Source organism: Sulfuricella denitrificans skB26 (assembly GCF_000297055.2).
Taxonomy (GTDB): Bacteria; Pseudomonadota; Gammaproteobacteria; order Burkholderiales; family Sulfuricellaceae; genus Sulfuricella; species Sulfuricella denitrificans.
The window spans coordinates 1,376,944-1,489,087 of record NC_022357.1 but is presented as its reverse complement, the minus strand read 5'-3'; the positions used below and the strand labels follow the sequence as shown (position 1 = coordinate 1,489,087).

The 112,144-nt window shown below is 56.4% G+C and carries 117 protein-coding genes, 4 tRNA genes and 1 pseudogene (2 of these 122 running past the window's edge); 41 read left to right on the top strand and 81 right to left on the bottom strand.

Annotated features, from left to right (window positions below):
* The 4 genes from SCD_RS07320 to SCD_RS07305 all read right to left on the bottom strand — a co-directional run.
* On the bottom strand, positions 1 to 600 hold the start of the coding sequence (locus tag SCD_RS07320) for a tryptophan--tRNA ligase (protein WP_009205743.1). It extends 603 nt beyond the left edge of the window; the window shows 600 of its 1,203 coding nt (coding positions 1-600); its start codon is at positions 598 to 600; the stop codon falls past the left edge of the window.
* A gap of 142 nt (positions 601 to 742) precedes the next feature.
* Positions 743 to 1,387: a site-2 protease family protein gene (locus SCD_RS07315; RefSeq protein WP_009205745.1), complete on the bottom strand. Its 645-nt coding sequence runs from the start codon at positions 1,385 to 1,387 to the stop codon at positions 743 to 745.
* Positions 1,388 to 2,020 (bottom strand): L-threonylcarbamoyladenylate synthase, encoded by a 633-nt coding sequence (locus SCD_RS07310; RefSeq protein ID WP_009205746.1) that lies wholly within the window; start codon positions 2,018 to 2,020, stop codon positions 1,388 to 1,390. It lies immediately after the preceding gene.
* Positions 2,021 to 2,026: 6 nt separating this feature from the next.
* Positions 2,027 to 2,920 carry a 3',5'-nucleoside bisphosphate phosphatase gene (locus SCD_RS07305; RefSeq protein ID WP_009205747.1) on the bottom strand — a complete coding sequence of 298 codons (894 nt, stop codon included), beginning with the start codon at positions 2,918 to 2,920 and terminating at the stop codon, positions 2,027 to 2,029.
* An 81-nt stretch (positions 2,921 to 3,001) separates the two neighbouring features.
* Between SCD_RS07305 and SCD_RS07300 the strand changes: the two genes are divergently transcribed.
* Genes SCD_RS07300 through SCD_RS07285 form a run of 4 tightly spaced genes read left to right on the top strand, consistent with a single transcriptional unit; the run spans position 3,002 to position 5,083 of the window.
* Positions 3,002 to 3,613: a septation protein A gene (locus SCD_RS07300; RefSeq protein ID WP_009205748.1), complete on the top strand. Its 612-nt coding sequence runs from the start codon at positions 3,002 to 3,004 to the stop codon at positions 3,611 to 3,613.
* Positions 3,613 to 3,915: a YciI family protein gene (locus tag SCD_RS07295; RefSeq protein ID WP_009205749.1), complete on the top strand. Its 303-nt coding sequence runs from the start codon at positions 3,613 to 3,615 to the stop codon at positions 3,913 to 3,915. The genes SCD_RS07300 and SCD_RS07295 overlap by 1 nt, the downstream gene beginning before the upstream one ends.
* Positions 3,912 to 4,175, top strand: coding sequence for a BolA family protein (locus SCD_RS07290; RefSeq protein WP_009205750.1), 264 nt, complete (start codon positions 3,912 to 3,914; stop codon positions 4,173 to 4,175). Before SCD_RS07295 ends, SCD_RS07290 begins: the two co-directional genes overlap by 4 nt.
* A gap of 50 nt (positions 4,176 to 4,225) precedes the next feature.
* On the top strand, positions 4,226 to 5,083 hold the full coding sequence (locus tag SCD_RS07285) for a peptidylprolyl isomerase (RefSeq protein WP_009205751.1): 858 nt from the start codon (positions 4,226 to 4,228) through the stop codon (positions 5,081 to 5,083).
* Between the two features lie 69 nt (positions 5,084 to 5,152).
* On the opposite strand, the gene purL is transcribed toward SCD_RS07285, so the two are convergent.
* From purL to SCD_RS07250, 7 genes and pseudogenes are all read right to left on the bottom strand, one after another.
* Complete coding sequence (purL, locus tag SCD_RS07280) at positions 5,153 to 9,202, bottom strand: phosphoribosylformylglycinamidine synthase (protein WP_009205752.1); 4,050 nt, start codon at positions 9,200 to 9,202, stop codon at positions 5,153 to 5,155.
* A gap of 60 nt (positions 9,203 to 9,262) precedes the next feature.
* Positions 9,263 to 10,915: a diguanylate cyclase gene (locus tag SCD_RS07275; protein WP_009205753.1), complete on the bottom strand. Its 1,653-nt coding sequence runs from the start codon at positions 10,913 to 10,915 to the stop codon at positions 9,263 to 9,265.
* Complete coding sequence (locus tag SCD_RS07270; protein WP_009205754.1) at positions 10,908 to 11,297, bottom strand: response regulator; 390 nt, start codon at positions 11,295 to 11,297, stop codon at positions 10,908 to 10,910. Before SCD_RS07270 ends, SCD_RS07275 begins: the two co-directional genes overlap by 8 nt.
* The gene (locus SCD_RS07265) at positions 11,287 to 11,682 is read right to left on the bottom strand and encodes a response regulator transcription factor (RefSeq protein WP_009205755.1); all 396 of its coding nucleotides are present in this window, start codon (positions 11,680 to 11,682) and stop codon (positions 11,287 to 11,289) included. Before SCD_RS07265 ends, SCD_RS07270 begins: the two co-directional genes overlap by 11 nt.
* A gap of 1 nt (position 11,683) precedes the next feature.
* Complete coding sequence (locus SCD_RS17110; RefSeq protein ID WP_408645531.1) at positions 11,684 to 13,129, bottom strand: response regulator; 1,446 nt, start codon at positions 13,127 to 13,129, stop codon at positions 11,684 to 11,686.
* A 63-nt stretch (positions 13,130 to 13,192) separates the two neighbouring features.
* Positions 13,193 to 16,074 (bottom strand): annotated as a pseudogene (locus SCD_RS15665) (PAS domain S-box protein); the annotation flags it as partial.
* Between the two features lie 305 nt (positions 16,075 to 16,379).
* Positions 16,380 to 17,006, bottom strand: coding sequence for an EAL and HDOD domain-containing protein (locus SCD_RS07250; RefSeq protein ID WP_009205758.1), 627 nt, complete (start codon positions 17,004 to 17,006; stop codon positions 16,380 to 16,382).
* A gap of 301 nt (positions 17,007 to 17,307) precedes the next feature.
* Between SCD_RS07250 and SCD_RS07245 the strand changes: the two genes are divergently transcribed.
* Positions 17,308 to 18,795: a bifunctional ADP-dependent NAD(P)H-hydrate dehydratase/NAD(P)H-hydrate epimerase gene (locus SCD_RS07245; protein ID WP_009205759.1), complete on the top strand. Its 1,488-nt coding sequence runs from the start codon at positions 17,308 to 17,310 to the stop codon at positions 18,793 to 18,795.
* Here SCD_RS07245 and SCD_RS07240 read toward each other — a convergent pair.
* The 13 genes from SCD_RS07240 to SCD_RS07180 form a co-directional block, all read right to left on the bottom strand.
* Positions 18,792 to 20,384, bottom strand: coding sequence for a methyl-accepting chemotaxis protein (locus SCD_RS07240; RefSeq protein WP_009205760.1), 1,593 nt, complete (start codon positions 20,382 to 20,384; stop codon positions 18,792 to 18,794). The two genes, SCD_RS07245 and SCD_RS07240, sit on opposite strands and share 4 nt — an antisense overlap.
* A gap of 51 nt (positions 20,385 to 20,435) precedes the next feature.
* Positions 20,436 to 21,191, bottom strand: a complete 756-nt coding sequence (locus tag SCD_RS07235; RefSeq protein WP_009205761.1) for a sulfite exporter TauE/SafE family protein — start codon at positions 21,189 to 21,191, stop codon at positions 20,436 to 20,438.
* Positions 21,192 to 21,195: 4 nt separating this feature from the next.
* Positions 21,196 to 21,510, bottom strand: a complete 315-nt coding sequence (locus tag SCD_RS07230; RefSeq protein ID WP_009205762.1) for a DUF190 domain-containing protein — start codon at positions 21,508 to 21,510, stop codon at positions 21,196 to 21,198.
* 4 nt (positions 21,511 to 21,514) lie between these two features.
* Positions 21,515 to 21,898 (bottom strand): fluoride efflux transporter CrcB, encoded by a 384-nt coding sequence (gene crcB / locus SCD_RS07225; protein ID WP_009205763.1) that lies wholly within the window; start codon positions 21,896 to 21,898, stop codon positions 21,515 to 21,517.
* 22 nt (positions 21,899 to 21,920) lie between these two features.
* Positions 21,921 to 23,270 (bottom strand): arsenic transporter, encoded by a 1,350-nt coding sequence (locus SCD_RS07220; protein WP_009205764.1) that lies wholly within the window; start codon positions 23,268 to 23,270, stop codon positions 21,921 to 21,923.
* Positions 23,271 to 23,430: 160 nt separating this feature from the next.
* On the bottom strand, positions 23,431 to 24,369 hold the full coding sequence (locus SCD_RS07215; protein ID WP_041673378.1) for a sulfotransferase family 2 domain-containing protein: 939 nt from the start codon (positions 24,367 to 24,369) through the stop codon (positions 23,431 to 23,433).
* A gap of 139 nt (positions 24,370 to 24,508) precedes the next feature.
* The gene (locus tag SCD_RS07210) at positions 24,509 to 24,811 is read right to left on the bottom strand and encodes a hypothetical protein (RefSeq protein WP_009205766.1); all 303 of its coding nucleotides are present in this window, start codon (positions 24,809 to 24,811) and stop codon (positions 24,509 to 24,511) included.
* 58 nt (positions 24,812 to 24,869) lie between these two features.
* Complete coding sequence (locus SCD_RS07205) at positions 24,870 to 25,334, bottom strand: Spy/CpxP family protein refolding chaperone (RefSeq protein WP_041673377.1); 465 nt, start codon at positions 25,332 to 25,334, stop codon at positions 24,870 to 24,872.
* A 192-nt stretch (positions 25,335 to 25,526) separates the two neighbouring features.
* Entirely contained in the window at positions 25,527 to 26,399 is an 873-nt protein-coding gene (locus SCD_RS07200) for a hypothetical protein (protein ID WP_232504443.1), read from the bottom strand.
* Positions 26,392 to 26,793: an ExbD/TolR family protein gene (locus tag SCD_RS07195; RefSeq protein ID WP_009205769.1), complete on the bottom strand. Its 402-nt coding sequence runs from the start codon at positions 26,791 to 26,793 to the stop codon at positions 26,392 to 26,394. Before SCD_RS07195 ends, SCD_RS07200 begins: the two co-directional genes overlap by 8 nt.
* Positions 26,780 to 27,427 (bottom strand): MotA/TolQ/ExbB proton channel family protein, encoded by a 648-nt coding sequence (locus tag SCD_RS07190; protein WP_009205770.1) that lies wholly within the window; start codon positions 27,425 to 27,427, stop codon positions 26,780 to 26,782. Before SCD_RS07190 ends, SCD_RS07195 begins: the two co-directional genes overlap by 14 nt.
* Positions 27,428 to 27,467: 40 nt before the next feature.
* On the bottom strand, positions 27,468 to 28,097 hold the full coding sequence (locus SCD_RS07185; protein WP_009205771.1) for a TetR/AcrR family transcriptional regulator: 630 nt from the start codon (positions 28,095 to 28,097) through the stop codon (positions 27,468 to 27,470).
* A 41-nt stretch (positions 28,098 to 28,138) separates the two neighbouring features.
* Positions 28,139 to 28,723: a TetR/AcrR family transcriptional regulator gene (locus tag SCD_RS07180; protein ID WP_009205772.1), complete on the bottom strand. Its 585-nt coding sequence runs from the start codon at positions 28,721 to 28,723 to the stop codon at positions 28,139 to 28,141.
* Between the two features lie 68 nt (positions 28,724 to 28,791).
* On the opposite strand from SCD_RS07180, the gene SCD_RS16545 reads away from it, so the two are divergent.
* Positions 28,792 to 28,935, top strand: coding sequence for a hypothetical protein (locus SCD_RS16545; protein ID WP_154655464.1), 144 nt, complete (start codon positions 28,792 to 28,794; stop codon positions 28,933 to 28,935).
* A gap of 83 nt (positions 28,936 to 29,018) precedes the next feature.
* Here the strand turns inward: SCD_RS16545 and SCD_RS07175 are convergent, their stop codons facing one another.
* The 12 genes from SCD_RS07175 to SCD_RS07120 form a co-directional block, all read right to left on the bottom strand.
* Positions 29,019 to 30,263, bottom strand: a complete 1,245-nt coding sequence (locus tag SCD_RS07175) for a lipid A deacylase LpxR family protein (RefSeq protein ID WP_009205773.1) — start codon at positions 30,261 to 30,263, stop codon at positions 29,019 to 29,021.
* 60 nt (positions 30,264 to 30,323) lie between these two features.
* Positions 30,324 to 30,737, bottom strand: coding sequence for a hypothetical protein (locus SCD_RS07170; protein WP_009205774.1), 414 nt, complete (start codon positions 30,735 to 30,737; stop codon positions 30,324 to 30,326).
* A gap of 83 nt (positions 30,738 to 30,820) precedes the next feature.
* Positions 30,821 to 31,222: a hypothetical protein gene (locus SCD_RS07165; protein WP_009205775.1), complete on the bottom strand. Its 402-nt coding sequence runs from the start codon at positions 31,220 to 31,222 to the stop codon at positions 30,821 to 30,823.
* Between the two features lie 55 nt (positions 31,223 to 31,277).
* A complete protein-coding gene (locus tag SCD_RS07160) occupies positions 31,278 to 31,844 on the bottom strand; it encodes a TetR family transcriptional regulator C-terminal domain-containing protein (protein ID WP_232504442.1) in 567 nt (188 codons plus the stop codon).
* An 84-nt stretch (positions 31,845 to 31,928) separates the two neighbouring features.
* Positions 31,929 to 32,381, bottom strand: coding sequence for a cytochrome c (locus SCD_RS07155; protein WP_009205777.1), 453 nt, complete (start codon positions 32,379 to 32,381; stop codon positions 31,929 to 31,931).
* Position 32,382: 1 nt separating this feature from the next.
* A complete protein-coding gene (locus tag SCD_RS07150; RefSeq protein ID WP_009205778.1) occupies positions 32,383 to 33,513 on the bottom strand; it encodes an ABC transporter permease in 1,131 nt (376 codons plus the stop codon).
* Positions 33,514 to 33,523: 10 nt separating this feature from the next.
* Positions 33,524 to 34,648: an ABC transporter permease gene (locus SCD_RS07145; protein WP_009205779.1), complete on the bottom strand. Its 1,125-nt coding sequence runs from the start codon at positions 34,646 to 34,648 to the stop codon at positions 33,524 to 33,526.
* Complete coding sequence (locus SCD_RS07140; RefSeq protein ID WP_009205780.1) at positions 34,645 to 35,601, bottom strand: ABC transporter ATP-binding protein; 957 nt, start codon at positions 35,599 to 35,601, stop codon at positions 34,645 to 34,647. The genes SCD_RS07145 and SCD_RS07140 overlap by 4 nt, the downstream gene beginning before the upstream one ends.
* Positions 35,598 to 36,536, bottom strand: a complete 939-nt coding sequence (locus SCD_RS07135) for an ABC transporter ATP-binding protein (RefSeq protein WP_009205781.1) — start codon at positions 36,534 to 36,536, stop codon at positions 35,598 to 35,600. Before SCD_RS07135 ends, SCD_RS07140 begins: the two co-directional genes overlap by 4 nt.
* Positions 36,533 to 37,396 carry an HD-GYP domain-containing protein gene (locus SCD_RS15660; RefSeq protein ID WP_009205782.1) on the bottom strand — a complete coding sequence of 288 codons (864 nt, stop codon included), beginning with the start codon at positions 37,394 to 37,396 and terminating at the stop codon, positions 36,533 to 36,535. The genes SCD_RS07135 and SCD_RS15660 overlap by 4 nt, the downstream gene beginning before the upstream one ends.
* Entirely contained in the window at positions 37,393 to 38,397 is a 1,005-nt protein-coding gene (locus tag SCD_RS07125; RefSeq protein WP_009205783.1) for an HlyD family secretion protein, read from the bottom strand. The genes SCD_RS15660 and SCD_RS07125 overlap by 4 nt, the downstream gene beginning before the upstream one ends.
* Entirely contained in the window at positions 38,394 to 39,908 is a 1,515-nt protein-coding gene (locus SCD_RS07120) for a TolC family protein (protein ID WP_009205784.1), read from the bottom strand. The genes SCD_RS07125 and SCD_RS07120 overlap by 4 nt, the downstream gene beginning before the upstream one ends.
* Positions 39,909 to 40,305: 397 nt before the next feature.
* Here SCD_RS07120 and SCD_RS16390 point away from each other — a divergent pair, with 397 nt between their 5' ends.
* Positions 40,306 to 40,584, top strand: coding sequence for a hypothetical protein (locus SCD_RS16390; protein WP_148290754.1), 279 nt, complete (start codon positions 40,306 to 40,308; stop codon positions 40,582 to 40,584).
* Here SCD_RS16390 and SCD_RS07110 read toward each other — a convergent pair.
* Positions 40,570 to 41,247 carry an EF-hand domain-containing protein gene (locus SCD_RS07110; protein ID WP_232504441.1) on the bottom strand — a complete coding sequence of 226 codons (678 nt, stop codon included), beginning with the start codon at positions 41,245 to 41,247 and terminating at the stop codon, positions 40,570 to 40,572. The two genes, SCD_RS16390 and SCD_RS07110, sit on opposite strands and share 15 nt — an antisense overlap.
* 182 nt (positions 41,248 to 41,429) lie before the next feature.
* Here SCD_RS07110 and SCD_RS07105 point away from each other — a divergent pair, with 182 nt between their 5' ends.
* The gene (locus SCD_RS07105; protein WP_009205787.1) at positions 41,430 to 42,155 is read left to right on the top strand and encodes a response regulator; all 726 of its coding nucleotides are present in this window, start codon (positions 41,430 to 41,432) and stop codon (positions 42,153 to 42,155) included.
* Complete coding sequence (locus SCD_RS07100; RefSeq protein WP_009205788.1) at positions 42,152 to 43,597, top strand: ATP-binding protein; 1,446 nt, start codon at positions 42,152 to 42,154, stop codon at positions 43,595 to 43,597. The genes SCD_RS07105 and SCD_RS07100 overlap by 4 nt, the downstream gene beginning before the upstream one ends.
* Here SCD_RS07100 and SCD_RS07095 read toward each other — a convergent pair.
* From SCD_RS07095 to SCD_RS07020, 16 genes are all read right to left on the bottom strand, one after another.
* Positions 43,573 to 44,466 carry a sulfite exporter TauE/SafE family protein gene (locus SCD_RS07095; RefSeq protein WP_021035830.1) on the bottom strand — a complete coding sequence of 298 codons (894 nt, stop codon included), beginning with the start codon at positions 44,464 to 44,466 and terminating at the stop codon, positions 43,573 to 43,575. The genes SCD_RS07100 and SCD_RS07095 overlap by 25 nt on opposite strands.
* Positions 44,467 to 44,474: 8 nt before the next feature.
* The gene (locus SCD_RS07090) at positions 44,475 to 45,656 is read right to left on the bottom strand and encodes an MFS transporter (protein WP_009205790.1); all 1,182 of its coding nucleotides are present in this window, start codon (positions 45,654 to 45,656) and stop codon (positions 44,475 to 44,477) included.
* 1 nt (position 45,657) lies between these two features.
* Positions 45,658 to 48,762: a type ISP restriction/modification enzyme gene (locus SCD_RS07085; protein ID WP_009205791.1), complete on the bottom strand. Its 3,105-nt coding sequence runs from the start codon at positions 48,760 to 48,762 to the stop codon at positions 45,658 to 45,660.
* Between the two features lie 124 nt (positions 48,763 to 48,886).
* Positions 48,887 to 49,312, bottom strand: coding sequence for a putative toxin-antitoxin system toxin component, PIN family (locus tag SCD_RS07080; RefSeq protein WP_009205792.1), 426 nt, complete (start codon positions 49,310 to 49,312; stop codon positions 48,887 to 48,889).
* Positions 49,299 to 49,574, bottom strand: a complete 276-nt coding sequence (locus tag SCD_RS07075) for a type II toxin-antitoxin system Phd/YefM family antitoxin (RefSeq protein ID WP_009205793.1) — start codon at positions 49,572 to 49,574, stop codon at positions 49,299 to 49,301. The genes SCD_RS07080 and SCD_RS07075 overlap by 14 nt, the downstream gene beginning before the upstream one ends.
* A gap of 272 nt (positions 49,575 to 49,846) precedes the next feature.
* Positions 49,847 to 50,182, bottom strand: a complete 336-nt coding sequence (locus SCD_RS07070; RefSeq protein WP_009205794.1) for a type II toxin-antitoxin system RelE family toxin — start codon at positions 50,180 to 50,182, stop codon at positions 49,847 to 49,849.
* Positions 50,166 to 50,417: a type II toxin-antitoxin system prevent-host-death family antitoxin gene (locus SCD_RS07065; RefSeq protein WP_009205795.1), complete on the bottom strand. Its 252-nt coding sequence runs from the start codon at positions 50,415 to 50,417 to the stop codon at positions 50,166 to 50,168. Before SCD_RS07065 ends, SCD_RS07070 begins: the two co-directional genes overlap by 17 nt.
* A gap of 168 nt (positions 50,418 to 50,585) precedes the next feature.
* Complete coding sequence (locus SCD_RS07060; protein ID WP_009205796.1) at positions 50,586 to 51,569, bottom strand: MBL fold metallo-hydrolase; 984 nt, start codon at positions 51,567 to 51,569, stop codon at positions 50,586 to 50,588.
* 3 nt (positions 51,570 to 51,572) lie between these two features.
* Positions 51,573 to 52,094: a hypothetical protein gene (locus tag SCD_RS07055; RefSeq protein ID WP_009205797.1), complete on the bottom strand. Its 522-nt coding sequence runs from the start codon at positions 52,092 to 52,094 to the stop codon at positions 51,573 to 51,575.
* Positions 52,095 to 52,191: 97 nt separating this feature from the next.
* Complete coding sequence (locus tag SCD_RS07050; RefSeq protein ID WP_009205798.1) at positions 52,192 to 52,917, bottom strand: ABC transporter ATP-binding protein; 726 nt, start codon at positions 52,915 to 52,917, stop codon at positions 52,192 to 52,194.
* Positions 52,917 to 54,113: an ABC transporter permease gene (locus SCD_RS07045; RefSeq protein WP_009205799.1), complete on the bottom strand. Its 1,197-nt coding sequence runs from the start codon at positions 54,111 to 54,113 to the stop codon at positions 52,917 to 52,919. Before SCD_RS07045 ends, SCD_RS07050 begins: the two co-directional genes overlap by 1 nt.
* A complete protein-coding gene (locus SCD_RS07040) occupies positions 54,110 to 55,276 on the bottom strand; it encodes an efflux RND transporter periplasmic adaptor subunit (protein ID WP_009205800.1) in 1,167 nt (388 codons plus the stop codon). The genes SCD_RS07045 and SCD_RS07040 overlap by 4 nt, the downstream gene beginning before the upstream one ends.
* Before the next feature lie 85 nt (positions 55,277 to 55,361).
* Positions 55,362 to 58,439 carry an efflux RND transporter permease subunit gene (locus tag SCD_RS07035; protein WP_009205801.1) on the bottom strand — a complete coding sequence of 1,026 codons (3,078 nt, stop codon included), beginning with the start codon at positions 58,437 to 58,439 and terminating at the stop codon, positions 55,362 to 55,364.
* 3 nt (positions 58,440 to 58,442) lie between these two features.
* Entirely contained in the window at positions 58,443 to 59,498 is a 1,056-nt protein-coding gene (locus tag SCD_RS07030) for an efflux RND transporter periplasmic adaptor subunit (RefSeq protein ID WP_009205802.1), read from the bottom strand.
* Positions 59,495 to 60,778: a TolC family protein gene (locus SCD_RS07025; protein WP_009205803.1), complete on the bottom strand. Its 1,284-nt coding sequence runs from the start codon at positions 60,776 to 60,778 to the stop codon at positions 59,495 to 59,497. Before SCD_RS07025 ends, SCD_RS07030 begins: the two co-directional genes overlap by 4 nt.
* A 14-nt stretch (positions 60,779 to 60,792) precedes the next feature.
* Positions 60,793 to 61,446 (bottom strand): TetR/AcrR family transcriptional regulator, encoded by a 654-nt coding sequence (locus SCD_RS07020; RefSeq protein WP_051338784.1) that lies wholly within the window; start codon positions 61,444 to 61,446, stop codon positions 60,793 to 60,795.
* Between the two features lie 132 nt (positions 61,447 to 61,578).
* Here SCD_RS07020 and SCD_RS07015 point away from each other — a divergent pair.
* The 4 genes from SCD_RS07015 (at position 61,579) to SCD_RS07000 (ending at position 65,240) form a co-directional block, all read left to right on the top strand.
* Positions 61,579 to 61,655 (top strand) — tRNA-Pro (locus SCD_RS07015).
* Positions 61,656 to 61,671: 16 nt separating this feature from the next.
* A tRNA-Arg gene (locus SCD_RS07010) sits at positions 61,672 to 61,748 on the top strand.
* A 21-nt stretch (positions 61,749 to 61,769) separates the two neighbouring features.
* Positions 61,770 to 61,845, top strand: a tRNA-His gene (locus SCD_RS07005).
* A gap of 458 nt (positions 61,846 to 62,303) precedes the next feature.
* Positions 62,304 to 65,240 carry an EAL domain-containing protein gene (locus SCD_RS07000; protein WP_009205807.1) on the top strand — a complete coding sequence of 979 codons (2,937 nt, stop codon included), beginning with the start codon at positions 62,304 to 62,306 and terminating at the stop codon, positions 65,238 to 65,240.
* A gap of 65 nt (positions 65,241 to 65,305) precedes the next feature.
* On the opposite strand, the gene SCD_RS06995 is transcribed toward SCD_RS07000, so the two are convergent.
* The 6 genes from SCD_RS06995 to recO all read right to left on the bottom strand — a co-directional run bounded on the left by SCD_RS06995 (position 65,306) and on the right by recO (position 73,154).
* A complete protein-coding gene (locus tag SCD_RS06995) occupies positions 65,306 to 67,564 on the bottom strand; it encodes an EAL domain-containing protein (RefSeq protein WP_009205808.1) in 2,259 nt (752 codons plus the stop codon).
* Positions 67,565 to 67,670: 106 nt separating this feature from the next.
* Complete coding sequence (locus tag SCD_RS06990; protein WP_009205809.1) at positions 67,671 to 70,091, bottom strand: Lon protease family protein; 2,421 nt, start codon at positions 70,089 to 70,091, stop codon at positions 67,671 to 67,673.
* Positions 70,092 to 70,224: 133 nt separating this feature from the next.
* Entirely contained in the window at positions 70,225 to 71,313 is a 1,089-nt protein-coding gene (gene nagZ / locus SCD_RS06985) for a beta-N-acetylhexosaminidase (protein WP_009205810.1), read from the bottom strand.
* Positions 71,314 to 71,329: 16 nt separating this feature from the next.
* On the bottom strand, positions 71,330 to 71,707 hold the full coding sequence (gene acpS, locus SCD_RS06980; protein WP_009205811.1) for a holo-ACP synthase: 378 nt from the start codon (positions 71,705 to 71,707) through the stop codon (positions 71,330 to 71,332).
* Entirely contained in the window at positions 71,704 to 72,429 is a 726-nt protein-coding gene (gene pdxJ / locus SCD_RS06975; RefSeq protein WP_009205812.1) for a pyridoxine 5'-phosphate synthase, read from the bottom strand. The genes acpS and pdxJ overlap by 4 nt, the downstream gene beginning before the upstream one ends.
* The gene (recO, locus tag SCD_RS06970; protein ID WP_009205813.1) at positions 72,426 to 73,154 is read right to left on the bottom strand and encodes a DNA repair protein RecO; all 729 of its coding nucleotides are present in this window, start codon (positions 73,152 to 73,154) and stop codon (positions 72,426 to 72,428) included. Before recO ends, pdxJ begins: the two co-directional genes overlap by 4 nt.
* A gap of 248 nt (positions 73,155 to 73,402) precedes the next feature.
* On the opposite strand from recO, the gene SCD_RS16090 reads away from it, so the two are divergent.
* The 5 genes from SCD_RS16090 (at position 73,403) to SCD_RS06945 (ending at position 77,223) form a co-directional block, all read left to right on the top strand.
* Positions 73,403 to 73,714, top strand: coding sequence for a hypothetical protein (locus tag SCD_RS16090; RefSeq protein ID WP_084607471.1), 312 nt, complete (start codon positions 73,403 to 73,405; stop codon positions 73,712 to 73,714).
* Between the two features lie 18 nt (positions 73,715 to 73,732).
* A complete protein-coding gene (locus tag SCD_RS06960) occupies positions 73,733 to 74,176 on the top strand; it encodes a hypothetical protein (protein WP_021035828.1) in 444 nt (147 codons plus the stop codon).
* 225 nt (positions 74,177 to 74,401) lie between these two features.
* On the top strand, positions 74,402 to 75,328 hold the full coding sequence (locus SCD_RS06955) for a PEP-CTERM domain protein (RefSeq protein WP_009205816.1): 927 nt from the start codon (positions 74,402 to 74,404) through the stop codon (positions 75,326 to 75,328).
* Positions 75,329 to 75,703: 375 nt separating this feature from the next.
* Entirely contained in the window at positions 75,704 to 76,957 is a 1,254-nt protein-coding gene (locus tag SCD_RS06950) for a nitronate monooxygenase (protein ID WP_009205817.1), read from the top strand.
* Positions 76,954 to 77,223, top strand: coding sequence for a hypothetical protein (locus tag SCD_RS06945; protein WP_009205818.1), 270 nt, complete (start codon positions 76,954 to 76,956; stop codon positions 77,221 to 77,223). Before SCD_RS06950 ends, SCD_RS06945 begins: the two co-directional genes overlap by 4 nt.
* A 105-nt stretch (positions 77,224 to 77,328) precedes the next feature.
* Here the strand turns inward: SCD_RS06945 and SCD_RS06940 are convergent, their stop codons facing one another.
* From SCD_RS06940 to rpoE, 12 genes are all read right to left on the bottom strand, one after another.
* Complete coding sequence (locus SCD_RS06940; protein ID WP_009205819.1) at positions 77,329 to 78,666, bottom strand: DEAD/DEAH box helicase; 1,338 nt, start codon at positions 78,664 to 78,666, stop codon at positions 77,329 to 77,331.
* Positions 78,667 to 78,845: 179 nt separating this feature from the next.
* Positions 78,846 to 79,727, bottom strand: a complete 882-nt coding sequence (gene era / locus SCD_RS06935) for a GTPase Era (RefSeq protein WP_009205820.1) — start codon at positions 79,725 to 79,727, stop codon at positions 78,846 to 78,848.
* A gap of 97 nt (positions 79,728 to 79,824) precedes the next feature.
* Complete coding sequence (gene rnc, locus SCD_RS06930) at positions 79,825 to 80,499, bottom strand: ribonuclease III (RefSeq protein ID WP_009205821.1); 675 nt, start codon at positions 80,497 to 80,499, stop codon at positions 79,825 to 79,827.
* A 9-nt stretch (positions 80,500 to 80,508) separates the two neighbouring features.
* Entirely contained in the window at positions 80,509 to 80,874 is a 366-nt protein-coding gene (locus SCD_RS06925) for a DUF4845 domain-containing protein (protein ID WP_009205822.1), read from the bottom strand.
* A gap of 13 nt (positions 80,875 to 80,887) precedes the next feature.
* Positions 80,888 to 81,691, bottom strand: a complete 804-nt coding sequence (gene lepB / locus SCD_RS06920) for a signal peptidase I (RefSeq protein ID WP_009205823.1) — start codon at positions 81,689 to 81,691, stop codon at positions 80,888 to 80,890.
* Positions 81,692 to 81,762: 71 nt separating this feature from the next.
* On the bottom strand, positions 81,763 to 83,556 hold the full coding sequence (gene lepA / locus SCD_RS06915) for a translation elongation factor 4 (RefSeq protein WP_009205824.1): 1,794 nt from the start codon (positions 83,554 to 83,556) through the stop codon (positions 81,763 to 81,765).
* A 62-nt stretch (positions 83,557 to 83,618) separates the two neighbouring features.
* Complete coding sequence (locus SCD_RS06910; protein ID WP_009205825.1) at positions 83,619 to 83,870, bottom strand: glutaredoxin family protein; 252 nt, start codon at positions 83,868 to 83,870, stop codon at positions 83,619 to 83,621.
* Positions 83,867 to 85,243 carry a DegQ family serine endoprotease gene (locus SCD_RS06905; protein WP_009205826.1) on the bottom strand — a complete coding sequence of 459 codons (1,377 nt, stop codon included), beginning with the start codon at positions 85,241 to 85,243 and terminating at the stop codon, positions 83,867 to 83,869. Before SCD_RS06905 ends, SCD_RS06910 begins: the two co-directional genes overlap by 4 nt.
* Before the next feature lie 39 nt (positions 85,244 to 85,282).
* Positions 85,283 to 85,768, bottom strand: coding sequence for a SoxR reducing system RseC family protein (locus tag SCD_RS06900; RefSeq protein WP_009205827.1), 486 nt, complete (start codon positions 85,766 to 85,768; stop codon positions 85,283 to 85,285).
* 8 nt (positions 85,769 to 85,776) lie between these two features.
* Positions 85,777 to 86,751 carry a MucB/RseB C-terminal domain-containing protein gene (locus SCD_RS06895; protein ID WP_009205828.1) on the bottom strand — a complete coding sequence of 325 codons (975 nt, stop codon included), beginning with the start codon at positions 86,749 to 86,751 and terminating at the stop codon, positions 85,777 to 85,779.
* Positions 86,748 to 87,251, bottom strand: coding sequence for a sigma-E factor negative regulatory protein (locus tag SCD_RS15655; protein WP_009205829.1), 504 nt, complete (start codon positions 87,249 to 87,251; stop codon positions 86,748 to 86,750). The genes SCD_RS06895 and SCD_RS15655 overlap by 4 nt, the downstream gene beginning before the upstream one ends.
* A gap of 2 nt (positions 87,252 to 87,253) precedes the next feature.
* Positions 87,254 to 87,853, bottom strand: a complete 600-nt coding sequence (gene rpoE / locus SCD_RS06885) for an RNA polymerase sigma factor RpoE (RefSeq protein ID WP_009205830.1) — start codon at positions 87,851 to 87,853, stop codon at positions 87,254 to 87,256.
* A 264-nt stretch (positions 87,854 to 88,117) separates the two neighbouring features.
* Between rpoE and nadB the strand changes: the two genes are divergently transcribed.
* A complete protein-coding gene (nadB, locus tag SCD_RS06880) occupies positions 88,118 to 89,698 on the top strand; it encodes an L-aspartate oxidase (protein WP_009205831.1) in 1,581 nt (526 codons plus the stop codon).
* Positions 89,699 to 89,702: 4 nt separating this feature from the next.
* Here nadB and SCD_RS06875 read toward each other — a convergent pair whose 3' ends face one another.
* Positions 89,703 to 90,137 carry a protein YgfX gene (locus tag SCD_RS06875; RefSeq protein WP_009205832.1) on the bottom strand — a complete coding sequence of 145 codons (435 nt, stop codon included), beginning with the start codon at positions 90,135 to 90,137 and terminating at the stop codon, positions 89,703 to 89,705.
* A 70-nt stretch (positions 90,138 to 90,207) separates the two neighbouring features.
* On the opposite strand from SCD_RS06875, the gene ygfZ reads away from it, so the two are divergent.
* On the top strand, positions 90,208 to 91,224 hold the full coding sequence (ygfZ, locus tag SCD_RS06870; protein ID WP_009205833.1) for a CAF17-like 4Fe-4S cluster assembly/insertion protein YgfZ: 1,017 nt from the start codon (positions 90,208 to 90,210) through the stop codon (positions 91,222 to 91,224).
* 24 nt (positions 91,225 to 91,248) lie between these two features.
* Positions 91,249 to 92,670 (top strand): MBL fold metallo-hydrolase RNA specificity domain-containing protein, encoded by a 1,422-nt coding sequence (locus tag SCD_RS06865; protein ID WP_009205834.1) that lies wholly within the window; start codon positions 91,249 to 91,251, stop codon positions 92,668 to 92,670.
* A gap of 17 nt (positions 92,671 to 92,687) precedes the next feature.
* On the opposite strand, the gene SCD_RS16630 is transcribed toward SCD_RS06865, so the two are convergent.
* Positions 92,688 to 92,849 (bottom strand): hypothetical protein, encoded by a 162-nt coding sequence (locus tag SCD_RS16630; protein ID WP_009205835.1) that lies wholly within the window; start codon positions 92,847 to 92,849, stop codon positions 92,688 to 92,690.
* A 210-nt stretch (positions 92,850 to 93,059) separates the two neighbouring features.
* Here SCD_RS16630 and recQ point away from each other — a divergent pair, with 210 nt between their 5' ends.
* Both recQ and SCD_RS06855 read left to right on the top strand, forming a co-directional pair.
* Positions 93,060 to 94,910 carry a DNA helicase RecQ gene (recQ, locus tag SCD_RS06860; protein WP_009205836.1) on the top strand — a complete coding sequence of 617 codons (1,851 nt, stop codon included), beginning with the start codon at positions 93,060 to 93,062 and terminating at the stop codon, positions 94,908 to 94,910.
* A complete protein-coding gene (locus SCD_RS06855; protein WP_009205837.1) occupies positions 94,907 to 95,440 on the top strand; it encodes a thermonuclease family protein in 534 nt (177 codons plus the stop codon). Before recQ ends, SCD_RS06855 begins: the two co-directional genes overlap by 4 nt.
* 48 nt (positions 95,441 to 95,488) lie before the next feature.
* On the opposite strand, the gene SCD_RS15650 is transcribed toward SCD_RS06855, so the two are convergent.
* Both SCD_RS15650 and SCD_RS06845 read right to left on the bottom strand, forming a co-directional pair.
* Positions 95,489 to 95,932, bottom strand: coding sequence for a glutaredoxin domain-containing protein (locus SCD_RS15650; RefSeq protein ID WP_009205838.1), 444 nt, complete (start codon positions 95,930 to 95,932; stop codon positions 95,489 to 95,491).
* A gap of 67 nt (positions 95,933 to 95,999) precedes the next feature.
* Positions 96,000 to 96,845: a 23S rRNA (adenine(2030)-N(6))-methyltransferase RlmJ gene (locus tag SCD_RS06845; RefSeq protein WP_009205839.1), complete on the bottom strand. Its 846-nt coding sequence runs from the start codon at positions 96,843 to 96,845 to the stop codon at positions 96,000 to 96,002.
* Positions 96,846 to 96,997: 152 nt separating this feature from the next.
* Between SCD_RS06845 and ettA the strand changes: the two genes are divergently transcribed.
* The 12 genes from ettA to SCD_RS06790 all read left to right on the top strand — a co-directional run bounded on the left by ettA (position 96,998) and on the right by SCD_RS06790 (position 104,317).
* Entirely contained in the window at positions 96,998 to 98,662 is a 1,665-nt protein-coding gene (gene ettA / locus SCD_RS06840) for an energy-dependent translational throttle protein EttA (protein WP_009205840.1), read from the top strand.
* Between the two features lie 35 nt (positions 98,663 to 98,697).
* Complete coding sequence (locus SCD_RS06835) at positions 98,698 to 99,018, top strand: nucleotidyltransferase domain-containing protein (RefSeq protein WP_009205841.1); 321 nt, start codon at positions 98,698 to 98,700, stop codon at positions 99,016 to 99,018.
* Positions 99,002 to 99,403, top strand: a complete 402-nt coding sequence (locus SCD_RS06830; RefSeq protein ID WP_009205842.1) for a HEPN domain-containing protein — start codon at positions 99,002 to 99,004, stop codon at positions 99,401 to 99,403. Before SCD_RS06835 ends, SCD_RS06830 begins: the two co-directional genes overlap by 17 nt.
* On the top strand, positions 99,400 to 99,561 hold the full coding sequence (locus tag SCD_RS16615; protein ID WP_009205843.1) for a hypothetical protein: 162 nt from the start codon (positions 99,400 to 99,402) through the stop codon (positions 99,559 to 99,561). The genes SCD_RS06830 and SCD_RS16615 overlap by 4 nt, the downstream gene beginning before the upstream one ends.
* Before the next feature lie 61 nt (positions 99,562 to 99,622).
* Complete coding sequence (locus tag SCD_RS06825) at positions 99,623 to 100,462, top strand: NYN domain-containing protein (protein WP_009205844.1); 840 nt, start codon at positions 99,623 to 99,625, stop codon at positions 100,460 to 100,462.
* Positions 100,463 to 100,502: 40 nt separating this feature from the next.
* Entirely contained in the window at positions 100,503 to 100,766 is a 264-nt protein-coding gene (locus tag SCD_RS06820; protein ID WP_009205845.1) for a KTSC domain-containing protein, read from the top strand.
* A gap of 162 nt (positions 100,767 to 100,928) precedes the next feature.
* Complete coding sequence (locus SCD_RS06815; RefSeq protein ID WP_009205846.1) at positions 100,929 to 101,120, top strand: DUF4160 domain-containing protein; 192 nt, start codon at positions 100,929 to 100,931, stop codon at positions 101,118 to 101,120.
* Positions 101,117 to 101,569: a DUF2442 domain-containing protein gene (locus SCD_RS06810; protein ID WP_009205847.1), complete on the top strand. Its 453-nt coding sequence runs from the start codon at positions 101,117 to 101,119 to the stop codon at positions 101,567 to 101,569. Before SCD_RS06815 ends, SCD_RS06810 begins: the two co-directional genes overlap by 4 nt.
* 141 nt (positions 101,570 to 101,710) lie before the next feature.
* Positions 101,711 to 101,893: a hypothetical protein gene (locus SCD_RS06805; RefSeq protein WP_009205848.1), complete on the top strand. Its 183-nt coding sequence runs from the start codon at positions 101,711 to 101,713 to the stop codon at positions 101,891 to 101,893.
* On the top strand, positions 101,894 to 102,688 hold the full coding sequence (locus SCD_RS06800; protein WP_232504440.1) for a fused MFS/spermidine synthase: 795 nt from the start codon (positions 101,894 to 101,896) through the stop codon (positions 102,686 to 102,688).
* 279 nt (positions 102,689 to 102,967) lie between these two features.
* Positions 102,968 to 103,354 carry a hypothetical protein gene (locus SCD_RS06795; RefSeq protein WP_009205850.1) on the top strand — a complete coding sequence of 129 codons (387 nt, stop codon included), beginning with the start codon at positions 102,968 to 102,970 and terminating at the stop codon, positions 103,352 to 103,354.
* Positions 103,355 to 103,510: 156 nt separating this feature from the next.
* A complete protein-coding gene (locus SCD_RS06790) occupies positions 103,511 to 104,317 on the top strand; it encodes a class I SAM-dependent methyltransferase (RefSeq protein ID WP_009205851.1) in 807 nt (268 codons plus the stop codon).
* A gap of 40 nt (positions 104,318 to 104,357) precedes the next feature.
* Here SCD_RS06790 and SCD_RS06785 read toward each other — a convergent pair whose 3' ends face one another.
* Entirely contained in the window at positions 104,358 to 105,728 is a 1,371-nt protein-coding gene (locus tag SCD_RS06785; protein ID WP_232504439.1) for an Lcl C-terminal domain-containing protein, read from the bottom strand.
* Positions 105,729 to 105,865: 137 nt separating this feature from the next.
* On the opposite strand from SCD_RS06785, the gene SCD_RS06780 reads away from it, so the two are divergent.
* A complete protein-coding gene (locus SCD_RS06780) occupies positions 105,866 to 107,317 on the top strand; it encodes an aminoacyl-histidine dipeptidase (protein ID WP_009205853.1) in 1,452 nt (483 codons plus the stop codon).
* Positions 107,318 to 107,324: 7 nt separating this feature from the next.
* Here the strand turns inward: SCD_RS06780 and SCD_RS06775 are convergent, their stop codons facing one another.
* Positions 107,325 to 107,879: a hypothetical protein gene (locus SCD_RS06775; RefSeq protein WP_009205854.1), complete on the bottom strand. Its 555-nt coding sequence runs from the start codon at positions 107,877 to 107,879 to the stop codon at positions 107,325 to 107,327.
* Positions 107,880 to 107,999: 120 nt separating this feature from the next.
* Between SCD_RS06775 and SCD_RS06770 the strand changes: the two genes are divergently transcribed.
* From SCD_RS06770 to SCD_RS06760, 3 genes are all read left to right on the top strand, one after another.
* Entirely contained in the window at positions 108,000 to 108,353 is a 354-nt protein-coding gene (locus SCD_RS06770; protein WP_009205855.1) for a hypothetical protein, read from the top strand.
* A 4-nt stretch (positions 108,354 to 108,357) separates the two neighbouring features.
* Entirely contained in the window at positions 108,358 to 108,996 is a 639-nt protein-coding gene (locus SCD_RS06765; RefSeq protein ID WP_009205856.1) for an SCO family protein, read from the top strand.
* A gap of 87 nt (positions 108,997 to 109,083) precedes the next feature.
* A complete protein-coding gene (locus SCD_RS06760; protein ID WP_009205857.1) occupies positions 109,084 to 109,470 on the top strand; it encodes a thioredoxin family protein in 387 nt (128 codons plus the stop codon).
* Here SCD_RS06760 and SCD_RS06755 read toward each other — a convergent pair.
* Together SCD_RS06755 and SCD_RS06750 are read right to left on the bottom strand one after the other, a co-directional pair.
* Positions 109,467 to 109,802, bottom strand: coding sequence for a hypothetical protein (locus SCD_RS06755; protein WP_009205858.1), 336 nt, complete (start codon positions 109,800 to 109,802; stop codon positions 109,467 to 109,469). The genes SCD_RS06760 and SCD_RS06755 overlap by 4 nt on opposite strands.
* A gap of 59 nt (positions 109,803 to 109,861) precedes the next feature.
* Positions 109,862 to 110,080: an RNA-binding S4 domain-containing protein gene (locus SCD_RS06750; protein ID WP_009205859.1), complete on the bottom strand. Its 219-nt coding sequence runs from the start codon at positions 110,078 to 110,080 to the stop codon at positions 109,862 to 109,864.
* A 149-nt stretch (positions 110,081 to 110,229) separates the two neighbouring features.
* Here SCD_RS06750 and SCD_RS06745 point away from each other — a divergent pair, with 149 nt between their 5' ends.
* Entirely contained in the window at positions 110,230 to 110,784 is a 555-nt protein-coding gene (locus SCD_RS06745) for a YaeQ family protein (protein ID WP_009205860.1), read from the top strand.
* A gap of 18 nt (positions 110,785 to 110,802) precedes the next feature.
* On the opposite strand, the gene SCD_RS15645 is transcribed toward SCD_RS06745, so the two are convergent.
* A complete protein-coding gene (locus SCD_RS15645; RefSeq protein ID WP_161626926.1) occupies positions 110,803 to 111,474 on the bottom strand; it encodes a tetratricopeptide repeat protein in 672 nt (223 codons plus the stop codon).
* 313 nt (positions 111,475 to 111,787) lie between these two features.
* Positions 111,788 to 111,874 (bottom strand) — tRNA-Leu (locus tag SCD_RS06735).
* Positions 111,875 to 112,045: 171 nt separating this feature from the next.
* On the opposite strand from SCD_RS06735, the gene SCD_RS06730 reads away from it, so the two are divergent.
* On the top strand, positions 112,046 to 112,144 hold the start of the coding sequence (locus SCD_RS06730) for a TRAP transporter TatT component family protein (protein WP_009205862.1). Its footprint extends 777 nt past the window's final position; the window shows 99 of its 876 coding nt (coding positions 1-99); the start codon lies at positions 112,046 to 112,048; its stop codon lies beyond the right edge, outside the window.

The window sequence follows — 112,144 nt, the reverse complement described above, 5'->3', positions numbered from 1 at the left end:
GCGCAGTTCCTCATAGAGCTTGGCGCGCTTGCCGCCAAGCTTCTTGACTGCGGCTTCGGCCTTTTCCTCGAAACCCGGCTCACGTCCGTAGAGATGGTTGAAGCGCCGCGCCAACTCGCGCGTAAACTCGATGTGTGGCACCTGATCCTCGCCCACCGGCACCTGGTTGGCGCGGTAGATAAGGATATCCGCCGCCTGCAACAGCGGGTAGCCAAGAAAGCCATAGGTACTCAAATCCTTACCACTGAGCTTTTCCTGCTGGTCCTTGTAGGTTGGCATCCGCTCCAGCCACCCCAGCGGCGTCATCATCGACAGCAGCAGATGAAGTTCAGCGTGTTCTGGCACGCGCGACTGGATAAACAGGGTCGCACGGGACGGGTCCACGCCCGCGGCGAGCCAGTCGATCACCATATCCCAGACGCTCTGTTCGATAATGCCTGGCGTGTCGTAATGGGTAGTCAGCGCATGCCAGTCAGCAACAAAAAACAAGCACTCGTATTCATGCTGCAGCTTGATCCAGTTTTTCAGCACGCCGTGGTAATGACCCAGATGCAGGCTACCGGTTGGGCGCATGCCGGACAAAACGCGTTCAGTAAACATGTTCTTAAGTTCTTTCTTAAAGTAAAACTCGCGAAGCGATACCTCGTCCCTCTCACCCTCCGGGAGAGAGTTAGGAGAGAGGGAAACGGTCAGGGCGAATGCTATTACATCAATTGTGGCAGCGGTTCGCCATGACCGTTAGTCAAATACCGAATAGCAGCAATATCAACGATTTTGTCACGTGAATCAGCGGCCCGATAATCGCGCCCAGCACGCCGCTGAACAGCAGAATCACCAGCAAAATCATGCCGTAAGGTTCCAGCATGGAATAGCGGTAGGCCAGCCGCCCAGGCAACAGGCTGACGGCGATGCGACCACCATCCAGCGGCAGTAACGGCAGCAAATTAAGCACCATCAGCACGATATTGATATTTATCCCGGCCATGCCCATCAGCGCCATTGGCAAGGAAAATGGACTGTCCGGCATCATATTGGCAAGCTTCATCACCACTGCCCAGCCGAGCGCCATGGCCAAGTTTGCGCCTGGACCGGCCAGAGCCACCCACAGCATATCCTTCTTCGGATTGCGCAAATGGTTGAAATTCACCGGCACCGGCTTGGCCCAGCCAAACAGGATACCGCCCAGAAACATGGTCAGGAGGGGAATAAGAACGGTGCCGATCGGGTCGATATGGCGTAGCGGGTTCATGCTCACCCGTCCCAGCATGTAGGCGGTGGTATCACCGAAGTGCTTTGCGACGTAGCCATGTGCCGCCTCGTGCAGGGTGATGGCAAATACTACCGGCAAGGCATAAACGGCAACCTGTTGTACGATATTCAATTCCATTTATTCTTCTTCCAGTCCAAAGGGATGGATATCGCCCTTGCCCGCCCGAAGTAGCACCGGCGTCTCACCGCTCAGATCGATCACGGTGGTGGTGTCCACATCACCATAGCCACCATCCACAACCAGATCAACCTGACGTTCGAGCAAGTCGCGAATATCATAAGGGTCATTGAGCGGCTGCTCATCCCCGGGCAATTGCAGGGTCGTACTCAGCAACGGCCCGCCCAACTCGGCCAGCAGCGCCTGGAGAATCGGATGATCTGGTACGCGCAGGCCAATAGTCTTGCGCTTCGGGTGCTGTAATCTCTTCGGCACCTCCCGCGTCGCTTCCAGGATGAAAGTGTAGCAGCCCGGCGTATTCGCCTTTAGCAGCCGGAACTGGCGGTTGTCCACTTTGGCATACACGGAGATCTCGGCCAGATCGCGGCAGACCAGGGTCAGCGGATGATCTTCATCCACGCCACGGATCGCGCGGATGCGCTGCTGCGCCTCTCTGTCGCCCAGTCCGCAGCCCAGAGCGTAGCTGGCGTCGGTCGGATAGGCAATTACACCACCGTTGCGGATGATTTCCACCGTCTGGTGAATCAGGCGCAACTGCGGATTTTCGGGATGAATAACAAAAAACTGGGACATGATCGTTCAGTCCTGAGTACTGAGTGTTGAGTGTTGAGCAAGTGCCGACTCAGCACTCGCCATCTCCGGCCAATTGTGCCACACCGGCTTGCAGCCAGGAGGCAATGCAGGCAAACGACCCAGATCCATGTAGCTTTCGCCGACACCGTGAAAATCGGAGCCGCAGGAAGACATCAAATCGAATTCCTTGGCGTAGTTGGCAAATTGAATGAACTGATTGGCGGTATGGTTGCCCGTCACCACTTCGATCGCCTCACCACCGACCTCCTTGAAATCGGCGATCAGGCTGTCCAGATTGGTCCTGCCCAAATCGTAGCGGCCGGGATGAGCGAGCACCGCAATCCCGCCGCTTGCGCAAATCCAGCCGATGGCATCGGCAAAATCGGCCCAGCAGTGCTCCACATAACCCGGCTTACCTTTGACCAGGTATTTTTTGAACACAGTACGAGTATCCTTGACAATGCCCTTTGCCACCAGAAAGCGGGCAAAGTGGGTACGGCTGATGATGCCTGGATTGGCAGCATAGGCGTAAGCGCCTTCCAGGCTGCCCGGGATACCGGCCTTTTCCAACCCGGCTGCGATGCGGATTGCCCGTTCGCCGCGACCGGCACGAATCACTGCCAAACCATTTTGCAGTGGCTCGTATGCGGGATCGATGCGCAAACCTACGATGTGAACGCTGCGTTTATTCCAGGTTACCGAAATTTCAACGCCATTGACCAGCGCAATGCCAGCCTCAATCGCTGCCGCGCGCGCCTCGTCCAGTCCGGCGACATCGTCATGGTCGGTCAGCGCCAGCACCCTGACGCCTTGGGCGTCTGCGCGCCGAACCAGCTCGGAAGGGGTGAACAAACCATCGGAAATGGTTGAGTGACTATGCAGGTCAATAACGGAAGACATTTATGGCAGGCTTGTTAAAACAACCCGAATCATAGCAAAATACGGGTCTCGATGAAATGATGCGTAATACGACCAGCCCTGATGAAATTCCTTTTCGACCTGTTTCCCATCATCCTGTTTTTTGGTGCGTTCAAACTTGCGGGGGCATATCCTGACCAGGTTGCAGCGCTGACCGCCTCGATCGGTTATCTGGCGGACACGAAGCAGCTGCCTATCCTGATTGCCACCGCTGTCGCGATAGTAGCCACGTTCGGCCAAATCGGCTGGGTACATTTCCGTCACGGCAAGGCAGACAAGATGCTGTGGATCAGCCTGGCGATCATTACGGTATTCGGCGGCGCGACCCTGCTCCTGCACGATGAAACCTTCATCAAGTGGAAACCGACCGTACTCTACTGGCTGTTCGCCAGCGTGCTGCTGATCAGCCAGATCGCCTTCAGAAAAAACCTGATTAAAGCCATGATGGGAAAACAGATGGTTCTGCCGGAAAATATCTGGAATAGATTGAATCTGGGCTGGGCCACCTTTTTTACGGTAGTCGGATTCGTCAACCTGTACGTGGCTTTCAACTTTTCTACCGACACCTGGGTCAACTTCAAATTGTTCGGCATCCTTGGTCTGATGCTGGTATTTGTCCTCGGACAGGGCTTGTTGCTGGCAAAATACATTGAAGAAGACAAGGATGTCCAGTAATGCTGTATGCCATTATCGGCGATGACGCACTGGACAGCCTGGAAAAACGACTGACCGCCCGCCCTGCGCACCTCGCCCGACTGGATGCCTTGCAACAAAATGGGCGACTATTGCTGGCAGGCCCATTTCCCGCGATCGACAGCCCCAACCCAGGCCCAGCCGGCTTCTCGGGTAGCCTGATCGTGGCCGAATTCGAATCTCTGGAAGCTGCGCGCGCCTGGGCCGAGGCCGACCCTTACGTCTCGGCCGGGGTTTTCTCACGAGTTACTGTTAAACCATTCAAGAAAGTACTGCCTGCATGAGCACACCTGAAAAAATTCGTGAACGACTCGCCCCGCTTTCCCCGGAACGTCTGGAAATCGAAGATGAAAGCGCCCGGCATGCCGGCCATGAAGGCGCCAAGGGTGGCGGTGGACACTACCGTCTGACTATCGTTTCAACCCAGTTCGCCGACAAATCTCTGATAGCCAGACACCGCATGATCAACGAGTTGCTGGGAGAAATGTTGCAAAATGAGATTCACGCCATAAGCATAAAAGCGTACACTCCCGGCGAGAATTAAATAGACTATAATCAACCTTACCCAGTTTTTTTAACCAAAGGATGTCATTGATGTTTTCATACAAATCTCGAATTCTTGCAGTCTCTATCGGCAGCATGCTCACCCTCGCTTCGTGCAACGCCCAGGATGGCGACAAATCCGCCGCGGTACCCGCTGTCAGTGCTACAGCAGCCATTGCCACTGTAAACGGCGCCCAGATCAGCCAGGCGCGCTTTAACTTTCTGCTCCAGCAAAGCCAGCAGCAAGGCCAACCGGACACCCCTGAAGTACGGAAAAATATTCGTGAAAAACTGATCATCGAGGAAGTCGTTGCCCAGGAAGCGCTCAAAAAGGGTATGGACAAATCGGCCGAGGTAAACACCCAGATCGACCTCGCACGGCAGACCATTCTGATCCGCGCCTACCTGCAGGACTACATCAAGAATAATCCAATCGGCGATGATGTATTGAAAGCCGATTACGACAAAATCAAGTCCCAGATGGGCGACAAGGAATACCATGCGCGCCACATCCTGGTGGAAAAAGAAGCCGATGCGAAAGACATCATTGCCAAGCTGAAAAAAGGCGAGAAATTCGAGAAACTGGCTGAAAAATCGAAAGACCCGGGCTCCAAGGCTAAGGGTGGGGATCTGGGATGGGCCGCACCGGCCAATTTCGTGCCAGAATTCAGCGATGCCATGACCAAGCTGCAAAAAGGCCAGTACACCACCGAACCCGTGAAGAGCCAGTTCGGCTACCATATCATCAAGCTCGAGGACTCACGCACGATGCAGGCGCCACCCTTCGACGAGGTGAAACAGAACCTGCGCCAGCGCGCGCAACAGCAGCAAATCGACAAAATGATCTCCGACTTGCGCGCCAAGGCCAAGATTGAAGAAACGGCAGATACGGCAGCTGCTAAAAAGTAACGTAACAAGCACCGCAACAATGAACAAGGGCGCCACTGGCGCCCTTGTTCATTTCAGAACCCGCAGAGATTACCCCACCCATTTCCTCGCATTGCGGAACATCCGCATCCACGGTCCGTCCTCGAGCCATGCCGCGGGATGCCAGGAATGCTGCACGGAGCGGAAGACTCGCTCGGGGTGCGGCATCATGATGGTGAAGCGCCCGTCTGGCGTGGTCAGGCCGGTTATGCCCCGGGGAGAACTATTCGGGTTGGCCGGATAACCCCCGGTTGGCTGACCGCGATTGTCGACGTAGCGTAGCGCCACCTGGGCCGAGTTCATCTGCTGCTCGCTGCCGAATTCGGCGTAACCCTCGCCGTGCGCCACTACGATCGGCATGCGACTGCCGACCATGCCATCGAGGAACAAGGATGGGCTTGGGGTCACCTCCACCATGACGAAGCGCGCCTCGAACTGCTCCGACTTGTTGCGCACGAAATGCGGCCAGCTTTCCGCGCCGGGAATGATGGCGTGAAGATTGCTCATCATCTGGCAGCCGTTGCACACGCCCAGGGCGAAAGTGTCGCTGCGCTGGAAGAACGACTCGAACTCGTCTCTGGCACGGGCATTAAACAGGATCGACTTGGCCCAACCCTCCCCGGCGCCGAGCACGTCGCCGAAGGAAAAACCGCCGCAGGCGGCAAGGCCATGAAAATCCTTTAGGGCAACGCGTCCTTCAATGATGTCGCTCATGTGCACGTCCACCGCCTCGAAACCGGCGCGGTCGAAGGCGGCGCCCATTTCTACCTGGCCATTGACGCCCTGCTCACGCAAGATCGCCATGCGCGGACGGCTGCCAATTATGTGAACCTCGCGAAGCGAGACTTCGTCCCTCTCTCCCCCCGGGAGAGAGTTAGGAGAGAGGGCAATGAATGGCGCGGCGACATTGTCGTTAAGGTCGAAGCTCAAGGCCGCATGCAGGCCAGGGTCACCGGCATCCAGAATGCTTGCGTATTCCTGCTGTGCGCACTCCGGGTTATCGCGTAAGGATTGCATCCGGCTGGTGGTTTCCGACCAGGTGCGCTGCAGCTCGATGCGCGGCATGCCCAGGATTTCCTTGTTGTTGCGCTGGACGAGCAGACGGTCATCCCGATTCAGCGTGCCAATGACGTGCAACTCGCCGCGCAGGCCAGTGGCAAAAAACGCTTCCATCACCGCAGCCGTGTCGCTTCGCTTTACCTGCAGCACAGCACCCAGTTCCTCGCTGAACAGCACGCCGAAGATGCGATCGGTGTAGCCACCAGGCGGCACCACCGGTTCTTTCCCACTCAGCTCGGCGTCGTAGCGGATGCGGTCGAGGCACAATTCGTCCAGATCGACCGTCACGCCGCAATGACCGGCGAACATCATCTCGCACAGGGTGGCAAGCAGTCCGCCATCGGAACGGTCATGATAGGCAAGGATGCGTCCATCCGCATTCAGACGCTGCACCGTATCGAAAAATCCCTTGAGCTGCGCTGCACTCACTGCATCCGGTGCATCATTGCCGGTTTGTTTGTAAACCTGCGCCAGTGCCGAACCTCCCAGCCGGTTTTTTCCCTGGCCGAGATCAATCAGGATCAGATCGGTGTCGCCCCCATCGCTACGCAATTCAGGCGTCAGTGTCTGGCGCGCATCGACACAGGGTGCGAAGGCGGAAATGATCAGCGACAACGGCGCCGTGACTTCCTTCCTTAAACCGCCCTCCTCCCACACCGTCTTCATCGACATCGAATCCTTGCCCACCGGGATGCTGATACCCAGTTCCGGACACAGTTCCATGCCGACAGCGCGTACCGTGTCATAGAGTGCCGCATCCTCGCCGGGGTGGCCGGCCGGCGCCATCCAGTTGGCGGACAGCTTGATGTCGCCGATGTCGGCGATGCGTGCCGCAGCGATATTGGTGATCGCCTCGCCAATAGCCATGCGGCCGGAAGCGGCCGGATCGATCAGAGCCAGTGGGGTGCGCTCGCCCATGGCGAAGGCCTCACCACGGTATTCCTCGAATCCCGCCAGCGTCACCGCCACATCCGCCACCGGGATTTGCCACGGACCGACAAACTGGTCGCGGGCTGTCATGCCGCCGACGGTGCGGTCGCCGATGGCGATCAGGAAGGTCTTATCCGCCACCGCCGGCAGGCGCATCACGCGTAGCGCCGCCTCGTTGAGGTCAATCCCGGTTGTCTCGAAAGCCGGCAATTCCCGGGTCAGGTGCGCGACATTACGCGTCATCTTCGGCGGCTTGCCGAGCAGCACCGACAGATCCATGTCGATCGGCTTGTTATTGAAATAGCTGTCTTCGAGTATCAATCGCTGTTCGGCCGTAGCCTCGCCGACCACGGCATAGAGGCAGCGCTCGCGTTGGCAAATCGCCTCGAACTGCGGAAAATCCTCCGGCTTGACGGCGAGCACATAGCGCTCCTGCGCCTCGTTGCTCCAGATCTGCATCGGCGACATGCCCGGCTCTTCGTTGTGGATGGCGCGCAGCTTGAAGATTCCGCCGCGTTTTGAATCGTTGACCAGTTCCGGCAGGGCGTTGGATAGCCCGCCCGCGCCAATGTCGTGAATCGAGATAATGGGATTTTCATCGCCCAACTGCCAGCAGCGGTCAATCACCTCTTGGGCACGACGCTGCATTTCCGGGTTGCCGCGCTGTACCGAGTCGAAGTCGAGGTTTTCGGCATTCGCACCGGTATCCATACTCGATGCTGCACCGCCGCCAAGGCCAATCAGCATGGCCGGGCCGCCAAGCTGGATGATCAGCGCGCCCGGCGTGATCTGGTGTTTCTCGGCATGCCGTGCGGAGATGTTACCGACACCGCCGGCGAGCATGATCGGCTTGTGATAGCCGCGCATTTCCCCGGCCACCTGTTCTTCGAAGGTGCGGAAATAGCCGGCCAGGTTGGGGCGGCCGAATTCGTTGTTGAAAGCGGCTCCTCCAATCGGCCCTTCGAGCATGATCTGAAGCGCCGAAGCGATGCGGCCCGGCTTGCCATAGGAGTGCTGAGTGCTGAGTCCTGAGTCCTGAGTTTCAGTGTTATTGTAATATTCCCACGGCTGCTTGAATCCGGGAATATTCAGATTGGACACCGAAAAACCGGAGAGTCCCGCTTTCGGCCTGGAGCCGCGACCAGTTGCGCCTTCGTCGCGGATTTCACCGCCCGAGCCCGTGGCTGCGCCAGGAAACGGCGAAATCGCGGTAGGGTGGTTGTGGGTCTCCACCTTCATCAGGATCTGCGCGTCGTCCTCGACGTAGCCATATTTTGCGCCTGCGCCCGGATAGAAGCGCTTGACCTTGAATCCCTCGATAATCGAGGAGTTGTCGGAATACGCCACCACCGTGCCGCGCGGATTTTTTTCGTGGGTATTGCGGATCATGGCGAAGAGAGATTTGTCCTGCTTCTCGCCATCGATTACCCAGTCGGCATTGAAAATCTTGTGACGGCAATGCTCGGAGTTAGCCTGGGCGAACATCATCAACTCGACATCGGTCGGGTTGCGACCGATACGAGTGAAGTTCTCCACCAGGTATTCGATCTCATCCGGCGACAACGCCAGCCCCATCGAGCGGTTGGCCAGTTCCAGCGCGTCCTTGCCCTGCTCCAGGATGTCCACGGTACTGAATGGCGCCGGATCGAAGTGGCGGAACAGTTTTTCTGCATCGTCGAAATCGGTCAGCACCACTTCCGTCATGCGGTCGTGTATCAGCGGCAGCAGAATTTGCTTTTCCTGCTGCGTCAGAGAGGTGCCGTCGGCTTTCTGTGCGTAGAACGCCACCCCCCTCTCAAGGCGTTCGACAGCCTCCAAAGCGCAATGACTGGCGATGTCGGAGGCCTTGGACGACCACGGCGAAATCGTACCCAGCCGCGGCACCACCAGGAACAGTTCGCCCTGCGGTTCTTCCACCGGGGATGCGGGACCGTAGGTGAGGATTTTCTCCAGCACCGACAATTCCTGCGCTTCCAGCACACGGCGGGTGGCGGCGAAATGCCAGTATTCGGCGTGAACATGTGAGATGGCAGACGCTGCTTCGTGCAGGCCCTGCATCAGTTTTTCGAGACGGAAAGAGGAAAGTGCGTTGCTGCCGCGCAGTTTGAGCATGACTACCCTGAGTGACTAAGATCAAAGGGTAAATCATACCCGAAAACAGCCTTCTAAGGATTATCCGCGTGCCAATACCACGCGGTTGCGACCGGCATGCTTGGCCTCATACAGCGCCTTGTCGGCGGAGTCACCCAAATTGATCGCATCCCCGAAATGAACAACCTCGGCAATGCCGCAGCTGAATGTAACGGAAAACTCTTTTCCATCCGCCAGATGTTTCAGCCTGGAAAAGGCATCCCGTAGCTCGTCCATCACCTTTATTCCCGCAGGGCCATCCGTTTCGCTCATGATCACCGCAAATTCCTCGCCTCCATAGCGGCCAACCACGTCAGTCTCACGCAGGCGCTGCTTCAACAAGCGTGACAGACTTTTGATCACGCGATCTCCGGCGGGGTGACCATAAGAGTCGTTCACTTGCTTGAAATGGTCAATATCGATCATGGCATAGGTTAGCGGCACCTTCAGCCTTTTTGCACGCGCCATCTCCCGCTCCAGCTGATCCTTGATGGCAGTATGATTAAGTAATCCGGTCAGGCTGTCGCGGACCATGAAGGAATGCAGCAGACGGGAACGCTGGATGCGGCTCGCTACGGATGAAACCAGATGCTCCGCTTTGATCGGTTTGGTAAGGAAATCGTCACCCCCCAGACTCATTGCGGACAACTGCTTATCCAGGTCTTTTTCAGCAGACAAATAGACAATGGGAATGCTGACGAATGAATCCAATTGCCGAATTACGCTTGCTATCTCCAACCCGCTGCATTCCGGCATATAAATATCCATCAGGATCAGGTCAGGAGAAAACTCCCGCAATGGCCCCAGCACCTCCATGGGGTTGTTCACCACCTTGACATCCATGCCGGCCTGCTCCAGCACGGCAGAATGGTAGTTAGCCAGCGAAGTCGAATCATCAACGATCAATACGCGAAAAGGCTCTGGCGGAACAGGAGAGGTCAATTCATCGAGCTTATCGACCAGATCACCGATGCTGACCGGCTTGGAAAAATAAGCCAGTCCACCGGTGCGCACCGCTTCAAGACGGGCCGTCACATCATCCAGAGCGGAGATGAACATGACGGGAACCGGTTCATCCCGGCCCTGCTGGATTTCTCTCATGGCATTGACCCCACCCATGGAATCCTCCGGAAAAGCGATATCCATGAGAACGAGTACGTTCCTGGTGCTTTTCATTGCCTGCAAAAAATCATCCAATCGCTTGAATACCCGCACCTCATAGCCAAAGTAACCCAATTGCAGCGCAATCTCTCTTGCCTGGTCAGTCTCATCTTCGACCAGATAAACAAGCTTCTCGTTAGCGGGTCCGACAGCTGCTGACGAGGTTGCCATTAAATCAGGCGAGACATAAGGTGGAGAATCGGAGCTTGAAGCGGCCTGCTTCAACGCCACAATTTGCTGATGGATTTCAGCGAAATTCTCCGCATTCGCCGACGATTTCTGGTTTACGATATTTTTAAGATACTCCTCCAGAACACGTGCAACCTGACTGAGCTCAGCAAAACCGAATGTTGCGCCGGAGCCGGTCAGGCTATGCACCATGAGGTGAAGCGCATGCAAGGTTTCCTCATCCAGCCGGGACTGATAGCCTGAGCAGGCTTCCTCAATCTGGCGGATCTTCTCCGGCAATTGCGCCGCATAGACCTCACGCAGCACCCGCATCTTTTCCTGCAACTCCGCAGCGCGATTAGCCATGGCAGCTCGCCCAAATCTCTTCCACCTTGCTGGCCAAAGTCATCGGATCGAACGGCTTGGGAATCACGTCCACCGCTCCAAGTTCCTTGTAATGCGCCACCTCGCTCGGCTGCACCTTGGCGGTCATGAAAACGACCGGGGTCGATGCGGTTTGAGGCAAGCCACGCAGCAGCTTGAGCGTCGTCGGCCCGTCCATCCCCGGCATCATCACGTCTAGCAAGATAAATTGCGGCTGAAACGCGGGGGCACGTGCTATCGCCTCGTTGCCCGAACTGCATACCTCCACAGTAAAACCGCCCAGTGTTTCCAAGGCAAGTCGCGCCACCATCTGGATATCCGGTTCGTCTTCCACATACAATATCCGGGTTAATTTATCTGCCATGCTCTGCCTTTCCATTGACGCATTCCAAAACCTTGTCCAGCACGCGGGCTGCGTTGAATGGCTTGACCACAAAACCTACCGCGCCCTTCTTGATTGCTTCGGTAACCTTGTCCATGGTCGCCTCCGCACTGACCATGATGATTTTTATTTCCGGTTGCGCCTGCCGGATCGCCTCCAGCACCTGCAAGCCATCCATTTTTGGCATCTGGATATCAAGCAGAACCAATTTAGGCTTAAGCCTGGCGCACTGCGCAAGCGCATCCTCACCGTTGGATGCCTCGCCCACCACATGATATTCCTCACTGCGCAAAATAGCCTTCAACATCTCCCGCATAAGACTGTCGTCATCCACTACTAACACCGAATAATTGCTGGGAGTCACCATCCTACTGCACTCCAATCAGTTGTTTAATCGTTGCCAGCAACATCTCGTTGCTGGTGCGCGCTTTTACCAGCGCATTGTCCACTTCCTTCTCGCTTTCCAATCCCATTTCACTGGCCGAGAACACCATCACCGGGATCGGTGGCGAAGCGCCATTCAACAAGGGTAGCAGGTCCTTACCTGAGCCATCTGGCAAACCGAGGTCAAGGATCACCAGGTCATAACGGCACCGCCCAAGCAGTTGCCTCGCCTCGGCCAAGGTAGAGGCATGGTCCAGGTGAGCTACTTCGCCCACGATACTTTGTACCACCCGAAAAATATCCGGGTCATCCTCGACTTGCAGCACTCGGGGCTGGCTGTCGGCCTGTTGCCCCATCACCTGTTTCAACGCCAGTACCAGCTGATCCTGATTAATCGGCTTGCTGATCCAGTCAATCACACTGATGGCTTCTCCGTCCAATTCCTGACGGCCCTCGACTGCCTTGGCCGAAACCACCACGATCGGCAAAACAGAGGCCTCCTTTGACTCACGAAGCTCGCGAATCAGCGAGATCCCATCCTGATCCGGCAGGGCCAGGTCAAGCGTCATCGCGACGTACTTACCCTGTGCCAACATTTTCTTTGCCTGCTCTGCATCATAGGCAATATCGGCTGCCAACCCGTTCTGCTCCAGCATCAGCCGAAGCAATGCAGCTATGTCGCGATCATCCTCGCAAATCAGCACCCGCTTTTCCTTCCCGTTCAAGCCGGATGCGAAAACAGCAGTCTCTTGCCAAACCGGAAAATCAACATAGAAATTGGTCAGCACATCGGGTTCTGAATCGAAGCCTATGCTGCCACCCATCTGTTCGACGAGCACCTTCGTAATGGAAAGGCCCAGTCCTGTCCCCCCCTTCTTGCGAGTGTCAGACGAATCCGCCTGGGCAAATTTCTGGAAAATCCGGTCACGGAACTGCTCCGGGATACCACTGCCATGATCCTTCACCGCCACACGAATACGGTTGCCCGTATGAGTAACCTCAACCATCACTTTGTCTCCCGCAGGAGAAAACTTGGCGGCATTGGATAACAGGTTGGCCAGAACTTGCATCAAGCGGTTGGCATCCACGTTCAACATGATGCCCGGCAGATCACTTTCAAGTTCGTAGCTCACCTCAAACTGTTCACCGTAGGCCCGGTTTGATTCCAGTGCCTGACGCAACAGTGGCATCAACTCCACCGGCTTGAGTTGAAACTCGATCTTGCCAGATTCAATTTTTTCCATATCGAGGATGTCGTTGACCAGCAGGATCAGGCGCTCGCTGTTCTTGTGCGCGATGTCCACCAACGCCTTGAGCTGAGGAGGCAGTTCTCCCGCCACCCCCCCGGCGATCAGCCCAAGAGAGCCGCGAATCGAAGTCAGGGGTGTACGCAACTCGTGACTGACGGTAGAAATGAATTCATTTTTCATACCCTCGATCTTCTTGCGCTCGGTAATGTCGCGGAAAGACACCACCGCCCCGACAATTTTATCCCCCTCGTGGATAGGCGAACTGACATACTCCACCGGGAAACTGCTGCCATCCTTGCGCCAGAAAACCTCATCCGACACGTGAAAGGTCATGCCGTAGCGAAACGAGCCGTAAATATTACATTCATTCGACGGATAAGGCGTTCCATCGCTATGGGTATGGTGAGTCAGAGGATGCTGCGCCCGACCGAGAAGCTCCTCTAGTGGGAACCCAAGCATGCGCAAGCCAGCCGGATTGATAAACGTGGTTCTTCCCTCCATATCCACGCCATAAATACCCTCATCGACCGTGTTCAGAATCAATTCGTTACGCCGACTGACAGCCGCAAGTTCTTCCTCGATACGCATACGCTCGGTGATGTCCTCCTTGATGCCGACGAAATTGGTGATCCGACCAAGGCGGTCTCGAATCGAGGAAATATAGGCAAATTCCCAGAACAGTTCGCCATTTTTTCTGCGGTTATGCAGCCTGCCACGCCATTCCTCGCCGGCAAGAAGGGTTTGCCACATCGTGCGATAAACTTCGTCTGGGGTCAGCCCGGATTTCAGAATATGCGGATTCTGGCCAATCGCCTCGTCAGCGGAATAGCCAGTCACCTCGGCAAATTTGGCATTAACGTATTCGATATCCCCTCTGTCGTCGGTGATCACCACCGACACCGGGCTCTGCTCGACCGCGCGGGACAACTTCCGCAACGTCTTCTCATTGTTCTTGCGTTCGGTGACATCCTGCACCGTGCCTATCATGCGCACCGGCTTGCCGGATTCGTCCAGAATCACCTCACCCTGCTCATGCACCACCCGTTCCGTGCCATCGGGCAGAATGATGCGGTGATCGATGCTGTAAGGGTTTGGGCTCCGCAGCGCATTATTTACCGCCTGCTGAACCGGCCCGCGGTCTTCGGGATGCACGAACTGCATGAATGTGTCGTAGGTCGCGTCGAACTGCTGCGGCCGCAGGCCGAAAATGCGGTAAATCTCGTCCGACCAGTGCAGCGCATTGGTTTCGATATTCCAGTCCCAGTTACCCAGATGGGCGATCTGCTGCGCCCGCGCCAGGCTATCGCTGCTTTCCCGCAGCGCCTGTTCGGCCTTTCTTTGCTCGGTAATATCCCGGGCAATACCGATAAAGCCGGTGATCAAGCCCTGCTCGTCGCGCAGAGCCGTCACCGTCAAAAGCACCGGAATACGACTGCCGTCCTTGCAAATATAGCTCCACTCGTGAGTATCCACCTGCCCGCGGCGCGCCAGAGCCACAAACACTTCAAAGCCGGGCTCGACTACCATTCCCGCCGCAGTCATTTCCTGAGCACGAGCCAGCACTTCCCCCAGATCATGGAGCATTGCTGGTGTGGTTTTACCAACCAGCTCTACGGCACGATAGCCGAGCAGTTTCTCTGCCGCCTGGTTAAAGGTCAGGATGATGCCATCGGTATCGGTGGAAATAATGGAATGATCGGCGCCATCCAGAATCGCCTGGTTCAGCCTGCTGGCACGTGACAACGCTTCTTCCGCCTGCTTGCGCCGGCTGATGTCACGCACGATGCCGGTAAAAATGCGGCGCCCGTTCAGCCAGGTTTCGGTCACCGCCAGGTCCATCGGAAATGTCGAACCATCCTTCCGCCGCCCGACCACCTCACGACCGAGGCCGATAATCTTCTTCTCGCCCGTACCGATAAAATTACTGAGGTAACCGTCATGCTGGCTATGGTAGGGTTCCGGCATCAGCATCTTGACGTTTTCGCCAATCACTTCTTCAGGCGTGTAACCGAAAATCTGCTCTGCCGCCCGGTTGAATGATTCGACGATTCCCTGTTCGCTGATGGTGATGATGCCGTCGAGCACATTGTCGAGCACGATACGGCTGCGCGACTCGCTTTCGTGTAGCTCTTGCACCATTTCCTCGGCAAGCGCTGTGGCACGACGATTCGAGTTACCCAATACCGATACGATCCAGAACAGCAGGAAAGAAACCATGCCACCGCCAATCAGCACGATCCAGGGCAGCGTCGCTTCCTGACCAGCCAAGTTTTCTCCCTTTTTGGTCAATGTAATGCGCCACTGGCGGCCGCCGACATTGATCAGGCTCTGCCGCTTCGGCAGGTCACCAGGCCCGAGTCCATTCTGGTTGTTATTTTGTTGCAAGCGGCTGTCGAACAACGCTGCCCCGGCGGAGCCTGGAACTGACTGTGCATCCTCGATCTCCACCTCCATCAAGTGGAGAAAACGCTCGCCGATCGACTTACTCACCAGATCGCCCACGCGCAGACCGAGATAGGCCAGGCCCAGGAATGCCGCGCGCCTTTGCTCGACGGTCTGGATCGGCACACCGATCCGGTACAAGGGGGCATAAAAAAGAATGCCTTCTGGCTGCCGTTTTCCTGAACCAGGGTAATGCCGCCGGTTGCCGCCGGTTCACCGGTATCCCGTGCCCTTTCTGCACCCTCCCGCCTGACCGACTCGCTGCCGACATCCAGTCCGAAGGCCTTTTCATTGCCTGCCATCGGCTCCAGATAGGTAATCACGAAATATTCCGCACGCTCGCCCTCTGGCTTTATGGCGAAATGGGGATAGCCGACGGGATCGAGGCGCCTGTCCTGTCTCACCTGCTGTTCGAAGGCAGTCTTGTCAGCCGCAGGGACTGCCTGGATGTAACCAGCTACTGTAATGCCGGGATAACGGTCAAGGAAACCGTTATGAAATACGACACGGCGGAATTCCGCGCGCGACAGATGCTGATCCAAGACAAACACTGACTGCAAGCCTGTGAGCACCTCGGAAAAGGACTGAATGCGGCGCTTCAGCGCATCCTCGGCCTGAATCGCCTGAAAATCAAAATCTTTTCGGTAATCCTCCACGACAATACGGGAGGTATAACGCCACATCATCACACTCAGCATCAGCCCGCATGCCAGTATGACTAAGGCCAGGATATTGATCTGCTTGGGGGGTGTCATATCAGGAAAACCTTTATCCCAGTCCTGCCAAAATTATGTCCATTTGTGCCAGACACATATTTATTTCATGTTGAAGACTTTATCATGCACACGAAATTACAGCATGAATAGCATTCCGATTTATTTTCACCCGCTAATTTTGCCAACTGGAGTAGTGCATGAGCGAAAGGGGCTTCGCCGCCAAGCGCACAAATGTATCGTCCTTTCCGAAAAAAGCCTGACCAGCACGAAGACTATAACCCCAGCATCCCAGCCCATGCCTGTGCGGAAAGATAATCCTGGCTGACCTTATCCACCTCCAACTGCAGCGAACAAGCCAGATTTTCGATTTCGTCTTCGTCCCCTTGTTCGCATGCCTCTGCCAGCGCCAGGAAAGGTCCGTAAAGGCCCTGCCTGTGCAGCAGGGCATCGACAATCGGTTCGGGCAGGCGAATGGTGTCCAGCACCTGATCCATCGGCACTTCCAGAATTTCATCGAGCAGCGAGAACACACCGACGATAAACAGATTATCGCAGTCAGCGGGGCCAAGCATTTCCTTGCCCAGCAATTCTGCCAGACGACCCCGAATAACGGCCTTTTTTATCAATGCAGGAGATGTGTTGCCTTCACTGGCGGTAACCAGCAGCAGCGTCACCCAACGATACAGTTGCTGGTAGCCGAGAATTTCCACGGCATGGCGAATAGATTGAATTTCACAGGACAGGCTGAAGCCTGCGGAATTGATGTAGCGCAGCAACTTGAAAGAAGCCGCCACATCGCGCTTGAAAGACAGTTCAATTTCCTTGATTTCTTCTTTATTGCGCACCTTTTCAAGCAGCTCCAACAGGACAGCATGGGCGGGTTTGATATTTTTTTTCATGCAAATAATCTCCTGATCAACGCTTAATATGAAGTGAAGTATAACGTCCTATCCGCATATCTAACCTAGCAGTATTTCGGCCTGGCCAGCCCACTCTCACGCGCCTGCAGGCACAATCATACTGAATTATGCCTGCCTGATTCAGGCTAGGCGACCACCATCGAATAAAAAATGTGCCCATCCACAACGCTAAACCATGAAGCGCACCTGAATAAGATTCTTTCGATCAATGGATGGGCCAGTTGATTGAGCTGGATAATTGCCCCATTATTAGCCTAGTCTTGAGGCAACAGGATAACCCATGAAAACCCCAATTTACTTCAGCCACGAAATCCGCCAGCTTGAGCAGCTCGCGCGAGAGAGTGGAATCAGCGACCTGATGGAGCGCGCCGGGATGGCCGCAGCGGAACTGGCACGCGAACTGCTCGCTGGCAAAACCTCGGTGCTGGTGATCGCCGGGCCGGGCAATAACGGTGGCGACGCACTGGTTGCGGCACGCCACCTCAAAGCCTGGTGGTTCAAGGTAAACATCGTCTTTATCGGGGAAACCGCCAAGCTGCCGCCCGATGCGGCAAATGCGCTGCAAGCCTGGCTGGCGATTGGTGGCGAACTGCTCGATGCCATACCGGCCGACGGCAAATGGGATATGGTGATCGACGGACTGTTCGGCATCGGTCTGGCGCGAGAATTGAGCGGACGCTATCTGGAACTGGTAAGGGAAATCAACCGCATGAACCTGCCGGTGCTGGCGCTGGATATTCCCAGCGGGCTGGATGCCGATGCCGGACAGACCTTCCGCGCGGCAATCCACGCCAGCCACACCCTTTCCTTCATCGCGCTGAAACCTGGCCTGCTTACCGCCTACGGGCCGGACTACTGCGGCCAGATTCATGTCGATACGCTGGAGCTGGATGCACCCGCCCTGCTCAAGCCCAATGGCTGGCTGCTGGAGAAAACCGAAGTGGCCGCCGCGCTCAAACCGCGCCCGCGCAACAGCCACAAGGGCATGCTCGGCAGCGTCGGCATCCTCGGCGGCGCGTCCGCAATGTGCGGTGCGGCGCTGCTGGCCGGACGCGCCGCGCTCAAGCTGGGTGCGGGTCGGGTCTATGCCGCACTGCTGGCGGATGCCGCCCCAGCAGTGGACATAGGTCAGCCCGAGCTGATGCTGTGCGCGCCGGAAAAGCTCTTCCAGCTCGATCACCTTAACTGCCTCGCAGTCGGCCCCGGCCTGGGGCAATCCCCGCAAGCGGTTCAATTGCTTCGGCAGGCACTGGAAACAGAATTACCGCTGGTGCTGGATGCCGATGCGCTTAATCTGCTCGCTATCCATGATGACATGCAGGAACTGACGAAAAGCCGCAAGGGCAGCACTATCCTCACCCCCCATTCAGCTGAGGCAGCGCGGCTGCTGTCCAGCACCACCCACGACATCCAGCAGGAACGGGTCCATTCCGCGACGCTGATCGCACAACGCCTTAACTGTCTGGTAGTACTGAAAGGCGCCGGCAGTATCTGCGCGACGCCCAAAGGGGAATGGTTCGTCAACCCCACCGGCAACCCTGGCATGAGCAGTGCCGGCATGGGCGACGTGCTGTCAGGCATGATCGCTGCTCTGATCGCCCAGCGGCTGACGCCGCAATCCGCCCTGCTGCTGGCGGTTTACCTGCATGGTGCGGCAGCCGACGATTGGGTGGAACAAGGTGTCGGTCCGATTGGGCTGACCGCGACGGAAGTCGCCGACGCAGCCCGAATGCTGCTCAACCGCTGGATATACAGTCCTGTGGCTTAACGCCCACCGTCAAAGTGATGCACCAGTTCCTGCAAATCCTGCGCCACCCGAGCTAGATCCTCGGTGCTGTGCTCAATCATCCGGATGCTGGAATTACCTTCATCCGCCAGCAATGATATTTTTTCCATGTTGTTGGCCACCTCCTCGCTAGCGACAGACTGTTCGTCAGCCGCGCTGGCAATATGTTGCGCCATTTCCATCACCTTGTCGGAAGAATGCATGATTTCACGCAGACTGGTGCTGCTTGCCACGATCATGTCGCGTCCCTGCTCCACTTCCTGAGCCGCCCTGTCCATGGATTGCACTGCAGCGCCAGTGGTCGTGCGGATTTCATTGATCATCTGTGCGATATCGGCAGTGCTGGAGGTAGTACGCTCGGCCAATTTGCGCACCTCGTCCGCCACCACGGCAAAGCCCCGCCCCTGCTCTCCCGCCCGCGCAGCTTCGATCGCCGCGTTGAGCGCCAGCAAATTGGTCTGATCGGCAATTTCCTTGATCACCTTGGTGATGTCACCAATCTTCTGGATCGACTGATTGAGTTCTCCGATGGTTGCCCCTGAGGATTTCACCGCCGCCACCACCCGCGTGGAGGAATCCATACTCTGAGCCATCTTGCCATTGCCATCCTCCACAATCTCATGGGTCTGGGCAGCAGCCTGCGCCGAGCCTTTAGCGCCTTCCGCCACCTCGCGGATCGATACGCTCATTTCCTCCATTGCCGCAGAAACTTGCATGACCCGGTCAGACTGAGTATTAAAGCGGGTCGACATCTGCTCGACTTCTTCACGCAAGTAGCCAGTACGCGATGTCACCGACGTCGAGGCCACGGCAACCTCATCCAAAATGACCTTGAGGTGCACCTGCATGTAGGCCAGCAAGGTCTGAACGCGGCCAAACTCGCTTGCCCCTCCTATTTCCAGCCGGGTAGTCAGGTCACCCTCGGCGATCTTCTCGAATACCTGATACGCCTGGCCGAATCCGCTCCCCATAGCCCCCAGCATTTTGACCAATATTGCGAGCGCCAGAACCAGCGCCACGCCAGCAAACACTAGGTTGGCGGTATGCAGTCCTGCCTGTCCGAGCGCCACGCTTCCCACCAGGGCGCCACCCAGAATGCCGGACAGAGACAAAACTGCGCCCCGGATCGTCAAGCGCTGGCCCCATCCTCTCCCGGGCAACGCACTGCCTTTATTCACTTTGCTGTAAAGCTGTTCTGCAGCCGCGATTTGCTCGCTGCTGGGGGGGGTGCGCACCGACATGAAGCCAGTCACTTGTCCCTTATTGCGAATCGGCACGACAAAGGCGTCGACCCAGTAATGGTCGCCGTTCTTGCAGCGATTCTTGACTATACCGCGCCATGGCTCGCCCCGCTTGACGGTCGCCCACAAATCGGCGAAAGCTGCAGGCGGCATATCAGGATGGCGCACCACATTGTGACTCTTTCCGATCAATTCCTCGCGCGAGAAGCCGCTCATCTCCAAAAACCCGTCATTCGCGTAGGTAATGACGCCCTTGGGGTCCGTCTTGGTAACAATCGAACCGTGTTTGAATGATTTTTCGATGCCGGTAACGGGTAAATTGGTTTTCATATTCTTCCTTACTTATAAGTGAGCGGAAGAATAAAGCAACTTTGACTTTTGTCAACTCACGATGAGCTTCAAGCCGATCAGGATAGTCACGATTTCGAAGGCCCGCTTGATCCAGCGGTTGCCCTTCTTGATCGCGTAATGGCTACCGACATAGCCGCCTATTAAAGAGCCCGCCAGCAGCGCCGGCATCCAGCCCCAGGCGATAGTGCCGATCAACCCCAGAACAATCGCCCCTGTTCCGTTCCACACCAGACCGCACAGCACTAGGGTATAGGCCACGGCGCGCTTGTAGTCGAGGCCGAAATGACGGATCAGCCACATGGTGAGAAACAGCCCGGTGCCGGAAGTGATCGAGCCGTTGAGGAAGCCGACCACGAACAGGCCCACAACGCCAGTCGCAAGGGCGCGTCCCTCGCGGTTTCTAGGCATGTGTTCCATGCCCAGTTCAGGCTTGAATACGGAATACAGCCCCAGCCCCAGGGTTAGAAACCCCAGCGCCAACTGCGCATAGTGCGCCGGGATCTTGAGAATAGTGTTCGCCCCCAGCACCACGCCAGGCAAGCCCGCACTCAGAATAATCAGGGAGAAGCGTCTTTCCAGATGGCTTTCACGCCAGTGACGAATGGTCGCACCGAGCCCCAATGCGACGCTCGCCACCTTGTGCGTAGCCAGCGCCACGCCGAACGGCAGGCCGAGAAAAATCAGCATGGGGAACTGGATCAAGCCGGCTCCGCCGCCGGAAAGGGCGGAAAACCAGTTGGCGATAAAGGAAGCGAGAAAAAGGACGAACTGCTCGGCAACGCTCATCGGGTCAAGCGCTTACTCCATATTCGGCCGGCAATTTAGCGTAAAACAGCCGCAAATTTTCTGACTTGAGCAGTTCCAGCAAGCGCTCTGACTGCTCCTCGCTGACCATGAATTCGATTTCAACCGGCAATTCGCCGGCAAGTTCGAAGAAAGCGTCCTCATGCAGGCGACCGGAGCGCCCGAAACCGGCAATTGCCCGGAATGCCGTGCCGCCCAGAATACCCATTATTTTGGCCTGTTCGAGCAACCATTCATAAAGCAGCATACTGTTGTGCAACCGCGATTCGCTGACAAACAATTTCAGGCAGATTCCTTGCATGGTCTTACCCTTTCAAAAGTTTTACAGTCCATATGCCCAGTATAGTCGCGACCAGCGAGCCGGCTACGTGTGCCCCGACAATGGCCGCACCCCAGGCATACTGGGCGCGCAGCAACAGCGTCACGGTCTCGCCCGAGAAGGTGGAAAAAGTGGTCAGTCCGCCGAGAAAGCCGGTGGCGATCAGCAGCCGCGCTTCCGGCGGCAGGCCGGGATGGTCGGCGAACATCGCCATTGCCAGTCCCATCAGGTAGCCACCCACCAGATTCGCAGCCAGCGTGCCCAGCGGCAGCGTGGGAAACACCGGATTCCACAGGAGGCCGAACCACCAACGCAGCCAGGCGCCCACCATCGCGCCGGCACCAACGGCGAGCAAGCCGTAGAAACTCATTGCACGTCTTTCATGATTGCTTTCATCGCAGCATCATAAGCCAAGCTGTTAGTCCGAGCAAAGTGACGAGCAATACAGGCAGCGTCAACACGACCCCAACGCGGCAATACTGGCCCCAGCCTATCCGGATACCGCGAGTTTCCAGCACGTGCAGCCACAACAGGGTGGCCAGGCTGCCCAACGGCGTCATCTTCGGCCCCAGATTGCAGCCGATCACGTTAGCGTAGATCATTGCCTCCCGCGTCAGTGCGGAAAGATGGGTGTCGTGGATAGCCAGGCTGGCCACCATCACCGTCGGCAGGTTGTTCATCACGGCCGACAGCAAGGCAAACAGGAATCCCGCACCCAGAGTGGCTGCCCAGAATCCCTGGCCATCCAGCCATTCCAGAATACCCCCCAGTTCGGCGGTGAACCCCTGATTGCGCAAGCCGAACACCACCAGATACATGCCCAGCGAAAACAGCACGATCTGCCAGGGCGCCTCACGCAGCAGGGTCAACACCGGGATGACTGAGTTGGGCTGCTTGCGGATAAAATGTTCGCGCAGCGCCGCCAGCACCAGCAGCAGGGCTGCAGCCCCGGCCACGACCGAGACCGGCAGACCAAGAGGACGGGCGGCGAAATAGCCCGCCATCAGCAATGCCAGCACCACCCAGCCTGCCTTGAAAACAAAAATGTCGTGGATACCCGAGGCCGGGTCCGGTAAAGCCGAGACTTCGAAGCGCGGCGGCAGATCCTTGCGGAAGAACAGCCACAGCACGGCCAGCGAGGCCAGAACCGCCAGCACGTTCACCGGCGCCATCACCGCCGCGTAATCGGCGAAGGAAATGCCAAAATAGTTGGCGACAATGATGTTGGTGAGGTTGGAGATCATCAGCGGCAGGCTCGCCGCATCTGCCATGAAGCCGACCGCGAAAACGAAAGCGAGCGCGGCGGCAGGCCGAAAGCGCAGTGCGTGCAGCATCTCCAGCACCAGCGGCGTCAGGATCAGCACTGCGCCATCGTTGGCGAAAATCGCCGCCACCACCGCCGTCAGCAGCACGATCAGCAGAAACAGCCAATGGCCGTAACCCCTGCCCCAGCGCGCCACATGCAGCGCCGCCCACTCGAAAAACCCGGCGGCATCGAGGATCAGGGAAATGACGATCAGAGCAATGAAAGTAAAAGTGGCATCCCACACGATGCCCCACACTACCGGCACATCGGCGAGCGAAATTACGCCGGCTGCCAGCGCAACCACCGCTCCGAGCAGGGCGCTCCAGCCAATGCCGAGGTCTCTCGGCTTCCAGACCACCAAGGCTAGGGTGGCAGCAAAAATCAGGATGGCGGTGAACATTTCCAGTCTTGGACGCAAATAGCCCAATTCTACCATCCACAAACTCAAGCTACGTCTTGCACACCTCTATCAACGTCGGCAGCAAGGTATCGTTCATTCACAACATTCCACCTAGCCAGCACAGTCAGCCCGCATGAAAGCGAATGTCCAATATCGGAATGGGCAAATCCGGCTCCTCATATATTGATTGTCGCCATTACACCTTCAGCCATCTTCTCAATTTTTCTTTCGCATATTGCGAGGTGACGTCACCCCAGAGCATGAAGGGATTATCTCTTTTTTCCTTGAGCAGACGCACCTCATTTTCAATATCGGTCTGGCCGAGCCTGTCTGCAAACAACCGCGTGGCATGCTCGTACAGCTCCATGTCCAAGGCATTGAATTTCTCGATCAGCCGGATAGTCCGAACGGGAATTTCTTTTATGCTCGACCTCTGCTGCGCCACGTTCCTCGGCAGATAGAGCTTTATTGGCCAGTCGAACAATTTGCTCATCAGCCCATAGGTTTCGTCAAATCGCTCCGTGATTCCCACCAAGGCAAAGTTTCGCTGAACATTATGTCTGGCCCGTTCCAGCATCTCCGCCGAACATTCTCCAAACCTCACGGACTCCATAGACCCGGACAGCCTTCTGGTCTGGCCATTGTCCATTTCGTTGAGATTACATTGCGTGACCCAGTCATCCAGACTCGATCGCATGGCAAGCTCCCGCAGCGGATCTTTGGCGTTACGTCTGTAGTAATGGTAATGCGATATCACGCGCTCTACGGGGTTGCGCATTAGCGTGACGTATCTGGAGTTTGGTGGCAGCAACTCCCTAACACGGTAATCCATGTGACCGTAGATCACCTTTAATTTCTCTTTGCGTTCCTGAGGCAGATGCCTGTATTTCTCGATAGATTCCATCGCCGGGTTGATCTTGTGCAACTCGGAAGGCCTGTAAATATCCCTGATCATGGAATAGAGTGTCATTCCACCCGTTTTCGGGATGTGTATGAACACAACGGGATCGGCTGATTTCGAACTTCCAGATGTTTCTGACAAGGAATTATTTGCTGCTGGAAACATTGTTTTCCGGCCTGGGAAAAGGTCCGCATAATATGTGGCCTGGCTGTTGCCGGCAGTTTTGTTCATCATGGTTATCTCGTGTTTTGAATTTGCGTTGAATCGGTAGTTGCCCGCAGTTATTTCAGGTCAAGGATCACCGGCAATTCCTGGCGATAACCTTCCATCACCTTGTCGAGAAATGCCGGTGAGTTAGATATAGTCCTGGAGCTCAGTGACCCATCCTCATTCCTCCACCGCCTTGCATGCCACCCCGTCCCTGTCCGCCTCCCTGTCCTTTCTTTTGTTCACGCATTTGATTGCGCGTTTCATCCTTTTCTGCCGCGCTCATATTCGCTGAGCGTTTCTGCATTTCGGCTCGAAAAGCATTGCGATCTTCCTCGCCCATCTCGCTGGGCTTCAGTTGCGTCAATTCCGTCGTACCCAGCCCCGAAAAATCCTGCGCCGCCATTGCGCTCAGGCTGATCAGACCAAAAGCTACCGCAGCGGCCTGCATAAATTTTTTTCTGTACATATCCAGCACTCCTGTTAAAGATGAGATAAACAACGCCGGTCGAGCAAGCTCATAACCATTACATCGGCATTACCTGGTCGAAATGCCCGTTGAATACTTTCTTCTGCTCCGGCGTCAAAACGTCATTCAACTGTTTCATGGCAGCAGCCACGGTTTCCATGCCAGCCACGCGCTGCTTCATGAACTGGATACGCTCGCCGATTCGGTCTGGTGCAGATTGAACCGGTTGCACTCTGGGCACAGGCTGCATCCGCTCCTGCATCGCAGACATCATTTCCGTTTTTTGCTGCTTGATCGTCTTGGCGAACTCCGACCATGCCATCTCTTGATCTGAACCAATGTTCAGATCCTTTTTTATCGTGTCCAAATGTCCGTCTATCTGAGCTGGAAAGGCCATTTTTTTATTCGCCATCGCGCACCCTCCACCTGGCCCCATGCCCATGCTGGTTGCGTAGGATGCGGCCATTGCGCCGATGCCGATGGTGGCGATAAGGGCCAATGCGATTTTCTGGCTAAGTTTCATGTGAGTCTCCATGTGAAATGAATAATGCTTTGCAGCGAAGTGTATTTAACCGCAGTGGTGTAAATGGGGTATGTCAAAACCGCCATTTTTTGTAACCAATTGTGACAAGGAGAGGGGCGTTTCTGTACTTGCAGATACGAGCCTGTTGAGCTCGAGATATGTTGTTATGAATTCCGTTGAGTGATGCAGTCTTTAGCGTGGTCCGGAGGCCGCCCCAAAAAACTCTCGCATCAAAAAATCTTCCAGTCCCGAGTTATCTTCGACGCGTGCAGACATGATGACAACGCGATTCAGGCGTTGCGAATCCCAATTAAAATCACCTTTGTAATATTTGCGAATCAGTTCAATCATTCTGCGCACGATTGCGCGCTCTATATCCCCATTTTGGCCTGCATCGACTTCGATCAATTCGCGCCGGGAATTGCTATAGTCTTTAGTCCAGCCACGAAACGAAAACTTACCTGTCCGAAGTCCCACACTGATAATTTGAAACACCCCGTTCGTGCCTTGTGGCTGGAGATTGCGCATGACGGTTGCCATCCTGATTTCGTCTTCCGAGGGCACGTGTTCATTCGCTTTTGCTGCTGCATATTCGCGCTCGGCAGACGTCTCTGCGGCACGGCGACGCTCTCTGGCCGCATTAATGTAGGCCGTCAAGTCCGTCGGTGGCGCTGAATTTGGTGCGGGCGCCGGATCTGACTGGTTCACAGACTTGGCTGCTGCTGTTTCAGTACGAGGTTTTATCTTGGGCTTGCGGGCTTGCTTGGGCATGGGTTTGGGTTGAACTGCCGACCTTTTACTGGGTGCCACTTCAGGCAATTCCACAAAGCTGGCTTCTATAGGTGCAGAAGCTCCTTTTTCTATATTGGGAGCGCTCAGGAAATCGCCAAATTTCCAGATGATCGCCAGCCACAGGATGACCGCCAGTGGCACCGGCCACCAGAGCCTGATCTCCCTTGATCTGGAATCGGACACCCTTACGCTCACGACCTTGCCGCAATTGCCGCATACGGCCTGCCGAATTTCCCGTGGCCGGTAATCTGGCACGCTTACGACATCACTCATGTTTTACTGCTATCAAAAAGTGCCTGACGCCGGCGACCCGTGCCTGCAGCATCGCCTGCACCACGAGGCCCTGGGGCGTGATGTTATCTGCCGATACGACGACGCTTTGTTGCGAATTGTTCAGCAACGGCCCGAGCGTGGCGGCCAGGGTTTGCAAGGTCACAGGAGTCCGGTTGACAAATATTTTGCTATCGCTTGTCAGCGTCATGGTGACCGGCTTGTCGGCGTTGAGCTTTTCGGCTTTCCCCTGGGGCAGATTAACTTGCAGCGAATCGAGGTTCTGCATCGCAAGCGAAGACAGCATGAATGTCGCCAGCAAAAAGAACATCACATCGATCATCGGGATGATTTCGATGCGCCCCTTGCGATACGTCCTGGGTTTACGCAGCTTCATGGGCGTCACCCTGTTGGTCCAGACGGATGTGATCGATCAGGCGTGTGCCGAGGCGTTCCATTTCGTCCATGGTTTGCGATTGCACACGAGAGAAGTAATTGAATCCAAACAAGGCGATCAGCGCGATCAACAGGCCGATTGCCGTTGCAATGAGTGCCTGCGCCACGCCTCCCGTCACCCCGGTGGGATTCACAATGCCGCTGCCGCCGATGATCTTGAAGGCATCCATCATTCCGCCGATAGTTCCCATCAGCCCGAGCAAGGGCGCCGCAGTAACGATGGTTTCCAGCACCCACAACCTGCGGGCAAGGGATGTTTCAATCAGCTGGGCTTCATCCGCCGCACGGGATTCGGTCCACCATGCGGGACGACTCCGGTTGGCGATCACCACCTCGAAAAACCGCCTGAAGTAATGACGTTCATTCAAGCCGTAAAGCTTCTTTTCCAGATCTTCCCAGGCAAAGCCATAAGTCTCGGCGAGGTTGAGCAACTCAAGTGGAAGACGGGCATAACGCCAATAGATAAATGCCTTCTCAAGCATAATGGCCAAGGCGATGATCGCCAGCAACGACAACGGCAGAATGATCATCCCGCCAAGTTTTATTGCGATCCAGGTTTCATGTAGGTCTTGCATGGTTATCTCCGAATTGGGGGGCTATTCCCCTTGACTTAGTTCAGGTCTGTTTTGCACCGGTTGCACGCACGCTGCCAATGCCGTGGAGAAAAAGTGGAAACACCAGTTTCCCTTCGGCAATCAGTGATTTTCGTGCTTCTATAATGGAAACCCGCATCACCAGGCCCTGAATGATGCCGGTAAACATGACGGCGGCACCGTGCTCGTCCAAGTCCTGGCGAACCAGGTTCTGCGCCTTGGCCTGAGCAAGGAGACCGACCACTTTGGCCTCGTAATCCGCCAGGATGCTGCGAATCAGTTCCTTGATCTTGGGATTTTTTTTCAGCAGTTGATCGGTAAATACCAGCTTCGGGATCGCAGGCACCTTGTCGACGAAGCCCAGGTGAGCGAAAAACATCTTTTCCAGGGAATCGAGCGGGTCGCTACCCTGATCTGCCGCCATATCTACCACGCTCATCAGCCGCCCACGCACCCAGTGAATAACTGCCAGCCAGATCATGTCCTTGCTGGGGAAATGGCGGAAAATCGCACCTTGTGAGATGCCTACGGCATTTGCCATATCCTGTGTCGTCACGCCTTCAACCCCCTGTTCGCCGGCAAGTTCCACGGCAGCTCTGATAATTTCCTCCTGCCGCTCTTCAGCCGATAACCGTTGCCTGTGTTCACTCATCTCTTGCTTTCCTTGCTCAGTGTTTCATGTAATTTCAATGTTCAGGCACGAATGCCATGCAGGTATTGCTGCCACACTTTTCGCCCCTCGTGCAGCAATGTTTCAGTCGCACCCCAGGTAATTGACCGCATCGCCAGTCCCTGTATCAGATAAACGAACAATTTTGCCGCAATCGCAGGATCAAAATCGGGCCTGACTATCTCATCCTTTCGTGCCAGATGAAGCAACAGCGCCAGGTTGGCTTCGTAATCTTCCAGTAGTGTACCAATACGGTGGCGCAGCTCCGTACCTCCTTCTGGCATCGCAAGCGCTTCCAGAAGCAACGTTGGAAGTGTTGAATGTGAAACAAGAAAAGCGACATGAACATGAAAAATGTCTTCAAGTACTTCCAGTGGCGGCTTGTTGCGCAGTGCTGCATATTCGATCTGCACCATCAAATTATGCGTAGCCCACTGGAAAATGCCGGCCGAAAGCATTCCGCAGTTCGGGAATACCCGCCTCACCTCATCCTCGCTGATCCCGCTGTGGAGGGTAAGTGCCTCCGCGCCGAGATGGTTGAGACGTTTTCCGTTTGCCAGTTCAATGGCGGCAATAATGATTTTTTCCTTGTTTTCGGACTCTCCCATGGTTGCGTGCCTCTCTTCATTGTAGCGTTGCGCTGAAAGTCATGTAGCAGCATTAGATAATCGGTCAAATGATCGATCAATCTGGCCCCCAGCGCGCGCAATTGACCCTCGGATTCGGCGGGGCCATTGATCGTGACGAATATCACTTCGGCCAGATAGAAATCAAACCCGGTATACGCTTTATCGGTTTTGTGCCAATGGCGGCAACTTGAGGCCATGATTTCGACCATTCATTTCTGCTTCCTTTGTTTGTCTAAACGGCGAATGAGCGTGGGCCAAGATGCGCAATGCGTTTTTAGAACTCAATGCTCAGCGCGACAGAACCATAAGCCTGGTTTGTCACCTGCTCCTCGAATTCCCGTGAACGGTAAACACGCATCACGGCCAGCTTGACGCCGTGACCATCCACCAGACCATGAGCGCTGACCCCGATAGCCGCCTGGGCAACCCATGGTCGGCGAGTAACACTGTAGCTTGATCGAAAAAGGTTGCCGTCGAGTGAAAAATCATGCGCAACGAGTTTTGTTTCCATCGTTCCAAAGAGGTGAACACCGGGTCGCAGCCTGGCGACAGACAATGGGGCATCAGCTGAGCCGCTATGGATGGAGGCGGATGGCGGACGATTTTCTGCGCCGGGTCTGATCGGATAGGTCCCGAAGTCGTTCGGCAGATTCCAACCGATACGCCCTTCGATCCCCAGTGTAGCGGAGGTTTCGATGTTGCCTAGTCGCAGTCCCAGTGAGCGGATCGAGTCGGTAGAGAAACCCGGCGTGATCGGTCCCGTTCCGCGATAGTCCTTGAATTTTCGGTCGATGGCCAATTGCAGCGCTGGCTCATTCTTCAACTGATGTTGCCAACCGAGAAACCTGTCGGCGCCGATCGCATCGTGAACAAGATTTTGTGTCTGTTCCGCGAGAGACAACGGGCCGATGACGCCCAATGTGATCTCGCGTGTATCGAGCATTTCCGAGTGGCTTTGTGGTTCGTGTTTCCGACGGTTCCACGACATGCCCACGTACAGCAAGCCAGCATAAGGCCGATCGTCCAGGATCGGATCGGTCCTGGCAGGATCTTTCGGTGTGAACATGGATTGGCCAAACTTCACCACCACGTTTTGCGTATGTGCGGAGTTTTCCTCATCGGACCAAAAATCAGGGTTCAGAAACTTGATGAGTTCCGCCTGTAATCGTACCGGTGTGGGCAGACACTCGGTTCGAAGCTTGCCGGCGATGTCGTGCGAAACAGCGGTGAATGCCACTCCGTTCGTATAGTTTTGGTCAGTACCGGTAAAAAGGTCATTCTCCAGTCTTGCGGTCCCCCCGCGGAATCTGACAATTTCATCTGCCTTGCAACCATTGATGCTCGAGGAATTTTCATTGGCGGCTTGTGCACTGGTCGGCACGATGTGTAATAACAGCAAGAGTAGCCACGCAGCTTTCCCCAGCCCATGCCTGGTCGTCAGACGCAGCGTCAGGGAAGGAAACTTGATCCACTGTGGGAATGTGGCAAATACGCCTTTCCCGGATACAGCTTCCGTCATTTCAATTGAAAACCCGCAATACACTGAATTTATAGAAGTGCCCATAATTTTAGAGGGGAACTACTTCGGCCTCTGCAAGTTCAACCGCAGGACCGCCCAACCGAACCAAACCATCGCCGCCACCATAGAAATACCGCCGACTAGCACCAGTGCAGGTGGCAGGCCGAATACCACCTCGGAAAGGATTCCAAGCGGCATCAACATCCCTGTCAGAGTAAGCCAGGATATCCATTTGGTGGAGATGGCTCCGATGGGAAGCCTCAGCAACAGATAACCCACGACGATGTTGATGAAGGCGAAAAGGTTACCGTGCACATGCGCCAGGCGCGATTCGAAATGCTTACCCACAGCGTAATCAGCGATCCATGCTTCCTTTCCAGGTGCGAAATCACGCAGATAGATCAGCACGAACCCATAAGCCATGAAACCGGCCAGGAACAGAAAACCTGCCGCGATATTCTTTTTTCCTTCCATAACGTACTCCTTTATTTGGTCAAAAAATCATGCCATGCAATTCACAAAATGACTGCTATCCAGGCGCGAGCGATACGACGCTTTTATCTGCGCAGCACCCCCCGGCCAGCCACCGCCGCGATCGTCACCCACACCAGCGTTCTCAGGCTCATGGCGATCACCGTGCGCGGCTCGTAGGCGCCTCCGAAAGCCACGTGTATGCCGAAAGCCGCGAACGTTAGCGCTGTCGCCGTGGCGATGGCGATGGCCAGCCACACCGCCCAGCGCTGCTGCAGCCACAGGCCGGTACCGGCAATGACATAGGCGAAGCCTGCCAAAAAATTAAACCAGAGCACGAACGGCACATAGTTGCCGGCCGCAGTGCGCGCCGCTTCGCCACCGAACAGGATCGTGCCGCCTTCCTTGATAGTCAGCAGTCCGAATCCGACAGCGACCAGGGAAATCGCCCAGACACGGATGTCCCGCTGTTGTTTGGGTGTAGCCATGATGAACTTTCCTTTTCTATTGGTTTTTTGACTAAATAATTCTCTTAGCCTGATGTCATTTCGACGGAGAAACTACCCCTGCCCGGTATAAAGCAAAAACCTCGACTGCCTCACGCAACAGTCGCTCTCGCTGGCGCAAATCGGCATTCATTCTGAGTGCCAGGCTCTGGATAATACCGACGAAGAAACTCGCCGCAGTGTGCGGTTCAATTTCGGCCCTGATGAGCCCCTGGTGCTTTGCCTGATCAATTATTCGGCAAAGGCGTGATTCGTAATTGTCGATGACCACCTGAATACGCCGACGAATACGGCCATCGCCGCCTTGCGATAACCACCCTAGAAGGCGCTTGGGAATGTCGGGATGCCGTGCGATGAACGAAATCTGAAAATAGAAGGCGCGCTCCAGTTCATGGAGCGGATTTTGATCTTGCATCGCTGTGCGCTTCAAGAGACGCAGCAAGCTCCCCCGCGCTCGTGAAATGCAGCGGTCCTGAGCACCATGGCTTTCCAGTTTTGATTCAAGCAGCGCTGTCTCTGTCGCATCGACAAGGTTTTCCCGATCGGCAAACAAATAATGACGCGTAGTTTTTAGCCATTGCTCCAAATACGCCTGCTCAAACATATCCGTGTTACCCGTATTCATGATCTACCTCCTGTTCCGTTTGGGCTGTAGGGTGCGATCACAGAGGAACCGCAAAGAACTGGATCACTGTGCGGCGTCTTTCTTGCCGTAGAAATGCTCCACGAAAGGCTTGCGGAATTCGCTGTGGCAGTTGTAGCAACTGGTCTGGAGTTTCTGGAAGGCGAGAATGACGCCTTGGCCATCCTTGGCCTTGGCGGCCTTGCCTACCGCCTGCGCCTGCTCGTGAGTTTCGCCGTCATAGGTCTTGAACTTGCCCATGTTGGTGCCCATGAAACCCATGATGCGCATTTTTTCCGACATCGGCGGCTGGGGATGGTCTGCGATCAGGGGTGCGGTTTTTTCCACCAGCTCCCAGTCTCCACGGGAAATTCCGTCGGTGATGACCTGCATGTTCTTGCCCAGGTCTTTCATGACATTCTGCAGGGCGAGCGGCTCAGCCGCTTGCACTCCAGATGCGGCGAATAGCAAGGATGAAGAAGCAAGGAAATTAAGGATAAGGTTATGGGTGTTTTTCATGTCAGGTCATCCTTTTCTGGAAACGAAGTGAACTAATAATCAACAGTGTGGAACCCAGCACCGCCAAGGCGGCAAACTGTGGCCACAGGATTTCCCAGCCGCTACCCTTGAGAAAGATATCCCGGATAATGACCAGGAAATAGCGCAGCGGGTTGAGATAGGTGAGCCACTGTGCCGGTTCCGGCATGTTCGAAATCGGGAACATGAAGCCGGACAGCAGCACAGCGGGCAGATAGAAGAAAAACGACGACATCAGCGCCTGCTGCTGGGTCTGGGAAATGGTGGAAATGAAAAGCCCGATGCCGATGGTGGACATCAGGTACAGCCCTGCCCCAAATAGCAGCAGCCCCAGGCTGCCGTGGATCGGCACGTTGAACCAGTTGATCCCGATAAAAGTGACCACCAGCACGTCGATGAAGCTGATCAGCACGAAGGGCAGGGTCTTGCCGAGGATCAGTTCGAACGGCCGGATCGGCGTCACCATCAGCTGCTCCATGGTGCCGATCTCGCGCTCGCGCACGATCGCCATGGCGGTCAGCAACAGGGAGATCAGCAGCACCACCACGGCGATCACGCCGGGGACGTTGTAATAGCGACTCTTCAGGTCAGGGTTGAACCAGGCGCGCGAGCGCAGCTCGATGGGATTGGTCTGCGGCGACTGAGCCAGCTGGGCCAGTTCTATCGGGGTAGATCGTGCCCGGGAGAATTCCTGGGTGATGCGCTGAGCGTAGTCCATCGCCACCGTGCCGGTGTTCGAATCGGTGCCGTCAACGATCGTCTGGATCGCTGCCTGCCTGCCCGAGCGCAGATCGTCGGCGAAGCCGCGGTTAATCTGGATGCCCACGATCGCCTTGCCGCGGTCGAGCAGTTCGCCCAGCCGTTCGGGCCGGTCGGTATTGTCCACCACAGTGAAATAGCCAGAAGCCGTGAAGCGCTCGATCAGCGCACGGCTCTGAGGGCTCTTGTCGAGGTCGCACACCGCGGTCTTGATGTGGTCCACGTCGGTGGTCACGGCATAGCCGAACATGATCAGCTGGACCACCGGCATCACAAAGATCAGCGCCTTCATGCGCGGATCGCGCAGCACCTGGATAAACTCCTTCACCAGCATGCGATAGATTCTTTCCCACATAACGCCTCCGTCAGGCCAGTTTTTTGCGGAACTTGCCAAGGGCGACGGCGAACACCACCCCCGCGAACAGTCCGAGGAAAATCAAGTCGCCCGCCACGAAAGAAGGCGGGCTGGCCTTGAGAAAAATGTTCTTCAGCACCTCGACGAAATAGCGCGCTTGCACCACATGGGTGACCACCTGCAAAAAGCGCGGCATATTGTCGATGGAGTAAAGAAAACCGGAGAGCAAAAAAGCGGGCAGGAAGGTCACCACCATCGCCAGCTGGCTTGCTACCAGCTGCGATTTGGCGATGGTGGAAACCATGATGCCGAGACTCAGGCCGCCCACCAGGAACATCGCGGTGACGCCGAGCAGAAAGAGGAAGCTGCCGCGCAGCGGCACATCGAATACCCATACCCCCATCGCCACCGAGAACAGCACGTCGAGCATGCCGATCACGAAATAGGGCGCCATCTTGCCGAGGAATAGTTCGATCGGCTGCACCGGCGTAGCGATCAACTGTTCCATGGTGCCGCTCTCCCACTCGCGCGAAACGGTGAGCGAGGTGAGCAACGCGGTGATCACCGTCATGATCACGGCGATCAGGCCGGGGATGATGAACCAGCGGCTTTTCAACTCGGGGTTGTACCAGACGCGCAGACGGTTATCCACGGCGAGCTCGATCTTGTTGCCCAGGTGCGTCGTGCTGTAGCGGTTGGTGATGGCCTCGGCGTAGCCCATGGCAATGGTTGCTGTATTGGCGTCCGAGCCATCGGCGAGCAGTTGCACCTGCGTCGTTCGTCCCTGCTCCATATCGCGCGCGAAATGCGGCGGGATCACCAGCGCCAGATGTGCCTTCCCCTGGTCGATCAGCGCGCGCGCGCCATCGTAGCTTTCTACCGCCGACACCACGCTGAAGTAGCTGGAGGCCGGGAAACCTTCCAGGTAATTGCGGCTGGCGGCGCTCTTGTCCTGGTCGTATACGACGAGGTTAAGCGTCTTGATGTCCATGGTGATGGCATAGCCGAACAGGATCAGCAGGATCAGCGGCATCAGGAACGCCATCGCCAGGGAACGCGGATCGCGGATGATGTGGATGAACTCCTTTTTCACCAGCGCCCACAGGCGTATCCACGAAAAGTTAGGCTGCTTCATGCTTTTTCTCCCTGCGTGCGCTGCCGGTCGTCGAGCTCGATCAGGGAAACGAACACGTCCTCCATCGAGGGAGTTACCTGTTTGATGGACTGCACGGCGAAGCCTTGCTGCACCAGGAAGTCGTTCAGCGCTACGCTTGCCGTGGCCGCATCGCTGACCACTGCGTGCAGGGCGTCACCGAACAGGGCGACTTCCTGTGTCAGTTTCGAGGATTCCAGCCGTTCCAGCGCATCGAATGGACGTTCAACGTGAATTTCAAGAATGTCCTCGGGTATGAGGGTCTTGAGTTCGGCAGGTTTGCCCTTGGCGATCATCTTGCCGTGGTAAATCAGCGCCAGCTCGTCGCAGTATTCAGCCTCCTCCATGTAGTGGGTGGTGACGAAAACGGTGGTGCCGCCGTGCGACATCTGTGCAATCAGATCCCAGAACTGGCGTCGCGAGAGTGGGTCCACGCCCGAGGTCGGCTCGTCGAGAAACAGGAGCTGCGGTTCGTGCAGCACCGCGCAGCCCAGGGCCAGGCGCTGTTTCCATCCGCCGGCCAGAGAGCCGGTCAGGTTGCCTCGCTTGTCGGTCAGTCCCGCCATCTCCAGCACCCAGTCCTTGCGCGCCTTGCGTTTGGCGCTGGGCACATTGTAGATGCCGGTATAGAAGTCGATGTTCTCTTCCACGCTGAGGTCGTCGTAGAGGGAGAATTTCTGCGACATGTAGCCGATGTGGCGCTTGATGGTTTCTGACTCGGTCATAACATCGAAGCCCGCCACCCGGCCTTCGCCGGAACTGGGCAAAAGCAGGCCGCACAGCATGCGGATGGTGGTGGATTTGCCCGCGCCGTTGGGGCCGAGAAAGCCGAACACCTGACCCTTTTCCACAGTGAGCGAGATACGGTCGACGGCGACAAAATCGCCGAACACCCGGGTCAGGTCATGCACTTCTACAGCGGAGTCCACGCTCATGCCGTCGCCTCCTCATTGTTTCGCGTAAGCTGATAAATGAATACGTCCTCCAGCGACGGGGTGATAGTGTTTTCGCCCAATATTGAGATGTTGGCCTCGTGCAACACGGTGCGGGCCTGCTCCGCCTCCCCCTCGTCTGCGGCGTAGAGGTGCAGCTTGCCGCCGAACAGACTCACGCGATTGGAACCCAGCCGGGAGGTGAGCGCCTCCCGTGCGACGCGTGGTTGCGCGGTTTCCAGTTCCAGCAGCAGGCCGGGAATACCTTCCTTGAGCTTCTGCGGTGTGTCGCACTGGATCAGGCGACCCTGGTGCATCAAGCCGACACGGGTGCAGCGCTCCGCTTCGTCGAGGTAGGCGGTGGAGACGAAGATCGTCACTCCCTCCTTGAGCATGGCGTAGAGAATGCGCCAGAAATCACGCCGCGACACCGGATCGACGCCGTTGGTGGGCTCGTCGAGAAACAGGATTTCCGGCTTGTGGATCAGGGCGCAGGCCAGGCCGAGTTTCTGTTTCATGCCACCCGAGAGGTCACGCGCCAGGCGCTTACTGAACGGGGTGAGGTTGGAGAAGCCGAGCAGACGCTCTTCCTGCGGCTCGCGCTCGCGCCTCGGTACTTCGTACAGGTCGGCATAGAAACGCAAGTTTTCCTCCACCGTGAGGTCGCCGTACAGACCGAAGCGTTGCGACATGTAGCTGATGCGGGACTTGATCTGTTCTTCGCCGCCCTTAATCGGATAACCGGCCACTGTAGCTGTGCCCTCGCTGGCGGCAAGGATGCCGGTCAGGAGGCGCATGGTGGTGGTCTTGCCGGCGCCGTCCGGCCCCACCAGACCAAATATCTCGCCGCGCCGCACTTCGAGGTCGAGTCCTCGCACCGCCCACATTTCGCCGAAGGTGCGGCCCAGGCCGCTAACCTGAATGGCAATGTCATTCATGAAATTTCTCTGTGTGCCGCAAACAGGGTGTCGCGGACAGAGTTGCGGGCAATCGCGGCGACAACCTCGGGGTCGAAATGACTGCCTGCAGCCTGGGCAATTTCGTTCAACGTCCGGTCCGCGCTGACGCCACTGCGGTAGCTGCGGTTGCTGCTCATGGCATCGAAAGCATCGGCCACCGCGATAATGCGCGCAGCGAGTGGGATGTCCGATCCGCTCAGTCCGTCCGGATAACCGCTGCCGTCGAAATGTTCGTGGTGATGGCGCACGGCGGGAACATGGTGGCTGAGCAGCGGGATCGATTGAACGATCTCGGCGCCCATGACAGGGTGTTTCTGGATGACACTGAATTCTTCAGGAGTCAGTTTGCCAGGCTTGGTGAGTATGGCGTCGGGGATGCCGATCTTGCCAATATCGTGAAGCGATGCGGCTTCTCCGATGGAGTTGGATTCCTCCTGCGGCAGACCGAAGGCGGTTGCGATCTGGCGTGCGTAAAACGCCACCCGCCGCCCATGTCCGCCGGTATAGCTGTCTTTCAAGCCCAAGGCATTGTCGTAGGCGAGCAGCACCGACTCGTGATTTTCCTGTTTCTCGTGCATTAATTTGCACACCAGGCGCCGGTTGGCGCGCAACAGCATTGCCCACAATGCCGTACTCAGCACCAGGTAGATCACTCCCCTGGCAAGAAGTGGAGCAATACCAAAACGATCCGCCATATGGAAGTAAAAGACTACCGCCTCCTCGACCACGACGACTACCAGGCTGAACAGTCCATAAAAAATAAGGACATTCCGGTCGCGCCGTTCCAGCTTCCGGGCGGTCAGTTGTTCATCTTCGGTCATGGTAAACGCCGGATTCATTTGGCGGATCCGCCTTGGGCAGTGATATATACATCAGCCGGCATACCGGGTTTGAGCGTACCGTCAAGATTCTCCAGTGTCACGTTCACCGCAAAAACCAGCTTCACCCGTTCTTCCTGAGTCTGCACGTTCTTGGGTGTGAACTCCGCCTGAGACGAAACATAGCTCACGCGCCCATCAAAGTCCCGGTTGGGAAAGGTGTCGACCTTGACTTTGGCTGCGGCGCCCAGGTGCACCTTGCCGATCTGGGTTTCCGGGATGTAGACCCGTACCCAAGGCCTGGAAATATCGGTGACCGTCACCACTGGGCGCCCGGCACCCAGGGTTTCGCCCACTTCAGCATGCTTGCGGGTGACCACGCCTTCCACCGGGCTGGTTACCTGCAAATCATCCAAGGCAACATGGGCGGCGGCGACTGAGGCCTGCGCTTCCTCGAATTGCGCGCGCGCGGCGTTGATGGTCTCGGGACGGTAACCGCTTTGCAGCAACTTGAGCCGTTCCTGAGTGGCGCTTAACTGCTGGGCGGCCATGTCGGCGGCGGTGCGGTCCTTGTCGCGCCGCTGCTGGCTGGTGGCGCCGCCATGGAAGAGCGCCTCGGAACGCCGGGCTTCTTCTTGCAGATTGCTCAGGTTGGCGCGTGACTGTTCGGCCTGGGCACGCGCTTCGGCGATTTCCTGCGGGCGGTAGCCCTGTTCCAGGTCTTTCAGGCGCGCCTGGGCGACCTGCTGCGCGGCTTCCGCCTGGTGCAACCGGGCAACAGTCTCGCGCTCGTCGAGCGCGGCCAGCAATTCGCCCGGCTTGACGTGGCTGCCTTCATCTACCGGCCGCTTGACCAGAATGCCCGGCACACGGAACGAGGCCGCTATTTCAGTCGCATCCACCGTGCCCGAGGCGAACACCGAGCCTTCGTCCGGCCGCGCAGTCCAGGGTGCGAATTTCCACAGCACGGCGGCGCCGATACCTGCGGCGAGAATGCCGATAATTACGATCTTTTTGTTCATAGCCTTGCTCCTTGCTGGATAGAGTGTCCCGGAAGATCCGTTGCGGCGAGACTTTGACGGGGTGAAATTCCGACATTCGCATTCTGTTCGGTCGGCTCGCCGCCACAAGTCATTCCGCAGCGATGCCATGAGAGGTATTGCGCGAAAGTGAATGGGTCAATGCCGGATAAGGAATGTTCCGCACCGGATTTTTTGCTCGCGGCTGAGGGCCTGAAACTGTCTGGGACGAGTTCACCGATTACGCGCAGCAGCCGTGCCTGACTCACGGCAATGTCGTACCCCGCCTGGAGGCGGCTCGCGGTAGCTGACCAGAGTGCGGATTCGGCGCCGAGCAAGTCAGTGATAGTATTCTCGCCGCTATGGTAGCGCAGGGTTTCGATGCGTAGCGCTTCACTAGCCTCCCTTTCTCCCTGGGTGGCCGCTTCCAGCCTGGCGCGTGATTCGGACAGGGCTCCGAAAGCCTGTTCCACATCGCTGGCGAGGCGGTTGCGAGCGTCTTCTTGTTGCAAGGTATTTTGCCTCTGTTCGAGACTTGCCTGCTCCACCCGATGCTTGCGAATATCACTGTCAAATATTGGCAGGGTCAGTTGCACGCCCATCTGCCAATCGTCATATCCCTTCCAGTCGCCGCCGGAGGTCTCTTGCACCTTGGTCACCAGATTTATTTGCGGCAGCCGGTCGCCGCGGGCGATGACGGTTTTCTGCTGTGCAGCCTTGCCTATGGCATCGAGCCTGAGAATATCCGGGCGCTGCTGCAAGGCGCGACGCATCGCTTCTTCAGCAGAAACCGGCAGAGCCGGAGCAGTTTCGCCCAACTCCGACAGAATCGGTGCAGGTCCACCCCCACCCAGCAAAGAGGCCAGAAGAGACAGCGCATCTTTCTCGCCCTGCGTAACGGACACTTTGTCGTAACGCGCCTGGGAAAGCTGGGTCTGGAGCCGGATCAATTCCAGTCGGGCGGCGCGCCCCTGCTGAATACGCAATTCGATGTCCTTTTCCTCCTGCTGCAGCGCCTTGATGCGGGTATCCAGCACCTTTACGAGTTGGCGAAAATGCAGCGCCTTGGTGTAGGTGGCGGCAACATTGAACAGCAGGTCCTGCCCGCCGGCGCGCAGCGCCTGGACAGATGCCTCCCGGTTATGCTTGGCCAGCGCCTCACCGGCCACCAACTTGCCGCCACTATAAAGTGGCAGATTTAGCGCCAAGCCAATATTGGCAATATTCCTGTCCATCGGGGGGAATACGCCCGTTTCGCGTATGGGTGTAACGAAGGTCGGGTAGGCATAGCTGGTGTAAGCAGCGTTCAAGTCGACCTTGGGCAAATGCTGGCCGTGGGCAATGTCCTGCTCCAGCGTTTGCCTGCTGACTTCGACCTGCTGGCTTTTGATTGCCGGGTTGGATTGTGCGGCCCGTTCCATCGCCTCCCACAGGGGCAACGAATCCGCTGAAAATGCCGCTTTCCCGAAGGAAAAAATAAAAGCGAACAGCAACAACCGTGACAAAGGTTTCATAATCAAATCCATCCTGAATTTATTTATTTCCTGATTTAAGTAAGTAATCAATTACTACTTTATATATCAAATCAGTCTTTGTCAAGAATTGAATAATGATTATTTAATAACAACAACATACTGTTTTTATTGTATGTATACATAATTAAATACATTCACAATAAACAAGTAATCAAATGCTTATTAAACATTTTTATGTTTTTTGAAAGCACATCCTCTTAGCCAGTAGTTCATGGCCATCGTGGCTAGAATGGAGCTTGAAGTCCGACACGGTGACCCAGGCGCTTACGATTTATTTCATTTCGATGGCGAGCCAATTTCTGCCTGATATAGAACAGAAACCTCGATAGACATACTAAGTAACGAAATTATCAGCAGTAAACTTCTTGCCGTATAAATGCGCCACGAACAATTTGAGAAATTCATTGTGGCAATTGAAGCAGAAGGCCTTCTTCTGGTAGTGGATCTCGCCATCATGAGCCTTGAAATTACTCATGCACGCATCCATGAAGTCCATGATGTGCATTTTTGGATGGTGGCCAGGCGGGACAAAAGGGCTGAGGGCAAGGTTGCGAGTGTTTTTCATGTCAGGACGATTTTTTGCAAACAGTTTTTCCTGGTTCATCCAGCCTATGGGGCGCAAAACCTGCGCCCCATAGGTTCAGGCCGCTGTTGAAATGGTGCGGCCACTGGTTTTCTCGTCTTGACCGAAGGCGCCGTAAGATGCTGCCAGCTCCATTATTCTAGCCATTACCCTGGCATCGTCACTCTGCGCTTCACTTGAGGACGAGGCGGTTCCGTTTGATAATTGGTAAGCCATCGCTTCCTGCGCACTGACTTTTCCATCCTGATTAGTGTCCGCCGCGTCGAAATTCTGGGCCAGGCTGTTCAGCGCCTGTGATGCGCTGCCAGTGGCACTGTCTGCCATGCTGCCAATGTCGCTCTTCGACATGCCGCCCATACCACCCATACCACCCATACCACCCATACCACCCATACCACCCTTGCCGCTCATCCGCATGCTCTGGAATTGGCTGTCGAGCTGGTCGGCGAGTTTTGTGACACTATCGGACATCTCCTGCTTGGTCACCTTGCCGTCACCATTGCCGTCCAGTGCCTTGAAGACATCGTCCACGCTGGGGGTCTTGCCAGATGATTTATTCGATAAGACCTGATCAAACGCGCTTTGAAGATCGCTCTTCTCGATAAACCCCTGGCCTTTGGTATCCAGCTTCGAAAATAACTTGTCGGCCATTTTTGACGGATCAGGACGTTGCATTCCATTCATTCCACCCATCATCGCCGAAGAACTCCCACCAACACCTCCAATTGCGCTCATAACAATACCCCCTTATAAAATGAACAATTTGCTTTGCAGCGAAGCATATTTAACCGCCATGGTGTAACCGGCATATGTCAGAGCGGGTCTTTTTTGTAACATATTGTGACAAAGATCCGAGCCGTTACACTGCTTTACAATTTTCTTGCATGAAAATCAGGTAAACAGGGTATAAAAACATCATGACAACACCAGAACACATTCTTATCGTGGACGACGATGCCGAGATTCGCAGCCTGCTGGGTGATTACCTGCAGAAAAGCGGCTATCGAACTACTTCCGTTGCGGAAGGCAAGGGCATGTTGGCGGCGCTGGAGAGCGGACGGGTAGATTTAATCGTGCTCGACCTGATGCTGCCGGGGGATGATGGCCTGGTACTATGCCGCAACCTGCGCGCGCGCTCAGACATCCCGGTGATCATGCTCACCGCCCGCGGCGAGGACATGGACCGCATTCTCGGCCTGGAAATGGGCGCCGACGATTACCTGCCCAAGCCATTCAATCCGCGCGAGCTACTGGCGCGCATCAAGAGCATCCTGCGCCGGGCCAAGGCCTTGCCGGAAAATCTGCGTACCGACAACGCGCTTCACCTCCGTTTTGCCGGATGGCAGTTGGACACAATCTCGCGCCAACTGGTCTCGCCGGAAGGGGTGGTGGTTCCATTGAGCGGTTCTGAATATCGCCTGCTCCGGATATTTCTCAATCACCCCAACCGGGTTCTCAGCCGGGATCAACTCATGGATCTGATGCAGGGGCGGGAAACAGACCCTTTCGAAAGAAGCATTGATGTTCAGATAAGTCGACTTCGCCACCGCCTAGCGGACGATGCCAAGGAACCCACCATCATCAAAACCGTGCGGGGCGAGGGTTATGTCCTGGCCGCGCAGGTAGAAGCAGGAGGAAAATGATGCAACTCTTGCCTCAATCCCTGTTCAGCCGCATGGTTCTGATCCTGCTCGGCGGTCTGATTCTGGTGCAATCAATTAGTGTCGTCTTCCATTTTCGCGAACGCGACCGTTTGCTGTTTCGATCGATCAGCATGGAATCGGCGCAACGGATCTCCGATACCCTCCGGCTACTAAATTCTCTTGCCCCCGCCGATCGGCATAAGTTCGTGGCGACCCTCAATTCCCCAACCCTGCGAATTTCACTTGACGCCCCCCGCTCAAGCCTACCCCGTCAGAACCTGGACAGTGCAAACCAGGCGGCCAGTTTCGGCATGTTGCTACGTGACCTGCTTGGTGAATACCCCCCTATCACAGTCACTGTTTCCGAAATGGAATGGCCCGAAAGGCAACACGAGGTCAATTCTCCTCATCTCGCCAGCAGTATCCATCCACAGAAAATAACCGCCTTCGCAGTGGAAACACGCTTGCTGGATGGGTCAACCGTGTCATTCGATGCGCTCCCAACCGGCCCAGCGTTCCCCATGCCGCCCCGACCGTTGTTCAATCTGCTGATCCTGCTCGCCGCAGTGATTGTTCTTTCGCTGCTCGCAGTGCGCCTTGCTACGCGCCCCCTTAACACCCTCGCCAGCGCCGCAGAAAAACTGGGCAACGACATCAATAGCCCGCCCCTGTTGGAAACAGGCCCGACCGAAGTGCGTCGCGCGGCACATGCCTTCAACACCATGCAGTCACGCCTGGCCAACTATATTCAGGAACGCACGCGGATTCTCGCCGCCATGTCGCACGACCTGAAAACCCCCATCACCCGGTTGCGGCTCCGGGCAGAACTGCTGGAGGATGATGACCTCAGAGCAAAATTCACCAAGGATCTGGAAGAAATGGAGTCTTTGGTAGCCGCTACCCTGGATTTCATGCGCGGTGTGGACAACCCGGAGACTGTGCAACCTGTGGACATCATGGCCTTGCTGGAAAGCCTCCAGGCAGATGCGGCGGAAATTGGCCATGAAGTCAGATTGCAAGGTATCGTTGCACAGCCTTATCCGTGCAAGCCGACAGCCCTGAAACGGTGTCTGAGCAATCTAATCGACAATGCCATCAAATACGGAAAAAGTGCCACCGTCATCGTGAACGACGGCGACAAACAACTACAAATCCACATCCTGGATCACGGTCAGGGCATTCCAGAGGCTGAACTAGAACGGGTATTCGAACCTTTTTATCGCCTGGAAAATTCACGCAGCCGAGATACCGGCGGCACCGGCCTGGGCTTGGGGATTGCACGCAACATCGCACAGATGCACGGCGGCGAACTGGTACTGAAAAACCAGGCCGGCGGCGGCCTTGAAGTCATCCTCGCCCTGCCAAAATCCTTTCCCCGCGGCAGTATGGCGACGAAGATTGGAGCAGCGTCTAACATTCAGGCGAAGAAAGCGAAGATGTAATATCCCGCCAGAAGCATCAGCAGCAAGCCCAGCAGCAGTTTGAGTATTCTTTGCGGAACACGTTTCTGGCAGCGTGCACCGAAGTACATCCCGGCGAAACCACCCAGGCCGAACAGCAGGCCCAGCGCCCAATCAGGCTGCGTCACCATCCCAGCCGGCGCGGGAAGCAGGCTATACAACGCCACCCCGGCTACCGAGGTAAACAGCGTGCCGGCTATCGCCGCCCCGGCGATGGCATGCACCGGCAGGCCAAACAAGGCCACGCAGAACGGTGCGATGATGGCGCCGCCGCCGATGCCGTAGGTGCCGCCGATCACGCCGACAATCAGCGCCAGCAGGAACATGGCCGGCACGCTGAATGAAAAGACCTGCTCACCGAAAGAAAAACTAGCCCTGGCCAGCGAGAACTGGAGCATGCGGATCGCCGTTACGGGTTGCGGTCGGGTCGCCTCCGTCTCGGATTTTTCATGCCAGGGCAGGAATTCCGCCAGTACCCGATAGCCGATATACAGCAGCACCAACCCGGCAAACAGCTTGAAATCGCGCGGATCGGGCAGATACATGACACGCAGATAAAAGCCGATGACGATGCCCGGCAGAGTACCGGCTACGATCACCCACACCAGCGGCCACACCATGCGGCCTTCGCGCAGGTAGCGGTAAACGCCGCCGGGCGTGGCGGCCAGATTGTAGACCAGATTGGTAGCGCTGACCGAGGGCGCCGTGTAGTTCAGGACGCTCATCTGGAACGGCAGCAGCAGGAACGCCCCGGAGATGCCCACCATCGAAGTAAAAAATGAAATGCAGAACGCCACCAGCGGCGGTAGCCACAGCCAGGTATGCACGCCGGAAATGGGAAAGGTCGCCATGAAGGAATTCATGGCGTATGCCCGGATTGTGTCGGTACCCAGAACTTCAGCAAAAACGCCGCCAGGATGGCGCAACTGGCAGAAAAGCCGAAGGCCCATTCCGGGCTGAAGGTCTGCCACAGCCAGCCGAACAACACGGAAGCGGGAAGCAGCATTACGCCGGCAGTGAGATTGAACCAGCCGTAGGCAGTGCCGAGCAGTTCCTTGGGCGCGAGATCGGCGACCAGCGCCTTTTCTGCGCCCTCGGTGGCGGCCATGAACAGGCCGTAGAAAGCAAACAACGGCCACAGCAGCCACAGATTTTGACCGTTCAGACCGAGCAGCAGGTAGAACGCGCCATACACCGCCCAGCCGCCGACGATCAACCGGGTTCTGCCGAGACGGTCCGACAGCGCCGACAGCGGCGTGGAAAACAGCATCGCCATCCCCGACGCCAGCGCCCACAACAGTGGCACCTGGGATTCGGTCAGCCCCATTTCCCGAGCGCGAAGCAGCAGGAACATGTTGGACGAATTACCCAGGGTGAACAGCGCCAACACCAGCAGGTAGCGCTTGAAAACCGGCGGAAAGCCTTGCATCGTCCAGCTGAAAGCCGGCTTGTGTAGTGGCATCTCGCGGTGAGGCTCGCGGATGTATAGCGTCAGGCCGACCGTTATCACGCCCGGCACCAGGGTCCATAGCAGGATGTCGCGGATCGGCATGCCGCGGTAAAGCAGCCATGCGGCGAGCAGCGGCCCGACCACCGCACCGGCATTATCCAGGGCGCGGTGAAAGCCGAAAGCCAGGCCGCGCTGATGCGGCGCCACGCTCAGCGCCAGCATGGCGTCGCGCGGGGATGAACGCAGCCCCTTGCCCACCCTGTCGGCAAAGCGCAGCACCAGTACCGTCGGCCAGGAACCAGCCAGGGCGAGGAACGGACGGCCCAGCGCGGCCAAACTATAACCGCCCACCACCCAATATTTGGTGGAACGAGTCTTGTCCGCCAGCACGCCGGCAAACAGCTTGAGCAGGCTGCCCGTCGCCTCGGCGATACCCTCGATGATGCCCAGCGCCTTGGGGCCCGCCATCAGCACCGAGGCCAGATACAGGGGCAGCAGCGGATAGACCAGATCGCTGGCGGCATCGTTGAAAAAACTCACCAGCCCCAGCAACCAGACGGTGGAAGGTAACGCGAATAAAGCCTTCAGCATTTCAGCGCTCCGCACCTTTCATCGCCTGCGTAATCCGCATCGTCTCCACACTCACCGTGGTGACGCGGGTGAGCAGATCGATCACTTTTTCCTTGTAATCGGCGAAGCGGTAAGTGTCGAATTTCTCGCGGATGGTGGGGTCTTTCGGTTTCTTTTCCTTGTACTGATCGAGCACCCATTCCAGCGCACAGCGGTTGCCCAGCTTGTAGTCCCATGCATCGGGTGGAATGCCGCGCAACGTGGTCTCAGAATCCAACGCGATGCTACCTGCGTCCTTGTCGGCGCGCAGCAGGGCTTTGGGTTGCAAGCCTGCGGCACGGACTTTTTCGTCGGGGATATCGCTGCGCTGGAGCGGGTAAGGCGCCACCGCTTCGTAGCCGATATGCACCGACATCAAAGCCTCGCCCCACGCCGTCCATTGCCAGAAGTCGGCGTAGAACGGGATGCGAGGGAATTCTCGTTTTAAATTCAGCGCATATTTTTCGCGGTACAGCGGATCATGCAGCACGGCGTAGCAATAGTGGAAGATGGCTTGCTTGGTGATCTTCTGCACCTTACCCTCTCCCCCCGCTACGTTCCTCCCTCTCCCGCTGGCGGGAGAGGGGCTTTCATAGTGCTGCCGGAATTGCTTGAGCGCCCAGTCGGTGATGTTGTCGGTGCGGTTGCCAGCTTCGTCGTAGCGATGCAGCGAAAGAACCCGCGAGTCTCCGATGAAATGAAAGTCGCAGGCGCGATCCGTCGCGAGGCAACGAAAGTCCCCTGCGGCTGGCATGGCGATCAACCAGTTATCACCACGGACCATCGCCGGCAACTGTCCGAGTTCGTCAATCATCAAGTCAGATTGGTACAGGAAATTGCCGAAATACGGGCGATAAGCATAAGGCACAATCTGCGATTTATTAAAGGGCTCGCGTTCGTTACGCGCAAGCTTCACCTTAAGGTTACGAGACCACTTAATGATTGTGTCGTGGGATTTGGCAGTCTGGCCATATTTTTCGTAATGCTCGATGAAAAACGTGGCTTTTTCGGCGAGCATGTCAGCAGATTCATCGGTCACCCAGCTATCGCGTGCGGTATTAATACCATTGCTGAATAATTTGAAAATCGCCCGCTCTTTTCCTACCGTCTTCGCCGCCTTGGTTTCCTTGCTCGCCAGCGGCAGCAAGGAATCAAAATCGTTGTTGGTCAGATTCACCCAGTTGCTTGCCTTGTCAGGCTGCACTTCGTCAAAGCTCAAGCTGCTCATGGCGTGGTTGGCGAGAAAACCGAGTTTTTCTTCTGCCGTTTCCATCTCGGGGCGGCGCACGTAATAGACCCGAGCCACCCTCTCCCCAAGCTTCTCCCGTGTGCGGGAGTGGGGGCGGCTTTTTTTGATGAAGAAGCTGATCGCCACGCCGGTCTGGATGCCGAACACGTTGTGTTTGGTGCCGCTGAGTTTGGGGTTGGCGCGCACGTCGCCACCCAGGTCCACCACGTAAATGTCGCTGAATTCCTGCGCTACAGTTTTGCGGAAGCCGTCAAAGGTTCGGCTCTCGATGAAGCTGCGGTTGGTGATGAAGGCCAGTACGCCGTTCTCGCTTAATCTGTCGCTGGCCCAGCGAAAAAAGCGCGCGTACATGTCGTAGAGCTTGGTCTTTTGCGCGGTGCTGGCGTGGATGTAGGTGTCCTTGATGCGCTTGTCTATCTCGGGGTATTCGCGGTTTTTGTTGTTGTCGTTTTCGTTGGCCTGGTTGGCGTTATACGGCGGGTTGCCGATGATGACGCTGATGCGCTTGCTATTTTGCCGCTTGATGCGGGCGACGTTTTCTTCGCTTACGCTGCCGAACAAATCCGCTGTGGTGCCGTGCGCCGAGGTGTGCAGGCCAACGTTATCCAGCGTGTCCACAAAGCACAGGTTGGGGAATTCTTCGTAGTTGCCGGTGATGGCGGCGTAGGTGGACTCGATATTCAGATTGGCGACGTAGTAGGGCAGGATGGCGACTTCGTTGGCGTGCAGCTCGTTGAGATATTTGTGCTTGAGTTTGGCGGGCTGGCCGCGAAAATGTTCCAGCAGTTCGCTGATGAAGGTGCCGGTGCCAGTGGCGGGATCGAGAATTTCCACGTCCTTGTCGATCAGGTTTTTGCCGAAGTGTTTTTCGGTGAGCCAGTCGGCGCCATCGATCATGAAGCGCACGATTTCGTTGGGCGTGTAGACCACGCCCAGCCGGTCGGCGGCCTTGGCGTTATAAACCTTGTAGAAATTTTCGTAGATAACTTTGAGGAAGGTTTGCTTTTCACCGTGGCTGCTGATTTGTGCGGCAGCGGCGCGGATGGCGGCGTAGTAGGTTTCGAGGCCTTTGAGGGTCTGTTTTTTCAGATTACCGGTGAAAAACTCGGCCTCCAGCGCGTACAGTTCGCGCGCCACGTTGTTGTGCTGGTGGAAGTCCGAGTCGTCAAACACCTTGGCGAAGATTTCTTCGGTGAGGATGTGCTGGATCAGCATTTCGCGCACATCGGCGTCGGTGAGGATGGGGTTGATGGCCTCTTGCGCATGCACCAGGAATTTTTGCTCGGCCTTGCGGAAACCCGCATTGGCGGTGTGTTCGCGCTCGATCATCAGGCGCAGGGCGTCCAGCACGGCGGGCAGGTCTTGTTTGAACTGTTCGACCGCTGAGCGGAAGCCGGCGATTTCAGGGCGCTCGAAGCCGAAAAACAGCTTGAGCAACTTGGCCAGCGCCCCGGTATCGGTCATGTCGCAGCGCAAGGCTTCGTTCTTGTTCTGCACCAGAACGGCAGTGACATCGTCAGAAAAGATGATGTTGTCTTGCGGGTAGCCCTTTTTGAATTTCTTTTCGATCTCGCTATCGAGGTCGTCTTTTTCGTCTTTGGCTTCCCAGTAGCCGAGCGGCATGCGCAGTTCGTGCAGCAGCGCGCCATCGACGGCGATGTTGCTTTTGGTGGCGGTTTTGAGCGGGTATTCGGCCAGGAACACCAGGCTATGCTGACGCCCCCAGGCTTTGAGCAAATCCTTGAAAGCTTCGCGGACGATGGTTTCGCGATGACTGCCGCTGACCTTTTTGATCAGGTCGAGCTGCTTGAGGTAGTCGTTGATAAGGAGTTGGCTCATATTTTCCGGTTTTTATATGATTGCCCTATGTGCGGACAGTTTCAGTAAGACCATGAGGCGTTCACACCCTCTACCCGGTCAGCGCAGCGTGCAGGCAGAGTTGCCGCCGTTAATTTTGGCGTACTCAATCATCGCAATATTGTTTGGGCGTCAAAATCGGAATGCCCTGATAGGGGTTCAAGGTGAGCAGGTCATCATCGCTGGACACCAGCACATCAGCCGAACAATACAAGACCAGCGCCAGGAACTTGTTGTCGCGTGGGTCGCGGCAAGGTTGCGGCAAGGCCGTTTCATCGGCCTCGGAAACCGGAAACAAGCGTGCATGGCTGCGATACAGAGCCAGGAAATCCCCCCTGGTTTCATGATCCATATAGCGATCAAGCTTCTCGCGCATCAGCACCTGCTCCAGCTCGGCCAGCGCGGCAGGAGAGGCGCACAGCGTAGCGCTGGCTAGCGCCGTCAGAAAAGCCTGTCTGGGCACGGATTGTGGACGCAATACAGCGCCTATCAGCGTGCTGGTATCCAGCACCACCCGTTTAGCGAAGCTCATTGACCAGCCGGGTGATGTCGGCATCGGTCAGCTTGGCCGCATCCGCGCTCAACTTAGCATCAGCTCGCGCAAAAAAATCTTCGAAATCCGCCAATGCCGTCTCGCGTTGGCGGCGAATAACCAGCAAATCCTTCATATCCTCCGGCGACAACAGAAACGCCACCGTGCGCCCACGCCGTGTAATCGTTACCGGTTCGCGCTGGGCGTTGTCCAGCAACTCTCCAAAACGATTCTGGGCTTCCACCGAGGTGACAGTTTTCATGACACAACCTCCCTTCAACTAGCTGGTTTGTACAGTATAGCTATGTTGATGGGTATGGCAATGGCGTTATTGCGGAGTCCACAATTGAATTGCGTGGCAGATGAATGGAGAGAGAGGAGCCTACCCAGCTCTGAAGTTTTAGCGGTGAAGTCATTATTCCGCCTCGATCTCCAGGTAAACCCGGCTGCTGAAGGGCAACACTCCCAGCAGACGATCGGACGGAACAAAGGGAACGGATTTATTTATGCCGAATGCTACCCTTTACAACCCGGTTAACTTTTGCCGGCGAGCAGGCGCTCGACTGCTGATCGGTAGGCTGCCATGCCTTCGCGTTTGTCGATGGCCAACACCAACACGACCAGGACATCGTCCTCGACGCTATAGACCAAACGGTATCCCTGCTTGCGCAGTTTGATTTTGTAGCAATCACGAAGATCGGCGTGCAGTTGGGCACCGGGAGTGCGGGGCTGTTCGAGACGTTTTTTGAGGGCCTTGCGCAGCACCTCTTTGATGCTGCCATCGAGGGCATTCCATTCCTCCAGTGCTTCCGGCAGGAATTTGAGCCGGTATTTCGGCGTGTCTTGAACGGCTTCAGATATTGTCAACATCCACCTCGATGGCCGTATCCTTGCGTGCCAAGCGCTGGCGCGCCAGATCCACCAGATCCCGGTCGGCCAGTTCCTCGACCAAGGCTTCGAAGAGTTTCGGGGTGACCATGTAGAAAGCGGGGCGATTATGATTGAGAACGGCAACCGGCTTCTCGCCTGCCGTTCGCAGTACCTGCGCCGGGTTTTTTTTGAACTCGGACATGCTGATTGAATAGTCGGCGAAGATCGTGTCCATGGTTTTCATCCTTAAATTATTGGCTACAAATATAGAGCTAATTACACCAATTTTCAACAGATTTGTGCCATGCCTTCGCGTTTGTCGATGGCCAACACCAACGCCGAACAACAGGGGACCACGATTTTCCAACATGTTGGGCACGTTGTGCCCATTACTGGAAAACGCTTATTCCGCCTCAATCTCCAGGTAAACACGGCTTGCATTGCCGCCTTTCAAGGTTTCATAATTCTGCAATCGTGAGAAAGCTTTCTGGTCGAGGCTGTCGATCGCAGTCTGCAGATCCGCCCCGCTATCGTACGCCTTCTGCATATGCCCGCGCAGCAGGCGCAGGTAATCGCGGGTATCGCGCTGCGCCAGATCGAGATCGCACACCTTGCCGTGGCCGGGCACGATCTTGTTAGGCTTGAGCTTTTCCATCTGCTCGAAGGAGGCTAGCCAGTTTCTGCTATTGCTGAAGGGCAGCACGCCCAGCAGGCGATCGACATAAACCAGGTCGCCCGAGAACAGCACTTTCTGTTTTGGCAGCCACACCACGCTGTCGCCCGGCGTGTGGCCGCCGGAGAAAAACTGCAGTTGAATTTCGGTGCCGCCAAGGCGCAAGGTTTCGCGCTGTTCGAATAGCCGATCAGGATAAACCGGCTGGGTACCGTCCAGCCGCTCTTTCAGGTCAACCCGTAGCGCGTCGAGTTGCATGCCGGCCCGCTGTTCCATGTCGGCGCGCGCCGGGCGGGCGGCGATGATTTCTGCACCCTGTTCCCTGAAATAACCATTACCGAGCCAGCGGTGATCCTGGCCACCGGTATTCACCACATACTTAACCGGCTGCCGGGTCACTTGCTTGATGGCACGGTGCATGGCCTGGGCAGCCAGATAACCCGCACCGCTGTCGATTACCACCACCCCACCAGTAGTGACGATGAATCCGGTATTAGCGTTCATACCGTAATTTTCATAGGTGCGCCCGCCGGTGTCGCCGATAAAGGCATAAACGTCTGGCGCCACCTTGACCGGCGTAAGGGTCAACGCAAAAGCACTGCCCATCGCCATACAGGAAACAAACAGGAACAGGCCGATCAAGCGGCCGCGCATGTTGGTAAGGGGGTGCAGTTTCATTACCTTGGGATCAGCAGACTTGATTAAATTTCTCATAGGTCAGAATTTTCCCGGATTCAATGGCCGCCAGCCAGGATGATCGAAATAGCGGTTGTAGTTTTCCAGTGCGTGGATCACCTTTACAGCGCCGCCGCGTCTATCCAGTTTTTTGTTTTTTCCCTCCATCGCCTCCGCGCCGGCAATAATCTCCGCCAGCACGAGATGGAGCATGGTATCGGCGTCCTTGTCCAGTTTGCAATTCTGCACCATAAAGGCGATCTGTTCATTCACCCTTTTGGCCCGGATTTCAAAATGGGCGGTATCGCCCTTGCCGGCATAAATGGCCGGCATCGGCTCTTCCATCGCATTACGAATTTGGCTCATGCCCTGACGCAGGCTGGCATCGGTCGGCCATTTCCTGCCCTGATTGAGTGCCAGGGCCGAGGGCGCGCCGGAAGATGCACCATGCTCATGCCCGTGGTCATGGTCCTGTGCCGATACCACCCTGCCCGCCACGGTCAAACTCAGTACGATTCCGGTTGTTGCCACGAGGCGAATTGCCTTGATAAAAAACGAATGCATAAATTTTCTCCTGAATGATTTCAGCCCATCGTCAATCGACGTTCCTTCTGTTCTTGCTCAGCGCTCTCTTCTCACACGGTTATCTCCATTCAGATTACTACACTTCGAATGACCTTCCCTCCCCCGCCTCTTCATGCGCCCGCCCATCGCGAATGCGGTAGAGACGTTTGAAGGTGGGAATGATGTTGTCGTCGTGAGTGACGACGATGATTGCGGTTCGATACTGCACCGCCAGTTCGTTGAGCATGCTCATTACGGTAAGGGAACGCTTGCCGTCCAGCGGCGCAGTCGGCTCGTCAGCGAGTATGATCGGCGGATTGTTGGCGAGGGCGCGGGCAATCGCCACGCGTTGCGCTTCTCCGCCGGAGAGTTCGGATATCCTTGCTCCGGCTCGATGGGCGATATCCAGCACCTTGAACAGGTCCATGGCACGGGCGGTTGACTCTTTGTTCGATTTGCCGGCCAGCATCGGCAACAGCGAAACGTTTTCCGTGGCATCGAGAAAGGGAATCAGATAGGGCGCCTGGAAGATGAAACCGATGCGGTCGCGGCGCAATTCGCGCAGATCGGAAATTTTCCAGTCATCGTCGAAGGTGACGTCACCGCCCAGCGTGATGCGCCCGGCCGTCGGGTCGATCACCGCACCCAGGCATTGCAGCAGGGTGGTCTTGCCGGAGCCGCTGGGGCCGAGCAGGCCGACCACCTCGCCGGGATAGACTTCCATGTCCACCCCTTTCAGTGCCTCCACCGCGCTGCTGCCGCTGCCGTAGCGCTTGACCAGCCCCTCCAGCTTGATCGCCGGCTTCTCTGCATGATTAGCCATCAACCGCCCCCGATCGCCGTCGCCGGACTGACCTTGAGCGCGGCGCGAATAGCGAGAATGCTCGCCAGTGTGCAGATCACGATGGTGATGGCAAAGGCACGACCGGCGTCGCTCATCTCCAGCAGCACATATTTCGGAAAAATCGGCGCCCAGAAGGTTGCCACCGTCTTGCCGATGACAAAGCCGATCACGCCCAGTCCCAGCGCTTGTTGCAGGATCATCGCGACGATCACCCGGTTTTTTGCGCCGATCAGCTTGAGCACGGCGATTTCCTTGATCTTGCCCATGGTCATGGTATACACGGTGAGTGCGACGATAGCAGTGCTCACCACCGTCAGAATCACCAGGAACAGGCCGATCTGCTTGGCCGAGGTGGCGATCAGCTTGGCCACCAGAATTTGATCCATATCGGCGCGAGTGTAAGCCTGCAGATGCTTCCAGCGCAGGATGTTATCCGCCACCAGGCGCGTGTCCGTGCCAGGAGCAACGCGCACCAGCACGGCATTGACGTTATGGTTGGAAAAGCGGTCGGCCTCCACCGCGCTGAGCAAGCCGGGTACGCCAGGGCGATTAAACTGCGGGTTGGCCGCCAGCCGTTCGCGGTCGCCGACAATGGCGTCGTTATCCTTGAGAAACTGCACTTCCTGGGCATCCTTGAGGGTGATAAACAACATCGGGTCGCCGCCCGACGACACCATGCGGCTGGTCAGACCGACAACGGTGTATTCGTGGCGACGGATGCGCACCCTGTCGCCAATCTGAAAGCCGGTCTTGATGTCCGCCACCGCTTCGTAATGAGAGCGCGTCACCGGCCTGCCAGCCACCAGCCTCATCGGCTCGCCCGGCTTGCCCGATTCGAAGCCGGCAATCATCACCCGCACATCCTTGTCCCTGTGCTTCACCTGCATGGTGAGGTAGGCCACATTGCCCGTTTCAGCCACCCCGGGCAAACCAACGATGCCGCGCCAGGCATCATCGTGCAGGGTGGAGGATTCTGCGTAGGGCCCAAGAGTGTGGCGCTGTACCACCCAGATATCGGTAGCACTGCCGTTGATCAAGGCCCTGGCATCATCCACCATACCGCGATACACCCCAGCCATGGTCAGGGTCACGCCGATCAGCAGCCCCAGCCCCAGGCTGGTGAGCATATAGCGGCCAAAACCATTGGCGATATCGCGGTAGGCAAGGTTAATCATGCGGCTTTGCCAGCCTTCACTTTTTTGCCATCTTCCAGATCCACCGGGCTGTATACGATCACCGCATCGCCCGCCTTCAGTCCATTCAGAATCTGGGTGCGACCGTCCAGGGTCTGCACCCCGATAGTCACCGGAGAGAAGCGTGCCTTGCCGGACTCCACCCGCCACACGCCGCTTTTATTCTGGATCCGCCTGACCGCAGCGCTGGGCACGAACAGCACATTGTTCAAAGAGGCCATCTTCACCGTGACCTCGGCCAGTTCGCCGACGAAAATCTCGCTGGGCTTCTGGTCGAAGACGACATTAACCAGACGCTCCTCGGTCAGGCTATCGCTCTGAATATCGACCCGCGCCACCTGCCCCTTAAGAACAACGCCCTGGCGTGAACGCAGCACGATTTCTGCCGGCAAACCAGGCTGAAGGTCGCGCGAACTGGACTGATCCATGCGTGCCCTCACCCACAGACTGGCGGGATCGATTACCCGCAGCACGGATTGCCCCGCCACCACGGTATTGCCGGGCTCGGCATCGCGGGAGATGACGATGCCGTCAACCGGGCTGACCAGCTTGAGATTGGCTCGCTGCAACGCCACGCCTTCGTGCTCCGATCCGGCCTTGGCCATATCGCGCCGGCTGGCTTCCAGATTGGATTTCGACGCATCCAGCGCAGCCAGGGCAATATCCGCGTCATTGCGCCGCGACTCCGCCGCCTCCTGGCTAACGAAATGCTTCGCCACCAGTTCCTGGTAGCGCTGCGCATTAGACTGCGCCTGTTTGTAGCGGCTCGCCGCTTCCCTGACTTGCGCCTCGGCCGATTCCGCATTGAGCCGTGCCCGCTGCGCCGCCAGACCGGCGCTTTTCATGCGTTCGTCGAGGTCGACCGGATCGATCTCTGCCAACATTTGGCCAGCCTTGACGCTGTCACCATGATCCACCCGCACGCTCAGTACACGCCCGGCCTGAGTCGGTCCGATAGCGTAAGACAAACGCGCTTCCACCGTGCCGATGCCGAATACCGATGGATGCAAATCTCCCATACTGGCTTCGGATGTCTTCACTACCGGCACCGCCATCGGCCCCTGCGTGACAGCGATCCAGGCGACGGCAAACAAACCGGCCACCACGCCGGCGGGAACGAGATAACGCTTAAACCCGGCCTTCATAATTTTTCTCTCTTCACTTCAGTTTTTCGAGCATGGCGTGAGTCTGGAACAGACTGTGACAGCTCACGCAATTTCAGCGATGAAATCAGCGTTTTTTTTCAGTTACCCACACGTAAAACATCGGCAGGTAGAACAGGGAGAGCACCGTCCCCAGCAGCAGACCGCCGATGGCGGCATCGGCCAGCGGGGAAAGGCGCTCCAGTCCGACCGCACGCTGCATGGCGATCGGAATCATGCCGGCGATGGTGCCGAAGGCGGTCATCAGGATGGGGCGGTAACGCAGCCTGATCGATTCCATCGCCGCCTCGAATGCACCGCTGCCCTCGCGGCGACGCTCCTGAATGAAATCCACCATCAGGATGGAGTTCTTGATAATGATGGAAAACAACAGGACGATACCGAGAATAGCGGGCAGAGCCAGCGCCTTGTTGAAGGCCAGCAACCCCCATACCGCACCGATGGCGGAAAGCGGCAGGATGAGGATCGACAGCAGCGCCAGGGCAACGCTGCCGTAAGCCGGGGCGAGCACGCCAAACAGCAGCAGCACACCCATCCCCAAACCCGTCAACATGCGCTTGCTGGAATCTGCCGCTGCAGCGTTATCGCCTTTGTCGCTAGCTTCCACGCCCGGCGGCAGCACCTTCTGCGCTGCGGCAAGAGAGTTCTCGCTGAGCTTGCTGATCGGTGCGGTATTGCGATAGCCCAGCACGTCCAGACTGTAGCGGTTGCCGTTGGTGGTGAGCAGGGAAAGCCCTGGCTGGTTGACGATATAACTGATTTCTCCCAGGCTCACCGTGCCGCCGTCCGGCAATGGAATGGGCAGCAGGCTCAGGGTGGCCGGGTTCGATCGGTAGGGTTCGCTAAAATAGCTGCGAACAGGGATAGTGTTTACCGTGGGCAGCTTGCTCATGCTGGCCACGGCTGCGCCCTTCAGGGGCAGTTGGGCCAGCACGGCGTCAGGGGTCAGGCCGAGCGTACGCAGCTTGTCCTCATTCAGCACCAGATTGGCTTCCGTCGTGTTGGCATCCCAGCTCACTGACACCGAGGACAATCCGGGAACGGTTTGCAATGCCGCTTTGACGCGCTCGGCCGCAGCCGGCAACAGCCGCCAGTCTTCTGCGGTGAGTCGGATGTCGACCGGTGCCTTGATGGTGGAAAGAGCGGTTGCTCCGGAATCAAAGGCATCGGCGATAGTCACCCCCGGCAGGGCCGCTAGCTGGCTGCGCAAATCCGCCTCGATCTGCCAGCTGCTTTCCGCGCGCTCCAGGCGATTGACATAGGTAATGGAAAATGTCGCCTCCGCCGGCAACTGGCCCGAACCGAGGGATATCACCCCTGCCTCCGAGCCGAAGATGGTGCTCACCCGCTGCACCCGCTTGTCTTGCATCAGGCGGGCCTCGAACGCCTTGAGCCGTTCCTCTGCCACGTTCACCGGCTCGTTGGCGCCAAATTTCACGTGTACCCGCACGATGCCGGTATCCATCGGCGGTAGCGCGTCCCTGCCGATCAGGGGAATGATGGTCTTGAAACTGAACACCAGCAGCATGAAGGCGGGAATAACCAGGATCAGGCGACGGAAGAAGCCGCCGTTGAAGGCAAAGCGCAGCGCGCCGGCATAGAGCCCCGCTCCAGGCGCCACGGTGCGCTGGTAAAGTCTCCCCATGAAAAGTTCGAGGCGATTTTTGGGCGGCAGGCCGTTGCGGTACCAGAAGGCGGAAAGACGCGGAATGAAGGTCACCGCTACGAAATAGGAGGTAAATACCGCGATCACCACCGCCAGGATCAGGTGTTTGAAGATCTGCTGGGAAAAGTCGCCGACGAACATCAGCGGCGCGATCACTACCGCCGTCGCCAAGGTGCCGACGAATACCGGAAACAGCACCTCCTCGGTGCCCCGACGGATTGCGGTCTGCACATCCTCATGCAGTTCACCCAGATGGCGCTCGATGTTTTCCAGCACCACCACGGCGTCGTCCACCAGCATCCCCAGCGCCAGGATGATCCCGGTCATCACCAGAATATTCAGCTCCTTGCCGGCCAGCCACAGGATCGCCAGAGTAAAAAGAAACACCAGCGGGATCGACACCAGTGCCGTCATCACCGCGCGCCAGTTGCCGAGGAAGAACAGGATCACCACGCTGGTAAAGATGATGGCATCACGCAGCGCCTCAACCATGTTGGCGTTGGAGGTCTGAATCAGCTCGCCCTGGGTGTCGGCGACGGAAAATTCGATATTGGGGTAGCGCGCCTTGAGGCCGGGCAGTTGCGCCTCGATATCGTTGATCGTCGCCTGCACTGCGCCGCCCGGCGCACGCATCACCGCCACGGCAATGGCCTGTTTGCCATTGCCGTGGTAGGCGGAAAACCGCTCGGCATGGTCGAGGCTAAGCTCCGCCACATCGCCTAGCGTCAGGCCATGGATCAGCGGCAGCAGGCGCAACCCCTCGACGTTGGCGCGCTCGCCGTAGATCGTGAGGGTCAGACTACTATCCTTGCCCTGGGCGGTGCCCAGCGGCCAGTCGCGATTAAGCTTGCCGATCAGGTCCTGCAATTGCGCCTGGGAAATGCGGTAGCGTGCAAGCTTGAGAGGATCGAACTCGACCCGCACCGCCGGCTCGTAGCCGCCGAAAATCTCCACGTTGGCAATCGCCGGCTGGGTAACAAGAGCGGTACGAATGTCGTTTTCCGCCAACAGTCGCACCTGGGCCAGTGTAAGTCCGGCACCTGCCTTGGGTGACAGCGCCAGCACCATTACCGGCGAGGTAAAGCCGCCCACCGCGTAAACACTGGATGGCGGAACTTCTGGCGGCAGCTTGCCGCGCACCCTGGAGAGCGCGTTATTCACATCCAGCAGCGCAGCATCCAGCCCCTTTTCGTAATTGAACTCGGCACGTACGATAGAGACTTCGTTCTTGTTGGTGGTTTGCACATCGCGTATGTGGGATAGTGCGTACATTTCCTGCTCGATCGGGCGCGACAGTTTCTGAGCCACAGTCAGCGCAGAAGCGCCGGGTAACTGGGTAATCACCATGACCTGCGGCCGCTCCACGTCGGGATACATGTTGCGCGGCATGTTCATGTAGCCGACCACGCCCAACAGCGAGGTGATCGCCAGTATCATCTTCAGCAGCAATGAACGGCCATAAAAGAATTTGAACAGCATGGCTTACTTCCCGTCCTGGACGCGGAACGACACCCCGGCGGCCAGCCGGGTCAGGATATCGGAGCTGGCGCAGGCAACGCGCTGGCCGTGCAGCCGGTTATCCAGCGTGGCGGCGCCCTCCTCCCCCGTTGCCGCCAGCTCAATGCGCAGCGGCTCCACCTTCTTGTCGTCCGGCAGCCGCAGCACGGTGGCAGACTTCCCGTCATCATTCAACAGACAGGCACGAGGCAGGAGCAGAGCCTGGCTGGATTCGAACACCACCGTGCGAACTTCGATGCGCGCGCCGGGAATGAAAGATCCATCCTGGGTTCGCGCCTCATAGCGGCGCAAGCCTTGCGGGCCGGCTTCGGGCCACGGACGCAGCGACAAGGTCTGGCCGCCAACGCGCAGCGCCGTCGGCTGCACGCTTTCCGGCACGCTGACCAGCAAACGGTTGCCGGAACTGGTATCGACGATCTTCAGCAAAGGTTTGCCAGGCGTGGCCAAATCGCCCGGCTGTACCAGGCGCTGGCTAACCACACCGGCAAAGGGAGCGGTCACCGTGGCATTGCGCAGGTTTTCCCTTGCCACCGCATGACGAGCTCGCGCAGCGGCAAAGGCGGCCTCGGCCGACTGGAGCTGCTCCTGAGAGACCCCCTGGATCGGGTACAGAGCTTGAGCACGGCGCAGGCGTTCCTGCTCGGCCTTGAAGTTGCTTTCGGCGGCAGCCAGATCGGCATCGAGCGAGTTGCCCTGCGCTTGTCCTTGACCTGGCGGACTCATGTCGAGCCGCGCCAGCAAGTCGCCGCGCTTGAAACTGTCACCCTCGAATAGCGGCAAGGCAGTTACGTAGGCGGTCAGCCGGCTCGCCACCATGCTGTCGCGCACCGCCTGAACATCGGCGGTGGTGCGCAGGGTCAGCGCCACCGGACCGGTTTGCAGAGTTAGTGTCGTCACCACCACCGGCAAGGTCTGCGGGGTTGTTTCCTGGGCGAGCTGGTGACGCTTCTTCATGATCAGCGCAACTCCGGCACCAATCACGACAACAAGGATCAGTACTACGATGGCTTTCTTTTTCATTTTGCATCCATTCGGGCAATATAGTTTTCAGTCGGTAGTCCGGTCAGCACCTGGGCTGCGGACCAGGCAGCTGCGGCGCGTGCCCTGGCTTGCTCCAGGCGAAATCGGGCGTCGAACAGGTCCCGTTCATGACGAAACAGGTTTTCCAGGGTCTGGCTGCCGAGTCGCTGCATTTCCCTCTGCACCTTTGCCACCTGCTCGCGGTAGGCGGCTTCCTTTTCCATCGCCAGGGCATCAGCGGCAGCCGCATCGTAAGCGGCGTGCAGGTTCGCCAACTGGCGGGCGCTATCGCGAACGGCAGCCTCGCTCTGCTCCGCGGCAGCCCGTGCATTAAGCCTCTGTGCATCCGCCTGCCGGTATTGGGACACGCCCAGCGGCAGGCTCACCACGCCGCCCAGCGCCCAAGTGTCGCGATGGTCGCCACCGCCGATATTGCGATAGTAATTGGCGTCCAGACTCAGGGAAGGCAGCAGCGCCTGACGGCTTTCATCGGCCTGGGCACGTGCCGCCTCACGGCGGGCCTGCGCAATCCGGGCCGGAAGAGTGGCATCGGAGGCGGCATCTTCCCAGGCGGGAACATGGATATCGGCACGAGTCGGCAAGAATTTTTCGCGGCTGCCGGCTTCTTCGAGATCGGCCTGCGCCTGGATCAGCGCGCCATTGAGCACTGCCTCGTCGGCGACCAGCCGCGCCAGTTCGCTCTCGGCATAGCGGGCATCGACACCCGCCGCCTTGCCCAGCTCCACTTCCTTCTTGATACGACTATGCGTGGCTTCGACCCGCTGGCGGTAAATGGCCAACGCCTCGCGCTGTTTGAGCAGCGCCTGCAGAGTGAGATAGGCGCTGGCGGTCTGGTGCAGCTTGAGCAGAGTTTGCTGGCGCGCCAGCAGTTCGGCTGCATCCAGATCGTGCTGCGCCCGTTCCCGGTTTGCGGCGATTACGCCGAACAGGTCTACCGGCAGACTGTAGGCCAGTCCGGCCTGGCCGATCCGGTCTGAGACGAGGGGAGATCCGGGTGTACCGGGGGTATAAACTCCCACCACCCGCTGGTCGTCATAATTGTGCCACCCGGCCGACAGCGCGGCACTTCCAAAATACCTGCCGGTTGCGGCATCCTTCTGCGCCCGCGCCGCCTCGGCCTGGCTGGCTGCCGCTCGCGCCTGGGGATGCTGCAAGGTTGCCTGCAACAGCTCGCCCAACTCACCCGCCTGTACTGCTGGCCCCAGCATCAGAACTGCCAGACCGACGGAGACGAGATGGGGTCTTATCCAAATTTTCATGCCTGCCTCACCATTTAAACTTGATCCTCATTATGCCTTGACCGGATTCCATTCAGGTAAATCGGAAAAACTTTCTTGGCTTCGTCCAACAGGGAACGCCGACCACTAAATATATTGGACTGCAGCACCAAGCCTTGAATCATGCCAATAAACAGGGTTGCCGCGCTACCTTCATCGAGGTCGGGACGGGCAAGACCGGCGGCCTTTGCTTGATCAAGAAAACCCGCAATCCTGGATTCGTAGCCGGTGATGGTTTCCTGGATCAACTGCTTCAGTCTGCTATCCCGGCGCAGCAAATAATCAGAGAATACTAAACGTGGAATGGCTGGATGCTTGGCGACAAACGAGATATGGGCAAGAAAAATTCCTTCCAGCGCCTCCAGTGGATTCTCGCTGCGCGCGGCAGCAGCCTCCACGACGCTAATCAGGCGACGACGCACCCAGTTAATTGCCGCCAGCCAGATATCATCCTTGGTCGGAAAATGGCGAAATATTGCACCTTGGGTCAAGCCCAACGCATCCGCCATGTCTTGCGTGGTCACCGATTCCGCTCCGGATTTTGCTGCCAGGTCAATTGCCACCTGGACGATCTCTTCCTGACGCTCTTCCGCGCCCATGCGGCGCTTGCGGGGTTTTTCAGTACTGTCTATCGGGGTATTTTTCGGCATCTTCCGCACACTAAGATAGTAATCGGTCACTATCCTAGTGTGCGGAACATGTCATGTCAAGACATGACAGATAAACTTTAAAACGAATGGCAATTGACCTTTCAGCAGCATCAAAGTAGAATGCGGCCTCTTCGGGGTGTAGCGTAGCCTGGTAGCGCGCCTGGTTTGGGACCAGGATGTCGGGAGTTCGAATCTCTCCACCCCGACCAGGATTTGTCCGACAATCTGCCCGTAGCTCAACCGGATAGAGCACCAGCCTTCTAAGCTGGGGGTTACAGGTTCGATTCCTGTCGGGCAGGCCAGTTTGGTCTGTTTTATCAGTGGTGGCTGTAGCTCAGTTGGTAGAGTCCCGGATTGTGATTCCGGTTGTCGTGGGTTCGAGCCCCATCAGCCACCCCAAATATTCAAAGGCTTGCAGTGATGCAGGCTTTTTTTACGTCTGGATATCCTCAAAATATATCAAGTTCGTAATTGTATTTACTCAATGCGAAGCCATCGTAGTAAAGAAAAAACCCCCTCACGGGTGGACAAGAACTACGCTTGATTTGATTGTTATTCTGTCGGCATCCTCTCGGCGCACGCACAAAATCACTCACCTTCGCTCCCTCCAGCCCTCACGCGAACGCATACCGTGCCGTCCAGGTAGCAGCCTCCCTGGTCTTGCCTTATCCTGCTTATAACCAATTTTACCTTCCGCCCCGCAGCCACGAAGCGGCTGCTTGCCCGCATTTCCCAGGCAAATATGGGAACTGCCAGCATTACCCTGCTAATATTATAGGCAAGAGTATTTTTGACAAAAACATAACGGATGGTATTGAAATTAATTGCCATCAACACGGGAGTGAGAGGTTCTGGGCATGGATGTTCTATTGGTTGAACCCGAACCAGCAATGAGTGCGGTGCTGCAATCCGTGCTTGAAAGCCGTGGCCATACAGTCACAGCGGTCACCGATGGAGAAAGCGGGTTGGAACGCTATCAATGCCGGCACTTTCCCATAGTGATCCTGGATTGGCAATTACCGGAAATGGACGGACTGGAAGTGTGCCGGAAGATTCGGGGTAGCCCGAAAGGAGCAGACAGCCTGATCCTGATGATCACCTTGCGCACGAACCCCGGTGATCTCAAACAGATACTGGCTGCTGGCGCCGATGATTATCTCGCAAAGCCGGTCGACCAGCGACACTTGAACATTCGGCTTGCGATTGCCGAACAGCGGGCTAGCAACTTGATGCTTCAGCGGAAAGCCGAGGAATCTCGTGCTCGCGCCCAAACCATGCTCCAATTGGTACTTAACACCATTCCCTCACGCGTGTTCTGGAAAAACAAGGAGAGCCGCTACCTCGGCTGCAATCGTCTATTTGCACTGGATGCTGGCCTGAAAGACCCAAGCCAGATCGTTGGCAAGACTGATCATGACTTGTGCTGGGCCAAGCAGGCCCAGCTTTACCTTTCAGATGATCGCGCAGTAATGCAGTCCGGGCTGCCCAAGGTCAATTATGAGGAGCACCAGGCAACCCCGGATGGTGAATCAATGTACCTGGAAGCCAGCAAGATCCCCTTGAAGGATGGGAAAGGTAATCTGATAGGTGTGATGGGCACCTACCAAGATATCACCAAGCGCAAGGAGGCCGAGGATAAAATCCTCGCCCTCAACCTGAGTCTGGAAGAGCAGGTACGAGAACGCACCAAGGAACTGCTTGCCAAGGAAGAACAGCTGCATGAAACCCTGGCGCTGAACGATAGCATCCTGATGACGTCCGCCTTGGGGATCGCAGCCTATCGGCAGAACGGTCAGTGCGTAATGGCCAACCCATCACTGGCCTCTATCGCCGGCATCACTCAGGAGCAGTTGCTGAACCAGAACTTTCGCCAACTCGGCTCCTGGCAGACTTCGGGAATACAGGAGGCGGCGGAGAGCGTGCTGGCCACCGGCGCGAAGGCGGAACTCGATATTCGATCCCTTACCAGCTTTTTCGGCCACGACGTTTGGATGCGTTGCCGGCTGTCCCGTTTTACCAGTCGGGGAGAGCCGCATCTGCTGCTCATGCTCGAGAACATCACCGAGAAGAAAGCCGCCGAGGAGGAGCTACGCCTCGCCGCTAGCGTGTATCAAAACTCGTCGGAAGGCATCCTGGTCACCGATGTTACCGGCATCATTTTGTCAGTCAATCCTGCCTTCACAGAAATTACCGGATACACGGAAGACGAGGCGCTGGGGAAGAAAACCACCCTGCTACGTTCCGACCGCCACGGACCGGAATTTTATCGCTCGATGTGGGAAGCTCTGACCAAAGAAGGTTGTTGGCGTGGCGAGATATGGAACCGGAGGAAGGACGGGGAAGTCTACTTGGAGTGGCTCTCCATAAACCGCATCGAAGCCAGTGCCGGAGCCCCTTTTCGCTACGTCGCCGTTTTCCACGACATCACGGAACTTCGGCGCAAAGATGAAGAAATCCGGCACCAGGCGTTCCACGACACCCTCACCGGCCTACCCAACCGCGCCCTGATGAAAGACCGCCTTCTGCACGCCCTCGAGCGGGCGAAGCGCGAGGGTGGTCGACTTTCAGTGATTTTTATCGACCTCGACCGATTCAAGGCCATCAACGACGGGCTGGGCCACGACGTCGGAGATCTCCTGCTGCAAGAAGTAGCTCGCCGCATCAAGATCCGAATGCGCACCGTGGACACGGTGGCTCGGCTGGGAGGGGACGAGTTCGTGGTACTCATGGAGGATCTGCGGGATGCCGGGGATTGCGCCAGCCTGGCACAGGAACTAATTGCCGAGATCGCACGCCCCATGAAACTGAGCGGGCATGCCGTCGAGATCAGCGCCTCCATGGGTATGGCCTTTTACCCCGAGGACGGAGCGAATCCCCTGGAACTGATGAAGTGTGCCGACCTCGCCATGTACGCCGCCAAGTCAGCCGGACGCAATACCTATCGGTTTTTCCAGCAGGACATGCAGGACCGGATAAGCCAGCGATTGACCCTGGAGATGGAACTGCGCCTCGCCTTAGTGCAGCGCGATCTGGAACTGCACTACCAGCCCAAGGTCGACCTCGCCACAGGCAATATTCTCGGTGTCGAGGCTCTTTTGCGTTGGTGGCACCCGCTACGCGGGTTGCTGCTACCAGCCGACTTCATCCCGCTGGCAGAGGAGTGCGGCCTAATCTGCGAGCTCGGGGACTGGGTACTCGACGAGGTCTGCCACCAGTCGGCCGTCTGGCAGGCAGCCGGCCACACTTTCAAAATTGCCTTTAATATTTCGCCGCACCAGCTGGAAACGGGAGACTTGGTGGCACGCATCTCCGAACTGACCGCCCTCCACGGGATTGCCCCGTCGGACCTGGAAATCGAGCTTACGGAGAGCGCGGTAATGGCGTATTCGATACAAGCTGCCAGCGTACTCGCTCGCCTGCGCGGAATCGGTGTCACGGTAGCGGTGAGCGATTTCTGCGCAGGCTACTCCAGCTTGGCCTACCTGCGGAAGCTGCCTATCGATATCCTGAAGATCAACCATTCGTTTGTTACTGATGCAGACAGCAACGCGGAGGACGCCCAGATTGTGAAGACCATTCTTGCCCTGGGGCGGATGTTCAAATTGACGATGGAAGCTGAGGGCATTGAAACCAGCCACCAGGCGGAGTTGCTGAAATCATTCGGCTGCGGCATAGCCCAAGGCTACTTCTTCTCGCGCCCCCTGCCAGCGCAAGAATTCGAGAATTGGCTGGATGCGAAAATTGACGCAAACGGCCGCGCATCGCCGTCTAAACAACCGCTAGACACACCCTGATCAAGGAGAAGAAATAACGCTTCTCTCACAAAGCCGAGTGCGCGGGTAGGCTTTATAGAACTTCATTAGCCTAGCTCACCCAGAGGCCGCGGCTTGGCAATGCCATAACCTTGCATATAGTCAACGCCAAGCTCCCCCAATATTTTTACAATCGCCTGATTCTCGACGAATTCTGCGATCGTTTTTCTTCCCATGACATGCCCGATATGGTTGATCGATTCAACCATTGCATGATTGGTTGGGTCGGAGGCTATATCCTTGACAAACACCCCATCAATTTTCAGGAAATCCACCGGAAGGTTCTTGAGATAGGCATAAGAGGATAACCCACTGCCAAAGTCGTCGAGAGCAAAACTGCAACCATGACTTTTTAACCGCTCAATGAAATATTGAGCCTTGACAAGATTGCCAATAGCCTCAGTCTCCGTGATCTCGAAACAGATTTTTTCTGCTGGAATCGCGAACTCCTTCAACTGGTTTTCAATGTGAATCAGACAACCCGCGTCACCCAGGGAGCGCCCGGAGAGATTGACCGATCCGAACTCCAACGCTTTCAAATGAGCAGGATGCTCTGCCAGCCAGCGAAAGTAGGTACTGATCACCCAGCGATCAATGGTAGCAATCAAATTGTAACGTTCCGCAGCGGGAAGAAAATTCCCGGGGGGAATCAGATTGCCCGATTCATCCAGCATACGGATGAGAATCTCGTAGTGGCTACTCAGGTCTGCCAGGGCATCGCTGCGGGCAATCGGCTGGTAATAAAGCACCATGCGCTGCTCTTCCAGTGCCTTGGAAATGCGCGGAGTCCATTGCATTTCTCCATGGCGCGCATGCAATGCCTGATCTTCTTCATCGTGAACGTAGATGTTGTTGCGCCCGACCTCTTTCGCCATATGGCAGGCGGCATCGACGCGACTCAGGACGGACATCACGGATTCACTTTCGCGATCAATCCCGATCAGTCCTATGCTGATGCCGATGCTGAAGGTGCTGCCACCCCAAACGAAGCGGAAGCACTGGGTCACATCCTGAATCTTGCCGGCAATATGCAGGGCTTGTTTGACGGAGCAGTTTTCCAGCAGAAGCCCGAATTCGTCTCCTCCGACCCGCGCCAGAACATCTCCCTGGCGTAACAATCCGGATAGCTGAATGGTATACAACTTGAGCAGCTCATCGCCAGCGACATGGCCGCAAGTATCATTGATGACCTTGAACTGATCGACATCCAGATGAAGCAGGCTGTGTTCCCTGCCGCTGACCTGAGCATCACGAATTGCCTGTTTCACCTGGTATTCGAACTCGTGGCGATTGAGGAGGCCCGTCAAGGCATCATGCGTAGTCTGATAGGAGAGTTGCTGGGCAAGTTCGCGTGCCTGGCTGACATCGCGGAAAATAAGCACAACACCGGAGGCTTGCCCATCATGGCCTCGAATCGGCGCGGCAGTAGGCTCAATAAATAGTTCACGTCCATCAAGCCCTACCAGAATAAGCGTGCGGAATGCAGGAGAAAGCCGCCCCTCGCGCAAACAGTGCGCCACAAGGTCGTTGGCCGGTAGTCGGCTATCCTCAAAGAGCAGGGTTCCCAGTTCCGCAAGTTGTTTAGCACTTGCTTCATCCAGCTGAGTGGCAAAAAGCTTTTCAGCGACCAGGTTGAGATATTCGATACGCCCCTGGATATCCGTGGTAATAACCGCATCGCCAATGGACGAAAGCGTCACCAGGACCTTTTCCTTTTCGCTGAAAAGTGCCTGATTGGCATTCTCCAGTTGCACGATCAAATTATTATTATCGATGGCCGTAGCGATCTGGCTGGCAAGCAAGGTCAGCAGGTCGAGATCACGCTGATCGAAATCGCCACCACCGATCTTGTTGATGCCGGCGATGCCGCCGAGGAAATGGTTCCGACCAACCAAGGGAACAAGGATAACGCTGCCGACCTCTTTTTCCCACTTATTACATTCTTCTGCACTGAGCTCATTGAGCACACCCCGCCACCAGGGGCGCTGATGCTTCCAAACCCATCCGCAGATGCCCATGTTCAAGTCCAGGCTCTCCCCGACGATTTCTTCTGCATGAAGACCGTAGCCGGCGCGGTAGGTGTAAGTGGAGCAGTTTTCGTCCAGGACGGGGATAAGAACAGTTTCTGCCTTGATCAACCCTTGAGCGAAGGCTGCCACCATCCGAAAAATGGTTTCGAGATCGAGTCGTTCGCGAACGGCAGCAACCACTTCCTTGAACAGTGCAATCTGCTGATCGCGGTCATAAAGCTCATCTCGAAGTTTTATGACCAGCTGATCCAAAGAAATTTCCAGTCGTTTATTCATTCAACACCCATCAGAACTCGACGTTTTTTATTATCAATACCTCTCACGCATGAGAGCTTCTTTATATCCAGCCCATCTCAAACATGATTAAGACACAGTCCAATCATCAGCGCAATAGCTTGCGCCCTGCCTTTGGGTGTTCCGGCGCATGACAGGCACGGCGAAAAATCTGCAGGTTTTTCTGGGCGTGGCCCAGCACGCTGCCTTGGGGATAGCTGCCCGCCTCATTCGCCGTACCTGCGGGGATGCCGGTCAACAATTCGATGCCCTCTTTCGCATGCTCTACGGTATAGATATGAAAAAGGCCCTTGGCAACAGCATCAACTACCTTGCTCTCCAGCATCAGGTGGCGCCGATTTCGCCAGGGAATCAGCACACCCTGGCTGCCATCCAGTCCTGCAGTTTCGCAAATGCGGAAATAGCCCTCGATTTTTTCGTTGATTCCCCCCACCGGCAGCACGTCGCCGTGCTGGTTAACCGCACCGGTGACGGCGATACCCTGCCGCAGCGGCAGTCCAGACAAGGACGAAAGCAAAGCGTAAAGCTCGGCGCAAGAGGCTGAGTCCCCTTCCACGCCATGATATTCCTGCTCGAAGACGATGGAGGCACTAAGGGAAAGCGGAGCGATATGCGCGAATAGTGCAGCCAGATAGTTTTGCAGAATGAAAACACCCTTGTCGTGAATCGGGCCTGACAATTCAACTTCGCGCTCGATATTCAGCAGGCCAGCATCGCCAGCGAACGTACGTGAAGTAATCCGTATCGGGAAACCAAAACGGTAATCGCCCAGATCAACCTGCGTCAGGCCATTAATCTGACCCACTCTCTCGCCTCGCAGGTCAATCAGCAGATCCCCCTCGGCGATGGATTCACGCAGACGCTGGTCTGGATAATTGTGCCGCCAGGTGCGTGCCTGTAGCGCTGCATCGACGTCCTCAGCCTCGACCAATTCATTCTTGCGGGCACGGCAGATGGCAGCACTTTCCATCACCAGCGCCTCGGCACGAGCAAAGATCGCGCTCTGGCGCGCCTGATCATCCGCATCACGATGACCATCTTCCAGCAAACGCGCCACCGCTGCGGAAGAAAAATGGGGCAACCCAAGCTGACGGCAGGCGTGGGCGACAAAAATTGACGAGGCGTGCCGGGTTTCATCGCTGGATGAAAAACTTTCGGCAAAATCCACTTTCACCCGGAAGCGTCGTGCGAATTCAGGGTCTGCTTCCTGCAAATCGTAATACTGATCACGTGAGCCTATCAAAATGATTTTCACCTCAATATCCACCGCCTCAGGCTCGAGAGAAACCGCCGCGATCGGCGTAAAAGCTGTACCCGGCTCCTCTATCTGCAGCCTGCCACTACGCAGGAAACGCCGCAGTTTTTCCCACACCAGGGCATCGGCCAGCAAATCGCGCAGGTGCAGCATGAGAAATCCGCCGTGCGCCTTGAGCAGGCTGCCAGCTCGAATGCGCGTAAAATCCGTCACCAGCACGTCGCTCTCAGACTGATACTCGATACTGCCGAACAAAGATCGGAACAGCGGATTGTCCTCGATGATCACCGGTGCGCCGGATAGACCACCATTGTCCACCACCAGGTTAACCCGATAGCGTGACAGCGCTCTCTCCAGGAAATCCTGACGACTTTCCTCATCGTCATCGGCAATCTGGAACAGCGCCAGATTGTCGAGCACGTCATGGGCCATGTCATCCAGCCAGGCATTCAGCTTGGCGGCATCCTTGATCTGTTTTTTCAAACCGGCTCGAATTTCCTGCAAGCCATGATCCAGCAGCGGCTTCACCACTTGGCGAAGCAAGGCTGCCAGCGCCTCGTTCATTACCCGCTCCAGCGGTCGGGTTTTCTCGAAATAAAGGGTGATTTCGACACGCAGTTCCTGCTCGGCCTGCTCAACCGCAGCCCGGCGCTCCTTCGGCAGGGAAAGCACCTCATCCTCGGCCAGCGACTGCCCCGCCTCTCCCAGCAGGGTAAACACCATCCGTCCGGCCTCGCGGTGGATGCTGAAATTGCGCGCTTCCGCAAAAGAGGAGAGTTCGGCATAAGCCTTGGCTTCCTCATCCTTGTAGGCTTTTTCGATGTGCGCACTTTCGGTCTTGAAATCCTGCCCCGCCAACTGCTGCGGGATTTCCGTCACCAGGGATTTCGCCATCTTCAGCAGAAGCTGGCGCAACTGACGCCCCTGCCCCGCTGGCAGGCGCAGCGCCAGAGGTCGTTCCGGGGTATCGAAGTTGTGCAGGTAGCACAGATCCGGCGGCACCAAGCGCTCGACGGCAACCGCCTGCATCGCCTGCGTTAGCAGGGAAGTGCGGCCACTACCGACCTCGCCCAGCACGAACAGATTGTAATCTGGCTGATCCATTCCCAAGCCGAAGCGGGTGGCCGTTTCGGCTCGCTCCTGGCCGATCCAGGGCAAGGGCAGGTTGAGTAGTTCGGACGTATCTGAAAACCCCAGCGATTCGGGGACTATGGTCAGGCGAAGATCAGCGGGTGTCAGGTTTGAAATTGGCATTTGTAACCACAGAGACCTTTAGAGACACAGAGGATTCTTGTATCCTAACCCGAATTGCGCGCAAAGCCGCTATCATCAGGAATCTCCCCCTGGTTTTCTTCGTGCCTCTGTGCCTCTGTGGTGAAATATCTTGTTATTTATTTCCGCTCAGCGCACAGCTGTTGGTTTCGGCCAACTGCAGCGGCAGATCGCCGCTCCTCCCGCCGATACTGCCAACGGCATGCACCGCTGCAACGTAATGCTTGTCTTCATGCAATCTGTCCCAACTTTCCGGGTGCGTCCGGCCGTGCATGCGAATCAGGCGCGCCATGCCCAGTGCCGGCATTTCCCATTTCAGACCGGCCAGCAGTTCGTCGGCGCTTTCCGGCTTGTTGCACACCAGAACCATATCGCAGCCCGCCTGCAGCGATGCCACGGCACGTTGCACCACACCACCTGCTGTGCTGGCGCCTTCCATGGAAAGATCGTCGCTGAAAATCACGCCGTCAAAGCCGAGCTCCTTGCGCAGGATATCCTTCAGCCAGATGCTGGAGAAACCTGCCGGCAACTTGTCCACCTTCGAGTAGATCACATGTGCCGGCATCATCCCGGCGAGTCCGAAACCGATCATCTGCCTGAACGGGATCAGGTCATCCATTTCGATGTCGGCATAGTCGCGCTCGTCCACCGGGATTTCCAGATGCGAGTCGGCACGCACGAAGCCATGACCGGGGAAGTGCTTGCCCACCGCGGCCATACCCCCTTGTTTCAGGCCCAGCATCAAGCTGTGCGCAAGAACAGCAATGGCCTGCGGGTCACGGTGGAAAGCGCGATCGCCGATCACACCGCTGTGTTCAAAATCGATGTCCAGTACCGGGGTAAAACTGAAATCCACGCCGCTGGCGCGCAGTTCCGCCGCCAGTACCCAGCCGGTCTGCTGCGCTAGGGTCTTGGCACGGTTAGGATGCTCGTCCCAGAGATGTCCCAGCTCGCGCATCGGCGGCAGCCTGGTGAAGCCATCACGAAATCGCTGCACCCGACCGCCTTCGTGGTCCACGGCAATCAACAGATGGGGGTTGCGCAAGGCGTGAATCTCGGCAGTCAGCCTGGCAAGCTGCGCCTGCGAGGTGTAATTCCTGCCAAACAGGATCACACCGCCGACCAGTGGGTGTTTCAGTCTTTTCCTGTCCTCGTCGGTCAATTCGGTGCCGAGAACATCGAGCATTACCGGGCCAAGAGTCATTGTTATCTTCTTTTGATTATTGTTCCAGAACAGAAAAAGCCACCACCATCTCGGCCTCGTCGCTGATCGACAGGTAATGACCGCGAATATTGTGCTGTGCCAAAACTTGCGCCAGATCGGGCTCCAATCCGAAACCCGGCCGGCCAAGAGCATCGTGCGTCACGTTGATATTGTGCCAGGTTGCAGGGTGGCGCATCCCCGTACCCAGCGCCTTGACGAAGGCCTCCTTGGCGGCAAAGCGTTTGGCGAGAAAGCGGGCGCGGTGGGTGCTGGCCGAAAAATCGTCCCATTCCACCGCCGCCAGAATACGCCTGGCAAACCGGTCTCCAAAACGGTTCAGCGCTTCCTCTATGCGCCCTACCGCAATAATGTCGGTGCCTATCCCGTAAATCATCTGGCTACGGCCACCATCAGCGCTTTCATTTCCGCCACCGCCCGCTCCCAGCCCACGAACAATGCCTGCGCAACAATGGCGTGACCGATGTTGAGCTCGTACACACCGGGAATGGCGGCGATTTTCTGCACGTTGTGGTAGTGCAAGCCGTGACCCGCATTCATTCGCAGGCCAAGCTTCATACCGTATTCGACCGCCGTGCGGATGCGCGCAAGTTCCGCTTCCTGTGCCGTTTCTGTTTCGGCATCCGCAAAGTGACCCGTATGAATTTCCACCACTGGCGCTCCCGCTTCCCTGGCCGCATCGAGCTGCGCCTTTTCCGGTGCAATGAACAGAGAAACGCGAATACCGGCATCGCCAAACGCAGCGCAGGCCTGTTTGATACGCTCGAAATGGGCAACCACATCAAGTCCGCCTTCGGTGGTTCTCTCCTCACGCTTCTCCGGCACCAGGCAGACATCCTGCGGTTTCAAACGTAAAGCAATTCCCACCATCTCGTCCGTCACCGCCATTTCCAGATTCATTCGAGTCTGCAATGCTGCGCGCAGAATTTCCACGTCTTCGTCCTGAATGTGGCGGCGGTCTTCACGCAAGTGCAGGGTGATCGAGTCCGCACCGGCAGATTCCGCCATCAGCGCCGCCTGGGTCGGGCTGGGATAGCGTGTTCCGCGCGCTTGCCGCAGTGTGGCAACGTGGTCGATGTTGACGCCCAAATGAATCATAGTTCCTGTAAGTCCTTTAATATCTGGCGGGTATGCAAAAAAGTATCCTCACCGAGATAATGATTGATCAGCGCCCGCATCAACGCCTTGCTTTGCTGCAGGGTGACGGGATCACCGTAATCGTCGGCGGCCATGTCCAGCAGCGTCTTCCCCCTTAATTCTACACCGATTTGGCCGATTTTTTGCCGTACCGGGCCGCGTTCAAAAACGTAGCGGTAAAGCAGATCCGCCTCGATGGCCGCCCCGGAATCTGCATCATGGGCTAGCGTCAGGGCGTAACCCAGTTCCTTCAGCAGATTCATTTCGAAACGCCGCAGCACAGCGGCATAATCAGTACGTCGCGCGAGTTCCTGCAAGGTTTCCTGATAATAAAGGAACAGCTGCTCGTGCGGATCGTCGCGGTGCAGCAGCTTGAGCAGCAGTTCGTTCAGGTAAAAACCGCAGATCAGCGCCGTGCCCTGCAGCAGCGGTTGCCCGCCCTGCCATTCGGCGCTGTGCAGCGTGCGCAGTTCGGTCTTGCCGAACCAGCTCAATGAAAGCGGCTGAAAAGAAAGCAGCAGTCCGCGCACAGCCGACTTTGGCCGCCGCGCCCCGCGCGCCATCAGCGGCAGGCGACCGAAATCGCGGCTGAACACCTCGACGATCAGGCTGGTTTCGCGATAGGGATAGGTATGCAGGACATATGCGGGTTGATCTCCCTGCCTGGCATTATGTTCTCGTGCCATACCCTCGAATAATAGCTAGCAAATCAATATAGTTCATTTAACAACACGAATTATACGGCGTAGGATGCATGGCTATCCATTATTTTCGGCCTCAAGTTTGGTTTTTTCGGATAATCCGGGTGCTTCTAAAAACTGCGACAAGCATATTCGACCTGCCAGGAAATTCAGCTTAAAATCCCATTTAATTGAATTTCAGCTTAGCCAATTACATAATCGAAGCCGATCCAGACTTGAAGGGGATTTGAAACATGGAAAGAAGGGACAACATGCCGATTTGGGTTTTCTTCGGGCTCTCCAGCATCAACAGCCGGAAAGGTGCTCTGATCCTGTTCTGGAGTTGTTTCGCGTTCGGGATTGCCTGCATTCCCTTTTCCCCTGCTCTGCCGTGGTTGCCGACAACCGGGCCGGGCTGTTTCGCTTGCGGGATCGTTCCCATCCCCTCTTCCTATCGCCTGGACGACTGGAGCTGGTCCGGACTGACTTTTATCGTGGCCTTGTGGTACTGGCTATGCATTCGGTGGATCGACAAAAATTCAACATGGGAAACCCAGCCTCAATAGATTTCACAGGGATACGCCATGTCAAATCGACTCGCCATCGCCATTTTACTGGGACTCCTTTCTTTGATCTGGATCCCAAGCGCATCTGCATGCTCGTGCATCCAACTAACACTCAAGGAAAAATACCAAATGGCCGAACATGTGTTCGTCGGCCGCATAACAAAAACCGGGGAAATAAAGAGCCGCTCAGTTAACCCCAACTGGAGTGGCGTAAGCGGTGAATTTAAAACCCTGCAAACCTTGAAGGGCAACCCAACCTTACTTCAACACATTGAAACCGGCCATGGTCGTGGCGGCTGTGGAGTAACTTTGACCGTGGGGCAGACTTACCTTTTCTTCATTGATAAATCAGGTTCGGTCGATATCTGCACCGGCAGCCGTACATTTACCCCCGGAACCCAGGAAGACGAGAAAACACTGAAGGAACTAAAGGCCTTCACAACTCAACATTCCCAACCCTAGCAGCCTTAATTATCTGTCGCCAATCGAATACTCTATAAACAGATCCTCCAGAATTTGTCGAAAAACTTTACATTAAAATAGACATCAAGCAACCGATTTATATGCAACATATTGATAATTTAAAACAAAATATTTCAGGCGTGAATTTTGCATGCGAGATTCGTTAAGCAAATATTTGCCCTTGCAAAGAAACAGTTTTCTGTCACCCTTCGGAGAAAAATATAAATGATCGCGACAAAACTGAACTCAACATTATGTGCCGCGCTTGCAGTTACCGCTCTGATCGCCAGTCAGCCTGCAGCGGCTATCAGCATTACTTTCGATTACTCTTACGATACCAGCGGTTTTTTTACCGGGCACACCGACCGTCAAACCTTGTTAAATCAGGCAGCCAGCGAGTTCACGACTCGTCTGCAGGATAATTTAACGGCAATTACCTCCGTAACCAGCGGAAGACCCAGAGACCTTGCAAGCTTCAACCCCAACTTCTTTAATCCCCAAACGGGCGCAGATACCACGCTAAGTAACTACAGTATCGCCGCCGACAATCTGGTCGTATTTGTCGGCGCTCAGAATTTCGGAACTTCCATTCTTGGCCAAGGTGGACCAGGAGGATATAGCGCCTCCGGCTTTAGTTCATTAGAACTTAATCGAAACCAGAGCACTACTACTGATTTTGGCCCATGGGGCGGCGCCATCAGCTTCAGCAGTACGGCAAACTGGTACTTCGATCAGGACGCCACCACCACCGAGTCATTTTCCGGGTACGACTTCTACTCCGTCGCAGTACATGAACTGGGGCACGTTCTTGGCTTTGGTACCGCCCCTTCGTTTGGCAATCTGGTTGTGAACAATCAATTCACAGGGATTGCCTCATCAGCTCTATATGGCGGATCAGTCCCCATGAATGACTCAGGCCACTGGCAATCCGGTTTAACCAGCACGGTAAACGGCGTGACTCAGGAAGTTTCAATGGATCCATACATATCCGCCAACCAGCGCAAGCATTTCACCGAACTGGATTTTGCCGGGCTGCAAGATATGGGATGGCAAGTCAGCCCGGTTACTGCGGTGCCGGTACCTGCTGCCGTATGGCTCTTCCTTTCGGGTCTTGCCGGTCTGTTCGGCTTTTCACGGCGTCGCATAGTGTAGCAAAGGCCGGCCAAGCGGACTATTTCACGCCTGATCAACGCGCTGCATAGCCCATGGGAGATGGGCTATGCTTTGCGCTTCCCACCCTGATTTGGATGGGAGTTTCAATCACCCCAAGATCTTCCTTGAGTTCGTCGTCCATTCTTCATGGATGAGCGAACGCTAACCCTGGCTCTACCAACATTGCCGTCAAACTGCTTTTCTCAACCCTCTTCACGAAACCCTTTGATTTCCCCGCAAATCGACATATTGCTACGCGGAAAATAGTTATCTACTCTCCTAGAGATGGTAAAATCTCTAATGTGGGCTAATCATACAGCGGCAACACGCGCTTAAAAGCCAGTTATAACCATTGACGTTAGTCCGAGGGTAGCAATGAAATGTGTGGATGATTTCCGCCTGCAATTCGGCAAGCAGGAACTGGTACCGATCATTATTGGCGGGATGGGTGTGGATATCTCGACGGCCGAACTCGCGCTCGAGGCGGCGCGTTTGGGTGGTATCGGCCACATTTCCGACGCCATGCTACCGACCGTGTCCGACCGGCGCTACGAAACGCACTTCATCAAAGAAAAACTCAAGCAGTACAAATACAACATCGACAATTCCGACAAGTCGGCGGTGAAGTTCGACCTCGGCCATATTGCCGAAGCTACCCGTCTGCACGTGGGCAAGACCATGGAAGCCAAGCGCGGCGAAGGCATGATTTTCATCAACTGCATGGAAAAACTCACCATGAACGCACCGCGCGAAACACTGCGCGTGCGCCTGCGCACAGCGCTGGATGCCGGGATTGACGGGATAACTCTGAGCGCAGGACTACACCTCGGTTCATTTGCGCTGATGGAGGATCACCCCCGCTTTCGCGATGCCCGGCTGGGCATCATTGTCTCCTCGCTACGTGCACTACAGCTATTCCTGCGCAAAACCGCCAAGCTCAATCGACTGCCGGATTTCATCGTGGTCGAAGGACCTCTGGCCGGCGGTCATCTTGGCTTCGACATGGATTGGGCGAAATACGATCTGCACACGATCATGGCTGAAATTTACATGTATTTGCAGACGGAGAAACTGAACATTCCGCTGATTGCGGCCGGTGGAATTTTTACCGGCAGCGATGCCGTGTCCTTTCTCGAAAACGGCGCAGCGGCGGTGCAAGTAGCAACACGCTTTACCGCGGTGCACGAGTGCGGCCTGCCAGAGAAGGTGATCCAGGAGTACATCAAGGCCACTGAGGAGGATATCGAGGTCAACACCGTTTCACCGACGGGGTATCCAATGCGTATGCTCAAAAACAGTCCGGCAATCGGCTCAGGCATCCGTCCTGGCTGCGAGTCATACGGCTACCTGCTGGATGGCTCTGGGAATTGTGCCTACATCGAAGCCTATAACCGCGAAGTGGCCACCCACCCGAAGGCAAAGAAAATCTCGGTAATGGAAAAAACCTGCCTTTGCACCCACATGCGCAACTTCAATTGCTGGACCTGCGGCCATTACACCTATCGCCTCAAGGACACTACGCGACGCCTGCCGGACGGCAGTTACCAGATACTCAGCGCAGAACACGTGTTCCGTGACTACCAGTTCAGCATCGACCAGAAGATCGCATTGCCGGATGAAAAACCATGAAGAGAACTGATCTGGAAAAGAACATCGGCTTGAAAATAAAGAGTCAAATTAACCGGCCCGGCACTGCCGGACGCATAGGTCAAGAGACTGCCGTTGCCGTAGACCGCCGAGAACAACGCAAACAAGATCAAGCGCTCGGCCTGGTGCCGTTTGCAATCAAACTGAACGGTGATCTGGTGAAGCAGATTCAGTCACTGGCGCAGGAACGTCAGATCGGGCTGAACGAAATGGTAGCGGAGTTACTGCAAAAAGGCCTGAACTGCTAAACAAATTTAGCGTGCGAAGAAAGTCAATCCGACGCTGTCTTTCAAAGACATAAGGGGCCAAGTCTTGCATTATGAAAATGCAAGACTTGGCCCTTCGGCGTTTAATCAGCGATGGCGTCCGCCGGAACGGTGCAGCGGGGGCGTCCGTGGCGTAGCCACATTGCCGTTTGCCTCTCTGGTCGGAGCCGCTCCCCGGCCCTGTGAGGGTGACCTGGGTGCGGAAGAGCGACCCCTCGGCTGACCACGGCCACCCGGGGTTGATCCGCGTCCATTCTGGATCGGCTCGGGCTTGGCATTCCGGTCCGGCTCGAAACCCGGCACCACTTCCTCGGGCAACTCCCGCTTGAGCAGTCTTTCGATATCCGCCAGCAGCTTGTATTCATCGACACATACCAGCGACACGGCTTCACCCGACGCGCCCGCGCGACCGGTACGACCGATGCGGTGAACATAATCCTCAGGCACGTTGGGCAACTCGAAGTTGACCACATGCGGCAAGTCAACGACGTCAATGCCGCGGGCAGCGATGTCAGTCGCCACCAGCACCCTCAGACTGCCGTCCTTGAACTCGCTCAATGCGCGAGTCCGCGCCGACTGGCTCTTGTTGCCGTGGATCGCCAGCGCCGGGATGCCGCCCTTGATCAGATGTTCGGCCAACTGGTTAGCACCGTGCTTGGTGCGGGTAAACACCAGCACCTGTGACCAGTTATGTTCCTTGATCAAGTGGGAGAGCAAGGCGCGTTTCTTATCGCGGTCCACCGGGTAAACTTTGTGCGCCACATTGTCGGCAGTCGCATTGCGTCGCGCCACCTCGATCATCGCGGGCTTGTTCAGCAAGCCATCGGCCAGCGCCTTGATCTCATCGGAGAAGGTGGCTGAAAACAGCAAGTTCTGTCGATGCTTAGGCAACAATGCAAGGATTTTCTTGATGTCGCGGATGAAACCCATGTCCAGCATGCGATCGGCTTCGTCCAGCACCAGAATTTCGACGTGCGACAGGTCGACGGTTTTCTGCTGAACGTGGTCCAGCAATCGTCCGGGCGTGGCAACCAGGATATCCACGCGACCCCTGAGTTTCGTGATTTGCGGGTTGATGTTGACCCCACCGATCATCGTCATGGAATTCAGTTTCAGGTGCTTGCCGTAGTCGCGCACGCTCTCCTCCACCTGTGCCGCGAGTTCTCGGGTAGGGATGAGGATCAGCGCACGAATCGGTGGGCGGCCACTGGATGGACCTTTGACGTTAGGGTCGGAAAGCCGGTGCAGTATAGGCAGAACGAAACCAGCGGTCTTGCCGGTGCCGGTCTGCGCGCCAGCAAGCAGGTCGCCGCCCGACATCACGGCGGGAATCGCCTGCATCTGGATAGGGGTGGGAACAGTGTAACCTCGTTCAGTGACGGCACGAACGATTTCATCGGACAAGCCGAGGGAAGCAAAGGACATGGTGACTCCAGGAATAACATCGGCCTGTCGCCGTTTATCGGCGCCAGTCTTAGACAGATGAGGGGTTTTTTATAAGCCCGAATGGGCAGCGGCGCGATGACTGGGTGCGTACGCCGCAGGCGCGCATTATAGCAGAGTGAAGGCAGTTCCGCCGTTTAGCTGTAAGGACAGGAGAGAGGCTATTCGTAGCCCAGACTTTTAACCGCCCGTTCGTCGTCGGCCCAGCCGCTTTTTACCTTGACCCACAACTCGAGGTAAACCTTGAGGCCGAACAGTTCTTCCATGTCCTTGCGTGACTGGGTGCCGATTTCCTTGAGTTTTTCACCCTTTTTCCCGATCAGAATCGGTTTCTGGCTGTCCCGGTCGACGATGATGGCGGCGTAGACGCGGCGCATTCCGCCTTCGGTTTCGAACTTCTCGATCTCAACGCTGATGGAATAGGGAATCTCGTCGCCCAGCAGGCGGAAAACCTTTTCACGCACGATTTCGGCAGCAAGAAAACGCTCGCTACGATCGGTAATTTCATCCTCGCCGTAGATCGGCTCGCCTTCCTGCATATGACGGCGGATCTCCTGCACCAGTTCAGTCAACTGGGAGTCGCGCTTGGCGCTGACAGGAATGATCGCGGCGAAGGGGAACGAGGCTGACACTTTCTCGATAAACGGCAGCAGTGTTGACTTGTCGCTCACCTTGTCGGTCTTATTGATCACCAGCACCACGGGTTGATTGCGCGGCAGCAGGGCCAGCACTTTTTCATCGCGGGCATCGAAGCGCATCGACTCAATCACGAACAGCGCCACATCCACATCCGACAGGGATTGCGTTACGGTGCGGTTCATCACGCGATTCAGCACATTCTGGTGCTGCATCTGGAAACCCGGCGTATCCACGAAAACATACTGCGCATCGGCATCGGTACGAATGCCGACAATACGGTGCCGGGTGGTCTGCGCCTTGCGGGAAGTGATACTGATTTTCTGCCCGATCAAGTGATTGAGCAGCGTGGACTTGCCCACATTCGGGCGACCGACGATGGCGATGTAACCGGTACGAAATTCCATGTTGGCCTCTTTAAAAATCGTGAGGAGTTAGAAGTGAGGGGTGAGGAGTAAAACCGGCGACGGCGTTGCTTTGACCTTACACCTAACCCCTCACTCTTCACCCCTCACTATTAAGTATTTGCATGACGCTGCCAGCAGCCTGTTGCTCCGCGCTTCGGCGGCTAACCCCTCCGCCGCAGGCACGTACACCCAGGTCAGGAATGGCGCACTCTACTTCGAAGTGCTGCTCGTGGGCTTCGCCACTGATCGACAACACAGTGTAACTGGGCAAAGGCAGCTTGCGGCCCTGCAAATATTCCTGCAGCAGGGTTTTGGGATCCTTGCCCAGAGTCTTCGGGTCGAGCCCCTTCATCAGCGGCTCGAATAGCCTTGCAATCATTTGTTCCGCGCTGGCAAACCCGCCATCGAGGTAAACCGCGCCGATAATCGCTTCCAACGTGTCCGCAAGGATAGAGGGGCGGCGAAAGCCACCACTTTTCAGCTCTCCTTCCCCCAGTTTCAGGCAATCGCCCAAATTCAGGGAGGAGGCGATTTCAGAGAGCGTCAGTTCCTTGACCAGATGGGCGCGCATCCGGCTCAAATCGCCTTCCTGCACGCGGGTATGGAGATGATATAGATGCGTGGCGATAGCGCAACTCAGCACGCTGTCACCGAGAAATTCCAGCCGCTCGTTGTGCGGCATACCGTAACTGCGGTGGGTCAGTGCCCTGCGCAACAACGCCGGATCCTTGAACTCATAGCCGATCCGCCGAACCAGCGCTTCAGTACCCATGCAGATGAGTTACTCGCTCTTCGCGCTGCTTGATGCTGAGAAATCCATGCAGGCACTGATGTTGGCCACGACCGGCACCTTGATGGAATAGTCCACAGTAATGACCGACGCATTCCCTTCTCGGCTAACGGTCAGGTCTTCTGGCTTGACGTTTTTGACGTCGCCGACATCGGCGCGTTTGAAGAAAGAAGTCTCAAGTTCCTTGGGCGACATGGTCTTGAGATCGCCGCTGGTAGCCATGCTGCTGAGTATTCTCTTCACCGACATGAATTCCAGATAAGCAGGCACCAGCTTTGCCGCCAGAACTAACCCTGATCCCACCAAAGCCGCAATAAACAGCATACCCACCACCGTGGCGCCCTGTTGTTTCTTCATGACCACCCCTCCTTTAATCAATTGATTTCCCGATGCGCTTGAGATCATCGAAGTTCCACCAGATCATGAAAGCCTTGCCGACAATGTTGCGGTCCGGCACGAATCCCCAGTAGCGACTATCGTTGCTATCGTCGCGGTTGTCGCCCATCATGAAGTAGTGCCCTTGCGGCACAGTGCAGGTAAAGCCCTCGTTATTGTAAGCGCAATTTTCTCGGTTGGAAAACTGCCGCACGTCGCCCAGACGAAGTACCGGCGCCTCAGGCTGAACCAACGTCTGGTGGTTGTGTTCCCCCAACTGTTCGCTGATCAGGTTGGCGTTCACGAAATTCAACCCACTTTTAACGTAACTGTAGTTGCCCAGGCTTTCAATTTTCAACGGTTTGCCGTTGATGGTAAGCTGCTTGTTCTGATAGCTTATTTTGTCGCCCGGTACACCAACCACTCGCTTGATGTAATCCAGCGAGGGATCTTCCGGATAGCGGAAAACCATTACGTCGCCGTTTTTCGGCGAAGCGATGTCGATGATCTTCTTGTTGGCCACCGGCAAACGAATACCATAAGTGTATTTATTCACCAGGATAAAATCACCTACCAGCAGCGTCGGCATCATCGAACCGGAAGGGATCTTGAACGGCTCGACCAGGAAAGAGCGCAGCATGAAGACCACCAGGATAACCGGGAAAAAACTCTTGGAGTATTCGACCAGAAGCGGCTCCTTGGCACCCGCCGCTCGACGGGGCTTAAGAGCGTAAATATCGAACAGCCAGATGACGCCGGTAACTACCAGCGCAATCAACATGATTAACGGAAAATTCATTGGTTACCCTTTTTGGTGATGGGTAGTGAGTAACAGGCAAATTCCATTTACTCATTACCCATGACTCATCCCTATTTGTTGTCCACCTGCAAAATTGCCAAAAAAGCTTCCTGCGGAATTTCCACATTGCCAACCTGTTTCATGCGTTTTTTACCTGCCTTCTGCTTTTCCAGCAGCTTGCGCTTGCGGCTGATATCGCCGCCGTAGCATTTCGCCAGCACGTTTTTTCGCAGTGCCTTGACGTTTTCGCGTGCGATGATTTGAGCACCGATGGCCGCCTGGATCGCCACATCGAACATCTGACGCGGAATCAGCTCGCGCATCTTGGCGGCTACTTCTCGGCCCCGGTACTGGCTGTTAGCTCGGTGAACGATCACCGACAGGGCATCCACCTTTTCAGCATTGATCAAAATATCCACTTTTACCAGATCTGAAGTACGGAATTCCAGGAACTCGTAATCCATTGAGGCATAACCGCGCGATACCGATTTCAGCTTGTCGAAGAAATCCATCACCACTTCATTCATCGGCATCTCGTAGGTCAGCATCACCTGCCGCCCCAAGTACTGAATATTCTTCTGCACGCCGCGCTTCTGGTTGCACAGCGTCATCACGGCACCCACATATTCCTGCGGTGCAAGAACAGTGGTGGTGATGATCGGCTCGCGGATTTCCTCGATCTTGGATAGCTCGGGCAACTTGGCGGGATTCTCGATTTCCAGTACCTCGCCGCCGCGCATCACCACCTCATACACCACCGTCGGTGCGGTAGTAATGAGGTCCATATCATATTCACGCTCCAATCGCTCCTGCACAATCTCCATGTGCAGCAGTCCGAGGAATCCGCAGCGGAATCCGAACCCTAGTGCCTGTGAAACCTCCGGCTCATAGTGTAGCGAGGCATCATTGAGTTTAAGTTTTTCCAGCGCATCGCGCAGCGCTTCGTACTCATGAGATTCCACCGGATACAGGCCGGCGAACACCTGCGGCTGGATTTCCTTGAAGCCCGGCAGTGCCTCACTGGCACGCTTTCCGGCCAGGGTTACGGTATCGCCCACCTTGGCTGCCTTGAGTTCCTTGATCCCGGCAATGACAAAACCCACCTCGCCTGCCGACAGTTGCGTCCGGGCCTGAGATTTGGGCGTGAACACACCGACCTGTTCGCACAGGTGTTCAGTGCCGCTGGCCATCAGCAGGATTTTATCCTTGGGTTTCAGCACACCATCCACCACGCGCACCAACATCACTACACCGACATAATTATCGAACCACGAGTCGATGATCAGCGCCTTCAAGGGGCCATCCGGGTTGCCCTTGGGCGCTGGAATCCGGGCGATGACCGCTTCCAGCACATCCTGCACACCCAGACCGGTCTTGGCCGAGCACAGAACCGCATGACTGGCATCTATGCCAATGATGTCCTCAATTTCCTTCATCACTCGCTCAGGCTCGGCGCTGGGAAGATCGATCTTGTTGAGTACCGACACGACCTCTACACCCAGCTCAAGGGCGGTATAGCAATTCGCCACACTCTGCGCCTCCACGCCCTGAGAAGCGTCAACCACCAGCAGAGCGCCCTCGCAGGCGGAAAGCGAGCGACTGACTTCGTAGGAGAAATCCACGTGGCCGGGGGTGTCGATCAGGTTAAGCTGGTAAAGTTGTCCATCCAGGGCTTTGTAGGTCAGGGCAGCAGTCTGCGCTTTGATGGTAATACCGCGCTCGCGCTCGATATCCATAGAATCAAGCACCTGAGCCTCCATCTCACGATCGGAGAGTCCGCCACAGAAATGTATCATACGATCGGCCAAGGTGGATTTGCCGTGGTCGATATGAGCGATAATGGAAAAATTGCGGATGTGCTTCATAAGTTTGTGTCAGTAAAAAAGGGCACTTTGCGGTGCCCTTTCTTTTTTGAGAAAGACGGATTTTACCGGATTTTGCCGAAATAAGCAGCAAGCGCGACCGGATCGAGGTGGTAATGACAGATTTCCTCGCCGTTGCCAGTCAGCACGGGCACCAAATGGCCGTATTGCCGTTCCAGGTTTTCATCTTCTTCCACATCGACAATTTCCAGCGAAAAAGGGTAATCCGGTTGAAACGCCTCAAGCTCCGCGATCATATCGTGGCACAGATGGCAGTCTTCACGCCCGTAGACCGTCAATACGATTCCACCGATCATCGCATCTTGAATGGAATGAACAGTGCGCGCTCTCCGCGCCGCACCAGTAGCGCAATGTTCTGCCCGGCCTTGTAACCAGTAAGAACCTGATTAAACTGCTCGACGCTTTTCACGTCACTATTGTTGACAGCCGTAATCACGTCGCCGCGCTGGATACCCGCTCGTGCGGCCAAAGCTTGAGCTTCCACCACCACCACGCCGTTCGGAATCTGCAACTCTTTTTTCTGCGCTTCGGAAAGGTCATTCAAACCCAGACCCAGCCTGCCAGCAGCGCTTTCCATCTTGCCAGGGCGCTGCGCCACTTTCTCGGTCGGCGTTTCCCCCACGACCAGGGCCAAATTCCTGGCCGAACCTTTGCGCCACACCTGGACCTCCACCTGTTTTCCAGGCTTGGTCGCACCAACCAGGAGAGGCAACTCGCTGGCATTACCCACCGGCTTGCCGTCGAACCTCAGTATCACATCGCTTGGCGCCAGCCCCCCCTTATCCGCCGGGCCACCCTTCTCAACACCCGCGATCAGTGCCCCCTCCGTTTTTTTCAACCCGAACGACTCGGCCAATTCCCTGGTAACTTCCTGAATCATCACACCGAGCCAGCCGCGGCTGATCTTGCCATGAATACGCAACTGGTCGGCAACATCCATCGCCACGTCGATGGGAATAGCGAAAGCGACACCCATATAACCGCCAGTGCGGCTGTATATCTGGGAGTTGATGCCGACCACCTCGCCTCTGAGGTTAAACAATGGTCCACCCGAATTACCCGGATTGATCGCTGCATCGGTCTGGATAAAGGGTACGTAGTTTTCTTGCGGCAATGAGCGTCCCTTTGCGCTGACGATACCGGCAGTGACGCTATTTTCAAAACCGAAAGGGGAGCCAATCGCCGCCACCCACTCTCCAACTTTAAGCTGGCTGGGATTACCGACTACCACCTTGGGTAGCCCGGTCGCCTCGATTTTGATCAGCGCCACATCCGTCCTGCGATCCGTGCCAATCACCTTGGCCTTGAATTCGCGTTTGTCGGTCAATCGCACGGTGACCTCATCGGCCCCATCCACGACATGCGCATTGGTGAGAATGTAACCATCTGCGCTGACAATGAAGCCCGAACCCTGAGACTTCGACTCGAACTCATGCGGAATGCCGCCGTGGGGTGGCCGGAAACGACGAAAAAAATCGAAGAATGGATCGCCCTCCGGAATATTCGGCATTTGAGGTAACATTTCCTCCTGGTTGACGGTCTGGGTTATGCTGACATTTACCACCGCCGGACCCTGCTTTTCAACCAGCTCGGTGAAATCCGGCAGATCCTTGGCATAGGAAAACACGGAAAAAGAAATCAGGAAAAAAGTGCACAACAACTTCTTCATTTTTTAACCACCTCAACAAAGTTAATTATTGAAAAAAACTCACTTCTTCAAGCCACCCGCAAAACTCACCACACTTACTGGCATATCGACCATCCGGCTCAGGATGACCGGCTGGAATTGTCTGCCCAACCCCATTTTCGACGAAAACAACTTCAATCCGAGAAAACCCGTTGCCAGTCCAATGAAGGCGCCGGCTACAGAATACCCATCCTTAACATCCGCGGTAACAGCCAGCGCACTCCCCGCTACCGCACCAACAAACAATAACAGTAGAGGAAACAGGTAAAGCAGCATCGTCCCCTTGAACAAGGCTGACTCATTCATGCCGACCACAACCCGATCTCCGACCTTTGCGCCGACTTCGTTGCTGGCGCGATAAAGCGGCGTCTTCCGAGCAAAAAAGTTTGCCAGCACCGAAGTGCCGCAGCTACTTTGGCTGCAACTGCTACAGTTCGACTTCCGGTCCGCCTGAACGTAGGCAACGTCATGCTCTATTTTCACGACTATCGCTTCAGTTTCGATCATGGCATCACCTAATTCTTGCTGACGGAATTCGCGATCTGCATCACTGAAATGGCTGGAACCTCGCCAAGCACCGTAATCTGGTGGTCAGCCACCATCCGCGTATAAACATGGATGGCACCCTGGCGAACCACTCTTTGCATGGGCTTTATCTCGGTTGCAACAGGCTCGATAAAAACAGAAACCGTCGCCAGGCCATCAGAAAACACCAGATGCTTCACCGGCACGCCCTTCCCCGGCATCGTGCGTTTTATCACCGTTACCTGGGTAAAACCTGGCGGGAGCTGCTTCACCTGCCAACTCAACTCGCTTTGCTGCATTTCCATCTCATTTGCCGGTTCACTGGACACCAGCACTTTTTTACCGGCAATTTTGGGCCTCAGGGATTCCTTGTCTATCTGCCCACCAATTTCCACCTGGGTGAAGGCAAACTGGCTAATCATCTCGCTCCTTTCGTTGAGCATACCGGCTTTAAGCAGCAAGCCCGTGGCCTGATCGATCCAGAGTTTATGCTGGTAACGGTATTGATCCCTGGGTTCGAGAATAAGCACCTTGCAGGCGTGGCCGGCCGTACGATCAGATACAGCGAATCGCACCCGATAATTCTCGGTGATACCATCAAGCTGCCTGGGCAACAGGTCAGGGAAGGATTTTTCAATCTTCCTTTTTTCCACCACAACGGAAGTATTGCTATCCGGAGTGAAGCACAGCACCTCTTCATTGTTGCGGATCACTTCACGGGGAGAACCTTCCAGCGCCTCGAGCTTTTCATGCTCGCCGCTTTCATCCTTGATATGGGTGATTTTGCTGGTTTCAATATGATCGCCATACTGATAGATGTAGGTACCCTTGTAATTGAGTTGGTGCGCCGCAACGGTGGTTTTTTTCAACCAGCTTAGCGCGTCAGTCTGTTGCGCCACATCAGCTGCCTGTGACACACCAATCATACCCAACAGCGCGGCGACAGCGAGGAGTAATACTCTCATCGACCTCCATCCCGTGATTTTTCTAGGGACGCGCGTTGGTAGTATCGGGACGACTGGACGGCATTTGAATATTCATGATGTGCCGCCAGGTAACCATTGACGTTTATCTCGGAAGCGGCACTATTCGCCGTGCTCGCCTCTGCAATCATGGCACTGGCTGCCGCACCCGGGTCACGCTCATGATTGAATTGCATCGCTACCCACGCCACCAGGGAAACTGCCGCAATCGATGCCGCGGCAGACAGAGCAATCAAGGGGCGCCGGTTCGGAAGTGGTCTCCGGGGAGCCAGAACCGTCGGCTCTTTTGCCAACTGACTGGCGATTCGAGCGTTTAAATCGGGTGAAAGTGCGGAAGTGTGTCTCAAGGAATCGCCGATCAGGTGATACATATTCCACTTCTGCTGCAATTCCGTTTGTTCTCTGGCAGAAATCAAAATTTCATTTGCCTCTTCATGATCCAGTTCACCATCTGTCAGCGCAGATATTCGACTTTCCATCATGTTCACCACCTCGTATCTATATCAGTTCCCAGCAGAGGCCTTAACTTCTCGGCGATCGTTTCGCGAGCACGAAAAATCCTCGAGCGTACCGTCCCAATCGGGCAATTCATCGTGTTCGCAATTTCCTCATAACTCAGGCCCTCGATTTCTCGCAGTGTGATCGCGGTTTTAAGTTCCTCGGGCAGAGTATCCATTGCCTTGTTCACAGTTTCGGCAACCTGTTTGCTCATCAGTTCATTTTCAGGCGTATTAATATTGCGAAGCTGTTCTGCATCTTCAAAACCTTCGGCCTCTTCGCTGTCGAACTCCGTCGTCGTTGGCGGTCGCCTGCCTTCAGACACCAGATAATTCTTGGCGGCATTGATGCCGATCCGATACAACCAAGTATAAAAAGCGCTATCACCTCGAAACGAAGGCAGTGCGCGGTACGCCTTGATGAACGCTTCCTGAACCACGTCTTCTACTTCAGTCGGGTTACGGATAAAGCGCGACAGCAATCGCCCCAGCTTGCGCTGATACTTCACCACAAGCAGTTCAAAAGCATGCTTGTCGCCATGCTGCGCTCGCTCGACCAGTTGTTGGTCAATCTCACGATCACCCATTTGGGCCTTCCCTGAAATTCAGCGCCATTATACTTGTCCCCATTGATGGCAGGGCCTTCCCATGCCATCCAATGATTTCAGTATAGCGCCCTCATCCACTTCAGGGAACGCAACCTATTTTAAAGACATCCCTGCCGCAGAATAGTTCACTCACCGAAATGGTTATTGACAGGCCCGTTTCGAAAAAACTCCTCCCTGCTCCGCACCGATGTTGCGTGCTATCATTTCCACCGCATATCTATTAAAGACAAAGGAACAATGTACATGTCGCATTTCGACGTGATCATCATCGGCAGCGGACTGGCCGGCATGACGCTGGCGCTGAACCTTGCCGAAAGCCAGCGTGTGGCGGTCGTCACCAAGCGCGGATTGCTGGATGGCGCCAGCAACTGGGCGCAAGGCGGCATCGCCGCCGTGCTGGCGGAGAATGACTCGATCGAGGCGCACATCAGCGACACCCTGATCGCCGGTGCAGGACTATGCGACGAACAAGCCACCCGCTTCGTGGTGGAAAACAGCCGGGCCGCGATCGAATGGCTAATCGAGCAGGGCGTGCCCTTTACCCGGGATGCGGACAACAGCACCGGCTACCACCTGACCCGTGAAGGCGGCCACAGCCACCGCCGCATCATCCACGCTGCCGACGCCACCGGCCACGCGATACAGGTCACCCTGGCGGAAAAGATCAAAAGCCATGCCAACATCACCCTGCTGGAAAACCATATCGCCATCGACCTGATTACCGGCGGCAAGCTCGGGCTAGAAGATAATGCCTGTCACGGCGTGTACGTTCTCGACAAGGACAAAGGCAAGGTCAGAACTTTTGCCTCCCGGCATATCGTGCTGGCCAGCGGCGGCGCCGGCAAGGTCTATCTCTACACCACCAACCCCGACGTTTCCACCGGTGACGGCGTCGCGATGGGATGGCGCGCCGGATGCAGGGTGTCGAACATGGAATTTGTCCAGTTCCACCCCACCTGTTTGTATCACCCCCACGCCAAATCTTTCCTGATCACCGAAGCGGTGCGTGGCGAAGGCGGCATCCTGGTATTGCGCGACGGCACCCGATTCATGCAGGATTACGACCCTCGCGCCGAACTGGCGCCGCGCGACGTAGTCGCACGCGCGATCGACTTCGAAATGAAAAAACGCGGTCTGGATTGCGTTTATCTCGACATTTCACACAAGCCGGCCGCTTTCCTCAAGGAACACTTCCCCAACATCTACGAACGCTGCCTGGAACTGGGCATCGACATCACGCGCCAGCCCATACCCGTGGTGCCGGCGGCACACTACAGCTGCGGCGGCATTGTCACCGACAGCGCTGCGCGCACCGACATCCCCAACCTGTATGCCATCGGCGAGGTTGCCTGCACCGGCCTGCACGGCGCCAACCGCCTGGCCAGCAATTCGCTGCTGGAATGCATGGTGTATGCCCAGGCCGCCGCGAAGGACATCCTCAAGCAGCCGCAAACACCGCCGGTTGCCCTGCCGGAATGGGATGAAAGCCGCGTCACCGACGCCGACGAGATCATTGTCATTTCCCACAACTGGGACGAGCTGCGCCGCTTCATGTGGGATTACGTCGGCATCGTGCGCACCAACAAACGCCTGGAACGGGCGCAGCACCGCATCCGCCTGCTCACCGAGGAAATCAACGAGTATTACCAGAACTTCCGCGTCAGCAACGACCTGATCGAACTGCGCAACCTGGTGCTCACCGCCGACCTGATCGTGCAATGCGCCATGCTGCGCCACGAAAGCCGCGGCCTGCATTACAGCCGGGATTATCCGGAACAGCTGGCCGAAGCGAAAAACACGGTACTGGTGCCGGGCGAAAAATAGCCGACTACTCCATCTTCGAACATCGCCATTTCAGCCAAACCCGCAGTCGCCTGAAATCTTCCGCATTGACTGCATCGGGAAGAATCACCAGATGTTTCACCAGTCGACCACTAGCCGGCTTCAAATTCAGCACGGTCAAATAGGGAGCTACGAAGCTGCTGCCGAGCAGGGCGGCTTCGTGCCACGCCCCGGTGCGGGTCTGAAATTCGCAGCGACAATCGGCATCGAGCCGCAACGCAACCAGCGAATGCTGCAGCGTACGGAAACCATCGCGCCTCAGCGTATGCCAGGCACTGCCGAGTAACACCGACATCAGCGAGACGGCGAGCCATAGCGGTAGTGGCGCCAGCCAAAACACCGCGGCAGCAAAGCCATGCATTCCCGCGAGCAAACCCGCCAGGCGCCGGGACGGCCCGACCTCTATTGTCAGCGTCTCCACCTGCAACCCTTGTAAAAATGGCTAATTGGCCTTATGTTAACCAACATCACTATCAAAACTCCGTCAAAATATGAACCACACCTGGAAAGACCATCTCGTTAAAGCGGGTGCCACCCTGGCAGACGATCATGCCATTCATTTCGGCAATCCGGAAAAAGAATTGCTGGCTGCACAGTCCGGCACCATCCTCACCGACCTATCCCATCGCGGAGTGATCGGCTTCAATGGCGAAGACAGTCAGACCTTTCTGCAAGGCCAGACCACCAACGATGTCAGGATGGCCACCGACCGCGCCCAATACAACAGCTTGTGCACGCCCAAAGGCCGGATGCTGGCGAGCTTCCTGCTATGGCGGGACGCTGATGGTTATTTTCTGCAACTACCCGCCACCCTGCAAGCCGGTATCCAGAAGCGGCTGACGATGTACGTGCTGCGCGCCAAGGTCAAAGTGCGTGATGCCAGCGATGAATCGGTTCGCCTCGGTGTGGCCGGCATGGGCGCCGAAGCCTTGTTGCAAGCCGCCATCGGCGCACTGCCATCTGATGTACTGGGCGTCGTTCGCCACGACAGGGGGACGATCATCCGCCTCGGCGCAACGCGCTTCGAGATCGCTGTAACCCCGGAGCAAGGGCCTGCTCTGTGGGAGGAATTAAGTGCTCAAGCCACCCCAGTTGGCAGCGCCTGCTGGGAATGGCTGGAAATTCATGCAGGCATCCCCGTCATCCTGCCCCAGACCCAGGAACAGTTCACCCCGCAAATGGCGAATTTCGAAGCCATCGGCGGTGTCAGCTTCAACAAGGGATGCTACACCGGACAGGAAATCGTGGCGCGTACGCAATACCTCGGCAAGGTCAAACGCCGTTTGTATCTCGCCCATCTCGACTCGGACAATGTGCCCCAGCCTGGAGATGAGTTGTTCGGCGCAGAGTCGACGACAGGCATGGTGGTGAATGCCCAGCCCGCTCCCGATGGTGGCTATGATCTGCTGGCGGTAATTCCCACCAGCAGCGTGGACGCCGGCGCGATACACTTTAAACTCCCGGAGGGTCCGGCCCTGCACTTCCTGCCCCTGCCCTACCCAGTTTAGCCCCAGACACACCCGGAGGACACAATGAAAATTTCCTTCCTCGGCGCCGCACAGCAAGTCACCGGATCCTGCTATCTGATCGAAACCGGGGAGGTCAAATTCCTGGTGGATTGCGGCATGTTCCAGGGTGGCCGCGAGGCTGACAAACTTAACGCGCAGCCTTTCAAGTTCAATCCCCGGGAGATCGCTTTTGTCTTGCTGACTCACGCCCACATCGACCACAGCGGTTTGCTGCCCAAACTGGTTGCAGCAGGTTTTGACGGTCAGATTTACACTACGACCGCGACCGCCGATCTGCTGGGCGTGATGCTGCCGGATTCCGCCCACATTCAGGAAATCGAAGCCAGCAGGGAAAACCGCCGCCGGGAGGAAAACCCCAGGAAGAAGCGCAAGTTCAGTGCGGAAGCCGCTCCACTGTACAGCATGGCCGAAGCGGAAATTTGTCTGGGCAGACTGGAGCCGGTTTCCTACGATACGCAGATCTCCCCGCACCCTTCAGTACAATGTAGCTTCCGGGATGCCGGCCATATTCTGGGATCGGCCATTATCGAAGTATGGGTCAAGGCTGGAGGCAAGCAGACCAAGCTGGTCTTCTCGGGAGATCTGGGGCAGCCCGGTCAACCCATCCTGCGCGACCCCACCATAATCGAAGAAGCCGACATCCTTTTCGTCGAATCCACCTACGGCGACCGCTTGCACAAAGACCTGCCCGCGACCGCCGAAGAGTTCGTACATGCCATCAATGACACGCTGCTCCGAAAAAAAGGCAATGTCATCATTCCTGCCTTCGCTGTGGGCCGTACGCAGGAAATCATCTACTTTCTTCATGAACTCACCCGCCAGGGGCGGTTCAAGAATCTGACCGTTTATGTGGATTCGCCGATGGCGACCAAAGCCACGGATATCACCATGCGGCACATGGAAATGTTCGACGAGGAGGCAAGGGAACTCACCGCCTGGCAAGCAAAGAATCACGTTCCGCTGAAACTCACTTTTACCGGTAGCGCGGAAGAATCCATTGCGCTGAACAGCATCCATTCAGGCGCAATCATTATTTCCGCCAGCGGCATGTGCGATGCCGGACGCATCAAGTTTCACTTGATCAACAACTTGGGAAAAAGACAGAACACCATCCTGATCACCGGCTTCCAGGCCCAGGGCACGCTGGGAAGGCGGTTGGTGGATGGGGCGAAAACGGCGCGCATTTATGGCAAGGAAATTCCCGTGCGCGCAGAGATTTACACTATCGGCGGGTTCTCGGCCCATGCCGACCAGGCCGCCTTGCTGCACTGGCTCAAACAGTTCAAGCGGCCGCCCGGCCAAACCTTCGTGGTTCACGGCGAACTGCACGCCGCCCAGACGTTGGCTGACTATATCAAGAAAATGAACTGGGAAGTCACCATACCCGCCATGGGGGAATCAGCCATCATTTGTAAAAATGACTGAGGAAAAAGCATAACACTTTACTCAGCCGGAGGCGGATTGGCGCTGCCCTCATCCGGAGATTGAGCGGGGTTTTCCTGGGGCTGGTTTTTATTCAATTTCTGCTGAGCTTTTTCTTCTTTTTTTCTTTTCTTTTCCAGCTCTTTCTGACGCTTTTCATATTGAAAATTAGGTTTTGCCAAGTTATATCACCCTTTAAGTTGGTATTCGTGATCAAGGAAGGAAATAAAGCTTAGCTTGGAAGCCAGACTCTTTTGTACCGATCTAAGACTAGTTAGTTTAACAGAAACAATACACAACTGCGCCCTAACATGTCAGAGCCGACTCTGCGCATTGCATAACCCGGGAAGACTATGAAAGGGTAAAATAGCATTTTATCCGCTCGACCGCCCATGCCCTCCCCCTCCGCCCAGCAAATCCTCCACGACGTTTTCGGCTACAGCGCTTTCCGCGACGAGCAGCAGGCCATCGTCGAACACGTCACGTCGGGTGGCGACGCGCTGGTGCTGATGCCGACCGGCGGAGGAAAATCCCTGTGCTACCAACTCCCCGCGCTGTTGCGGCACGGTGTCGGCATCGTGGTGTCGCCGTTGATCGCGCTGATGCAGGACCAGGTAGACGCCCTCAAGCAACTCGGAGTCAAGGCTGCCTTCCTCAACTCCAGCCTGGCCGCCGATGCTGCCCGTGACGTATTTGGTCGCCTGATGCGCGGCGACCTGGACATTCTCTATGTGGCCCCGGAGCGCCTGCTGATGGCCAATTTCCTGAGTGCGCTGGAGCAAGTGCAAGCCGGCCCGGGGTTGGCGTTGTTCGCTATCGACGAGGCCCACTGCGTATCGCAGTGGGGGCACGACTTCCGCCCCGAATACCGGGAATTGACGGTTCTGCACGAGCGTTTTCCGGCGGTGCCGCGCATCGCACTGACGGCCACGGCAGATGCCCCGACCCGGCGCGAAATCGTCGAGCGTCTGGCGCTGGAACAGGCCCACCAGTTCGTCTCCAGCTTTGACCGTCCGAACATCCGTTATCGGGTGGCGCTGAAAGCCAACGCCCGCAACCAGTTGCAAGCATTTCTGGAAACCGAACACGCCAACGATGCCGGCATCGTTTATTGCCTGTCGCGAAAAAAAGTCGATGAGACCGCCGCCTGGCTCAAGGAAAAAGGCTGGGATGCCCTGCCCTACCATGCCGGCCTCGACGCCGCCACGCGCAACGCCAACCAGCGCCGTTTCCTGCGCGAGGAAGGCGTGATCATGGTCGCCACCGTCGCTTTCGGCATGGGCATCGACAAGCCCAACGTGCGCTTCGTCGCCCATCTCGACCTGCCCAAGAGCATGGAAGGCTACTATCAGGAAACCGGCCGCGCCGGTCGCGACGGCCTGCCTGCGGATGCCTGGATGACCTACGGCCTGGGCGATGTAGTTTCAATGCGCCAGATGCTCAGTTCCGGCGATGCCCCTGCCGAGCGCAAGCGGGTCGAACTGCAGAAGCTCGATGCCCTGCTCGGCTTCTGCGAGGCCACCGCCTGCCGCCACCAGACCATCCTGCGCTATTTCGGCGAGGAACACCCCGGCGACTGCGGCCAGTGCGACAACTGCCTGGAACCCGTCGACACCTGGGACGCCACCCAGCCCGCACAGATGGCGCTCTCCTGCGTCTTCCGCACCGGCCAGCGCTTCGGCGTCGTCCACCTGATCGACGTCCTGCTCGGCAAGGCCACAGCAAAAGTCGAACAATTCAACCATCAGCAACTCACCACCTTCGGCATCGGCCAGGCGCTCAGCCAAACGCAATGGAGCAGCGTCTACCGCCAGCTGGTCGCCGCCGGACTGCTCAACGTAGACATCGAAGCCTACGGCGGCCTGCGCCTGACCGAAGAATCCCGCCCGGTATTGCGCGGCGAGCAGGAAGTCTGGCTGCGGCGCGATGCCGAGCCGGCCAAGAAAAGCCGAACCAGCAAGGCCGAACGCGGCGCCCGCGCCCGCGAAGCCTTCGCCGGAGCCAACGAAGACCCGCTGTGGCAAGCCCTCAAGGCCAAGCGTACCGAACTCGCCCGCGAGCAAGGCGTACCGCCCTACGTCATCTTCCACGACAGCACCTTGCTGGAAATTCTCAACCGTCGCCCCGGCACCCTGAGAGAAATGAGCGAAATCACCGGCGTGGGCCAGGCCAAGCTGGCGAAATACGGCGACGAGTTTTTACAGGTACTGGAGCATGAGACAAACGGGGCCTTTCCTACATGAATACACGCTGCTTTACTCTCGCTGCTACTCTGATTTTTTCCAGCCTCGGACCCATCGCCCAGGCTGAAACGCTCACGGGATGGGTTACTCAAATTACGGATGGCGACACCATTACCGTTAAGGATTACTCAAACCAGCAACACAAGGTATGGTTAATTGGCACAGATGCGCCGGAGAAGTTTCAAGCGTTCGGGAATCGTTCACATCAAATGCTGGGGGCTTTGCTAAACGGTCGTGACGTGGTGGTCGAATGGAATAAACGAGATCGCTATGGGCGCATTATCGGCAAAGTCATGGTCGCCCCGTTTGATTCGCCCTGCCATAACCAGCGTGACTGCCCCAAGACGCTTGATGCCGGCCTGGAGCAAATCAAGACCGGACAGGCCTGGTGGTACAGGGGCCATGCCAAAGAGCAAACCCCGGAAGATCAATCAAAGTACGAGCGGGCAGAATTCGAAGCGAAGATTCACCGTAATGGGTTGTGGGCTGATTCCAATCCGGTGCCGCCGTGGGAACTCCAGCGGAAATAAGTGCTATTTCTCAGATGGTGGGCAAGTTGCCCATTGCCTGTCTCTCCATCATAACGCCCCCGCCTTTTGCAGCATGTCATCCAGCCCTTCCGGAGAGAAGCCGACCATTTTCTGCTTGCCAACCAGGATGACGGGAACGCCCTTGGCGCCCAGCTCCCTCATTTTTGAGCGCGCATAGTCGGACTGGTCGATATCCCATTCCTCGAAGGCGATCTTGCGGCTGCTCATATAAGCCTTGGCCTGCCGGCAGACACCGCACCATTGCGCGGACAGAATCGTCACTTTTTTGACAGAACCATTGAACGAGGAAACCGAGGGGGTGCCGGAATAGGTCTGGACCTTTAACTTCTCGGTTTTGGCAGTGGCGGACTGAGAGGGTTTGTCGGCATACGACACCTTGCCGTCGGCGCCGATGATTTTGTAGATTTCCGCCTGCACTTGCTGTGTGGCGAAAGCGGAGAACAACAGAAAGAAAATGGACCACTTGTTCATGTGTCACTCCAGCCAGGCAAAGAACGTCGAGAGTCCCTGTTCAGGTGCGCAGATCATGAAAGACCCATTACTCCGGCACGGTCCATTCCAGACGAACTTTGCCGGTTTTTTCCGCGCCCAGCGCGGCCAGCAGTTCCGGCAACAGTTCACCCAGTTGTTTGTCGAGTTTCCAGGGTGGATTGATAATCGTCATGCCGCTGCCGTTGAGCTGAAAGTTGTTTAGCGGGGCGAGGTGGATTTCCGTGGTAAGTATCGGTTTCATCCCGCTGGCAGCCAGTTGACGGTGGAAATGCCGTACCGGCTCCGGGCTTTTTATCGGGTACCAGATGGCATAGGTGCCGGTGGGAAAGCGTTTGTAAGCTTCTTTCAGGGCGGTCAGCTGGCGTCGGAACTCGTCCGGCTCTTCGTACGGCGGATCGAGCAGCACCAGCGCGCGCCTGCTTTCCGGCGGCAACTGCGACTTCAGCGCCAGCGCGGCGTCGAGCGCCTGGATACGCACCTGGCGGTCGTCGCGGAACAACCGCTCCAGCGAACTCAACGCATCCGGATGGATGTCGCTCAGCAGCAGCTTGTCCTGAGGCCTCAGCAGCGCGCGCGCCAATCGCGGCGAGCCGGGATAGCTGGTCAGCTTGCCCTCGGCATCCGGCAAACCCAGACGGCGCACCAGGCTGAGAAAATCGGCGAGAACCGGCGAAGGATGGGCCATTCCCAGCACCCGCAAAATACCCGCTTCCGCCTCACCCGTCTTGGCAGCCAAATCGCCGCGCAGGCTGTAGGAGCCGTCGCCGGCATGTGCGTCAAGCACGCTAAAGCCCTTTTCCTTGTGCTTGAAATGCTCGATCAGCAGCGTCAGGATGAGGTGTTTGAATACGTCGCAAAAGTTGCCGGCATGATAGCCGTGGCGGTAATTCATCAGAGGTCGTCCTGGCCAGAATGTTTCATGAAAGGTGCGATCAAGGTCGCAGGCGAATTATAAGCCTAAAAATGACTGTTGATTTCCTTGACTCCCAAAACCCGTCGTCATGAGTTAAGCTATGGTTTTTCATTAGCACCTAATCCAAGACCATGGCCCAATACGTAATGTCCATGCTCCGCGTGAGCAAGATCGTCCCTCCCAAGCGTCAAATCATCAAGGATATCTCCCTCAGTTTCTTTCCCGGCGCCAAGATCGGCCTGCTCGGCCTGAACGGCTCCGGCAAGTCCACCGTGCTGCGCATCATGGCGGGCGTGGACAAGGAATACGACGGCGAGGTGCAGCACCTGCCCAACATCTCCATTGGCTACCTGCCGCAGGAGCCGCAGCTCGACCCGACCAAGACCGTGCGCGAGGAAGTCGAATCGGCTCTGGGCGAAGTGATGCAGGCCCAGCAGAAACTGGAGGAAGTCTACGCCGCCTATGCCGAGCCGGATGCCGACTTCGACAAGCTGGCCGAGGAACAGGGGCGACTGGAGGCCATCATCGCCACCTCCGGTTCCGATTCCGAACATCAGCTGGAAGTGGCCGCCGACGCGCTGCGCCTGCCGCCGTGGGACGCGAAGATCGAGCTCCTTTCCGGCGGCGAGAAGCGCCGCGTAGCACTGTGCAAGCTGCTGCTGGAAAAACCCGACATGTTGCTGCTGGACGAACCCACCAACCACCTTGACGCCGAATCGGTAGACTGGCTGGAGCAGTTTCTGGTGCGCTTCCCCGGCACCGTGGTCGCTGTCACCCACGACCGCTACTTCCTCGACAACGCCGCCGAATGGATACTCGAACTCGACCGCGGCCACGGCATCCCGTGGAAAGGCAACTACTCGAGCTGGCTGGAACAAAAAGGCGCGCGACTGGCGACCGAGAACAAGCAGATCGACGCCCACATGAAGGCGATGAAGCAGGAACTGGAATGGGTGCGGCAAAACCCCAAGGGACGCCAGGCGAAATCCAAGGCGCGCATCGCCCGCTTCGAAGAACTCAATTCACAGGAACACCAGCAGCGTAATGAAACGCAGGAAATCTTCATTCCCGTCGGCGAACGCCTCGGCAACGAAGTCATCGAGTTCGACGGCGTCAGCAAAGCCTTTGGCGACCGCCTGCTGATCGACAACCTCAGCTTCAAAGTGCCGCCCGGCGCCATCGTCGGCATCATCGGCCCGAACGGCGCGGGCAAATCCACGCTGTTCAAGCTGATCACCGGCAAGGAACAGCCGGACAGCGGCACCGTGAAGATCGGCACCACCGTCAAGATCGCCCACGTCGATCAGGCGCGCGATTCGCTGCAGAACGACAAGACCGTGTTCGACGCGATCTCCGGCGGCAACGACATCCTCACCGTGGGCAAATACGAAACCCCGGCGCGCGCCTACATCGGCCGCTTCAACTTCAAGGGTTCCGATCAGGGCAAGATGGTTGGCCAGCTCTCCGGCGGCGAGCGCGGCCGCCTGCATCTGGCACAGACGCTGATCGCCGGCGGCAACGTCCTGCTGCTCGACGAACCCTCCAACGACCTCGACGTGGAAACCCTGCGCGCGCTGGAAGACGCATTGCTCGAGTTTGCCGGCTGCGTACTGGTCATCTCCCACGACCGCTGGTTCCTCGACCGTATCGCCACCCACATCCTCGCCTGCGAAGGCGATTCCAAATGGACCTTCTTCGACGGCAACTATCAGGAATACGAAGCGGACAAGCGGAAGCGGCTGGGCGAAGAAGGCGCGAAGCCTAAGCGGATTCGGTACAAGCCGATTAGCAGGTAGACTGTCATTATCGCAATTTAATAAGGGATCTCGCCATGCTCGACGCCCAAACCATCCAGGCCGCTGCCGAACGATTGGCCGCCGCAGCCAGCTCGCCTTGCCGGGTGATCCTGTTTGGCTCCTACGCCCGTGAGACGGCGGACGAAGGTTCCGATCTCGACCTGATGGTCATCGAGCAGGAAGTCGCCGACAAGACGGAATACCTGCGACTGCGCAAAGCCATCGGACGAATCGGCACCGGGGTGGATGTGCTGATCTACTCCAAAGATGAAGCCATGCGCCGCAGCCAAGTGCCCGGCACCGTGCTGTACTGGGCCGTCAAGGAAGGGAAGGTGCTGCATGACGGCCTCGCTTGACGAAGCGCGCCGCTTCCTGAGCTTGGCAAGCGAAGATCTTGCCGCGTTCCGAACACTGGCCGCAACGCCTCACATACGCGAGGCCATCGCGATTTTTCATGCTCAGCAGACCATCGAAAAATGTCTGAAAGCCGTTCTGTTCGCCAACGGGGTAGAGTTCCGCCGCACCCACGACCTTTACGAACTCGCCGACCGGATTGAACAAGCCAGCATCTCTTTGCCACGCAACGCCGAAGAACTGGGGCTACTCAACCCCTATGCGGTCGAGTTTCGCTATGGCGATCAGACAATTCCCCTTATCACCCGCGAAGAAGCAGAGGCGTTGGCGCAAGATATTTTGGAGTGGGCGAATGCAATAGTCGAAGAAAATGAAAAGCCACAATGAATTCAGAAATCCAGAATGTTTTCGGTTCGCCGGGGCGCTTGGTGGCGGATTGCCCGTTTAAAAACAATAGCGATGCTGACCCCGTTGATTTGATTCCGCAATATGTATGGCTAGCGTGCATCGGGTGGGAGGGTTTGCATGAAAAACAGGCCGCCTGAACTGTTGGATAAACCGTGGTTAGCTCAGTCTGTCCCCGTTTAATGGTGGAGGTAGTTTGATATGACTCATGACACAAGCATTGCCTTGCTGATTGATGCGGATAACAGCCCTGCGAGCAAGATTGAAGAGATACTTGATGAACTTGCCAACTATGGAGTCATCAATATTCGGCGCGCCTTTGGAAACTGGAAAAGTCCGCACCTAAAAAGTTGGGAAAATGTGCTGCATGATTACGCTATTCAGCCTATGCAACAGTTCGCCTACACCAAAGGTAAAGATGCGACCGACATGGCCATGATCATTGATGCAATGGATTTGCTCTACACCAAGAATTTAAACGGCTTCTGTATCGTATCGAGTGATTCCGACTTCACGCCACTGGTGATGCGTATTCGTGCTAACGGGCTTAAAGTGTTCGGTTTCGGGGAAAAGAAAACACCAGACCCCTTCGTCAATGCCTGTTCAAAATTTCTGTATCTGGAAAATCTCGGTGCGTCAGTGCCACTTGAAACGAGTCTTGAGGCAAAAGCAGTCGTTGTAAGAGCAGAGGAGGCTACATCATCAGCCAGAGCACCCCTCACACCAACACCGTCGCAGGCAGCGAAGCCTGTGGCTAGCAAGGTTGGCACAAAAGAACTCAAAGCCAACACACGCCTGGTGAACCTACTACGAAAATCAGTCGAATCGGCGGCAGATGATGAAGGTTGGGCTGGACTTGGTACGGTTGGGCAGCATATTGCCAAACAAGCATCCTTTGATTCTCGCAATTATGGTTACGCCAAATTAAAGGATTTATTTCAGGCCATTGGGCTTTTCGAGCTGCGCAAAAGCGACAAAACAATTTTTGTTCGTGACAAAAAGGCAGCGCCTCAAGTGCCAATGGGGACAGCATCGCAATAAATCAAAAGAATCGGGCTCTAAATATCTCCAGAATTCCACCATGGAAATGAAAAAGATCAACTCCGGTAAGTTACGCGCCATCGGCTACGATGCGCGCGCCCGGTTGCTGCAAGTCCAACTCGACGACGGCAGCATGCTGCAATACAGCGGCGTCGGCGAGGAAGCCTGGCGCCGCCTGAGCAGTTCGGGTTCGGCCTGGAGCTACTATCGCGACAACATCGAAGAAGAGTTCACCGCGAAGCGCGTTTCCGCCAACGCCCCTGCCGGCAAGAATCCGCTCGACGATTTATTCGGCAAGCCCTGATAGCCTGTGTAGGATGGGTTGAGCGTAGCGATACCCAACCTACGAAAACTTTATGGCATATTGGTCCATCAACCAAGAAAACCAGACCTTGCATTAGTGCAATGGTTGCACTAATATTACCTCATGCCTACGCTACACCGATTTGATAACTGCGTTATCCGAATGTATGCACACGATCACCTGCCGCCGCATTTCCATATCGGCATGAACGATGGCCGCGAATGCCTGATCGAAATCGACACAATGCAATTCCTTGCTGGCCGCATCAGCCGCCGGGAACTTGTTGAAGCCCTAGTATGGGCGCAGGAAAATCGCGCCGTGCTGCGCCAAAAATGGAAGGAACTAAACCCATGAAAACTTCAACTAAAACCGAATTCCCGCGTGCCCTTCACGTCGATACGCTGGAACCCTGCCGCCTGCGCATCCGCTGGAGCACGGGCGAAACGCTTGAGGTTGACCTTGCCGACAAGTTGAAAGGTCGCGCCCTCGCCCACCTGCGCCAACCCGCCCTGTTCGCCAAGGCCCACGCTGCCTGCAACGGCGCCTGTATTGAATGGGAAGACAGCGAATTCGGCGCCGACAATGTCTATGCCTGGACACGCGAACAAATGGGTAAAGCCTCCCACGAAATGTTCTTTGGCTGGATGTACCGCAACAATCTCACCCTCGATAGCGCCGCACAGGCTCTGGGCATGAGCCGCCGCATGATTGCCTACTACCGAAACGGCCGCAAACCGATTCCGCAATATGTATGGCTGGCGTGCATAGGGTGGGAGGGATTACATGAAAAGCAGGCAGCTTAAGGTATTTTGGAGATCATGGCCTGCCCTGATCGTTACCTAAGTACGTAGGATGGGTTGAGCGACGCGATACCCATCGCTTGCCATTGTTGGGTATCGCTACACTCCACCCAACCTACGATAACTGGAAGAAAACTGACCGCCATGAAAGCACCTGTTTCCCATTCTAAAGACCCTGAGCTGCAAAAAGTTCCGCAAGCCTTGATGCGCGCTTCCGAGAAGGCACGCCAACTCGCTGAGCACACAGGCACGCCCTTTATAGTGCGCAAGCCCGGCACCCCTCCTGCCAGCAAGAATCCGCTCGACGACTTATTCGGCAAACCCTGAATGAAAACAACTCAGAGTGCGCTGATTCACTCACTGAGTCCCAGTAATGGGCCTATGGATTTTTCAATAGATATTCGGGAAAGTAACGGCCTGCGCACGCTGCATTTTAATAAGCGATGGATGCAAGGCGCGATGCGGGTCACGCGGCCCTGGGCTCTGGAGCTGGAGTACACGCAGGTGATGATGGCGTGTTTGCTGATGCGCGATGAAAACCGCTTTCCGCGCAACATCCTGTTGATCGGCCTCGGCGCAGGCTCGCTGACAAAATTCCTATACCGCCACTGCCCGCTGGCTCATCTGACGGTGGTGGAAATCGATGCGCGTCTGGTGGATGTGGCTAGCGAGCACTTCGGGCTGCCGGATGATCCGGTGCGATTGAAAATGGTGATAGGCGACGGTGTCGATTACATGATGGCCAGCGACCAGACTTTCGATCTGATCCTGGTTGATGGTTTTAATGAGCACGCTCACCCCGGCGATCTCAATACGCTGCCTTTTTATCGGGCATGCCTCTCACGGCTAAGCGAGCCAGGCTTGCTGGTGGTCAATCTGATCGGTTTGAGTCACGGGGTAAAAGGCGGTTTCGCGCATATCGAATCTGCTTTTGAAGACCGCACCCTGATGTTCCCCAAGTGCAAAAGCGGAAACACGATTGCTTTCGCGTCAACCGCAGGCGTCATCAACATTTCACTGGATGAGCTGAAGGCAAAGTCGATAGTCTTTGAGCAACGAACCGGGCTTGCGCTGTTGCCGATTTTAACCAGATTAGAATTAATGGAGACAAACGCGGCGTAGGATGGGTTGAGCAACGCGATACTCATCGCTGGCAAGTGTTGGGTATCGCTACGCTCCACCCAACCATCCTTAGCTGACCAGGCTACGAAGCCTATCGGTGCGACGCAAAAACATCCATCGGCAGCAGAGATCGCCCACCTTGTTATTCCTGTGATACGCTTCAATCCTGAGGGAACGATATCGGGCATAATGGGTCGCAGCTAAATAGTTGTTTCAACATCCCTGCGAGTCGGCCTGCCCTGCGCAAATTCCATAGCCCTTTACCAAGGAGAGCCTGACATGTTTGAACCTATCACTATCCCTTTCGGCTGCAAGATGCTTTTTAATACGGTCAAACTCAAACCCGGCGTCACTATTGAAGAAGTCGAGCAGGCACTGGGTGAGATGTGCAATGTGGTGAAAGAAACTTACGGCGGCGACAAAGGCGGATTTATCGCCGGGCAGGTCTTTCAGTTTTCGGGTTTCGTTTCCGACGAGGGTTCTCTGAGCGGCGCAGCTCCGGCTGAGAGCCATGTGGCGATCGTCACATTCTGGAACAGTTATGAGGAGCACGAAAAGTCACACGCCGACAAGACGTTCAAGGATAAATTCGAGGCGCTGGGCAAGTTGTGTACCGACAGCAAGGAACTGGGATACGACATGCTATGGCAAGGTGTGCCGGAATAGCTATAGCACAGGCTAGGCCCGAGCTACAGTACAGCCCGCGCAGAATGGGTTGAGCAACACGATACCCATCGCTGGCAATTGCTGGGTATCGCTACGCTCCGCCCAACCTACCTTAGCTGAGCACGAATCGTTCATCTGTACTTCGAAGGAGTTAGCATGAGCATGGACCCGATAGCCGAATTCAAATCCAGACAACGCGAAACCTGGACCCTGGGAAATTTCGGCGAAATGGCCGTGTTTACAACGCCCGTGGCCGGCCATCTGGTACGCTATGCCGGTGTGACGGGCGGCCAGACGGTGCTGGATGTGGGAACGGGAACGGGCGTGGTTGCGATCACAGCGCGCATTAAAGGCGCCAGAGTGACGGGGCTGGACCTGACCCCTGCACTGCTCGCACAGGCGAAGGAAAGCGCCACGATTGCCGGCTATGATGATATTGTCTGGCATGAAGGAGACGCCGAGGCGCTGCCTTTTCCGGATGCTTCGTTCGATGTGGTGTTGAGCCAGTTCGGGCATATGTTCGCGCCCCGGCACGATGTCGCGGTCAGCGAGATGCTGCGCGTGTTGAAACCCGGCGGCATGATTGCCTTCGCCACCTGGCCCGGCGAACAATTGATCGGCCGCATGTTCGACTTGAATGCAAAGTATGTCCCACCGCCTCCGGGCATTGTTTCACCAGTCCATTGGGGTGATGTCGCTATCGTGCGGCAACGGATGGGCGACAGCGTCAAACGCATGCACGCCGAACGGGGCATCATGGCCATTCCGGCACTCAGCCCACGACATTTGCGCCTGTTTCTGGAAGCCAAAACCGGCCCTTTCATCCGCACCGCACAGGCATTGCAGAACGACCCCGCCAGCCTGGAAGCGTGGCGAAACGAAATGGAAGAACTGATGCACGAATATCTGCATGACAATGTCGTCCGCCACGAATATCTGCTGATACGGGCGATCAAGGCCTGACAGCGACAAGCTGGCACACCTCACAGTCAGAGCCGTTGCGCTACCTGACACACCGCACGTAGTTATCTATCCTCACCGCATCGCTCTGCCCACCCAGTGAGCTATAACTCGTTGGGTTTCCGGTTTTCGGGTCGGCGCGTTGCGCGCCCGCACCATGCGTATCCACGCCCCCCGACGAGGTGCATTTGCCGAAGCAGACATAAGACGCCATGCGCGTGTTGTCACCGTGCGTGGTGCTCGACCAGTACCAGCCGTTGCGATCAGTCTGCGTAAAAATCCGTGTGTCGATAGCGGGATCATTGCGCGAATAATCTACGATGCTCTGCAACTCTTTTACGTTGGGCAGGCGCCAATAACGCTTACCGGCCAGATTAAGCGTGCTGCAATAGCGCAATGCTTCAGGCCAGTCGCGCGTTTTGCCGTCGTCAGCTTGTTGCCAGGTGAGACCGGTGGCGTTGTCGCTTACACTGCCATCCTTGTTATTGCTGAAATCGTTGTGTCCCAGATATTCCGCTCCGCGCACACAGCGGTGGAACAGGCTGAACGGGCCTGAAGTCGGCGCGTTTTTGATATGACCGTCGAAGAAGTTGAAGAAGAACGCCGCTTCCACCCCTCGCCCCATGTGGTTGCCGGTGTAGAGGGTCGATGACCATGTCTGCCCCATCATCTCGGGGTGGTGCGACGCTTCACGACCCATGTCATCTGTTGCGCTTGGGTAGGCCATATTGAAATAGCGGCTATCCAGATAGAAGCGCCCGGTGCCTTGCGAACCACTGAAATCGGCGATGGAAAACAATTCTTTCAGTGACGGCAGCCGCCAGTCATGTTTGCCGCCGAGCACCAACGCTTCGCAATCGCGCCTGGCTTCGGAATAACCCACGCGTTTGGCGTTGTGCGCCTTCTGCCAGACCAGCCCTGTGTTGAGGTCGCTCACCGTGCCGTCGCCGTTGTCGCGATAGGCGGGTTGGGTACCGATAAATTGCGCATCCTGCCCGAAGAATTTTTCACCGCGTTGCGGACAGGTAATGACGGCGCCATTGTCGTCAAAGCAATAAACCTGTGCAGTGTCGACCACCCGGCTCTTGGCCGAAGTGGTATTAGCTATGGGGGCGGAAGCAGGCAAAGGCTGAGACACGGGACCGCCCTGCCCGACCGGCCGGTTCTGTGCAGGCCGAGCGTTGTTACCGCGCTGTTGCATGCCGCCATCCGGCACGCAGGCAAAGGCGTTGGGCACATTGCGGCAAGCTCCGCTGAGGATGCCGCGCGGTGTGTCGAAGCGGCATGCCGCACCTTGCGACTTACCCTGGCAGGCCTGTGTGGCTTGCGGCGGTGGCGTGTGTCCGGCGCCCAGTTCGCCAGGAGCAGCAACGGCGAATGAACATATACTGATCAGAAATAAGATGAGAGCCATAGTACGCATTCTGAAACCCTTGTCAGTTGGTTTTTACTGCAAACAATAAGTGAATTTTATACCGAGTTGGAGGCTTAGGTTTCGGCCCTGTAAAATAACGTGAAATCCTGTGTTCTACGGTAACAACGAATAACGATATGAAAAACCTGCAACCCCATTCCGTCTGGGCACACTTCGCAACCCTCTGCGCCATCCCACGTTCCTCCCTGCATGAGGCGGCGCTACGCGACCACCTGATTGCCTGGGCGGTGAATCTTGGTATTTCGACCCAGGTTGATGCTGTCGGCAATCTAATTCTGCGCAAGCCTGCCAGCTCCGGTTGCGAGGCGATGCCCGGCGTGATCATGCAGGGGCATCTCGACATGGTTTGCCAGGCTAATTCCGGCACGCAGCACGACTTCGAGCACGATGCGATCCAGACAGTGGTGCGCGATGGCTGGGTCATCGCTGAAAACACCACGCTTGGTGCTGATAACGGCATCGGCGTAGCGCTTGCGCTGGCTGCGCTGGAAGAGCCTGGGCTGATTCATCCGGCGCTGGAAGTGCTGCTCACCATCAACGAGGAATCGGGCATGGATGGTGCGCGCGGTCTGGCCCCCAGCACCTTGCAGGGCAAGACGCTGATCAACCTCGACACCGAGGAGTGGGGGCATTTCTATTTGGGCTGCGCGGGCGGCGTGGATGTGGAGGTGCGCCACGACTGCGCACAGGAAGGCTTGCCGTCGGGTTATGCGTTGATGCGACTGGAAGTGTCCGGGCTGCGCGGTGGCCACTCCGGCATCGACATCCATCTCGGGCGCGGCAATGCGATCAAGCTGCTGGTGGAGGCGCTGCATGAGCTGGCCGAACTCTTCAATTTGCGCCTGATCGGCATGCAGGGCGGCACGGCGCGCAACGCGATTCCTCGCGAGGCATTTGCGGTATTCGCGCTGCCTGCTGCTGATGCGGCGCAACTGGAAGCTTGGGCGCAACAGAAACTTACGCCATGGCGGAAACACTTCGCGAAGGTGGATGCGAAAGTGTCGCTGGCATGCGAACCTTGCAATACGCCACAAGGCAGCTCCATTTTACGTGCAGACCAGAATCGATTACTCGACTTCCTCAATACTGCTGCCAACGGCGTGGCGCGCACCAGCGATGCCTTTCCCGGTGTGACGGATACCTCCTGCAATCTCGGCGTGGTCGCGCTCGAACAGGGCGTGTTCCGCGCCACGTTCAAGGTACGCTCGCTGCACGATGCACGCGCCGATACGCTGGCCGACGAGGTGGTCACGCATGCTGCTTCATCTGGAATGCGCGCTTGGAAGGATGGCGCCTATCCGGGCTGGACACCAAACCCCGCCTCTCCCCTGCTCGACCTTTGCCAACAGGTTTACCGTCAGGAATTCGGACAGCCCGCCAACCTGCAGGTTATCCATGCCGGGCTGGAGTGCGGCCTGCTCGCGTCCAGCCATCCGCATCTGGACATGATTTCCTTCGGGCCGGACATCCGCGGCGCTCATGCGCCGGGAGAAAGCGTCGAGATCGAATCGGTAGGACGCTGCTGGCAGCTGCTTAAAGCGGTGCTGCAGAGACTGGCAAACGGTTAGGAATCTGTCATTTTCCCTCAGGGCAATCCGTGATGCACCTCACCTCTTGTATCCGCTTGCCGCCGCAGGCAAGAAAGCAGGCGTCATAAATCGGCTGACAGCCGCATTCAACCTCGCACCTTTCCTTCCTTAGCCGGTCGAACGCCTCGTCGCGGGTGGGTTTTTTCGGCGCAACAGGTGGAAAATAGTATGGTTCAGGCCAGGGGTGGTAAAACCCATGGCCATACCAGATGGAATCACGCCAGCGCATGGACAAGTACAGCTGATAATGCTCCAGTTCCCAACGATAGCGATCCAGTTCAGCCGCATAGCGCTTGAGGGCCTCGCCGTACCGCTCTTCCACCAATGGTGCTATGTCTGCCAGGCAAGTCTGGTAATCCGCTGTGCAGCGTTGCTGGCACACCTCCATTTTCTGACCGCATTTTTCCAGGCAAGCCTGTCCTGCGCTATCGGCAGGCGGTTCATAGCGGTAAATGGATTGGTAACGCGGATTGGGGGTGGAGCAACCTGCCAGACCAACGGCCACAATACCCAGAATCAGAGTGCGCAGAGCGGGGTGCATGTTTTTCCTTCAAATGCCGAATCAGGCGGCTTCACATTTCATCATAGCAACTTCCGGTTTCATCAAGACTGCTATAATTCCCGACATGATCCATCCATGAAATTCAAAAGGAAAAGTAATATGAAGCGTTCCGCCCTTCTGCTGTGTTGCCTGAGCCTGGCACTCTCCGCCCACGCGACTGACTCCATCACTGATGCGGGTCTGGCGGAGACTCAGATTTTGGGTAGCCTCAACGGGCAAGCACTTGCCTGCGGCTACGCAGAAACCGCCTCCCTCATCAAGTCTGTGATAATTCAGCACGCACCCAAGTCGCGGCGCTACGGAGCGGCTTTCGAGGAGGCCACCAACAAGGCCTTTCTGGACCATAACAAGAACGAGCAGACGACCTGCCCTGATGGCCCTACTCTCAACGGACAAGTCGATGAAGCAATTCAGCGCTTGCAGGCTGCCGTACCAGCCTCAGTGGTGAAGTAACACCATGAATAGATTGTATCTTTCCATCCTGACTGCAGCTCTTCTATGCACGGCGCCTGCCTGGGCAGAGCCCTCTTCGCCCGTTGAGGATGATCAGCCGAAAATCGGGATCGTTTCCCGTTATTTACTGATGGATACCAAGGGACGAGCGATTTCCGATCAGGATTTTCGTGGCAGCTTTCAGCTCATCGCCTTCGGTTACACTTTCTGCCCGGATATCTGCCCGACCACCCTGGCGGAAATATCGCTGATCATGGAAAAACTAGGCAGCCGGGCCGAGCAGTTGCAACCCTTGTTCGTGACCGTGGACCCGGAACGGGATACTCCCGAAGTGTTGCGCCGCTATACCGCGTATTTCCACCCGCGCATCATCGGCCTCACCGGCTCGCCGGAACTGGTGCGACGCGTAGCCGACCACTTCAAGGTACGGTATGAAAAACACTGGGAACCGGGCGCAGAAAAAGACAATTATTCGGTGGACCACTCGGCAGGCATGTACCTGCTGGGGCCGGATGGAAGCTTTCTCGGCAAGTTTGCCTATGCCACCCCGCCTCAGGAAGTGGCCGACCGAATTCTGGCACTGATGGATGACCTCAATTTACCGTCACCAACAAAACGCCCCCCCGCCAGGAAGGCACATTAACCTCACGGGTTACCCATCTGGGCAGTGGCTAAAAGCGAACAGCTTGTTTAAACTATTGCCTGCCCTTAATTCAGATTATTCAAGACAATGATTCTCTCTTACGACGTAGAAGAAGACGATTTCGACGAACTAGTGGTTGCCCGTTCGCACGAGGTGCCAGTGTTGCTGGATATCGGCGCCGAATGGTGCAGCCCGTGTCGTGTGCTGGGGCCGATGCTGGAAAGACTGGTCAAGGAATACGACGGCAAATTTGTGCTGGCGAAAGTCGATGCAGACGAAAACATGCGTATCGCCGGTCGGCATCAGGCAAGAGGCTTCCCGACAGTTATCGCGTACAGCCGCGGGCAGGAAATCGACCGTTTTCACAGCTCACAGACCGAAGGCTTTCTGCGTCGTTTTCTCGATAGCTTTATCGAGCGCCATACCGCCGGAAACGATGCAACCGAGTCTGAGCTTCAACCCGCTGACGTCTAGAGGCACCCGCCGCAACTGCCACACCGCCAGTCATGAGGATTGGCCGCCTGATAGAACCAGCGCATGTGCGCCTCATCCACGGGAATCTCGTGCTCGGAAAAAAGATCGGCCAGCCATCCGGCGTGCTCAAGAATCCAGTCGTCCTCTAGCAACCCTTCGGCAAAATCTTCATCATCAAGGTAGATGTAGCTGAATATGCCGAAGGTGCCCATGTCTTTCTCGCGCCGCTCGGCATCGATGGCCAGAGACCGGCCAAGGTAGTGGATTTCCCATTGGCCAAGGCAAAGATTGTTTCCTTTGCTCGTCCAGCAGGCTGTAAATGGGTTCGACATGTTAAGCAGGGTTGATAATATGGCTCGAATAGCGAAGATTATAGCGCCATTAACCCTGATTACAGACCCACGACAGCAATCCGCACCCCAAGACATTCGACGACCTGACCGGCACGAATTTTCGCCGTTTTGCGACTCTCTGGCTGCCCGTCCACAGTAACCCGTCCCTCAGCGACCAGGATTTTCCCGCGCCCGCCACTGTCTGCCACGCCGGCAAGTTTGAGCAGGTTGCAGAGTTCAACATATTCGCCTTTAAGCGGGATTTCTACGGTTTGCATGAAAGATTCCAGAAATATTGATTCGCCACGGTACGACGCCGCAAATTTAGTGTCAACCATGCCTCGGTCAGACACTTCGCGCACGCAACCAAATCGGTTATTCTTCGCATCCCTGATGTGACACCCACGACAACTGAAACAGTAAAATTATGGCCATTAAATCAACCATCTTCAAAGCCGAGTTGCAAATCGCCAACATGGATCGCAACTATTACCATGACCATGCGCTCACTATCGCCCAGCACCCCTCGGAAACCGATGAACGCATGATGGTACGAGTGCTGGCATTTGGGTTGCACGCCGATGAGGCATTGTCGTTCGGCAAGGGGCTGAGCACCGATGAAGAACCCGATCTGTGGCAAAAGGACTTGACCGGCTCCATTGAACTCTGGATAGACGTGGGTTTGCCAGATGAAAAACTTATACGCAAAGCCTGTGGCCGCTCAAGGCAGGTAGTCGTGTATACCTATGGCGGCCGTGGCGCCGATATCTGGTGGAACCAGAACGGCAGCAAACTCGAACGGCTCAACAACCTGACCGTAATCAACCTGTCGGAAACCACCAGTCAAGCCCTGGCAACGATGGTACAACGCACCATGCAGTTGCAACTGACCATTCAGGATGAAGAAATTTGGATCGCTGACAATAACGTCAGAATTCAAGTCAAACTGGCGAAGCTGAAAGCTCCGTCGCCCTTTCGCTGAAGCTTCGCGAGCGCAAACTTAGCTAATAGAATTGAAGTGGTGCCGGGGTCGGACTTGAACCAGCACGACCTTTGAGGGTGTAAGCATCCGACCCTGTTCTGCGCTGGAATGGTCCATCCGTGCGGTCAGCGCATCAAAGGCGGCAAGAGCACGCTCTGCGAATGCCGCGTTGTCGAACAGTCCCGGCCGGGATCGGGCGAAATGCACAGCCAGGGCATACCACTTGAGGGCCTGGACTGCATCCACCGACACGCCTTCGCCGCGCTCATAAAACCTGCCCAAGGCCAAGTGAGCCGCGGCCATGCCCTGGCTGGCCGCCTGTTCCAGCAATCGAATTGCCCGGCCATCATCCCGGGGCACGCCATCGCCCTTATGATACATCCAGCCGAGATGGTAGCAGGCGGGTCCGTAGCCGTTCCGGGCGGACCGGGTGAACCATTCCACGGCCCGGTTGCCGTTCCTGGGCACGCCCCAGCCTTGGGCATGGAGAATGCCCAGCTTGTACTGCGCTCGGGGATGGTTCTCCTTTGCCGCTCTGGCCAGCCAATGGGCCGCCTTTCGGTAGTCCTGGGTGAAACCGGGGGACCAGCCGTGGAAGTTTCCGATTTCGTATGCATAGCCGAGTTCGAACTGGATTTCGGGCCACTTGGCCACCCCCAACACGATGACCCCGCACAGTACAGACGCCACGATAAGACCCGCCGTGCGCCGTGCGCGATTCGTCCCGGCAATCGCCAACAATCTCTCCCTTCAAGCTCTCTGAATCGCCCCGGCTCCACTTGACACTTTACGAGCCGGTTGAAATAATTTTTTTCGAACTCTAACGTTTGCTGCTCATAACACCTCCTTGTTGCCTCTAGTTCAAGGCTTATAAGGTGTCTAGCTTGAGCGGGGCGATTCACGGATGAACTCGGTCAGTTGGAGAATGTGTTGGAATTGCCACGTTTCCGTCACACTCAAAAGCAAACAGGCCAGATATAATATTCTAACCAATTGTTTTTATTGGTGCCCGGGACCGGAATCGAACCGGTACAGCCGTTAAGCCGAGGGATTTTAAGTCCCTTGTGTCTACCTATTTCACCACCCGGGCATGGATTTATTTATGACGATTTTTGGAAAGCACTGCTGCAATCCACACATAAATCGAAGCGCGTAATTTTACCACAGCCACGCACTGGCTCATTGATTTAAACAAACCGGCATATCATGCCTGACTTTTGGGTATTATCTTGTTTTGGGTAATAAGCAAAGGTTCATAAAAATGAGATCCCCGAAAAATATACTGAGGCTGGCTTTGATCGGCTTGTGCGCATTGCTGTTGAATGCCTGCTCCACGGGACAGATCGTAGCGCGTTCCTCG

Bases quoted from the DNA above. Each gene is read 5' to 3' on its own strand.
- SCD_RS07100 (WP_009205788.1), top strand. From the start codon at position 42,152: ATGATGCAACTCTTGCCTCAATCCCTGTTCAGCCGCATGGTTCTGATC.
- SCD_RS07165 (WP_009205775.1), bottom strand. From the start codon at position 31,222: ATGGCTACACCCAAACAACAGCGGGACATCCGTGTCTGGGCGATTTCC.
- SCD_RS07210 (WP_009205766.1), bottom strand. From the start codon at position 24,811: ATGTACAGAAAAAAATTTATGCAGGCCGCTGCGGTAGCTTTTGGTCTG.
- SCD_RS07190 (WP_009205770.1), bottom strand. From the start codon at position 27,427: ATGCAAGACCTACATGAAACCTGGATCGCAATAAAACTTGGCGGGATG.
- SCD_RS06865 (WP_009205834.1), top strand. From the start codon at position 91,249: ATGAAAATTTCCTTCCTCGGCGCCGCACAGCAAGTCACCGGATCCTGC.
- SCD_RS07065 (WP_009205795.1), bottom strand. From the start codon at position 50,417: ATGGACACGATCTTCGCCGACTATTCAATCAGCATGTCCGAGTTCAAA.
- SCD_RS06900 (WP_009205827.1), bottom strand. From the start codon at position 85,768: ATGATCGAAACTGAAGCGATAGTCGTGAAAATAGAGCATGACGTTGCC.
- crcB (WP_009205763.1), bottom strand. From the start codon at position 21,898: ATGAGTTTCTACGGCTTGCTCGCCGTTGGTGCCGGCGCGATGGTGGGC.
- nagZ (WP_009205810.1), bottom strand. From the start codon at position 71,313: ATGACTCTTGGCCCGGTAATGCTCGATGTTCTCGGCACCGAATTGACC.
- SCD_RS07235 (WP_009205761.1), bottom strand. From the start codon at position 21,191: ATGAGCGTTGCCGAGCAGTTCGTCCTTTTTCTCGCTTCCTTTATCGCC.
- recQ (WP_009205836.1), top strand. From the start codon at position 93,060: ATGCCCTCCCCCTCCGCCCAGCAAATCCTCCACGACGTTTTCGGCTAC.
- SCD_RS07240 (WP_009205760.1), bottom strand. From the start codon at position 20,384: ATGAAAACCAATTTACCCGTTACCGGCATCGAAAAATCATTCAAACAC.
- SCD_RS07195 (WP_009205769.1), bottom strand. From the start codon at position 26,793: ATGAAGCTGCGTAAACCCAGGACGTATCGCAAGGGGCGCATCGAAATC.
- SCD_RS07105 (WP_009205787.1), top strand. From the start codon at position 41,430: ATGACAACACCAGAACACATTCTTATCGTGGACGACGATGCCGAGATT.
- SCD_RS07055 (WP_009205797.1), bottom strand. From the start codon at position 52,094: ATGCATTCGTTTTTTATCAAGGCAATTCGCCTCGTGGCAACAACCGGA.
- SCD_RS06770 (WP_009205855.1), top strand. From the start codon at position 108,000: ATGAAGCGTTCCGCCCTTCTGCTGTGTTGCCTGAGCCTGGCACTCTCC.
- nadB (WP_009205831.1), top strand. From the start codon at position 88,118: ATGTCGCATTTCGACGTGATCATCATCGGCAGCGGACTGGCCGGCATG.
- purL (WP_009205752.1), bottom strand. From the start codon at position 9,202: ATGCTCAAACTGCGCGGCAGCAACGCACTTTCCTCTTTCCGTCTCGAA.
- SCD_RS07080 (WP_009205792.1), bottom strand. From the start codon at position 49,312: ATGAGCTTCGCTAAACGGGTGGTGCTGGATACCAGCACGCTGATAGGC.
- SCD_RS06745 (WP_009205860.1), top strand. From the start codon at position 110,230: ATGGCCATTAAATCAACCATCTTCAAAGCCGAGTTGCAAATCGCCAAC.
- lepA (WP_009205824.1), bottom strand. From the start codon at position 83,556: ATGAAGCACATCCGCAATTTTTCCATTATCGCTCATATCGACCACGGC.
- SCD_RS07050 (WP_009205798.1), bottom strand. From the start codon at position 52,917: ATGGCTAATCATGCAGAGAAGCCGGCGATCAAGCTGGAGGGGCTGGTC.
- SCD_RS07180 (WP_009205772.1), bottom strand. From the start codon at position 28,723: ATGGGAGAGTCCGAAAACAAGGAAAAAATCATTATTGCCGCCATTGAA.
- SCD_RS07275 (WP_009205753.1), bottom strand. From the start codon at position 10,915: ATGGCTAATCGCGCTGCGGAGTTGCAGGAAAAGATGCGGGTGCTGCGT.
- SCD_RS06800 (WP_232504440.1), top strand. From the start codon at position 101,894: ATGAAAACAACTCAGAGTGCGCTGATTCACTCACTGAGTCCCAGTAAT.
- SCD_RS06995 (WP_009205808.1), bottom strand. From the start codon at position 67,564: ATGAATAAACGACTGGAAATTTCTTTGGATCAGCTGGTCATAAAACTT.
- SCD_RS07060 (WP_009205796.1), bottom strand. From the start codon at position 51,569: ATGAGAAATTTAATCAAGTCTGCTGATCCCAAGGTAATGAAACTGCAC.
- SCD_RS07040 (WP_009205800.1), bottom strand. From the start codon at position 55,276: ATGAAGGCCGGGTTTAAGCGTTATCTCGTTCCCGCCGGCGTGGTGGCC.
- SCD_RS16090 (WP_084607471.1), top strand. From the start codon at position 73,403: ATGGAAAGAAGGGACAACATGCCGATTTGGGTTTTCTTCGGGCTCTCC.
- SCD_RS07030 (WP_009205802.1), bottom strand. From the start codon at position 59,498: ATGAAAAAGAAAGCCATCGTAGTACTGATCCTTGTTGTCGTGATTGGT.
- SCD_RS06910 (WP_009205825.1), bottom strand. From the start codon at position 83,870: ATGATCGGTGGAATCGTATTGACGGTCTACGGGCGTGAAGACTGCCAT.
- SCD_RS07160 (WP_232504442.1), bottom strand. From the start codon at position 31,844: ATGTTTGAGCAGGCGTATTTGGAGCAATGGCTAAAAACTACGCGTCAT.
- acpS (WP_009205811.1), bottom strand. From the start codon at position 71,707: ATGATTTACGGGATAGGCACCGACATTATTGCGGTAGGGCGCATAGAG.
- SCD_RS16615 (WP_009205843.1), top strand. From the start codon at position 99,400: ATGAATTCAGAAATCCAGAATGTTTTCGGTTCGCCGGGGCGCTTGGTG.
- SCD_RS07035 (WP_009205801.1), bottom strand. From the start codon at position 58,439: ATGCTGTTCAAATTCTTTTATGGCCGTTCATTGCTGCTGAAGATGATA.
- era (WP_009205820.1), bottom strand. From the start codon at position 79,727: ATGGAATTTCGTACCGGTTACATCGCCATCGTCGGTCGCCCGAATGTG.
- SCD_RS06810 (WP_009205847.1), top strand. From the start codon at position 101,117: ATGAAAACTTCAACTAAAACCGAATTCCCGCGTGCCCTTCACGTCGAT.
- SCD_RS15655 (WP_009205829.1), bottom strand. From the start codon at position 87,251: ATGATGGAAAGTCGAATATCTGCGCTGACAGATGGTGAACTGGATCAT.
- SCD_RS07025 (WP_009205803.1), bottom strand. From the start codon at position 60,778: ATGAAAATTTGGATAAGACCCCATCTCGTCTCCGTCGGTCTGGCAGTT.
- SCD_RS07095 (WP_021035830.1), bottom strand. From the start codon at position 44,466: ATGGCGACCTTTCCCATTTCCGGCGTGCATACCTGGCTGTGGCTACCG.
- SCD_RS06950 (WP_009205817.1), top strand. From the start codon at position 75,704: ATGAAATGTGTGGATGATTTCCGCCTGCAATTCGGCAAGCAGGAACTG.
- SCD_RS06760 (WP_009205857.1), top strand. From the start codon at position 109,084: ATGATTCTCTCTTACGACGTAGAAGAAGACGATTTCGACGAACTAGTG.
- SCD_RS06845 (WP_009205839.1), bottom strand. From the start codon at position 96,845: ATGAATTACCGCCACGGCTATCATGCCGGCAACTTTTGCGACGTATTC.
- SCD_RS07250 (WP_009205758.1), bottom strand. From the start codon at position 17,006: ATGAAAAAAAATATCAAACCCGCCCATGCTGTCCTGTTGGAGCTGCTT.
- rnc (WP_009205821.1), bottom strand. From the start codon at position 80,499: ATGGGTACTGAAGCGCTGGTTCGGCGGATCGGCTATGAGTTCAAGGAT.
- SCD_RS07070 (WP_009205794.1), bottom strand. From the start codon at position 50,182: ATGTTGACAATATCTGAAGCCGTTCAAGACACGCCGAAATACCGGCTC.
- SCD_RS15660 (WP_009205782.1), bottom strand. From the start codon at position 37,396: ATGAATCCGGCGTTTACCATGACCGAAGATGAACAACTGACCGCCCGG.
- SCD_RS06945 (WP_009205818.1), top strand. From the start codon at position 76,954: ATGAAGAGAACTGATCTGGAAAAGAACATCGGCTTGAAAATAAAGAGT.
- SCD_RS07145 (WP_009205779.1), bottom strand. From the start codon at position 34,648: ATGAAGCAGCCTAACTTTTCGTGGATACGCCTGTGGGCGCTGGTGAAA.
- SCD_RS06785 (WP_232504439.1), bottom strand. From the start codon at position 105,728: ATGGCTCTCATCTTATTTCTGATCAGTATATGTTCATTCGCCGTTGCT.
- SCD_RS06755 (WP_009205858.1), bottom strand. From the start codon at position 109,802: ATGTCGAACCCATTTACAGCCTGCTGGACGAGCAAAGGAAACAATCTT.
- SCD_RS07295 (WP_009205749.1), top strand. From the start codon at position 3,613: ATGCTGTATGCCATTATCGGCGATGACGCACTGGACAGCCTGGAAAAA.
- SCD_RS06925 (WP_009205822.1), bottom strand. From the start codon at position 80,874: ATGAAGAAACAACAGGGCGCCACGGTGGTGGGTATGCTGTTTATTGCG.
- SCD_RS06765 (WP_009205856.1), top strand. From the start codon at position 108,358: ATGAATAGATTGTATCTTTCCATCCTGACTGCAGCTCTTCTATGCACG.
- SCD_RS07150 (WP_009205778.1), bottom strand. From the start codon at position 33,513: ATGTGGGAAAGAATCTATCGCATGCTGGTGAAGGAGTTTATCCAGGTG.
- recO (WP_009205813.1), bottom strand. From the start codon at position 73,154: ATGGCACGAGAACATAATGCCAGGCAGGGAGATCAACCCGCATATGTC.
- SCD_RS06775 (WP_009205854.1), bottom strand. From the start codon at position 107,879: ATGCACCCCGCTCTGCGCACTCTGATTCTGGGTATTGTGGCCGTTGGT.
- SCD_RS07075 (WP_009205793.1), bottom strand. From the start codon at position 49,574: ATGAAAACTGTCACCTCGGTGGAAGCCCAGAATCGTTTTGGAGAGTTG.
- SCD_RS07170 (WP_009205774.1), bottom strand. From the start codon at position 30,737: ATGGAAGGAAAAAAGAATATCGCGGCAGGTTTTCTGTTCCTGGCCGGT.
- SCD_RS07110 (WP_232504441.1), bottom strand. From the start codon at position 41,247: ATGAGCGCAATTGGAGGTGTTGGTGGGAGTTCTTCGGCGATGATGGGT.
- SCD_RS07305 (WP_009205747.1), bottom strand. From the start codon at position 2,920: ATGTCTTCCGTTATTGACCTGCATAGTCACTCAACCATTTCCGATGGT.
- SCD_RS07140 (WP_009205780.1), bottom strand. From the start codon at position 35,601: ATGAGCGTGGACTCCGCTGTAGAAGTGCATGACCTGACCCGGGTGTTC.
- SCD_RS06790 (WP_009205851.1), top strand. From the start codon at position 103,511: ATGAGCATGGACCCGATAGCCGAATTCAAATCCAGACAACGCGAAACC.
- SCD_RS07310 (WP_009205746.1), bottom strand. From the start codon at position 2,020: ATGTCCCAGTTTTTTGTTATTCATCCCGAAAATCCGCAGTTGCGCCTG.
- SCD_RS06795 (WP_009205850.1), top strand. From the start codon at position 102,968: ATGTTTGAACCTATCACTATCCCTTTCGGCTGCAAGATGCTTTTTAAT.
- SCD_RS06815 (WP_009205846.1), top strand. From the start codon at position 100,929: ATGTATGCACACGATCACCTGCCGCCGCATTTCCATATCGGCATGAAC.
- SCD_RS06955 (WP_009205816.1), top strand. From the start codon at position 74,402: ATGATCGCGACAAAACTGAACTCAACATTATGTGCCGCGCTTGCAGTT.
- ygfZ (WP_009205833.1), top strand. From the start codon at position 90,208: ATGAACCACACCTGGAAAGACCATCTCGTTAAAGCGGGTGCCACCCTG.
- SCD_RS07185 (WP_009205771.1), bottom strand. From the start codon at position 28,097: ATGAGTGAACACAGGCAACGGTTATCGGCTGAAGAGCGGCAGGAGGAA.
- ettA (WP_009205840.1), top strand. From the start codon at position 96,998: ATGGCCCAATACGTAATGTCCATGCTCCGCGTGAGCAAGATCGTCCCT.
- SCD_RS07205 (WP_041673377.1), bottom strand. From the start codon at position 25,334: ATGAAACTTAGCCAGAAAATCGCATTGGCCCTTATCGCCACCATCGGC.
- SCD_RS15650 (WP_009205838.1), bottom strand. From the start codon at position 95,932: ATGAACAAGTGGTCCATTTTCTTTCTGTTGTTCTCCGCTTTCGCCACA.
- SCD_RS06825 (WP_009205844.1), top strand. From the start codon at position 99,623: ATGACTCATGACACAAGCATTGCCTTGCTGATTGATGCGGATAACAGC.
- SCD_RS07245 (WP_009205759.1), top strand. From the start codon at position 17,308: ATGAAAACCCCAATTTACTTCAGCCACGAAATCCGCCAGCTTGAGCAG.
- SCD_RS07215 (WP_041673378.1), bottom strand. From the start codon at position 24,369: ATGATGAACAAAACTGCCGGCAACAGCCAGGCCACATATTATGCGGAC.
- SCD_RS06830 (WP_009205842.1), top strand. From the start codon at position 99,002: ATGACGGCCTCGCTTGACGAAGCGCGCCGCTTCCTGAGCTTGGCAAGC.
- SCD_RS16545 (WP_154655464.1), top strand. From the start codon at position 28,792: ATGATCGATCAATCTGGCCCCCAGCGCGCGCAATTGACCCTCGGATTC.
- SCD_RS07220 (WP_009205764.1), bottom strand. From the start codon at position 23,270: ATGGTAGAATTGGGCTATTTGCGTCCAAGACTGGAAATGTTCACCGCC.
- rpoE (WP_009205830.1), bottom strand. From the start codon at position 87,853: ATGGGTGATCGTGAGATTGACCAACAACTGGTCGAGCGAGCGCAGCAT.
- SCD_RS06805 (WP_009205848.1), top strand. From the start codon at position 101,711: ATGAAAGCACCTGTTTCCCATTCTAAAGACCCTGAGCTGCAAAAAGTT.
- SCD_RS07000 (WP_009205807.1), top strand. From the start codon at position 62,304: ATGGATGTTCTATTGGTTGAACCCGAACCAGCAATGAGTGCGGTGCTG.
- SCD_RS07090 (WP_009205790.1), bottom strand. From the start codon at position 45,656: ATGCTGAAGGCTTTATTCGCGTTACCTTCCACCGTCTGGTTGCTGGGG.
- SCD_RS07125 (WP_009205783.1), bottom strand. From the start codon at position 38,397: ATGAACAAAAAGATCGTAATTATCGGCATTCTCGCCGCAGGTATCGGC.
- SCD_RS07175 (WP_009205773.1), bottom strand. From the start codon at position 30,263: ATGACGGAAGCTGTATCCGGGAAAGGCGTATTTGCCACATTCCCACAG.
- lepB (WP_009205823.1), bottom strand. From the start codon at position 81,691: ATGAATTTTCCGTTAATCATGTTGATTGCGCTGGTAGTTACCGGCGTC.
- SCD_RS07120 (WP_009205784.1), bottom strand. From the start codon at position 39,908: ATGAAACCTTTGTCACGGTTGTTGCTGTTCGCTTTTATTTTTTCCTTC.
- SCD_RS06855 (WP_009205837.1), top strand. From the start codon at position 94,907: ATGAATACACGCTGCTTTACTCTCGCTGCTACTCTGATTTTTTCCAGC.
- SCD_RS06750 (WP_009205859.1), bottom strand. From the start codon at position 110,080: ATGCAAACCGTAGAAATCCCGCTTAAAGGCGAATATGTTGAACTCTGC.
- SCD_RS06990 (WP_009205809.1), bottom strand. From the start codon at position 70,091: ATGCCAATTTCAAACCTGACACCCGCTGATCTTCGCCTGACCATAGTC.
- SCD_RS06835 (WP_009205841.1), top strand. From the start codon at position 98,698: ATGCTCGACGCCCAAACCATCCAGGCCGCTGCCGAACGATTGGCCGCC.
- SCD_RS07315 (WP_009205745.1), bottom strand. From the start codon at position 1,387: ATGGAATTGAATATCGTACAACAGGTTGCCGTTTATGCCTTGCCGGTA.
- SCD_RS07270 (WP_009205754.1), bottom strand. From the start codon at position 11,297: ATGGCAGATAAATTAACCCGGATATTGTATGTGGAAGACGAACCGGAT.
- SCD_RS07155 (WP_009205777.1), bottom strand. From the start codon at position 32,381: ATGAAAAACACCCATAACCTTATCCTTAATTTCCTTGCTTCTTCATCC.
- SCD_RS07285 (WP_009205751.1), top strand. From the start codon at position 4,226: ATGTTTTCATACAAATCTCGAATTCTTGCAGTCTCTATCGGCAGCATG.
- SCD_RS07045 (WP_009205799.1), bottom strand. From the start codon at position 54,113: ATGATTAACCTTGCCTACCGCGATATCGCCAATGGTTTTGGCCGCTAT.
- SCD_RS06905 (WP_009205826.1), bottom strand. From the start codon at position 85,243: ATGAAGAAGTTGTTGTGCACTTTTTTCCTGATTTCTTTTTCCGTGTTT.
- SCD_RS06960 (WP_021035828.1), top strand. From the start codon at position 73,733: ATGTCAAATCGACTCGCCATCGCCATTTTACTGGGACTCCTTTCTTTG.
- SCD_RS07290 (WP_009205750.1), top strand. From the start codon at position 3,912: ATGAGCACACCTGAAAAAATTCGTGAACGACTCGCCCCGCTTTCCCCG.
- SCD_RS07135 (WP_009205781.1), bottom strand. From the start codon at position 36,536: ATGAATGACATTGCCATTCAGGTTAGCGGCCTGGGCCGCACCTTCGGC.
- SCD_RS07265 (WP_009205755.1), bottom strand. From the start codon at position 11,682: ATGGTGACTCCCAGCAATTATTCGGTGTTAGTAGTGGATGACGACAGT.
- pdxJ (WP_009205812.1), bottom strand. From the start codon at position 72,429: ATGATTCATTTGGGCGTCAACATCGACCACGTTGCCACACTGCGGCAA.
- SCD_RS07300 (WP_009205748.1), top strand. From the start codon at position 3,002: ATGAAATTCCTTTTCGACCTGTTTCCCATCATCCTGTTTTTTGGTGCG.
- SCD_RS17110 (WP_408645531.1), bottom strand. From the start codon at position 13,129: ATGAAAAATGAATTCATTTCTACCGTCAGTCACGAGTTGCGTACACCC.
- SCD_RS06820 (WP_009205845.1), top strand. From the start codon at position 100,503: ATGGAAATGAAAAAGATCAACTCCGGTAAGTTACGCGCCATCGGCTAC.
- SCD_RS06940 (WP_009205819.1), bottom strand. From the start codon at position 78,666: ATGTCCTTTGCTTCCCTCGGCTTGTCCGATGAAATCGTTCGTGCCGTC.
- SCD_RS07020 (WP_051338784.1), bottom strand. From the start codon at position 61,446: ATGCCGAAAAATACCCCGATAGACAGTACTGAAAAACCCCGCAAGCGC.
- SCD_RS16390 (WP_148290754.1), top strand. From the start codon at position 40,306: ATGCGCCACGAACAATTTGAGAAATTCATTGTGGCAATTGAAGCAGAA.
- SCD_RS07200 (WP_232504443.1), bottom strand. From the start codon at position 26,399: ATGAGTGATGTCGTAAGCGTGCCAGATTACCGGCCACGGGAAATTCGG.
- SCD_RS07085 (WP_009205791.1), bottom strand. From the start codon at position 48,762: ATGAGCCAACTCCTTATCAACGACTACCTCAAGCAGCTCGACCTGATC.
- SCD_RS06780 (WP_009205853.1), top strand. From the start codon at position 105,866: ATGAAAAACCTGCAACCCCATTCCGTCTGGGCACACTTCGCAACCCTC.
- SCD_RS07230 (WP_009205762.1), bottom strand. From the start codon at position 21,510: ATGCAAGGAATCTGCCTGAAATTGTTTGTCAGCGAATCGCGGTTGCAC.
- SCD_RS06895 (WP_009205828.1), bottom strand. From the start codon at position 86,751: ATGAGAGTATTACTCCTCGCTGTCGCCGCGCTGTTGGGTATGATTGGT.